Here is an 82,644-nt window from a genome sequence, read left to right as displayed (position 1 = left end):
GAGGTGCAGCAGGCGCAGGGTGCGGCCGGCCCAGGTGTTCCAGGGTTCGTGGATGGGGCCGGCGGGGTCGGGGGCGATGGCGGGTTCGTGGGGTTCTTTGACGATCAGGCCGGCTTCGGCGGCTTCTTCGAGCATCCATTGCAGGGCGATTTCGGCGAGCTGGCGCTGTTCGTAGCCGCCGCCGACATCGGCGTGGGCGCCGGGGAACCAGAGCTGTTTGAGGGTTTGCCCGGATTCCACGCGGGTGTCATCCCACAACAGGGCCTCGAACTTGGGGCGGCGTTCGTCGATGGCCAGGGCATGGCGGGCGTGGGTGACTTCGGGGCTGAGGCGGGTGTCGAAGAAGCGGCGGTTGCGGTAGAGATACCCGAGTGACCCGACGGTGTCCCAGGCGCCGATGAAGTGCACCGGGCAGGGGCGGGTGTGCTGCTTGCGAAAGCTCGCGGCGTCGTCCTGGTTGTCGCGCCCGGTGTACAGGCGCGAGGCCTCGGCGATGAGATCTTCCCGCCCGGGCTGCAGCAGCCCGCATTTGCGCAGCATGCCGGACAGTGCGCGCACCGCATACGCACCGCGCGAGAAGCCGAACAGGTACACCCGATCCCCTTCCCGCACCTGCTGCATCAGAAAGCGGTAGCCGTTCTCGATGTTGGCGGTGAGGCCGTGGCCGAACAGCTTGCCCAGGGTGGTGCCGATGATGTTCTCGCGCCGCATGCCGAACGGGGAGAAGGTGCCCACGCCGGGCTCGTAGGCCGAGACCTGACGGGCGGTGGTGGGGATGCGCCGGATCAGGTGCACCACGTTGGTGTTGACCTCGCCCTTCTGGTTGGCGGTGCCGTCGCAGCAGAAGACGATGTTCCGTTCCATGGAATGCCTCACGTGTTTTGTTTCATTGAAGGGGATTGTAGGTCAGGGTCGGTGGCGCCGGGGGCGTGGGGCGGGGCATTCGGGATCGTTCGCCTGCGAGCAGGCTCCTGCGGGGGGAGGGGGTTCTGTGGGAGCGGGCTTGCCCGCGAATGCGGCGGGTGTTGCCGTGTACGCATAAGCGGCGTACATTGGAAGCTCGATCAAAGCGGAGCATGCCATGGATCCGGTCAATCACCCATCTGGCGAAGGTGATGAGCGCAACGACGCCCGGATGCATTTTCGGACCCGGCCCCGGATCAAGCAGGCCATTCACCGGGCGGCATCGCTATCCGGGATGGATGACTCGTCGTTCGTGATCAACGCGGCCTATCAGGCGGCGCTGGAGACCATTGCCACGCATGAGCGCACGGTGCTGAGTGCCGAGGACCACGCGGCGTTTTTCGCGGCCCTGGAGACTCCCCCGGAACCGACGGAAGCGCTGCGTGAGGCCGCCCGGCGCAGTCGCGCGCGGACGGTCTCCGGGTAATGGCGGGGGCCGGTGAGCGGCCCTTCGTCATTGAGCCGTTCGATCCGGAGCGGCACAACCGGAAGGGATTCCGCTGCGGCGTTAGCGCGAACAAGCTGGCGAAAGCGGGTAACGTCCGGCTGTATGTGATGGCGGCGCCCGATGGTGCGGTGGCCGGCTTTTACACGCTCAACGCCCACGCGGTGTGTTACGAGGGGCTGCCCGCACGGTATGCCCGGACCCGTCCTGCGCATGGATCCATCCCCGCCGCGTTCATTTCGATGATGGGCCGGGACGAGCGCTATCGTGGAAGCGGTATTGGGGGAGACCTGCTCATCGATGCCCTGACGCGCATCGCCCGGGCCGCGGAGCAGATCGGACTCGCGGTTGTGATGCTGGATGTCCTGGATTGTGGCGACCCGGATCGCATGGCACGAAGGCAAGCGTTGTATGAGGGGTACGGGTTCGCCCCGCTACCTTCCAATCCTCGCAGGCTGTTCCTCCCATTGGCTACGGTAAGGCAGCTCCTGGACGAGCCCGGGTAGCGGGCTGGAATCGCATGGTGCCGTGCGGGGGCAGCCCTCTGCCCGATCCGGTGCTCAGTGTGCAGCGATTTCGTTATGGAAGTTCGGGTTGTCCTGGATGGTGGCCAGAACCTTGGCGGCCAGTCCGGTAGGGTTGCGTCGTTTGGCTTCCCAGCTCTTGACGGTGTCGACGCTCGTTCCCGGAGAGCTCGGAGGTGATCGGCCTCGTTCGCCTGCGAGCAGGCTCCTACCGGGGGTAGGGGGTTCTGTGGGAGCGGGCTTGCCCGCGAAGGTCTTGCGTGGGGCCTGGCGTCGTGCGGTTCGCGGCCGAGGCCGCTCCTGCAGGGTGGCGGTCGGTGTAGGAGGCCAGCCCTCTGGCCGATGGGGCTGTGCGGTTCGCGGCCGAGGCCGCTCCTACAACCCGATCCGGTGCCAGGTTCGGGCCGATCGGCAAGGGGGGCCGGCCTCCACTGGGGAGGGGGGTTGCGCGGTGTCGGCCTGCACGGGGCGGGGTGTTTGGCTTAAACTGCGCGGTTTCCACTACTACTGGTCGACGGCTTAACCCATGCTGGATATCCGCAGTCTGCGTCAGGATCTGGACGCCACCGAGGCCGCGCTGGCGCGGCGCGGTTTTACCCTGGACCGTGAGCGGTTCGAGCGCCTGGAGGCGCGCCGCAAGGAGCTGCAGGTGCGCACGCAGGAGCTGCAGGCGGAGCGCAACACGCGGTCGAAGGCGATCGGGCAGGCGAAGGCGCGGGGCGAGGACATCGAGCCGCTGAAGGCGGAGGTCTCGCGCATGGGCGACGAGCTGAAGGGCTGCGAGGACGAGCTGGAGGGCATTCAGGCCGAGCTGCACGATCTGCTGCTGCATGTGCCCAACCTGCCGCAGGCGGGCGTGCCCGAGGGCCTGGACGAGGCCGCGAACGAAGAGGTTCGCCGCTGGGGCGAGCCGCCCGGCTTCGATTTCGACTGCCGCGATCATATCCAGCTGGGCGAGCCGGGGGCGCGCCTGGACTTCGAGGGGGCGACCCGGGTGGCGGGTGCGCGCTTTGTGGTGATGCGCGGGGAGATGGCGCGGCTGCACCGCGCGCTGACGCAGTTCATGCTGGACCTGCATACCCGCGAACATGGTTACGAGGAGACCTACGTCCCGTACCTGGCCAACCCGGAGACACTGGTGGGCACGGGGCAGCTGCCCAAGTTTGACGATGACCTGTTCTCGGTGGACTGCGAGCAGAAGTTCCGGCTGATCCCCACGGCGGAGGTGCCGCTGACCAACCTGGTGCGCGAGCAGATCCTGGAGGCGGAGGAGCTGCCGCTGAAGATGGTGGCGCACACGCCCTGTTTCCGCTCGGAGGCGGGCAGCTATGGCCGTGACGTGCGTGGCCTGATCCGTCAGCACCAGTTCGAGAAGGTGGAGCTGGTGCAGGTGGTCCGGCCGGAGGAATCGGACGCGGCGCTGGAAGGCCTGCTGGGTGATGCCGAGAAGGTGCTGCAGGCGCTGGAGATCCCCTACCGGGTGATGCTGCTGTCGGCCGGCGACATGGGCTTTTCCGCCGCACGTACCTACGACCTGGAGGTCTGGCTGCCGGGGCAGCAGGCCTACCGCGAAATCTCGTCCTGTTCGAACTTCGAGGCATTCCAGGCGCGGCGCATGCAGGCGCGGTTCCGCCCGAAGGCGGGCGAGCGCCCGGAGCTGCTGCATACGCTGAACGGTTCCGGCGTGGCGGTGGGTCGCGCGCTGGTGGCGCTGCTGGAGAATCATCAGCAGGCCGACGGTTCCGTGCGCATCCCCGAGCGCCTGCGCCCGTGGCTGGGCGGCACCGAGGTGATCGAACCGCCGACGGCCCCGGCCGCCTGAGGTGACCATGCACTTCGAACCCGACTTCATCCTCGAGCACCGCGATGTCTTCGAGCGCATCGTGGCACGGGCGCACAAGGTCGCCGTGGTGATCTTCGTGATCACCTTTCTGGCGTATGGCGTGGCGGCCTGGATGGCCTTCAACGAGCAGCCCTGGGTCGCGCTGATCCTGGCGACGCTGGCGTATCTGTTCTTTCGCCAGTTCCGGCTGGTGTCGCTGGGGCTGGCGCGCACCGGGCTGCGCGGCGAGGCGGGGACGGCGGAGCCGCTGAAGGCGCTGGATCTGGCGCTGGAGGAAGACGGCGCCCACGCGGTGCTCTCGGAGGTGGAGAATCACCTGAGGGCGATCGACGGGGACGTTGGCCAGCCGGGTGACTCGGGCGAGCCGGGCGAGGAGTCCGCGGAGCCGTCCCGCCGCGGTGCCACCGGGGAAACCGGGGAAGGACCTCGGGGCGGGGATCGGGACGGTTCCTGAGGACGCCGGTTCCGGCGCGGCGGGCGGGTCAGAGTTCGATCGACGTGCCCAGCTTGCCGCCCAGCACCCGGGCGAGGGTGGTTTCCAGGGTCTCGCCGGTGCGGTCGTTCTGCCACTGGCCGGAGGCCTCGTCGTAGCCGAAATGCGCCGGGCCTTCCGGTGAGGACAGCCAGATCTGCTCGGCCGCTTCCTGGCGGTTGAGGATCATCTGCGCGCCGTCCTCGAACTCCAGCGTCAGCACGCCGTCGATCAGGTCGATATCCAGGTCCCCGAGGTCGGGGTGGTCGCTCAGGCGGGCGTAGAAGTCGTCCAGGGTCTGTTCGGCGAACACGGCAAAGGAAGGCTGGCTCATGGGATCTCCGGCTCGGAATGGGCTGTAACGGCTATGGCGCGGATTATAGGGACGCCGCGGAGCGGTTGCCTATCCACCCGCGCGCCACGCGGCGATGGCGACGCCGACCCAGCCGAGGATGAACAGGGTACCGCCGACGGGGGCGACCGCTCCCAGCATGCGCGGGGCGCCCAGGGCCAGGCCGTACAGGCTGCCGGCGAACAGCAGGATGCCGGTGACAAAGGCCACGGCCGCGGCGGTGGCCCAGCCGGTGGCCAGCTGGCTCCACAGCGCGGCGATCAGCAGCAGGCCGAGGGCGTGGATGAAGTGGTACTGCACGCCGGTGTGCCAGGTGTTGAGGGCGCGTTCCGACAGGCGCTGTTCCAGGGCGTGGGCGCCGAAGGCCCCCAGGACCACGGCGATCGCCGCCAGCGCGGCGCCGATGACGATCAGGGTGCGGATCATGACGGGCGCGCGCGGCTCAGCCGTTGTCGTCCATGTCGCTGTCGATGTCGCGGCCGGGGACCCAGCCGTGTTCGCGGGCGCGCTCGATCGCCTCGTTGTGGATGCGTTCGTGGCGCTCGCGCAGCTCTTCCGGCAGGGCGGAGGGGCGCAGGCCGTACTCGTCCCACTTGGCGTTGACCTGGCTCTGCAGGGCCTGGATCTGGCCGATCTCCCAGCCCTCGCAGGTCTGATCTTCCGGCAGGATGCCGAACACCCAGGCATCGCGGATGATGTTGCCGATCGGCGTCATGCCGCCGTAAAGGTCGTTGTGGAGACCGACGTAGCGCCGGTCGTTGCGGATGGATTCTCGATTGGAGGTAGGCATGCCGGTAGTGTATGCCGCTGACCCGTCCCCGTGAAGGGCCGGGGCACCGTTTGCAGTGGGTTCTCGCAATCTTTTGTTGTGGAGGTAACGTCATCGTGCTCCGTTCTTCGCCGGATCCGGAGACCGCACTGCGGCGACTGCGGTTGCGGGTGCTGCTGAAGCTGATGGCGCTGGGGGGCGTGGTCGCGCTGGCGCTGGCGTTTTCCGCGCAGTTCGTGTCGCTGCCGGGCGGTTCGGGGCCGGAGCCGCGGAGCCTGGATCTGGCGCAGATCGAGGCGGGCGAGGTGAAGCGGCTGCGCTGGAACGGACGGCACGTGCTGGTGGTGCATCGCGATGCGGCGCTGCTGGAGTCGCTGGAGGCGGTCGAGGCGGAGGCCCTGCGCGATCCGCAGGCGCGGCGCGGGCGTCAGCCGGAGGGGCTGGCGTTGCCCGAGCGCAGCTTCACGCCGGACTGGCTGGTGGTCTACGGCGAAAGCGCGGATCTGGGCTGCGAGCTGGACCTGGTGCATCCGGAACAGGCCGACGGCTGGCCGGGCGGCTTCGAGGACCGCTGTCGCGGCGGGCGTTACGACGCCGCGGGGCGGGTGTTCCGCGACCAGCCCGGGGCGCGCAACCTGGAGATCCCGCAATACCGGCTGCACGGGGACGGGGAACGGCTGATCCTCGGCGGCTCCTGATCCCGGAGGTCGGGTTCGACCTGTAGGAGGCCAGCCTCTGGCCGATCCGGCGCCGGGATTAGTCTGTAGGAGGCCAGCCCCCTGGCCGATCGGGCGCGGGAGATGGCCCGGACGGGAAATCGGCCGGAGGGCCGGCCTCCTACCGGTCGGGTGCCGTAGGAGGCCAGCCCCCTGGCCGATCCGGCGCAGGGGATTGGCCGGACGGGGAATCGGCCGGAGGGCCGGCCTCCTACCGGCTGGGTGCCGTGGGAGGCCAGCCCCCTGGCCGATCCGGCGCAGGGGATTGGCCTGTGGGAGGCCAGCCCCCTGGCCGATCGGGCGCCGGGCTTGGCCTGTGGGAGGCCAGCCCCCTGGCCGATCAGGCGCGGTAGAGGTCGAAGCGTACTGCGCGGCCCTGGATGGCGGAGACCGGCGTGGTGCCGGGCAGAGGGGCGGCACCGGCGGGGCGCTTGACCACCACGCGGCCGCGGGTGGCGGGGATCAGCGCGGCGAGCGTGGCGGCCGCGTCGCTTTCCGTATCGCTTGCGGCATCGTGTTCTTCAGTGTCTTCCGCCCGGGATGCCTGGCCCGGACGCTGGTCCGGGGCCTCCATCAGCGCCTGCAGGACCTGCATGTCTTTCTTGACCGCGGCGTTCTTGCGTCGCTGCGGGAACATCGGGTCGAACACCGCCGCATCGGCGGGCGCGGGCAGGGCGTCGGCGGCGAATGCCTGCGGGAACAGGTGCACGCGTGCGGCGCTTGCGGCCAGGGCCGGGTCGCCGGCGTGCGCGGCGCGCTGCAGGGCATCTTCCAGCAACAGGGCGACGACCGGATGCCGTTCGAAGGCGCTCACCCGCCATCCCCGCGCGGCCAGCAGCAGGGCATCGCGGCCCAGTCCGGCGGAGGCATCGACGATGTGCGCGTGCTCGCCGACGCGCCCCACGGCGCGCACCAGGGTCTCGTGGGCCGCGCGGGCGTGGCGGTAGCCCTGCCGGCCGCGCACGAAGTCCGGGGTCAGGCGCAGCGGCGTCTTTCCGCCCTGCAGAACCAGGCTCAGGCAGTCCGCTTCCACTTCCAGGGTCAGCGCCGCGTCGCCGCCATGGACGTAGCCGGCGGCTTCCAGTCGGCGCTGCAGGGTCCGGGTGCGCTCCCGGGCGCGCGGATCGTCTTCCGGGACCGGGCGCAGTTCGAGGGTCATTGACGGGGCCGCGGTCAGTAATGCGGCGGCGGGGGTTCGGGGGTGTCCTGCCCGCCCGCGCTGCCATCACCGGCGGCGGCTTCCAGCGCCCGCAGGCGGCCGTGGAGCCATTCGAGCTGCCGGGTCAGGGCCTGGTTCTCCTGCTGCAGTTCGGCCTGTACCCGGGCCTGTTCCTCCTGGCTGAATTCCAGATAGGCCAGGCGTTCTTCCAGGGTCGCGATGCGCTGTTCGGGGGTGGGGTCGCTGGCGGCCATGCGGGCTCCCGGTGCGCGTTCAGTCAACGCGGTTGCGCGTCTCGCCGGCGGCGAAGGCGCGGATGTTGGCGGCGATCTCCTCCAGCACCGCCTGTCGTGCCGAGCGCGCGGCCCAGGCGGTGTGCGGGGTCAGCACCAGGCGCGCCAGGTCGGGGGCGAGCAGGGGATGATCGGGCGGCGGCGGTTCCGGCTCGAGCACGTCGATGCCGGCGCCGGCGATGCGTTTCTCGCGCAGGGCTTCGGCCAGGGCCCGCGGCTCCACCAGGCCGCCGCGGGCGGTGTTGATCAGCAGGCCGTCGGGGCCCAGCCGGTCCAGGGCGTCTTCGTCGATCAGGTTGCGGGTGGCGTCGGTCAGCGGGCAGTGCAGCGAGATCACGTCGCTGGTCTCCAGCAGCTCCGGCAGGGGGACGCGCCCGTTATCCGCGGCAGGATCCGCGGCGGGCTCCGCGTCGCGCAGGCTGCGGGCGTAGCGCACCTGCATGCCGAAGGCCTCGGCCAGGCGCGCGGTGGCCTGCCCGAGGACGCCGCGCCCGACGATGCCCATGCGCATGCCCGACAGGGTGCGGATCGGGTGGTCGAGCAGGCAGAACTGGTCGGACTCGCTCCAGCGCCCGGCGCGGATGTCGGCGCGGTAGTCGTCCAGCCGGGTGACCAGGGTCAGCAGCAGCGCCATCACGTGCTGGGCCACCGAGTCGGTGGCGTAGTCGCGGGCGTTGGTCACGGCGATGCCGAGCTCGCGCGCCGCCGCCACGTCGATGTTGTTGAAACCGGTGGCGGCCGCGCAGATCAGCTTGAGCTGCGGGCTGCGTTCGAGCACGCCGCGGTCGAGGACCACCTTGTTGGTGATGGCGATGTCGGCCCCGTCCAGGCATTCGCTGATGGCGTCGGGTTCGGCGGGCGTGCGTTCCCGGCGCACCCAGCCCGGGGCGGCGCGGTCCAGCGGGGCGAAGTCCAGGTCGTCGCGGTCGACGGTCGCCGTGTCGAGGAAGACGGCGCGGGGGGCGGAGGGCAGGTTCGGTTCGGCCATGGCTTCAGCGTTGCGATCGGGCGGAGGGCAGGGGCCAACAAAAAGGGCCCCGCCGGAGCGGGGCCCGCGTGCTGGCGAGTCCGGGAGGGTCCGGGCTCGGCCGGCGCGTCAGTTCTCGCCCATAAAGGCGTGGAACAGGTTCAGCATGTGCAGGAACATCACGTACAGGTTGGCGTACAGCGACACCGTCATCACCACGTAGTTGGTCTCCTGGTCGTGGATCATGCGGCTGGTGTCGAACAGGATGGCCGCCGACAGCAGCAGCACCACGGCCGCGGAGATGGCCAGCGACAGCGCCGGGATCGCCAGGAAGATGTTGGCGACGATCGCCAGCAGCGCCACGATCAGGCCGACCACGATGAAGCCGCCGAGGAAGCTGAAGTCCTTCTTGGTGGCCAGCGCATAGCCGGACAGCGCCACGAAGGCCACGGCGGTGGCGGTGAACGCGTTGCCGACGATCTGCGGGCCGTTAGGCAGCCCCAGGTACATCGACAGGATCGGGCCGAGGAAGAACCCGAGCGTCCCGGTGAAGGCAAAGGTCAGCACCAGGCCCCAGACCGAGTTGCGCGTGAAGTGGATGGCGAACGGGCCGCCGATCAGCACGCCAAGCATCACGATCCAGTGGACCGGCGGGGCACCGATGGCCATGGCGACAAAGGCGGTGACCGCGCTGAAGGCCAGGGTCAGGGCCAGCAGGGTGTAGGTCTGGCGGATGACCTTGTTGGTGGAAATGGTCTCGCTGATGGAGCCCGTGCTGGACGGGTTCTGTTTCGAGCGGACGATCTGGTCTCTGGACACGGTCGTTTCCTCCTTGGGTTCAATATGCGGTCAGTGTACAGCCGAGGGCCGCGCCGTGCAGCCACCCGCGCCGGACTCCGGGCCGGGCCCGGGTCAGCTCCGGCCCTCCTGGCCGGTCTGTTCTTCGACTCGCGTTTCGCCCACGCGTTCACGGCAGACTTCGACGGCCCGGTCGGTGCTGCGGAAGATGTTGTCCTTGCCGATCAGCTCGTCCAGGCCGGTGCGTTCCATCACCTCCAGCACCTGGGCCTTCACGCCGGCGAACACCAGGGTGACGCCGCGTGCCTTCAGCCGATGCACGAGCTGGTGCACGGTCTCCTCGCCGGAGGCGTCGATCTCGTTGATCCCCTTGCCGACGATGATGATGTATTTCGCCTGCGGATGGCTGGCGGCCAGGTCCAGGACCGCGTCTTCGAAGTAGGGCACGTTGGCGAAGTACAGCGAACCGTCGAAGCGCATCAGCGCGATCTTTTCGTCGGTCTGCAGGCCGTAGCGGCGCGCCTCGCGCAGGGTGCCGTCCTCGTAGCGGGCCAGTTCGCTCACGCGCGGCTGCATCGAACGGTAGAGATACAGGATGATCGCGAGGCCCGCCCCGGTGAGGATGCCGTAATCCAGGTTGGGGGCCATGGCCAGGGTCGCCAGGAAGGTGACGATGGCGGCGATGCCGTCGTGCTTGTTGGCCACCCAGGCGTGCTTGATCGCCTTGAAGTTCACCAGCCCGGCGACGGCCATCATGATGATGGCGGCGAGGACGGCCTCCGGCAGGTGGTAGATCAGCGGGGTCAGGAACAGCAGGGCGATGCCGATGATCACCGCCGTAAAGACCGACGACAGGCCGGTTTTGGCCCCGGAATTGAGGTTGACCGCCGAGCGCGAGAACGACCCCGACACCGGATAGCCCTGGGTGAAGCCCCCGGAAATGTTCGCCAGGCCCTGCCCGATCAGTTCCTTGCTGGGGTCTAGCCGCTGGCCGGTGCGCGCGGCCATGGCCTTGGCGATGGCGATGGCCTCGGTAAAGCCGACCAGGGCGATGACGAAGGCGCTGGTGAGCAGCATGGTGATGTTGCCCAGGCTCAGCTCCGGCAGGGTGGGAGCAGGCAGGCCCTGGGGCACGCTGCCGACGACCTTGCCGCCCCCGTCCAGGTGGATGGTGTCGTTGTCGACCTCTTCGATGCGCCAGTCGGTGCCGTCGGCCCGTTCGCGTTCCGCATCGGTCAGGTGGCCCTCGCGGATGAAGCGGGCCGGGGCGTCGTCTTCGCCGGGGACGCGACGCAGGCTGATCGCGCCGAGCTGGTCGCGCAGATCGCGCAGTTCGCTGCGCTGTTCGTCGCGCTCCAGGCCGAGGGTATCGATCTCGTGACGGATGCGTACCGCCTCGGCACGTTCGACCTCGTCGACCTCGGCCTCCAGCTCGCGGATGCGCTGTTCGATGTCGGCCAGCGCGCCGGAACGGGAGTCGACCTCTTCGGCCAGGGCGACCACGTCGGCCGGTGCGACCCGGTCGGCCGCCACTTCGGCCTTCTGCTCGTAGCCGATGGCCCAGCTGATGAGGATGGTGACGACCACGGCGACAAGGACGCCGGGGATCTTCGGGACCACGCGCTTCATGGCGACCATCAGCGCGATCGCGCCCAGGCCGAAGGCCAGCGTCGGCAGGTGCACGTCGCCGATCTGCTGCACCACGCCCCACAGGCCGACCATGAAATGGCCGCTGGTGTCGACCGGGACGCCCAGGATCTTGTTGAGCTGCGACAGGGCGATGATGATGGCTGCGGCGTTGGTGAAGCCGACGATGACCGGATGCGAGATGAAACTGACGATCGAGCCCAGCCGGAACAGTCCCAGTACCAGCTGCACCACGCCGACCATGAAGGCCAGTATGATCGCCAGGGCAATGAACTCGGACGAGCCCTCGGCGGCGAACGGGATCAGGGCCGAGGCCGTGAGCAGCGAGACCACCGCTACCGGCCCGGTCGCCAGCTGGTTCGAGGAGCCCCAGAGGGCGGCAATCATCACCGGCAGCAGGGAGGCGTACAGCCCGTAGACCGGCGGCAGCCCGGCCAGCTGGGCGTAGGCCATGGACTGCGGGATGAGGACGAGGGCGACCGAGATGCCGGCAATCAGATCCGCGTTGATGGTGTCCTTGGTGGGACGCCAGCGCAGGAAGGGAAACAGATTGAGCAGCATCGAATTCATGATGGTCGGCCTCGGGTTGCGCCCCGTCGCCGGTCCCCGGGGCGGTCACTGAAGTTCGTGCCGGCGGCCGGGGCCGCGGCGTCTTCGTCCGGCGTCGCGTCAGGAGGCTCGGCGCCGGTGCCGAATCGCGGGAGGCGGATCCGGCCGGGAAGGACAGGGCCGCGATTTTACGGAAGATCGTTATTTTCTTCTATCAAACTCTTTCTATGCGACATATAGCGTATAGGCGATGGATTGCGGGGTGACCGGCCGAGTTGCCAGCCGCGGGGTGGTCGCGGAGAATGTGCGCCTCCGGAGAGGTGGCAGAGTGGTTGATTGCACCGGTCTTGAAAACCGGCAGGGGTGCAAGCCCCTCGAGGGTTCGAATCCCTCCCTCTCCGCCAGAATTCCGCAGGAGGCCAGCCCTCTGGGCGATGCGGCATATCCCGAGCCCGATCGGCCAGGGGGCTGGCCTCCCACAGGGCCGACGCCTCACCGGGCATTACCCCACACGAAAAAGCGGCCCGGGCAATGCCACGGGCCGCTTCTCCGGGAGATATGGTGGGCGGTGCTGGGTTCGAACCAGCGACCCCTGCCGTGTGAAGGCAGTGCTCTACCGCTGAGCTAACCGCCCCGGAAGACGCGTAATTTAAGGCTCCGGCGGCGTCCGGTCAAGGGGGCTGAACGCCCGCAGGTAGGAGGCCAGCCTCTGGCCGATCAGGCGCAGGGATTGGCCGGACGGGGAATCGGCCCGAGGGCCGGCATCCTGCGGGCATGTTCACGGGCGCCTGCGGGGGGATGCGCATAGAAAAGGGGCCGCGCGGGCCCCTTTACCTGAATCTGGCGGAGAGGGAGGGATTACTCGCCACGTTGTGGCTCGCCCTTCGGGCCATCGCCTGCGGCGATGTTCGGGCTTCGCTGGCGCGTCGCCCGTCGAACCCGGCTTTTCCATTCCTCGGGTTCGAATCCCTCCGGCCATGGGGGTATGCATAGAAAAGGGGCCACGCGGGCCCCTTTACCTGAATCTGGCGGAGAGGGAGGGATTCGAACCCTCGGTACGCTCGCGCGTACAACGGTTTTCGAGACCGCCCCGTTCGACCACTCCGGCACCTCTCCGTGCTCCGACCCGGTCGGTTGTTGCGACCGTCGCCAGTAGCGGTGCGCATCCTAGCAGATTCGGAGGCGGGGGCGGTAGGGTTGCCGTGGATAATCGGTGAGGGAACCCGGCTCCCGCATGCGGGCCGCCCGCATGGCGCGCTTCAGGATCGGCGGTTCAGGGCATCAGGCGGGTGATTTCCCAGTGTTCGCCGTTGTGATGGTAGGTGAAGCGGTCGTGCAGGCGACTGGCGCGGCCCTGCCAGAATTCGAAGAGCTCGGGAGCGAGGCGGTAGCCGATCCAGGCCGGGTCGCGGGGGACGTTGCCGTCGGGGTACTGCTGTTCCAGGTCCTTCACGCGCTGCTCCAGGGTGGCGCGGTCATCCACCGGCTGGCTCTGCAGGGAGGCGGCGGCGGCCAGCCGGCTGCCGCCGGGCCGCTGGCTGAAGTAGTCGTCCGCGAGCTCGGCGGGCAGGGCGCTGACGCTGCCCTCGACGCGGATCTGGCGTTCGGTCTCGGGCCAGTAGAACAGCAGCGCGGCGCGGGGGTTCTCGGCGAGGTCGCGGCCCTTGTGGCTGCGCGAGTCGGTGTACCAGCAAAGGCCTTCGCCCTCGAAATGCTTGAAGAGGACGATGCGCGCCGAGGGCTGGCCGTCGGCGTCGGCGGTGGCCAGGGTCATGGCGGTGGGATCGGGGTTGCCGGCCTCGCGCGCTTCTTCCAGCCAGCGGGCCAGCAGCTGTGCGGGCTCCGGGGTCAGGTCGCTGCGGCGCAGCTCGGCGCGGGTGTAGTCGCGGCGGGTGTTGCGGTGGTCGACCTGGTTCATGCGGGGCTCCCGGGGGCAGATGGCACGATTCCCCATGATACGCCCGCGGGCGTCATCGCGCCCAGACGGGGCGGCCGGGTCGGGCGGTTTGCGCCGGGGTGCGGGTTTGTGGGTTCATGTCGGGTGAGCCGGACAACCCGACAGGAGGACACGATGAGCCGACCCGTGATTGCGGCACTGGAACCGCGTGGCGTGGAGCTGGAGAAGGGGAAGGAGTACTACTTCTGCCGCTGCGGACGTTCGGCGAACCAGCCGTTCTGCGACGGTTCCCACGCGGGGACGGGCCTGGGCCCGCTGGCGTTTACCGCGCAGGAGGATGGCGAGGCGTTTCTGTGCCAGTGCAAGCAGTCGGGCAATCTGCCCTATTGTGACGGTACGCACGCCGGGCTGGACGCGCAGGTCGGGGAGGCGCCGGAACCGGCGTCGGAGCCGGGCGGGAACGCCGGGAACGGCGGATCCGACGCGCCGCCCGATCCGCGCGCGACCGCGACCGAGCCGCATGTCGAGTTCATCCATGCGCTGGCGCGCGACGGCCTGGACGGGCTGGGTGCCCACGGACCGACGGTGGCGATGGGCGTGCCGCGCGACGACCTGCCGGGCTGGGATGCGCTGCAGCTGCTGGCGGCCCAGCTGGCGAGCCGGCCGCTGGAGGCCGGGGCGGAGGTGGCCACCGAGCTGGTGATCGGGCCGCAGGCGCAGCGGCCGCTGCGCCTGTCCATGCCGTGGCTGGTGACCGACATGAGCTACGGGTCGCTGTCGCGCGAGGCGCGGATGGCGCTGGCGCGGGGCGCGGAACAGGCCGGCACCGGGGTGTGTTCCGGCGAAGGCGGCATGCTGCCGGAGGAGGCGGAGGCGGCCTCGCGCTATCTGTTCGAGCTGGGTCCGGCGCATTTCGGCTACGACGACACGGTGCCCGAGCGGGTGCAGGCCTTCCATTTCAAGGCCGGGCAGGCGGCCAAGACCGGCGTGGGCGGCGTGCTCCCCGGTTCCAAGGTGACCGACGAGATCGCGGCCGCGCGCGGGATTGAGGCCGGGCGCGACGCGGTCTCGCCGCCCGCGGATCCGGCGCTGCGCACGCCGGAGGATTTCCGCCGCTTCGCGGATGACGTGCGCCAGCGCTCCGGCGGCATCCCGTTCGGCTTCAAGCTGGCCGCGCACCACATCGAGGCGGACATCGATTTTGCCCTGGAGGCCGGCGCCGACTACATCATCCTCGATGGTCGCGGCGGGGGTACCGGCGCCGCGCCGGCACTGCTGCGCGACCACATGGGGGTGCCAACTATCCCGGCGGTGGCGCGTGCACGCCGGCACATGGATGCCACCGGGGCCTCGGGCCGCGTGACGCTGCTGGTGACCGGCGGGCTGCGCACCCCGGCGGACTGGGTCAAGGCCCTGGCGCTGGGCGCCGACGGCGTGGCCCTGGGCAATGCCGCGCTGCAGGCGATCGGCTGTGTGGGGGCGCGCATCTGCCACACCAACCAGTGCCCCACCGGCGTGGCCACCCAGGATCCGCAGCTGCGTGCGCGCCTGGATGTGGAGACCGGGGCGGCGCGTCTGGGCCGGTTCCTGACCGACGCCACCGAACTGGCGCGGGTGCTGGCGCGGGCCTGCGGTCATGCGCGGCTGGAGGACTTCGGCCCCAACGACCTGTCGACCTTCGATCGCGATCTGGCCCGTCTGGCCGGGGTGCAGTACGCCGGCGTGCGCGACGCACGGCACGTCTGAAGCCCCTGCCGCGCGCGGGTCCGGTTGAAGCCCGGGCCGCGCGCGCGTGTAATGGGCGATTACCCGATCGCAGTGCTCCGGAATCCCCGGAACGAGGCCGCATGTCCGCTTCCGTACCCGTTATCGCCGACGAGACCGTACCCGGTCTGTTCGACCGCCGTCCGTACTGGGCCAAACGCTTCGGCACGGCGCCGTTCCTGCCGACCACGCGCGAGGAGATGGACCAGCTCGGCTGGGATTCCTGCGACATCGTGCTGGTCACCGGGGATGCCTATGTCGACCATCCCAGCTTCGGCATGGCCATCATCGGCCGCCTGCTGGAGGCGCAGGGCTTTCGCGTCGGCATCATCGCCCAGCCCGACTGGACCTCGGCCGAGCCGTTCCGCGCGCTGGGGCGGCCGAACCTGTTCTTCGGCGTGACCGCCGGGAACATGGACTCGATGGTCAACCACTACACCGCGGAACGGAAGAAGCGCTCCAACGACGCCTATACCCCCGGTGACGTGCACGGCAGGCGCCCCGACCGCGCGGTGATCGTGTACAGCCAGCGGGTGCGCGAGGCCTTCCGCGACGTGCCGGTGGTGATCGGCGGGATCGAGGCGAGCCTGCGGCGCATCGCCCATTACGACTACTGGCAGGACAAGGTGCGCCGCTCGGTGCTGCTGGATTCGCGCGCGGACATCCTGCTGTTCGGCAACGCCGAGCGCGCGCTGGTGGAACTGGCGCATCGGGTGGCCGGGGGCGAGCATCCGCGCGAGATCAACGATCTGCGCGGCACCGCGTTCCTGCGTGACCGGGTGCCGGGCGATCACGTGGTGCTGGATTCCTCCGAGGTGGATACCCCGGGGCCGGTGGACGCGAACCCGGATCCCTATGCGGAGACCTCGGCGCAGGCCTGCGCGACCGGGCAGGAATCGGGCACGGGATCCGGGAGCGATGCCGAAGCGCAGGTGGTGCGCTTCCACCGCGAGATCCCGAAGGGCACGCCGCGCAGCCGCACGGTGATCCGCCTGCCGGCCTTCGAGCAGGTGAAGGGCGACGCGGTGCTGTACGCCCATGCCTCGCGGGTGATGCACCTGGAGACCAACCCGGGCAACGCGCGGGCGCTGGTGCAGCGCCACGGCGACAAGGAGCTGTGGCTCAACCCGCCGCCGGTGCCGCTGTCGACCCCGGAGATGGACGCGGTGTTCGATCTGCCCTATGCGCGGGCCCCGCATCCGTCCTACGGCGATGCGCGCATCCCGGCCTGGGAGATGATCCGCTTCTCGGTGAACATCATGCGCGGCTGCTTTGGCGGCTGCACCTTCTGTTCCATAACCGAGCACGAGGGGCGCATCATCCAGAGCCGCTCGGAGGACAGCATCCTGCGCGAGATTGAGGAGATGCGCGATCGCGTGGAGGGCTTTACCGGCGTGGTCTCGGATCTGGGCGGACCCACCGCGAACATGTACCGCCTGGCCTGCAAGGATCCCGAGATCGAGAAGAACTGCCGGCGCCTGTCCTGCGTGTATCCCGGGATCTGCTCCAATCTGAATACCGACCACGCCCCGCTGATCCGCCTGTATCGCAAGGCGCGCGAGCTGCCGGGGGTGAAGAAGGTGCTGATCGCCTCGGGCCTGCGCTACGACCTGGCGATCGAGTCGCCGGAGTACGTGAAGGAGCTGGTGACGCACCATGTCGGCGGGTATCTGAAGATTGCCCCGGAGCACACCGAGGAGGGCCCGCTCGGTCACATGATGAAGCCGGGGATGGGTACCTATGACCGCTTCAAGGCGATGTTCGACAAGTATTCGAAGGCGGCGGGCAAGGAGCAGTACCTGATCCCGTACTTCATCGCCGCGCATCCGGGCACCACTGACGAGGACATGCTCAACCTCGCTCTGTGGCTCAAGCGCAATGGCTTCCGCGCTGACCAGGTGCAGGCTTTCCTGCCCAGTCCCATGGCCCTGGCCACCGCGATGTGGCACACCGGGCGCAACCCGCTGCGGGGCGTGCGGCGCAGGGCGGATTCACGGCTTTCCGTGGCCCGCGGGGCGCGGGCGCGGCGGCTGCACAAGGCGTTTTTGCGCTATCACGACCCGGATAACTGGCCGCTGCTGCGTGATGCGCTGAAGCGCATGGGTCGGCGCGACCTGATCGGCAACGGCAAGCACCACCTGATCCCCACCTGGCAGCCGGCGGGTACTGGGGGCAAGGGTGGCAGCAAGGGCGGCGGGGCGCGACCGGCCGCCGGCGGGCGCGTGACCCGCGGCGGCAAGGCGCTCCGGCAGCGCGGCGGCGAGGTGCGTACCCAGCACCTGGGCGTGGAGAAGGCCGCACGGCCGGCCCCGACCGGCCGCAAGCCGGGGCGCAAGGGCGGCCCGAAGAAGGGCCCGGGCAAACGGTAGGAGGCCGGCCACCCGGCCGATTGGGCCGGGTCTGGTGCCGGATCGGCCAGGGGGCTGGCCTCCTACGGACGGTTCGGGGAGCGGTAGGAGGCCGGCCCTCCGGCCGATCGGGGGCAGGTCCGGTGCCGGATCGGCCGGAGGGCTGGCCTCCTACGGACGGTTCGGGGAGCGGTAGGAGGCCGGCCCTCCGGCCGATCGGGGGCAGGTCTGGTGCCGGATCGGCCAGGGGCTGGCCTCCTGCGGACGGTTCGGGGAGCGGTAGGAGGCCGGCCCTCCGGCCGATCGGGGGCAGGTCTGGTGCCGGATCGGCCAGGGGCTGGCCTCCTGCGGACGGTTCGGGGAGCGGTAGGAGGCCGGCCCTCCGGCCGGCCGACCGGGGGCAGGTCTGCTGCCGGGTCGGCCAGGGGGCTGGCCTCCTACCGGCGGGTCGGGGAGCGGTAGGAGGCCGGCCCTCCGGCCGATCGGGGCCGGAATCAGCCGTCGTAATCCGGGGGCAGGGGGCGGATCGGGAGGTGGCCTTCGAGGCGCAGGTTGTGGCCGGTGACGGCCGGGTCGCCGGGGTCGAGGAAGTAGAGATACGGGCCCACGGTGTCCTCGGGCGCCGGCAGGCTGGCCGGGTCTTCGCCGGGGTAGTGCGCGCGGCGGAAGCGGGTGCGCACCGGGCCGGTGTCCAAGCCGTTGACGTGGATGAAGCCGCCTTCGTGACGGTGTTCGCGGTGCAGGATCCCCAGCAGGCTGTCCTGCGCCGCCTTGGCCATGCCGAAGGCGCCCCAGTAGGCGCGGCTGGCGTCCTGGGTGGAGATCACCAGACTGCCGGTCGGGCTGGCTTCCAGCAGCGGAATGACCGCCTGCACCAGGAAGAACGGCCCGTTCAGGTTGGCGTTGACGACCTTGAACCACAGCTCCGGGTCGTACTGCTTCAGCGGGGTCAGGGTGCCGGCCCAGCCGGCATTGAGCACCACGCCGTCCAGCCGGCCGAGCGAGTCGCGGATGCTCTCGGCCATCTCGCCATAGTCCTTGACCGTGGCCCCCTCGTGGTTGAGCGGGTAGATCGCCGGCTGCGGGTGCCCGGCGGCCTCGATGGCATCGTACACGCGCTCCAGGCCCTTGATGTCCTTGTCCAGCAGGACCACCACGGCCCCGGCAGCGGCGCAGGCCTCGGCGACCTGGCGCCCGATGCCATCGGCCGCGCCGGTCACCAGGATCACGCGGTCGGCAAAGGCGCCGGGTTCGGGCCGATAGTCGATCAGCTTCGGGATGTCGAGCGGGGTGTCGGTCAAGAGAGATCCTCCATGAGCAGATGCGCCGATTCTAAACCGGAGCGCACCGCGGCTTCGAGGGTGGAAGGGAGTCCGGGGACCAGATAGTCCCCGGCGAGCAGCAGATCCCGGCGCGCGGTGCGCGGTTCGGGGCGGCGGGTGTCGATGCCGGTGCTGGCATCAAGGGTCGCGCGGCGTTCGCAGACCGCGTGCTGCGCGACCGGGGTGTCCAGTCCGGGTACGCAGCGGGCCAGTTCCGCGGCTACCGTCGCGCAGCGGGTGTCGGCATCCATGGGTGCGGCGTCGTCGGCGGCGGAGGTGACCACGGCCACCCATTCCGGATGGCCGCCGACGCGGCGCGGTACCGCCCACTGGCCGTACTGCCCCAGCAGCCCCAGCAGGGGCGGCAGTTCATCCACCGCACGCGGGTAGCGCAGGTACACGGTGCAGATGCTGCGCCCGCCCATGCCGCGGATGCGCTCGCGCAGGTCGCCCGGGTCGGCGGCCTCGGGGAGCAGCCCGGCGGCAGCGGCCGGGGTGGTGGCCAGGATCACGGCGCGTGCCTCGATGCGCCGGCCACCGCGATCCTCCAGCATGACCGGCGAAGCCCCCGATCCGGGGTCGTCGGGCAGTTCGATGTGCCGGATGCGCCGTCCGAGGTCGATGCTGGCGCCGCGTTCCCGCAGTTCGGCCAGCGCCGGCTCCGGGTAGATCGCGCCCAGTGGCTGCGCCGGCAGCAGCAGGCGAGCCGCCTCCGGGCCGTGGGTCAGGGCCTCACGCAGCACCTCGCGGAAGACCCGCGCCGAGGCGCTGCGCAGCGGGGTGTTCATGATCGCCAGGCACAGCGGCTCCCACAGGCGCTCGATCAGCGCGGGCGGCTGGTGGTGGTACTGCAGCCAGGGGCGTACCGGTCGATCCTGATGCAGCGGGCCATGCAGCAGGCCGACCGCGCCCAGGGTGGCGCGCAGCCGCACCCGCAGCGGCTCGGTTTTCAGGGCGGCGTACAGCGCGCGGCCCAGCGCCGGCAGGCGCGGCGAGGCCGGGTTCAGGCGCAGGGCCTCGGTGCCGTCGGCGGCTCGCAGTTCCAGGCCAAAGGGCAGGGCGTGGAAGGCCTGCTCCGGGTCGACGCCGACCGAGCGGATCTGTGCCAGCGCCGCTTCGCAGGCGCCCACCAGGATGTGCTGGCCGTTGTCCAGTGTGGTGCCGTCCAGGGTCAGGCTGCGGGCGCGGCCGCCGGCCACCGCCGCGCTGTCCAGCAGGTGCACCGGGTGGCCGGCGCGCGCCAGCGCGAGGGCGGCGGTGAGACCGGCCCAGCCGGCCCCGACCACCGCCACCGGACGGGCGTCGGGCGCGACGGACATGGGAATTCAGCCGCGCCGGCGTTCGCGGCGCAGGCGGCGGTAGGTGCGCCAGGCGATCCACAGCTTGCGCAGCGGGGTCAGGTGCACCCGGTGTTCCAGCACGCGGTAGCCGTCATCGGCGATCTCGTCCAGCAGGCGGCGGTAGATCGCGGCCATGATCAGGCCCGGGCGCTGGGCGTAGCGGTCCGCGGCCGGCAGTTCGGCTTCGGCCTTGTCGTAATAGCGCCGGGCGCGTTCGGCCTGCTCCGCGAACAGCGCGCGGTGGCGGTCGTCGGTGAGGTTGCGCTGGAACTCCTCCGGGCGCACGCCGTGTTTCTGCAGTTCGTCCATCGGGATGTACACCCGCCCGCGCATCGCGTCCTCGTGCACGTCGCGCAGGATGTTGGTCAGCTGCAGGGCCATGCCGAGGTCGTGGGCGTACTTGAGCGTGCCGCGCTCGGTGAAGCCGAAGATGTGCGCGGAGAGGATGCCGACCACGCTGGCCACGCGGTAGCAGTACAGCGACAGCGTGGTGAAATCGGGGTAGCTGTCGTAGTCGAGATCCATCTGCATGCCGTCGATGATCTCGTCGAAGTACTCGCGGCCCAGGTCAAAGGGGGCCAGATGCGGCTGCAGCGCGCGGGTGATGGGGTGCTGCGGGTCGCCGTCGTACAGCCGTTCGATCTCGCCGCGCCACCAGTCCAGCTTGGCGCGGGCCACGGCCTCCTCGCTGGTTTCGTCGACCACGTCGTCCACCTCGCGGCAGAAGGCGTACAGCGCGGTGATCGCGCGACGGCGGTCGTCTTCGAGGAAGCGGAAGGCGTAGTAGAACGAGGAGCCGCTTTTTGCGGCTTTTTCTTCGCAGTATTCGTCGGGTGACATGGTTTCTCGGGGCCGGGCCGGATGTGCGCGCAGAGGCTAGCATAAGGCGGGTTGGGTGACCTGCCTCAAGCCCCGGGGTGCGGCCCGGGGGTATCATGGGCTGGTCCGCCCACAGGAGTCCCCGATGGAACAGAGCCTGATCTTCGACCGCGAGATGCTGCAACGCTACGACGTCAGTGGCCCGCGCTACACGTCCTATCCCACCGCGCCGCAGTTCCACGAGGGTTTCGACGATACCACCTATGCGGTGCAGGCCGAGCGTTCGCAGGCCGATGGCGTCACGCGTCCGCTGTCGCTGTATGTGCACGTGCCGTTCTGCGACACGGTGTGTTTCTACTGCGCCTGCAACAAGGTGGTGACCGGCAATTACGAGCGCGCGCGCAGCTATCTGGATTATCTGGATCAGGAAATTGCGCTGCAGGGGAGGCTGTTCCACCCGGAGCGCCCGGTGGAACAGCTGCATTTCGGTGGTGGCACGCCCACCTATCTGAGCGATGCCGACCTGGACCGGGTGATGGATTCGCTGGGTCGCAACTTCAACCTCTCGGACGGGCCGGAGCGCGAGTTCTCCATCGAGATCGACCCGCGGGCGCTGCGCGAAGGCACGTTGCCGCTGCTGGCCGAGCGCGGTTTCAACCGCATCAGCCTGGGGGTGCAGGACTTCGATCCGGACGTGCAGCAGGCGGTCAACCGCGTCCAGCCATTCGAGGTGACCGCCGGGGCGATCGAACAGGCGCGGGCCTGCGGCTTCGGCTCCACCAATGTGGACCTGATCTACGGGCTGCCGAAGCAGACGGTGGAGACCACGCGGCGGACCCTGGAGCAAACCCTCGAGCTGCGGCCGGAACGGCTGGCGATCTACAACTACGCGCATCTTCCGGAGCGCTTCAAGGTGCAGCGCCAGATCAACGAGGACGAGCTGCCCTCGGCCGCGGAGAAGCTGGCGATCCTGGAGACGACCATCGGCATGCTGACCGATGCCGGTTATGTGTACATCGGCATGGATCATTTTGCCCTGCCGGACGACGAGCTGGCCCGCGCCCAGCGCGCCGGCACGCTGCAGCGCAATTTCCAGGGCTACTCCACGCGTGCCGACTGCGACCTGGTGGCGATGGGGCCGACCGCGATCGGGCGTATCGGCGATACCTACAGTCAGAACGTGCGCGAGCTGGATCGCTATTACGCGCGACTGGATGCCGGGCGCCTGCCGGTGTTCCGCGGCATCGTGCTGTCGGATGACGACCGTCTGCGGCGCGAGGTGATCACTGACATCATGTGTCATTCGCATCTGGATTTCGGCCGGGTGGAGGCCCGCCACGGGATTGATTTTCGCGACTATTTCTCCGCCGAGCTGGAGCGGCTGGCGGCGATGGAACAGGACGAACTGGTGCGCGTGGGCGAGCGCGAGCTCGACGTGCTCCCGCGCGGGCGCATGCTGCTGCGCAACGTGGCCATGGCCTTCGATGCCTGGCTGGACCGGCCGGAGGCCGCCCCGGTGAAATACAGCCGCGTGGTGTAGGAGGCCGGCCCTCCGGCCGATTCGGGCCTGGTGGGTTGTCGGGGCCCAATCGGCCAGGGGGCTGGCCTCCTACGGGCCGGGCCGGGTCTGGTGCCGGGTCGGCCAGGGGGGTGGCCTCCTGCAGGTCGACCCCGGCCCCGGTAGGAGGCCGGCCCTCCGGCCGATCCGGACCTGGTGGGTGGTCGGGGCTTGATCGGCCAGGGGGCTGGCCTCCTACGGGCTGGGTCGGGCCGGGTCTGGTGCTGGGTCGGCCAGGGGGCTGGCCTCCTACGGGCCGGGCCGGGTTCTGGTGCCGGGTCGGCCAGAGGGGGGTCAGCCGGCGGACTGGCCCAGTTTCTGGGCGCGGGCGACTTCGGCGACGTGGCGGCCCTGGGATTCGGCCATGCCGAGTTCGGCCTCGGTGGGCTGGCGGCTGCCGTCGCCGTCGGCCAGGGTGGTGGCGCCGTAGGGCGTCCCGCCGCTGATCTGGCCCATTTCCAGCAGGCGCTTTTCGGTGTACGGCAGGCCGACGATGGTCATGCCGAAGTGCATCAGGTTCACGATGGTGGAGACCAGGGTGGTCTCCTGGCCGCCGTGCTGGCTGGCGGTGGAGCCGAACACGCTGCCGATCTTGCCCACCAGGCGGTCGTTGAACCACAGCGAGCCGGTCTGATCCAGGAAGTTCGCCATCTGGGCGGCCATGCGGCCGTAGCGGGTGGGTGTGCCGATGATGATGGCGTCGTAGTCGGCCAGCTCCTCGGGGCGGGCGATCCCGGCCGGCTGGTCGAGCCGGGCGCCGGCATTGCGGGCGACATCCTCGGGCATCAGTTCGGGCACGCGCTTGATCGTGACCTCGGTGTCGGCCACCTCGCGGGCGCCACGCGCCTCGGCTTCGGCCATCTGCTCGATGTGGCCCCAGGTGGAGTAGTACAGCACGAGTACTCGGGTGGTCATGGCGGGTCCTTTCTTGCGGGATATTTCCCCAAGGTTAGATCCTGACCAGCCGAATGAAAATCGCCATTTTGGCGATTGATTGTTCGATTTTTACGAATCGTTTTCGCCGGAGGCCGGGGCCAGCGGCTCGCCGGTGCCGGCGAGGGCCTCGACGGTTTCGATGGTTGCGGGACGGCCGTACAGAAAGCCCTGGAAGTGCCAGCAGCCCAGGTGCATCAGGAACGCGCGCTGGTCTTCGGTCTCCACGCCTTCGGCGATCACGTCCAGGCGGAGGGTGTGGGCGAGGTTGACCACCATCTCGGCGATGGCGGCGTCATTGGGGTCGTCGAGGACGTCGCGCACGAAGGACTGGTCGATCTTGAGCTGGGACAGCGGCAGTTGCTTGAGATAGGCCAGCGACGAGTAGCCGGTGCCGAAGTCGTCCAGGGCGAAGCCGATGCCCAGTTCGCGCAGCCGCTGCATGTTGTCGATCGCGTGATCGATGTCTTCCAGCAGCATGCTCTCGGTGATCTCGAGCTTCAGCCGGTGGCCCGGCGCGCCGGTGGCCTCCAGCAGGCCGGCGAGTTCGGCGACGAACGTACCGTGGCGGAACTGGCGCGCGCTCACGTTCACCGACAGGGTCAGGTCGCGCAGGGCGGGGTCGTGTTTCCACTGCGCCAGCCGCCGGCAGGCCTCCTCCAGGACGCGCTGGCCGATGGGTACGATCAGCCCGGTCTGCTCCGCGACCGGGATGAATTCGCCCGGCGAGACCCAGCCGCGTTCCGGGTGCGCCCAGCGCAGCAGCAGTTCGGCCCCGACCGGACGGTCGTCGCTGTTGACCTGCAGCTGGCAGTGGACCTCGAACTCGTCTCTGCGCAGGGCCTCGCGCAGCTCGGTCTCGAGCTGGAAACGGGCTTCCACCGCGCGGTGCAGCTCGGGGTCGTAGAAGCGCACGGTGTTGCGCCCGGCGTTCTTGGCCCGGTACATCGCCAGGTCCGCCTGCTTGAGCACTTCCTGCACGCCGAGGTGGTCGCCGCTGAACAGGGTCGCGCCGATGCTGGGGCTCACGTGGCGATCCTGACCGCCGATCGGGAACGGCTCGCGCATCAGCTCGATCAGCTTGCGCCCTACCGCCTCGGCCTGGGTGGCGGCGCGATCCTGGTCGGCGTTGAGGTCGTTGAGCACGAGGACGAATTCGTCGCCGCCCAGGCGCGCCAGCGTGTCGGCCTCGCGGGTGATGGTGCTCAGGCGGGCGGCGACCTGCTGCAGCAGTTCGTCGCCCACCGCGTGGCCGAGGGTGTCGTTGATGTCCTTGAAGTTGTCGAGGTCGAGGAACAGTGCCGCGCCGTGCAGGCCGGTCCGGTGCGCATGCGCCAGGGACTGACGCAGACGGTCGTGCAGCAGCGTGCGGTTCGGCAGGTGGGTGAGGTTGTCGAAGAAGGCGAGGCGCCGCACTTCTTCTTCGGCCCGCTTGCGGTCACTGATGTCCATGATGGTGCCGAACAGCGCGATCACGCGACCACGTTCGTCGCGCCGGGTGCTGGCGAACACGCTGACCCAGCGGGCATTGCCTTCGCGGGTGCGCAGGCGGATCTCTTCGGCAAAGTCGCGGTCCTGCTCGCCCTGCATCAGGGTGCGGCAGACCTGGTCGGCCTCCGCTTGGTGCTCGGTGGCCACGAATTCGCACAGGCTGCGGCCGAGGCTCTCGTCCACGCTGAAGCCGGTCAGCTTCTCCCAGGCGGGGTTGAGCAGGGTCCAGCGGCCCTCGGCGTCGGTGCGGAAGATCACCTCCGAGATGTTGTTGACGACCTCCTCGTAGCGCGACTCGGTCTCGTGCAGGGCGTCGGCGGCCTGGCGATGGGCGGTGATGTTGAGGGTCAGGCCGCGCAGTACCGGCTCGCCGCGGTCGTCGGCCGCCCAGGACAGGATGTCGCGCAGCCACATCCAGTGGCCGTCGCGGTGGCGGAAGCGGTAGTCCACCGGCCGCGGCCGTTCCGCGGGGTCGCGCGTGGCCTCCCGGACGCGGGGCAGGTCCTCCGGATGGATGCGGCGGACCCGCAGCCCGGGCCGGGCCAGGCGCTCGACCGGGTAGCCCAGCAGTTCGCGGGTGTCGCCGGCGACGAATTCCCAGTATCCGGTCTCCGGGTGCGATTCCCACAGGATGGCGTCGGCGCCGCCCAGCATGGACTCCAGGCGCGCCATTGAACGGTTGAGCCGGAGGTTCTGCTGCTGGATCTCGCTCTGGGTGTTTTCCAGGTGGGCGGCGACGTTGTTGAACGTGCGGGCGAGATCGCCGAATTCGTCGTTGGAGGTGACCTTCAGGCGATATTCGAGATTGCTGCGCTGCAGGGCCTGGCCGCCCAGGTTGAGCAGCCGCAGCCGGCGGGTCACGATCAGCGCGAAGAGGGTCCCCGCGGCCATGGACAGGGCCAGCACGCCCAGGGCCAGGGCGATGTTGCGGTGCAGCAGGTCGGTGGCGAGGGCGTCGATGTCGTCGGTGGAGTACTCGACGTGGATCGTCCCGAGGTGCTGCCCGGCCAGATCCACCGGGATGCCCATTTCCAGGGTGCCGGGTTGCTGGTGCAGGCCGTCGTGTTCGGGAAGGCTGGCGGGCACCGAACCCACCTCGGCCATGCGTCGGCCGTCCGCGTCTTCGACCACCGCGTAGCGCAGGGTCGTGTCCTGCTCCAGGTCGTCCAGCAGCTCCTGCAGCATGCCGGGGTCGGCGTAGGCCAGACCGGGCCCGACGGCCGAACTCAGCAGACGGCCCTGCTGGTCGGCGAAGCGTTCCAGCACCTCGGCCTGGTTGTCGCGGATAAGCGAGGTTCCGCTGGCCATCAGCACGATGACCATCACGGCCTGGATGGCGACCGTGCCGATGGCGATCTGCGCGGCGAAATTCAGGCGCATGGCATCATGCCCGATCACGCGTGCAGAGCAGGCCGCCCGCCAAGAGGTCTCAGCTCCGGTTGACCGAGTAGCGCCCGGGGCCGGTCAGCGCCAGGGCGACCGCCGCGAACAGGAACATGCCCTGCAGTTCCAGGGCCCAGCCGCCGTGGGCGGTCAGGTCGGTCAGTTCGTGGGCATGGGCCAGGGCGATGGCGACCACCATGTTGATCGCGATCAGCACCGCGCCGATGCGCGAATACAGCCCGAGGATCACCAGCACCGGGGCCAGGACTTCGCCGATGTAGACGCCCCAGGCCACGAACGCGGGCAGGCCGGCGTCCACGACCATGGATTCGATGCCGCCGATCCCGCCGAGGATCTTGTCGATCCCGTGCAGCAGGATGAGGACCCCCAGCGCGAGGCGCAGGATCAGTTTTCCGGTGTCGTCGAGCATGCTGTCCATGGTGTCCCCCGTTGTGGTTCGAGTGGTGGCGGATTCAGTGGTCCGTAACCGCCGGGTCGTCGCTGTCGGGAAGGACAAAGCCCGGATCCGGCAGCGGCATCATGTCCGGGATGGCGTCCGTGTCGAAGGCTTCAAAGCCCCGATGGCCGATGCGCCCCAGGCGCTCGCGCCCCTCCGGCGTGTCGCTCAGCGCGGTCAGCTGTCCGGCCAGGTCAACGGTGGCCGGCAGGCGGTCCTCGCGCGCCAGGATGACCGCACCCGGGAAACGCGGCGTGCGCATCAGCATGCGCACCAGCTGACCGTCCCGCAGGGAGATCAGGCGTTCCCGGTCCGGGTCACGCGTTTCAGGACGTGTGGAACCCGCCTCGTCATCCACCACCATGATCGCAGCATCCGCAAGCCCGCGCTGCAGCGCATCCAGGGCGGTCTCGTGATGGGAATAATAGAGGTACTCCGGCGGATTGTCCGCCAGTGGCAGATCCAGCAGATAACGCACGGCCACGGTGCCCATGCTCAGGCGCGGCGGGGCGGCGATGGTGTGCCCGGCCAGGTCCTGTACCGAGTCGATCGGGGAATCGATCGGCGTCACGATCCGCGCGGAGAGGCGGTGGGTGGCCGCGACCAGCGGGCGGTAGTCGCCGTGCGTGCGGGCGCGCCGGGCCAGGTGGGACCCGGTGAGCACCAGATCGTAACGGCCCGCATCGGTTCGCCCGAGGAAGGTTTCGAAATTGCGTGCGGTCTCGATGCGCACTTCGCGGTCGAGGGTCTGCGACAGCCAGTCCCGCAACGGTGCATAGCGCTGAAACAGGCTCTTGGGACTGGCGAACGGAAGGATGCCCAGGGTCACGGGTTCGGCATCCGCCGCGGGGCCCTCCGCCGTCTGCGCGGTTGCGGGGAGTGCGGCGGCCATGCTCCCGAGCAGCAGGACCATGGTCAGGATCAGGGGCAGGTTGGTGCGGCCTGGCATCGGGCCCTCCCGGGGCAAATCAGTCCCTCAGGGTAGCGTTTCTGGCGGCGCTTTGCCGTCCGCCGGCGATCGGCGTCCCACGGCATGACGGATTGTTGACGGTGCGGGCTCGGGATGGAGCCGCGGGCGCCTCCGACGGTGTCGGAAGGTCGACGTTTGTCGAGACGACGTCCGTGCGCGCGGGGCCTGCGACGGGTGGCCCTGATATTGCTTCCTGATCCGGGGAGTCGGCATGGCCATGGCGCCGCGGGCGTTTCCCGGGCGCCGACACCCGGACAGGAGCAAGCATGACACAGTGGTTGAACGGACTGGCGAGCGCCCTGCTGGGGACGCTGGAGGCGCTGACGCCGATGACCGTGATCGGAGCGTTTTCCCTCGGCCTGCTGGTCCTCGCCGGCCTGGCGCTGGCGGGCATGGCGCTGGGCCGGATGACGCGGCTGCAGGCGGCGGCCCCGGCACTGCTGACCACGCTGGGGATCCTCGGGACCTTCCTCGGGGTGGCGATCGGGTTGCTGGACTTCGATGCGGCGCGGGTCGAGGCCTCGGTGCCGGCGCTGCTGGAAGGGCTGAAGCTGGCCTTCGTCACCAGTATCGTCGGCATTGCGCTGGCGGCCCTGTTGCGCCTGCTGCAGGTGCTGCGGCCCGAGCCCGCCGCCGCGGATGAGCCGGACGCGGCCGGGGGCGCGGGCGCCGCGGGTGGCAACGGGTTGCCGCAGGACCCGGCCCTGGTGCCGGATCTGCTGCGCGAACAGCGCGATGCGATGCAGGCGGTGGCGCAGCGGCTGGAGGCCATGGACCGCGGTCTGGAAGAGCGTCAGCAGCGTCAGCATCGCGAGACCCTGGAGGCACTGGACGGACTGGCGGAGCGCATGAGCGAGATGAGCAGCGGCCATCTGGTGGCGGCGCTGGAGCAGGTGATCCGGGACTTCAACACGCGCCTGGGCGAGCAGTTCGGCGAGAACTTCCGCCGGCTCGATGCATCGGTGGGCCGCCTGCTGGAGTGGCAGGGGCAGTACCGCGACCAGATGGAGGAACTGCGGCGGGCGTTCGACCAGGCGCGCGAGGGCATGGAGCACTCCGGTGCCAGTCTGGAGAAGCTGACCGATCAGGCCTTCCGCATCACCCGGCACGTGGAGGACCAGGATGCGACGCTGTCCAGCCTGCGCCGCGAGACGGTGGAGCTGGAGGCCCTGCTGGGATCCATCGCGGCGCTGCGGGATCGTGCGACCGAGGCCTTCCCGGCGATGGACGCGCGTCTGGAGGGCATGCTGGAGAGCCTGGAGAACGCGATCGAGGCGGGACAGGCCGCGCAGGCGCGCTGGTCCGCGACCGAAGGGCGCAGCATGGCGGCTGCCGGGGGGCGCTCGTGATCCTGCGGCGGCTGTTTGCCCGGCGGGTGCGGGCTGCGGGGGAAACGCCTTCCGAGCAGGGTTCGCAATGGCTGGCGGTGGCCGACCTGATGGCCGCGCTGATGATGATCTTCCTGTTCATCGCGGTGCTGCACATGGTGCAGGTGGAACGCTCGCATGCGGCCCACGAAGAGACCCGCAGCGAGGCGCTGGCACTGCGCGATGCGATCCACGCCGCGTTGCTGGACGAATTCGAGGAGGACCTGGAGCGCTGGAACGCGGAGCTGGACCGCGAGGATCTGACGCTCAGCTTCCGCGAGCCGGAGGTGCTGTTCGAGCAGAGTTCGGCGGCGATCCGGCCGCGCTTCGAGGCCATCCTGGAGGATTTCATGCCGCGCTACGCCGAGCGCCTGCGGCCGTTCGCCGGGGTCATCCGCGAGGTGCGCATCGAGGGCCATACGTCCAGCGAATGGGCCGGGGCGGAGGACGCGCGCGAGGCCTACTTCGCCAACATGGACCTGAGCCAGCGGCGCACGCGTTCGGTGCTGGAATACGCCTGGGGGCTGGAGCGCGTGCGCGGCGAGGACTGGTTCCGCGAGCGCGTCGCGGCGGTCGGCATGTCGTCCTCGCGCCGGGTGCTGGATGAGCGCGGACGCGAGGACCGCGAGGCCTCGCGGCGGGTGGAGTTCAGCGTGCTGACGGATTTCGAGTCGCGCCTGCTGGGCGAGGCGGGCGAGCCGGGCGCCGCGGAGGCGGAGGTCATGCCGGTCCCGCGTCCGCTGCATTCGGGCCCGCATTCGGACCCGGGGGCTCCGACTCCCGGATAGCTTCCAGCAGGGCCGTGCGCAGGCGCTCGCGTTCGGCCGCAGTGAGCGGCCGGCGGTCGCTGCCGGTGAGGGTGAAGCTGTCCTCGACCTGTTCCCCGGCGGTGGCGATGCGCGCGGTTCGGATGTCGGTGTCGTGTTCGGCCAGCACATGGCCGACGGTGGACAGCAGGCCCGGGCGGTCCAGCGCGCGGATGCGCATGCGCGTGGCACCGCCCGGCGAACCTTCCTCGAATTCCACCCGGGTGTCGACGTCGAAATGCTTCAGCCGCCGCGGCAGCTGGCGCTGCACCGGGGCTGCGCCGCCCGCGCCTTCGCGCAGCGCCCGGTTGAGGGTCGCGCAGATCTCCTGGGTGCGGTAGCCGGATTCGACGGTCTGCCCGGCGTTCTCCAGCACCAGGAAGGTGTCCAGGGTGTGACCGTCGGCGGTACTGATGATGCGGGCGTCGACGATGTCCAGCCCCAGCTGGGCGAGGGCGGCGGTGGTCCGCGCGAACAGGCGCGGGTGGTCCTCGGCATAGACGAAGACCTCGGTGCTGCCGCGCGAGGTGCGCGGGCGCACCAGCACCAGGGGCAGGTCCTCGAGGTCGTTGTTCAGCAGGGCCTGGGTGTGCCAGGCGATCTCGTCGGGCGAATGGCGCAGGAAGTATTCGTCGTCCAGGCGGCCCCACAGCACCGCAGCATCTTCCCCGCCAATGCCCTGCGGCGCCAGCAGTTCCAGGGTCTCGCGGCGGGTCTGGCGGATCTGTTCCTCCATGTCCGGCGGCCGGTCGAGCCCGCGGTCGAGGACGTTGCGCGTAGCGTGGTACAGCGTCTGCAGCAGAGAATCCTTCCAGCTGTTCCACATCTCCGGGTTGGTTCCGCGGATGTCGGCGATGGTCAGCAGATAGAGGAAATCGAGGCGCTCCGGCGAGCGCACCTCGCGGGCGAATTCCATCACCACGTCGGGGTCGGAGATGTCGCGGCGCTGGGCGGTCAGGGACATCAGCAGGTGCGAGCGCACCAGCCAGGCGACCAGCGCGGCGTCCTCGTCCGACAGCCCGTGCTGCTGGCAGAAGTGCAGCGCGTCCTGTGCGCCCAGCTCCGAGTGATCGCCGCCGCGGCCCTTGGCGATGTCGTGGAACAGCGCGGCCAGGACCAGGCGTTCGGGGCGTTCCAGGCCGGCGTGGATCTCGCTGGCCAGCGGGTGTTCGTGGGCGAACTCGGGCAGCGCCAGGCGGCGGGCGTTGCGCACCACGTGCAGGGTGTGTTCGTCGACCGTGTAGACGTGGAACAGGTCGTACTGCATGCGCCCGATGATGCGGCCGAAGGCGGGCAGGTAGTTGCCCAGCACGCCGTAGCGGTTCATCCGTCGCAGCTGGCTGGTGATGCCGCGCGGGGCGCGCAGGATCGCCATGAACAGCTCGCGGTTGAGGCGGTTGCGGCGGAAGTGGCCGTCAATCAGGTGCCGGTGGGCGCGGATCAGGCGCACCGTGGAGGCGCGGATGCCCTGGATCTCCGGGTGCTGCTGGAGGATACGGAAGACTTCCAGCAGGGCCGGCGGGTAGATCATGAAGACCTGGTCGTGGGCGACCTCCAGATAGCCGCCGCGGACCTGAAAGCGGGGATGGATGCGTTCGGGCTGCTGGAGCTGCTCCGGGTCATCCAGGATCGCCTCGTTGAAATGCTGCAGCAGCAGTTCGTTCAGGCGTTCCAGGTCGTTGATCGTGCGGAAGTAGCGCTGCATGAACTGCTCGACCGCCCGGTTGTGGTTCTGGTCGACGAAGCCGAAGGTGCTGGCGAGCTGACGCTGCAGGTCGAACAGCAGGCGGTCCTCGCGCCGGCCGGTGAGCATGTGCAGGGCAAAGCGCACCCGCCAGAGGAAGTTCTGTCCCTCCACCATTTCCCGGAACTCGCCCTCGCGCAGAAAGCCGAGCGAGACCAGCTCCTCGATCCGTTCCGCGCCGAAGTGGCGCTTGGTTACCCAGCCGATCATCTGGATGTCGCGCAGTCCGCCGGGGCCTTCCTTGACGTTGGGTTCCAGACGATAGGCGGTTTCGCCGAAGCGGCGATGGCGGGCCTGCTGTTCGGCCAGCTTGGCGGCATAGAAGCTGCGTGAATCCCATACGCGATCGGCTTCGATCGCGGCGCGAAAGTCGTTGAAAAGGGTCAGGCTGCCGCTCAAATAGCGCGATTCGATCAGGTTGGTGACCACCGTGATGTCGTCGCGGGCCTCGCGGGTGCAGTCCTCGATGCTGCGTACGCTGTGGCCGACCTCGATGCCGATGTCCCAGAGGAAGGTGACGAACTCGCCGATGCGTTCGGAGCGCGTGGCGTCATGTTCGCCCGTCACCAGGATCTGGATGTCGATGTCGGAGGCCGGATGCAGTTCGCCCCGGCCGTAGCCGCCGACCGCCACCAGACACAGGTTCGGGTCGGCGGCGAGGCCGAACTGGGCCCAGATCAGGCGCAGGAGGTCGTCGATCCGGCATGCGTGGCCGAAGATCAGATCCTCGATCGCCACCCCGTCATGGAAGCCCCGGTACTGCTGTTCCACGATCCCCCGGCGATATTCGCGGAACCGCGCGATGTCACCGGGGTGGCGGCTGAGCTCCTGGTAGTCCGCGCTGCTGTCAGTCAGGGCAGGTTCCGTGTTGGCCATGCGCGCCTCCGGGGCGGTGTCGGGACGGATGTCAGGCCGCCGCTTCCTGCGGCGGGGTCTCATCCTTGCGCAGGGTCAGGATCTCGTAGCCGTCGTCGGTCACCAGCAGGGTGTGTTCCCACTGGGCCGAGGGGCTGCGGTCCTTGGTGACCGCGGTCCAGCCGTCGGCCAGTATTTTGGTGTGGCGCTTGCCGGCGTTGACCATGGGTTCGATGGTGAAGCACATGCCGGGCTCCAGCACCATCCCGGTCCCGGGCTTGCCGTAGTGCAGCACCTGCGGATCCTCGTGGAAGCCGCGCCCGATGCCGTGGCCGCAGAACTCGCGCACCACCGAGCAGCGCTGCTTCTCGGCGTAGGTCTGGATCGCGTGGCCGATGTCGCCCAGGGTCGCGCCGGGGCGCACCTGCTGGATGCCCAGGTACATCCCGGTGCGGGCGACGTCGATCACCCGCTGCGCCTGGATGCTCGGCTTGCCGACGGTGAACATGCGGCTGGTGTCGCCGTGGAACCCGTCCTTGATCACGGTGACGTCGATGTTGACGATATCGCCGTTCTTGAGTGTGCGATCCCCGGGAATCCCGTGGCAGACCACGTGGTTGACCGAGGTGCACACCGATTTGGGGAACCCGCGGTAGTTCAGCGGTGCGGGCGTGGCCTGCTGCTCGTTGACGATGTAGTCATGGCAGATCCGGTCGAGCTCGCCGGTGGTGACGCCGGGAACGACATGGGGCTCGATCATCTCCAGCACTTTGGCGGCCAGGCGGCCCGCCACGCGCATGTACTCGATTTCTTCCGGGGTCTTGATGGTGACGGACATGGGGTCTCCGGACGCGGCATGACGGGCCGCGCGTGCTTGGTTCGAATAAGCGTTCTATGCTATAAAGCGCGCGCTTCGCTGGCAATTGAGCGGAGACTTGCAACCTTAATCCACACACGTATCGACACGGTCTGTCGGGTGCTGGTTCGCGCGAGCGGGCCGGTTTCAGGCCGGGATGCGTGGAGGCCCAACCCGTACAACAGGAGAACACTCATGTCCCTCGTGACCATGCGTCAGATGCTGGAGGCCGGCGTCCATTTCGGCCACCAGACCCGTTACTGGCATCCCAAGATGGCGCCGTACATCTTCGGCGAGCGTAACAAGATCCATATCATCAACCTGGAAAAGACCCTGCCGATGTTCAACGACGCGTTGAACTTCCTCGGCAAGGTCGCGGCCGACGGTGGCCAGATCATGTTCGTCGGCACCAAGCGCTCCGCGCGCGACGTGGTCGCCGAGGAAGCCCGCCGCGCCGGCATGCCGCACGTGACCCACCGCTGGCTGGGCGGCATGCTGACCAACTTCAGCACCGTGAAGCAGTCGATCAAGCGTCTCAAGGATCTCGAGACCATGGACACCGACGGCTCCTTCGACGTGCTGAACAAGCGCGAGGCGCTTTCCCGCCGTCGCGAGAAGGACAAGCTCGATCGCAGCCTGGGCGGCATCAAGGACATGAACCGCATGCCGGATGCCATGTTCGTGATCGACGTCGGTTACGAGCGCATCGCGGTCAATGAGGCGAAGAAGCGCGGTATCCCGGTGGTCGCCGTGGTCGACTCCAACAACCCGCCGGACGGCGTGGACTACGTGATCCCGGGCAACGATGACGCGATGCGCGCGATCCAGCTGTACGTTGCCGCGATCGCCGACACCATCGTCGAGGCCAAGGGCACGATGACTACCGCCGCCGGCGAAGAGGCGTTCGGCCAGGCCGAAACGGCCGAAGGTGCCGAGGCTTCGGCCGCCGACCAGGCTTGATGAAACCGGCCGGCCGCGATCCGCGCGGCCGGCCCCGCAAGAATTCTTCAGGAGTTGATTCCGATGGCAATCAGTGCTGCCCAGGTTAAGGAACTGCGCGAACGTACCGGCGCAGGCATGATGGAATGCAAGAAGGCCCTCACCGAGGTGGACGGTGATCTCGAGGCCGCCGTGGAAGCCATGCGCAAGTCGGGCATGGCCAAGGCCGACAAGAAGGCCGACCGCGTGGCCGCCGAAGGTCGCGTGGAGATCGTCAGCGAGGGCAACCGCGCGGTGATCGTGGAGGTCAACTGCGAGACCGACTTCGTCGGCAACGACGACAACTTCCGTGCGTTCGCCACGCGCTGCGCGCAGACCGCGCTGAACACCGAGGCCACCGACGTGGATGGCCTGATGAACGAAGAAGTCGAGGGCGAGAAGCTGGAAGAGCATCGCACCCAGCTGGTGGCCAAGGTCGGCGAGAACGTGCAGGTCCGCCGTTTCGAGCGCCTCAACGCCGAGGGTTCGCTGGGCGCCTACCAGCATGGCGCGCGCATCGGCGTGCTGGTGGCCCTGGACCAGGCCGACGACGAGCTGGCGAAGCACATCGCCATGCACATCGCGGCCCAGCAGCCGGTGTGCGTGGACGAGGACGAAGTCCCGACCGAGATGCTCGACAAGGAACGCGCGATGTTCAAGGCCCAGGCCGAGGAATCCGGCAAGCCGGAGAACATCATCGAGAAGATGATCGAAGGGCGCATCCGCAAGTACCTCGGCGAGATCACCCTGGTGGGTCAGGCGTTCGTGATGAACCCGGACCAGACCGTGGGCGACCTGCTCAAGGAGAAGGGCGCAAAGGTCACCGGCTTCGTGCGCTACGAAGTGGGCGAAGGTATCGAGAAGAAGAGCGAGAACTTCGCCGAGGAAGTGATGGCGCAGGCTCGCGGGGCCTGAGCCGGCCGGGCCGGATCCTGCGGGGTCCGGCCTGCCCGTAACAAGCAGCATTTCAGGATTAATACCACTCCGATCCCGTCAGCCAGCCCGAGAAAAGGAACCCGATGAGCCAGGACACGCAGCCCGCCTACCGACGCATCCTGCTGAAGCTGAGCGGGGAGGCCCTGCTGGGGGAACATCATTACGGTGTCGATCCGGCGGTGCTGTCGCAGGTGGCCGAAGAGGTCTGCGAACTCTCGCGGCGCGGGGTCGAGGTGGGTATCGTCATCGGGGGCGGCAATATCTTTCGTGGCGCCGGGCTGGCCGAAGGCGGCGTGGACCGCGTGACCGGCGACCACATGGGCATGCTGGCCACGGTGATCAATGCCCTGGCGCTGCAGGACGCGATCGAGCGGGCCGGGCGTTTCTGCCGGGTGATGTCGGCCATCCGCATCAACCAGGTCTGCGAGGATTACATCCGTCGGCGCGCCGTGCGGCACCTTGAAAAGGGCCGGGTAGTGGTATTTGCCGCCGGCACCGGGAACCCGTTCTTCACCACCGATTCCGCGGCCAGTCTGCGGGCGATCGAGATCAATGCCGATCTGATGATCAAGGCCACCAAGGTGGACGGGGTGTACGACGCGGATCCGTTCACACAGACGGACGCACGGCGTTTCGACAAGCTCACCTACGACGACGCACTGGAGCGCCGTCTGGGCGTGATGGACACCACCGCACTGGTGATGTGCCGCGACAACGAGCTGCCGATACGAGTCATGAACATGTTTGCGAAGGGGGACCTGCAGCGCCTGGTGATGGGCGAGGCGGTGGGAACCCTGGTCGAGGGGTCCAGGCAATGACAGATGCGACGATCAAGGATGCGCGCGAGCGCATGGACAAGACGCTGGAATCGCTGCGCACGGAACTGGGCAAGATTCGCACCGGGCGCGCGCACCCCAGCCTTCTGGATCACGTGCACGTGGAGTATTACGGCACCGAGGTGCCGATCAACCAGGTGGCCAACGTGAATGCCGAGGATGCCCGCACGCTGGCGGTGCAGCCCTACGAGAAGGACATGATCGGCAAGATCGAAAAGGCGATCATGACTTCCGATCTGGGGCTCAACCCGTCGTCCCAGGGCATGGTCATCCGCGTGCCGCTGCCGGCGCTGACCGAGGAACGGCGGCGCGAACTGGTCAAGGTGGTCAAGTCGGAGGCCGAAGGGGCGCGCGTGGCCGTGCGCAACATCCGGCGTGACGCCAACAATACCTTCAAGCAGCAGGTGAAGGACAAGGCGATCTCCGAGGACGACGAAAAGCGCGCTCAGGACGAGATCCAGAAACTGACGGATGATCACATCGCGCGCATCGACAAGATGCTCGCCGACAAGGAAAACGAGCTGATGGAGGTCTGACGGCCTCCGATCATGCCGGATCCGCACCCGAACATGAGTGCCGAAGCCGTGCTGCCCGCCCATGTGGCAGTGATCATGGACGGCAACGGCCGCTGGGCCGAGGCGCGTGGCCAGCCCCGGGCCGCCGGGCACCGTGAAGGCCTCGGCGCGACCCGGGAGGCGGTCCGCTATTTCGGCGAGCGCGGGGTCACCGCGCTGACCCTGTTTGCCTTCAGCAGCGAGAACTGGCGCCGTCCGCGGGAAGAAGTGGAGGCCCTGTTCGAGCTTTTTGTCTCCGCCATCGAGGGCGAACTCCCGGAACTGCTGGAGCGCGGCGTGAAACTGCGCTTCATCGGCGAGCGCGCGCGTTTCCCCGAGGAGCTGCAGCAACGCATGCAGGAAGCCGAGCGCCGGACCGCTGATAACCGGGGGCTGGAACTGGTGATCGCGCTGGGTTACGGCGGGCGCTGGGACATGCAGCAGGCGGCGCTGCGCTGGGCGCGCGAGCAGGGTGACGGCGCGCGCAGTGACGACGAGATCGGTCTGGAACGCTACCTCAGTACCGCGGGCCTGCCCGACGTGGATCTGCTGATCCGGACCGGCGGCGAGCGGCGGATCAGCAACTTTCTGCTATGGCAGGCGGCGTACGCCGAACTGCTTTTTGTCGATACCCTGTGGCCGGAAATGGCTCGGGATGACTTTTCCGCCGCGCTCGAGTGGTACGCCGGACGTCAGCGTCGGTTCGGCGGTGTTCCTGCCGCGCAGGGCGAGGCCGAGGCGGATGCTTAAACAGCGAGTGATTACGGCCAGTGCCCTGGGATTGCCGGCACTGGCGCTGATTGCCTGGGGCCCGGCGTGGGCGGTGCTGATCCTGGTCGCCGCGACCCTGGGCCTGGCGGCCTGGGAATGGGGCGTTCTGGCACAGCTCCGGGGGGGCGCAATGCTGGTTCCCTGGACCGCCCTGGTGATGGCCGGGATCGCACTGCCGACGCTGGCCGGCAGTGCGCACCTGGAGCTGACGGGGGTGATCCTCGGGGTGGCGCTGTGGGCGGCAGCGGCCTTTGCACTGCCGTTCTATCACGCGGATACCGCGTCGGAGTCGCTCTGGCGACCCTTGCTGCGCGTCAGTGGCCTGTTGATGGTCATGGCGGCAGGGGTCGCCATTCTCGCGCTGCATCGCATCGAGCCGCTGCTGGTGGTCTATCTGATCGTACTGATCGGGCTGGCGGATACCGGGGCGTATTTCGCGGGTCGGCGCTTCGGCCGCACCGCGCTGGCGCCCGAGATCAGTCCCGGGAAGACCCGCGAGGGCCTGATGGGGGGCATGGGCCTGGTGTTCGTGTTCGCGGTGATCGTGGCCGGGGCCGCCGATCTGGATCCGATGGATGCCCTCCCGTTCGTGCTGCTGTCCATGGTGACGGGGCTGATCTCGGTGGTGGGCGATCTGTTCGAAAGCATTCTCAAGCGCCGTGCCGGGGCCAAGGACAGCGGTTCCTTGCTGCCGGGGCACGGCGGTATTCTGGATCGCGTGGACAGCCATCTTGCGGCGGCGCCAGTGCTGGCGGGCGGGCTGTACTGGCTGCAGCTGTGGCCGGTACCCGCCGCCTGATGGTTTCCAGGGCATCACGCCCCGACCTCCGGGAGCATTCCATGAACAAGCAACAGATCACCATCCTCGGCTCCACCGGCTCCATCGGACTCAGCACCCTGGACGTGGTGGCGCGGCAGCCGGAACGCTTCTCGCTGTATGCGCTGACCGCGCACCGCAATGTCGAGCGGATGGAGGCGCAATGCCTGGAGTACCGCCCGCGGGTGGCGGTGATGGTGGAGCCGGAGGCGGCGGAGAGCCTGCGCGACCGCCTGGCCGCCGCCGGCTGCGAGACCGAGGTGCGCGGCGGTGCGGAGGCGCTGGTCGAGGTCTGTCGCGCGCCCGAGGTGGATGCGGTGATGGCGGCGATCGTCGGCGCCGCGGGCCTGCTGCCGACCCTGGCGGCGGCGGAGCACGGCAAGCGGGTGCTGCTGGCCAACAAGGAAGCGCTGGTGATGTCGGGCGCGTTGCTGATGGATGCGGTCGGACGCTCGGGCGCGCGGCTGCTGCCGATCGATTCGGAACACAACGCGATCTTCCAGTGCCTGCCCAATGGTTACACCTGCGCCGATCCGGTGAGTCCGCACGGGGCCAGCCGGATCTGGCTGACGGCCTCCGGCGGGCCGTTTCGCGAGCGCTCGCTGGAGACCTTCGGCGAGATCACCCCGGACGAGGCCTGCGCCCACCCCAACTGGGACATGGGTCGCAAGATCTCGGTCGACTCGGCGACGATGATGAACAAGGGGCTCGAGCTGATCGAGGCCTGCTGGCTGTTCGCGGTGCCGCCGACGAGCATCCAGGTGGTGCTGCATCCGCAGAGCATCGTGCACTCCATGGTGGCGTATGAAGACGGTTCGGTGCTGGCGCAGATGGGCAACCCTGACATGCGCACGCCGATCGCCCATGCGCTGGCGTGGCCGGAACGCATGTCCTCCGGTGTACAGGCGCTGGACCTGCTCAGCATGGGGGCGCTGGAATTCTCCGAGCCCTGCGAGACCCGTTATCCGGCCTTGCGCCTGGCGCAGCGCGCGCTGGAGAAGGGGGGCACGGCCACCGCCGTGCTGAACGCCGCCAACGAGATCGCGGTTGAGGCCTTCCTCGCGGGCGAGCTGGCCTTTGATGCGATCCCGGCCCTGATCGAGGCGACCCTCGAGGGGGTAGAGCCGGAACCCGCGGAGACGCTGGAAGTCGTACTGGGTGCCGACGCGCGGGCGAGAGCGCACGCGCGGGACTGGCTGGACATGCGGAGGCGTGAAGCGGTGTGACGGGATTTCTGACCAGTCTGCTGGCCTTTGTCGTGGCGATCGGGGTGCTCGTCACGGTGCACGAGTACGGCCATTTTCTGGCGGCCCGCCTGATGGGGGTGAAGGTCCTGCGTTTTTCCGTGGGCTTCGGCCGGCCGTTGTGGTCGCGGCGTTTCGGGCGTGATCGGACCGAATTCGCGATCGCCTCCATCCCTCTGGGCGGCTATGTGAAGATGCTCGACGGTCGCGAGGGCGAGGTGCCGGCGGACGAGGAACACCGCGCGTTCGATCGCCAGGGACTGGGGGCGCGGACGTTCGTGGTGTCCGCCGGCCCCGCGGCGAACTTCCTGCTGGCGATCGCGGTGTTCGCGGTGATGTTCATGATCGGCGTGGGCGGCGTGCGCCCGGTGGTGGGCGAGATCACCCCGGGATCGCCGGCCGCGGAAGCGGGCCTGGAGCGGGGCGAGGAGATCGTGCGCATCGCCGGGCGCGAGGTCGGGGACTGGGAACAGGCCAACCTGCGGCTGCTTGACCACGCGGTGCGGGGTGATACGGTGCCGCTGATCGTCCGCGATGCCGACGGTCGCGAGATCGAACGCAGCCTGGATCTGTCGACCCGCGCCGAACTGCTGGGCGAGGGACAGTTCCTCGACCGCCTGGGCGTGGCGCCGTACCGGCCGCAGCTGGAGCCCGTGATCGGCCAGGTCGAATCCGGTTCGCCGGCCGATCGCGCCGGGCTGCAGCCCGGGGACCGGGTGGTCGCGATGAACGGCGACGGCGTCGCGGACTGGAATGCCTGGGTCGAGCGTATCCGGGCCAGCGCCGGGAGCGAGCTGTCCGTCACGCTGGAACGCGACGGGGTGCGGCAACAGGTGACGCTGACCCCCGAGCCGGTAGAGGCCGAACAGGGTACCATCGGGCGGATCGGGGCCGGCGTGGATCCGGATCAGCCGGCGATGCGCGAGCTGAGCGTGATCGTGCGCCAGGGGCCGGTGGAGGCCGTCGGTTCCGGTGCGGTGCGGACCTGGGAGGTCACGACCCTGACCCTCGGGATCCTCTGGCGCATGGTGACCGGCGAGGCCTCGGTCAAAAATATCAGCGGACCGGTTACCATAGCCGAGTTTGCCGGCACGTCCGCGGTCATCGGGATCTCCGCCTTCCTCGGTTTTCTCGGGATCGTCAGCGTGTCGCTGGGGATTATCAATCTGCTGCCTGTCCCGATGCTCGATGGCGGGCACCTGCTGTACTACGCGGTGGAGGCCGTGAAGGGCAGCCCGGTGTCGGAAAAGACCCAGATCGTGGGCCAGCAGATCGGGTTGCTGATGATCGCGGCATTGATGATCCTCGCCTTCTACAACGACTTGACACGGTTGTTCGGCTGACCGGAAACGGTACCGGACGCCCTCCACTTGGCGGACAGCATGGCGCGACAAAGCTTGAAAGGATGGGCCCTGCTCGGCCTGGTGACCCTCGCGGGGCCGGCCTGGGGGCAGGCCTATCAGATCGAGGACATCGAGATTGAAGGGCTGGAACGCATTACCGCAGGGACGGCCCTGAGCTATCTCCCGGTGGAGGTGGGTGACACCTTCGATGACAGCCAGACGCCGGAGGTGATCCGCGAGCTCTTCCGCACCGGCTTTTTCGACGACGTGGAGCTGGCGCGGCGCGGTGACGTCCTGGTGGTGATCGTCTCCGAACGGCCGGCGATCAACGAGATCCGCTTCTCCGGGAACAACGACATCCCCGACGAGGCGCTGGAGGAGGCACTGGAATCGGTGGGCCTGCGCAGCGGGCGGGTGTTCAACCGGACGCTGCTGGAGCGCATCGAGAACGAGATCCGCGAACAGTATTTCGCCCGCGGACGCTACAACGTGCGCATCGACGTCGACATCGTCGACCTGGCGCGCAACCGGGTGGATGTCGACATCGACATCACCGAAGGGCCGCAGGCGAAGATCCGGGGCGTGAACCTGGTCGGCAACCAGGCGTTCGACGACGGCGATCTCAAGGGTGATTTCGAATCGGGGATCCCGCGCTGGTGGCAGTTTTTCTCCAGCCGCGACGACTATTCCCGCGAGAAGCTCTCCGGCGACCTCGAGACCCTGCGCTCGCGCTACCTGGATTCCGGCTTTCTCGAGTTCGACGTGGATTCCACCCAGGTCACGCTGTCGCCCAATCGCGAAGACCTGTACATCACCATCAATGTCGACGAGGGCGAACCCTATACCCTGACCGGCACTTCGCTGGCCGGTGATTTCGTCATCCCGGAGGAGGAACTCGAGGGTCTGATCGAGGTGGATCTGGGCGCGCCGTTCTCGCGCAGCCAGGTCACCGAGTCGGCGGAGCGCATGGCGGAACGCCTGGAGCGCGAGGGTTATGCCTTTGCCAACGTCAATCCGGTGCCGGATGTCGACGAGGACAGCCGTGAAGTCACGGTGACGTTCTTCGTGGACCCCGGTCCCCGGGTGTACGTGCGGCGGATCAACATCTCCGGCAACGAGAACACCCAGGAGAGCGTCTACCGCCGCGAGCTGCGGCAGATGGAGTCCTCCTGGTACAACGGGGCGCTGATCGAGCGCTCGCGGATCCGCCTGCAGCGGCTGCCGTTCGTTGCCAGCGCGAACGTGGAAACGCGGCGGGTGCCGGGCTCGGACGACGAGGTCGATCTCGACATCAGCGTGACCGAACGCCAGTCCGGCGCGCTGTCCATCGGCGCCGGGTATTCGCAGAACCAGGGGTTGCTGCTGTCCGGCTCGATCTCGCAGGACAACTTCCTCGGCACCGGCAACCGGTTTTCCACGGAGATCAGCACCTCCGACGTGAACCGGGTTTTCCGCATGAACCTGACGAACCCGCATTACACGCCGGCCGGGGCCAGCCGCGGTTTCTCGGTGTTCTACCGCGAAGTGGACGCCGAAGCGGCGAACATCTCGCGTTATTCCACCGACCGCTACGGGTTCAACGTGACCTACGGGATCCCGCTGTCGGAGGTGGACCGGGTGCGCATCCGGCCGGGATTCGAGCACATTGCGGTCAATACCGTGGACCACACCGGCGGACGCACGGGCACGCCGGTGGAGATCCGCGACGAACTGGACGAGTTCGGTGACACGGCCAACCTGGTCAAGCTGGAGACCAGCTACATCCACGATACGCGGGATTCGACGACCTTTGCCAGCGAGGGCCGGCGGCACCGGATCGGGATGGAGCTGGCGATTCCCGGCAGTGATCGCGAGTTCTACAAGCTGACCTATTCCGGCGAGGAGCTGTTCCGCCTGAGCGAGCGTTTCAGCTTCTCCGTTTCCGGAGGCATCGGTTACGGCGACGGGTTCGGCAGCGACGAACTGCCGTTCTTCGAACGGTTCTTTGCCGGCGGGATCCAGTCGGTGCGCGGCTACGAGGCCAACCGTCTGGGCGACCTGCGGCCGCTGCGCAACGGGCAGCCGGCCACGCGCGACAGCAACGATGATCCCTATGGCGGGCGCCTGCGGACCACGGTGTCCGGCGAGCTGTTCTTCCCGGCCCCGTTCGCCGCGGATAATGATGCGATCCGCATGAGTACCTTCGTGGACGCCGGCAACGTGTTCAACGAGCCGGGCGATTTCGACGTGGGCGAGCTGCGCGCGGCGGCGGGACTGGCGCTGACCTGGTTCTCGCCGGTGGGGCCGCTGAGCTTCAGCGTGGCCGAGCCGCTGAACGACGAGCCGGGTGACGATACCCAGAGCTTCCAGTTCCAGCTGGGCGCGGGCTTCTGAACGAGCACAACCGCAGTGACAAGCACGGGGGCGGCAATGCCCCGGGAGGCGGCATGAAGGCCTGGATAACGGCCGGGATCGGTTTCGCACTGGTGGTGGCGGGCTGGACGGCAGTGCCCGCGATGGCCGGCGCGCAGACCGTGGGTTACGTGACCATGAACCGGATCCTGGAGGATTCACCGCAGGCCGAACAGGCGATGCGCGAGCTGGAGGAGGAGTTTTCCCCGCGCGATTCCGAGCTGGTGGCCGAACGCGAGGAACTGCAGCGGCTGCGCGATCGCCTGGAGCGCGAGGGCGACATGATGGATCCGTCCGAACGGGCCGCGCTGGAGCGCGAGTTCTCGGCGCGTTCGCGCGAGTTCCGGCGCGCCCAGGAGAGCTTTTCCGAGGACCTCAACGTGCGCCGCAACGAGGAACTGTCGCGCCTGCAGCGGCGCATCAACGACGCGATCGCCGAGCTGGCGCGCGAGCGCGACATCGACGTGATCCTGACCGAGCGCAACGTGCTCTACGCGTCGGATCGCGTGGACATCACCGACGACGTGCTGGCCGCGATGCAGCGTGAGTGATCCGGACGGCATCGAGACCGCGGCCCTGGCGCGTCGGGTCGGGGGCGAGCTGGAGGGCGACGGTGCGCGGCGTATCCGCGGACTGGCCTCCCCGGCGCGTGCGGCACCGGATCAGCTGGCGTTCGTGGTGCGCGCCGATGCATTGCCGGACGGGCTGGCGGATTCGCGCGCCGGGGCCCTGCTGATTCCCGCCGATCTGCCTGCCGCCGTCCTGCCGGCCGGGGCGGTGCGCATCCGCGTGGCGGCGGTTTATCCGGCCTATGCGCGTGTGAGCCAGATGCTGGCCGCAACGCGCCGCGCGCGTGAGCCGGGCATTGCGCCTTCGGCGGTTGTCGATCCGTCGGCACGGGTCGATCCCGCCGCGACGGTCGCTGCCGGCGCGGTCGTCGGCGCGGGTGCCCGCCTGGAATCCGGTGCCGTGGTCGAGGCGCAGGCGCATGTCGGCCGCGACGCGGTGATCGGCGCGGGCAGCTTCCTGCATCCCGGCGTGCGGGTACTCGACGGCGTGGTGCTGGGCGAGCGCTGTCTGGTGCACGCCGGCACGGTCATCGGGGCCGACGGTTTCGGCTTCGCGCCGGAAGACGGCACCTGGCTCAAGATCGAGCAGCTGGGCGGGGTCCGCGTGGGTGATGATGTGGAGATCGGGGCCAACTGCACGATCGATCGCGGGGCCGTGGAAGACACGCGGATTGGTCACGGCGTGAAGATCGACAACCTGGTTCATGTTGCCCATAACGTCGAGATTGGAGACCATACGGCGATTGCCGGCTGTGTCGGTATCGCGGGCAGTGCCCGCATCGGCCGGCATTGTGCCATCGGCGGCGGGGCGGGGATCCTCGGCCATCTGAGCATCGCCGACCACGTGACGATCCACGCGATGACCCTGGTCACCCGCAGCATCGAGCAGGCCGGGCATTACGCCTCGGGCGTTCCGCATCAGGAGGCCCGACTGTGGAACCGGACCCTGGCCCGCCTGCGGCGCCTGGGCCGACGCGCGCGCGACACATGAGCAGCAGGGCATCCGGCGGCCCGAAACAACATCACCAGGACAAGAAAACAGGATACGCCCCGTGGATGCCCTCGACGTTCAGCAGATCATGCAGTACCTCCCTCACCGTTACCCGTTCCTGCTGGTGGACCGGGTGGTGGAATGCGAACCCGGCGAGCACCTGGTCGGGCTGAAGAACGTCAGCATCAACGAGCCGTTCTTTCAGGGGCATTTTCCGGTCAAGCCGGTGATGCCGGGGGTGCTGATCCTCGAGGCCCTGGCGCAGGCGACCGGGCTGCTGGCGTTCAAGACCGAGGAGGCGCGCGGCGAGAATCAGGACAAGCAGCAGCTCTATCTGTTCGTGGGCATCGATCAGGCGCGTTTTCGCCGCCAGGTGGTGCCCGGTGACCAGCTGGACCTGCGGGTGGAGCTGACCCGAACGGTGCGCGGGATCTGGCGCTTTGACGCCGAGGCGAAGGTGGAAGACGAGATCTGCGCCACCGCCGAACTGATGTGTGCGGGCAAGGAAATCGAGGCGTGATCGACTCGCGGGCGGACATCCATCCGAGTGCCGAGCTGGACAGTTCGGTGGAAGTGGGGCCGTTCTCGGTGATCGGCCCGAACGTGCGCATCGGCGCGGGGACCCGCGTGGGGCCGCACGTGGTGATCAACGGGCCGACCGAGATCGGCCGCGACAACCGCATCTTCCAGTTCTCGTCGATCGGCGAGGAGCCGCAGGACACCAGCTATCGTGGCGAGCCGACCCGCCTGGTGATCGGCGACCGCAACGTGATCCGCGAGTCGGTGACCCTCAGCCGCGGAACCGCCAAGGGACTGGGCGAGACGGTGATCGGCCATGACAACCTGATCATGGCCTACGTGCACATCGCCCATGACTGCACCATCGGCAGCGAGATCATCTTCTCCAACGCCACCTCGCTGGCCGGCCACGTGGAGATCCACGACAAGGCCACTCTGGGCGGCTTTACCCTGGTGCACCAGTTCTGCCGCGTGGGGACCTTCGCGTTCACCAGCATGGGCTCGGCGCTCAACCGCGATCTGCCGCCGTACTGCCTGGCCAGCGGCAACTACGCGCGGCTGATCGGGATCAACAAGATCGGGCTGCGCCGCAACGGGTTCAGCGACGAGGCGATCCAGGGGCTGCATCGGGTGTTCATCCGCGGCATGCGCGGGCGCGCCGGGCGCGAATCGCATCTCGACGCGATGCTGGCGGAGACCGATATCCCCGAGGTGCGCGATCTGATCCACTTCGTCCAGGGGTCGCGGCGCGGCATCCTGCGGGGTGGTCGCCAGCACTGACCGCGGTTTTCGCGCGCAAGCGCGCTCCTGAGGGGGTACCGCACGGGGCACACGGGGTATGGGTCGGGCCCCGGCATCCCGGCATCCAGGGGCAAACGCGCTGAGCCCGCACGGTGCGTCAGTCGGCGGGCAGCAGGTGTCCGTGCTCCAGCATCTCGGCGGCCGCCGCGGCCACGCGGCGATCCGCGCCGCCGTCGCCCAGTCTTTCCCGTACCCGTGACAGGCGCTCGCGCATCGCCTCCAGGCGTTGCGGTTTCCGCAGCAGGGCGTCGGCGTCGTCGGTGAGGCGTTGCGGGTTCGCGTCGTGCTGCAGGTATTCGGGGACGACCCCTTCCTCGGCGACGATGTTGACCAGCGCGATGTGCTCCAGGTGCACCAGGCGGCGGAACACGAAATGCGACAGTGCGCCCATGCGGTAGAACACCAGCATCGGCGCCCGCAGCAGGCCGGCCTCCAGGGTGGCAGTACCGGAGGCGGTCAGCAGCAGGTCGGCGCCGGCCATCACCGCGTGGGTCCCGTCCTCGCCCCCGACGTAGTCCAGCGGCGGTGTGCCGGCGCTCTCGTCGTGCCCGGCGGGCGGCGGGGCCAGCCCGGCCAGGCGCTCGGCGGTGACCCCGGGGGCGAGACCCACCGCGAAGCGCAGATCCGGATGTCGATGGTGCAGGCGGCGGGCGGTTTCCAGCAGCAGGGGCCAGTGGCGCTTGAGCTCGCCGCCGCGGCTGCCCGGCAGCAGGCCGACGATCCGGGTATCCGGTCCGACGCCCAGGCGTTCGCGCAGGGGCGGTTCCGGCGCCTGCACGCGGTCCACCAGCGGGTTGCCGACATAGCGTACCGGGACGCCGGCGCGTTCATAGATCGCGGTCTCGAACGGGAACAGCACGGCCATGGCGTCGACATGGCGCCGGATGCGGCGGATGCGGCCGCTGCGCCAGGCCCACAGCTGCGGACTCACGTAGAACAGCACCGGGATGCCCAGGCGTTTGGCATGCGCGGCCAGGCGCAGGTTGAACTCGACGTAGTCGACCAGCACCAGCAGCGCGGGGCGGGTGGTCTCGAGGTGGTCGCACATGCGGCGGAACAGCCGTCGCAGGCGGGGGTAGTTGACCAGCACGTCGACCAGCCCGACCACCGCCAGTTCTTCCACGTCGATGCGGGTATCGACGCCGGCGGCGCGCATGCGTTCACCGCCCATCCCGGAGAAACGCAGGTCGTCGGCGTGGCCGGCAAGTTCCCGCACCAGTCCCGCCCCCAGGGCGTCGCCGGAGGTCTCCCCGGCGCAGACGACGACCTCGCGGGTCATGTCAGGGAAACACGGATCCGCTCGACGATGCGATCGACCTGGGCGTCTTCCAGTTCGGGGAAGATCGGCAGGGACAGGCAGCGCGCGGCCACCGATTCGGTCACCGGCAGGGATTCGGGCTCGCCGTCGGGCTCTGCGAACGCCTTCTGCTGGTGCAGCGGCACCGGGTAGTAGATCGCGTTGGCGATGCCGTCCTCGGTGAGTGCGCTCATCAGCGCCTCGCGGTGATCGGTCAGCAGGGTGTACTGGTGGTATACGTGGACGCCGATCCCGTCCTCGTGCGGGGTCTCCAGCGGCAGGTCCTTCAGCCCCTCGCTGTAGCGCGCAGCCACGCGCCGGCGCTCGGCGTTGTAGTGGTCGATGTGCGGCAGCTTGCAGCGCAGGATCGCCGCCTGTATCTCGTCCAGGCGCGAGTTGTAGCCGATCTCGTCGTGGTAATAGCGGACGCTGGAGCCGTGGTTGCGCAGGCGGCGCAGGGCCTCGGCCGAGGACGGACAGGAGGTGGTCACCAGCCCGCCGTCGCCGAAGGCGCCGAGGTTCTTGCTGGGGAAGAAGCTGAACGCCCCGAACGCGGTGGTGGAGCCGGTCTGCGCGCCGTCGATGCTGGCGCCGAAGGACTGTGCGCAGTCCTCGATGACCAGCAGCTTGTGGCGCTCGGCGATCTCGCGGATGCGCGGCAGATCGGCCGGCTGGCCGAACAGATGCACCGGCAGCACGGCCCGGGTGCGCGGGCTGATGGCCGCCTCGATCTGCTCCGGGTCCAGATTGAAGGTCCGCGGGTCGATGTCGATGAACACCGGCTCGGCGCCCAGATAGCGGATGGCCTCGGCGGTCGCGATGAAGGTGAACGGCGTGGTGATGATCTCGTCACCGGGCCCGACGCCCGCGGCATGCAGCGCCAGTTGCAGGGCGTCGGTGCCGGAGGCGCAGGTGATGGCGTGTTCCACGCCGAGGTAGTCGGCCAGCTCCTCTTCCAGCGCCTGGACGTTGGGTCCGAGGATGAAACGGGCGCCGGTGAGGACTTCCTGCAGGGCGGCATCGATCTCGGTGCGCAGCGTCTGGTACTGACGCTGCAGGTCGACCATGGGGATCACGGGCGGGCTCCTGTTGCGGATTCGATTGCGGAGTGCGGGCCGTCGGCGCGGCCCATCACGTTGAGATTGGCCTGCACCAGTTCGGTGATGCGGCTGGCGGTCTCCAGCGCGCGCTGGCCGTCGCGGCCGCTGACCAGGACCGGGGCGTCGCCGCGCGCGGCGGCCACGAACGCGCGGATCTCGGCGAGCAGGGCATCGGCCTCGTCGAACACGCGCTCGTCGCGGTGGATCTCGGGCGCCCCGGTCTCGGGATCGACGTCACCCAGGTGGTTGAACGACAGGATGCGGTTCTGGAAGTCCACCGAGGCGTAGGCATGCGACTGGAAGATGCGCATGCGCCGCTCGGATTTGGTGCTGATACGGCTGGAGGTGACGTTGGCCACGCAGCCGTCCTCGAACTCCAGGCGCGCATTGGCGATGTCGATGTCGCCGGTCAGGACCCGGGCGCCGGAAGCGCGGATCTCGGCCAGCGGCGAGTCGACCAGGGCCAGGATGATGTCGATGTCGTGGATCATCAGGTCCAGCACCACCGAGACGTCGGTGGCGCGCGGCTTGTACGGCGCCAGTCGGTGCGACTCGATGAAGCGCGGGTGCAGCGGATTCTCGGTCAGCTGACGCAGGGCCGCGTTGAAGCGTTCCAGATGCCCGACCTGCAGTACCACGCCGCGTTCTTCGGCCAGCCGGTTGAGGGCCTCGGCCTCGTCCAGTGTCGCGGTCACGGGCTTCTCGACCAGCACGTGGCAGCCGGCCTCGATGAAATCGCGGGCGATCGCGTAGTGCAGGGTGGTGGGCGCGGCGATGGAGACCGCATCCACCCGGCCGATCAGGGCGCGGTGGTCGGTCTCGGCCGCGCAGCCATGTTCGGCGGCGACACGGCGGGCGGTTTCGGGGTCGGCATCGGCCACCGCCACCAGTTCGGTGTCGGGCAGTGCCGCGTATTTGGCCGCATGCCAGCGGCCGAGATGGCCAACACCGACGGCGGCGCAGCGCAGGGGATTCTGGGACATGGTCGGGATGCTCGGTCCGGAGGGGGCTGTGCTAGGATTTCGGCGCCATTGTAACGGATCCCCCGGATGGCGTGCGGGGGCTCGCCCGGGAAAACGGCGTGCGGACATCGGGAGCGGCTTCATGAGCGGCAAGACAGGCGGGGCAGACGGGGTCGCGGGCGTCGACGAGGTGGGTCGCGGGGCGCTGGCCGGGCCGGTGGTGGCCGCGGCGGTGATCCTGCCGGAAGGCTTCGATGCCCCCGGTCTGACCGATTCCAAGAAACTCACCGCGCGCCGGCGCGAGGCCCTGGACGAGCGGATCCGCGACGGTGCCCTGGCCTGGGCCCCGGGGCGCGCCGATGCGGCCGAGATCGATCATCTGAACATCCATCGCGCGACCCTGCTGGCGATGCAGCGGGCGGTGCAGGCCCTGGATCCGGCGCCGGTGCATCTGCTGGTGGACGGCCGTTTCACCCCGGAGGGCCCGTGGACCGCCGAGGCCCGCGTGGGCGGTGATGGCAGCGTGGCCGCGATCAGCGCCGCTTCGGTGATTGCCAAGGTGGCGCGCGATCGCGAGCTGCGCGCGCTGCACGAGCAGTGGCCGGAATACGGCTTCGACCGCCATGCCGGCTACCCGACCGCCGCCCATCGCGCGGCCCTGGAACGCCACGGGCCGTGTCCCGCGCATCGGCGCAGCTTCGGCCCGGTGGCGCGCGCGCTGGCGGCTGCTGCGCAACCGGCTGCGGAAGAACGGGGGCACGCGTGACCGACTCCCCCGCCACGATCGCCGACGCCGGGCTGCAGGATCCGCTGCTTGATCCGGGGTTCGTGCACCTGCGGGTGCACTCGGAGTATTCCCTGATCGATGGCCTGGTGCGTCTGAAGCCGCTGGTGCAGAGCGTGGCCGCGGCCGGCATGCCGGCGGTGGCGGTCACCGATCACTGCAACCTGTTCGGGCTGGTGAAGTTCTACAAGGCGGCGATCGGCGCCGGCGTGCAGCCGATCGTGGGCGCGGACGTGCTGGTGCGCGACGCGCGCGCCGATGGCACCCCGGCGCGCATGACCCTGCTGGCGCAGAACGATGCCGGCTATCGCAACCTGACCCGGCTGATCTCGCGCGCCTGGCAGGAAGGCCAGGAGAAAGGCGTGCCGCGGATCGACTGCGCGTGGCTCGACGGCGGCGCGGCGGAGGGGCTGATCGCGTTGTCCGGGACCATCGACGGGCTGTTCGTCAGCGGCAGCGGGGTCGCGCAGACCCTCGCCGAACCCGTACTGCGCCCGTGGCTGGAGCGTTTCCCCGGGCGCTTCTACCTGGAGCTCACGCGCACCGGGCGGCCGGGCGAGGAGGCCTGGATCGAGGCCGCGATCGGCGCGGCCGAGAGCCACGGGCTTCCGGTGGTCGCGACCAACGACGTGCGTTTTCTCGGCAGCGAGGATTTCGAGGCCCACGAGGCGCGGGTGTGCATCCACGACGGCCACACCCTGGACGACGCGCGCCGGCCGCGGCGCTACTCCGAGCAACAGTTCCTGCGCACGCCACAGGAAATGGCCGCGCTGTTCGACGATATCCCCGAGGCCCTGGCCAACAGCGTGGCCATCGCCCGGCGCTGCAGCGTGCGCCTGACCCTTGGGGAGTCGGTGCTGCCGGATTTTCCGGTGCCCGAGGGGCGCACGGTGGAGCAGCATCTGCGCGAGATCTCCGATCAGGGGCTGCGCGCACGCCTGGAGCGCTTCCAGTTCGCCGAAACCGCGGACTACGAGGCACGGCTGACGCGCGAGCTGGACGTGATCTGCCAGATGGGTTTCCCCGGCTACTTCCTGATCGTGGCCGACTTCATCCAGTGGGCCAAGGACAACGGGATCCCGGTGGGGCCCGGGCGCGGTTCCGGTGCCGGCTCGCTGGTGGCCTACGTGCTGGGCATTACCGACCTGGACCCATTGCGTTACGAGCTTCTGTTCGAGCGTTTTCTCAATCCCGAACGCGTCTCCATGCCCGACTTCGACGTCGACTTCTGCATGGAGAAGCGCGACGACGTGATCGAATACGTCGCCGAGCGCTACGGCCGTGACAAGGTCTCGCAGATCATCACCCACGGCACCATGGCGGCCAAGGCGGTGGTACGCGACGTCGGGCGCGTGCTGGGGCATGGCTACGGGTTCGTCGACCGCATCGCCAAGCTGATCCCGTTCGAGCTGGGCATGACCCTGGAGAAGGCCCTGACCGAGAGCGAGGACCTCAAGGCGCAGTACGACGAGGACGAGGAAGTCCGCGCGATCATTGATCTGGCGATGAAACTGGAAGGCCTGACCCGCAACGCCGGCAAGCATGCCGGCGGGGTGGTGATTGCGCCGTCGGCGCTGACCGACTTCTCTCCGCTGTACTGCGAAGACGACGGCGGCTCGCTGGTGACCCACTTCGACAAGGACGATGTCGAGGCGGTGGGCCTGGTCAAGTTCGACTTTCTCGGGCTGCGCACGCTGACCATCATCGACTGGGCGGTGCAGAACCTGAAGCGCATGGATCCGGAGATCGAGATCGATCTGGAGGGCGTCCCGCTGGATGATCCGGAGTCGTTCCGCCTGTTGAAGAACTACCAGACCACGGCAGTGTTCCAGCTGGAATCCGGCGGCATGAAGGATCTCATCCGGCGCCTGCAGCCGGATTCCTTCGAGGACATCATCGCGCTGGTGGCATTGTACCGGCCGGGTCCGTTGCAGTCGGGCATGGTGGACGACTTCATCGACCGCAAGCACGGGCGCTCCGAGGTGGAATACCCGCACCCGGATCTGGAGCCGGTGCTCAAGCCGACCTACGGCGTGATCCTGTACCAGGAGCAGGTGATGCAGATCGCCCAGGTGCTGGCCGGCTACACCCTGGGCGGTGCGGACCTGCTGCGCCGCGCGATGGGCAAGAAGAAGCCCGAGGAGATGGCCAAGCAGCGCGAGATCTTCGTCAATGGCGCGGTGGAACGCGGGGTGGAGGAGCACACCGCGACCTATATCTTCGACCTGGTGGAGAAGTTCGCCGGCTACGGCTTCAACAAGTCGCACTCCGCGGCCTATGCCCTGGTGGCCTATCAGACCGCCTGGCTCAAGGCGCATTATCCGGCGCCGTTCATGGCGGCGGTGCTGTCCGCGGACATGGACAACACCGACAAGGTGGTCGGCCTGATCGAGGAATGCCGCAGCATGGAGCTGGCGGTGCTGCCGCCGGACGTGAACCAGTCGGACTACCGCTTCACCGTGCAGGACGCGCACACGGTGGTGTACGGGCTGGGGGCGATCAAGGGCGTCGGCGAGTCGGCGATCGAGACCCTGCTGAAGGCGCGCAACGAGGGCGGACCGTTCCACGGGCTGGTGGACCTGTGCCAGCGGGTGGATCTGGGCAAGCTCAACAAGCGGGTGCTGGAGACCCTGGTGCGGGCCGGTGCGCTGGATTCCCTCGGCGCCAACCGTGCGACCCTGCTGGCCGACATCCCCACCGCGGTAGCCGCGGCGGAACAGACCGAACGCAATGTCAGCCTCGGCGTGGTGGATCTGTTCGGCGACCCGGCGGCCGCGGTGGTGCCGGAGAGCGAGACGCAGCCGGAGATGGAGGACGATGACCGGCTGCGCGGGGAGAAAGAGACCCTCGGGCTGTATCTGACCGGGCACCCGGTGGAGCGTTATCGCGAGGAGCTGCGCGAACTGACCCGGACCAGTCTGGCTGAACTGGAGGCGAAACTGGAACAGCGCCCCGACGAGGGCGAGAACCGCGGGCGCGGACGCCAGGAGACCGTGCGCATCGCCGGGCTGGTGGTGGGCGTGCGGGTGCGCAACACCAACAGCGGGCGTATGGGCGTGGCAACCCTGGACGACCGCAGCGGGCGCGCCGAGCTGGTGCTCTTCAACGACGATTTCAACCAGTATCGTGAGCGCCTGGAGCCGGACACCCTGCTGGTGGCCGAGGGTACGGTGACCCTGGACGACTACGCCGGCGGGGTGCGCATGCGCGCGCGCCGGGTCCTGACCCTGGACGAGGCGCGCGTGCAATGGGCCCAGGCGCTGTGTCTGGACCTGCGCGAGGTCCGGCCGGAGCAGATCGCCGGGCTGCACGGCCTGCTGCAGGAGCACCGGCCGGCCGGGCGCGGCAACGGCAATGGCGGGACTCCGGAGGCGGACGAAGAGGGTGCCCCGCCCGGCTGCCCGCTGCGCCTGCGCTATCGCCGCGACGGCATGGAGGCGGAACTGAAGGTGCCGCCGGACTGGCGCATCCTGCCGAACGAGGCCCTGCTGCGCGGCATCCAGCAGACCCTGGGCCCTTCCTGCGAGGCGCGGCTGCTCTACCAGCGGGGGTAACGCGGTCGACCGAGGCCCGCTGCCGGCCAGCGTAGATCGCGCCGATTCGTTACACTCGCCACCCCGAACGTGACTGACTGGAATCCTTGCATGAACCCGGAATTTCTCGACTTCGAACAGCCGATCGCCGAACTGGAGGCCCGCATCCGCGACCTGCAGTACGTGAGCGACGACACCGAGGTCAATATCCAGGAAGAGGTCCAGCGGCTGCAGGACAAGTGCCAGTCGCTGACCGAAAGCATCTTCGCCAAGCTCACGCCCTGGCAGATCGCCCAGCTGTCACGTCATCCCCGCCGTCCGTATCTGCTCGACTACATCCCGGCGCTGTTCGAGGAATTCGAGGAACTGCACGGCGACCGCGCCTATGCCGATGATCCCGCGATCGTCGGCGGCATGGCCCGCTTCGACGGGCGGCCGGTGATGATCATCGGCCACCAGAAGGGCCGCCAGACCCGGGACAAGGTCCAGCGCAATTTCGGCATGCCGCGTCCGGAGGGCTATCGCAAGGCCCTGCGCCTGATGGAGATGGCCGAGCGCTTCCGCATGCCGGTGTTCACCTTCATCGACACCCCGGGCGCCTACCCCGGCGTGGGGGCCGAGGAGCGGGGCCAGAGCGAGGCGATCGCGCGCAACCTGCGGGTGATGGCGCGGCTGGACACCCCGATCATCGCCACGGTGATCGGCGAGGGCGGCTCCGGCGGTGCGCTGGCGATCGGCGTGGGCGACGCGACGCTCATGCTGCAGTACTCGACCTATTCGGTGATCTCGCCGGAAGGCTGCGCCTCCATCCTGTGGAAGAGTTCGGAAAAGGCCTCCGAGGCCGCCGAGGCGCTGGGGATCACCTCCGGGCGGCTGAAGGACCTGGGGCTGATCGACCGGGTGATTGACGAACCGCTGGGCGGCGCCCACCGCGATCCGGAGACCATGACCGAGCATCTGCGTACGGCGCTGGCCGAGACCCTGGGCGGGCTGGAGCGGCTGGACCCGGGCAAGCGCCTGGAGCGGCGTTACCGCCGGCTGATGGACTACGGTGCCTTCCAGGAAGCCGGCGCCTGATCCCGTCGACGTCGCGCTGCGGCGGTTCCTCGAGGAGTGTCCCGCGGGCGGCCCCCTGCGCGTCGCGTTCAGCGGCGGTCGCGATTCCAGCCTCCTGCTGCATGCCCTGACTGCGACCTGTCGAGCTGTCGGGCATCCCGATCCCGAAGTCTGGCACGTGGACCACGGGCTGCACGCGCAGTCCGCGGCACAGGCGGAACACTGTCGCGCGGTGGCGCATTCGCTGGGTCTGCATTTCGAGCACCGCGCGGTCGGTCCCCTCGAGATCCGCGCGGACGGGGTTGAGGCCGCGGCGCGGCACGTCCGCTATGCGCTGCTGCGCGACGGTCTGGGACCGACCGGGGTGGTGGTCACCGCGCATCATGCCGGGGACCAGGCCGAGACCTTCCTGCTCGCGGCCCTGCGCGGCAGCGGTCCGCTCGGCCTGCGTGGCATGCCCCCGTGGCGCCGCGAAGGCGAGGGCTGGCTGGCGCGCCCGCTGCTGGACGTGGCGGATGCAGCCGTGGCGACGCGGGCGCGGCGCGAGGGGCTGACCTGGATGGAGGACCCCACCAACGCCGATCCGGGGTTCGACCGCAACTTCCTGCGCCGCGAGATCCTGCCCCGGCTCAATGAACGGTTTGCGGCCTCGGCCGGGCTGGCGCGGGCCGCGCGCTGGCAGGCCGGGGTGGCCGACGGGGAGGACGCCGATCTCGCGCGCCACCTGGCGGGCGCCGGGGCCGGTGAGTGCCTGCCGCTGTCCGTCCTGCGGCCGCTGGAACCGGGACGCCGGAGCGCCCTTCTGCGGCACTGGATCCGGGAACACGGCCTGCGCCCGCCGGGCCACAGGCGGCTGGCGGAATTCCTGCGTCAGGCGCAGGCGGCCGGCGAGGATCGCCAGCCGCGGCTGGACTGGGACGAGGGCTGCCTGCGGCGCTACCGCGATGCGCTGTATCTGGATCCGCCGGAGACGGAGCCCGCGTCGCCCATCCCGTGGCCGGCCGGCCAGCAGCGGCTGCGTCTGCCCGATGGCCGGGTGCTGACCCGCGAGCATCCGGCGTTCGCCGATCCGCTGCTGGCCGGGGCGGTGGAGGTGGTGTTCCGCCAGGGTGGTGAACGGGTGCCGGCGGGCGGCCGGCACCGGCGGCTGAAGTCGCTGATGCAGGAGCGCGGGATTCCGCCATGGCGGCGTGCGCGCATCCCGCTGCTGCGCCCGCCGGGGGGCGAGGTGCGTGCCGTGCTGTGGCCGCGCGGACCGGATGACGGCGGCCCCCCGTGAGCTGCGTCGCAGGTTCGGGCCGAGGCGCCGCAGCCCCGCCATGACGGGCCCGCAGGCGCCCCGCGGGGCGCGTTCGCGATTGAGCGAAAACGGGGGGTCTGGTACCCTTTGCGGGCATTTTGACCCCCGTCGGTCCCGGCCAGGTTTCCCGCATGACGCGATTCGTGTTTATCACCGGAGGCGTGGTTTCGTCTCTGGGCAAAGGTATTGCATCCGCCTCTCTGGGGGCGATCCTCGAGGCGCGTGGCCTGAAGGTCACGCTGATGAAGCTGGACCCCTACATCAACGTCGATCCGGGGACCATGAGTCCGTTCCAGCATGGCGAGGTGTTCGTCACCCATGACGGGGCCGAGACCGACCTGGATCTCGGGCACTACGAGCGCTTCGTGCGCATCCGCACCTCGCGGCACAACAATTTCACCACCGGCCAGATCTACGAGAACGTAATCCGCAAGGAGCGCCGCGGCGACTATCTGGGCGGCACGGTGCAGGTCATTCCGCACATCACCGACGAGATCAAGCGCTCGATCCGCGAAGGGGCGGATGACGCCGACATCGCACTGATCGAGATCGGCGGCACGGTGGGCGACATCGAGTCCCTGCCGTTCCTCGAGGCGATCCGCCAGATGGGCGTGGAGCTGGGGCGCGACAACGCGCTGTTCATGCACCTGACCCTGGTCCCCTATATCGACGCCGCCGGCGAGATCAAGACCAAGCCCACCCAGCATTCGGTCAAGGAACTGCGTTCCATCGGCATCCAGCCGGACATCCTGCTGTGCCGCTCGAGTCAGGCGATCCCCGAAGGGGAACGGCGCAAGATGGCGCTGTTCACCAACGTCGAGGAAAAGGCGGTCATCTCTGCGGTGGACGTCGACAACATTTACAAGATCCCGCTGTGGCTGCATTCGCAGAAGCTCGACGAGATCGTGCTGCGCAAGCTGCACATCGAGGATCTGCCGGTCGCCGACCTGTCCGACTGGAAGCACGTGGTCAACGCCATGGAGTTCCCCGAGTCGGAGGTTACGGTCGGCATGGTCGGCAAGTACGTCGAGCTGACCGAGTCGTACAAGTCGGTCAACGAGGCCCTGACCCATGCGGGCATCGAGGTCGGCACCCGGGTGCGCATCCGCTACCTGGATTCGGAAAAGCTGGAGGGCGACACCCCCGAGGCACGCGCGGAGCTTGAAGGGCTGGATGCGATCCTGGTGCCGGGCGGCTTTGGCGAACGCGGCGTCGAGGGCAAGATCGAGGCGGTACGCCATGCGCGCGAGGAGGGCATCCCGTATCTGGGCATCTGCCTCGGCATGCAGGTGGCGGTGATCGAATACGCCCGCAACGTGGCCGGCCTCAACGGGGCACATTCCACCGAGTTCGCGCCCGATACTCCGCATCCGGTGATCGCGCTGATCACCGAATGGCAGGACCGCGAGGGGCGGATCGAACATCGCGATGCCGAAAGCGATCTGGGCGGCACCATGCGCCTGGGTGCGCAGACCGCCTGCCTGACCGAGGGCTCGCGCATCGCCGCGGCCTACGGCACCAGTCGCATCGAGGAGCGCCACCGCCACCGTTACGAATTCAACAACGCCTACCGCGCGCGTCTGGAGCAGGCCGGGCTGGTGATCTCCGGGCTGTCCGAGTCCGGGGAACTGGTGGAGGCGGTGGAGCTTCCGGAACATCCGTGGTTCGTCGGCTGTCAGTTCCACCCCGAGTTCACCTCCACGCCGCGCGACGGACACCCGCTGTTCGCCGGCTTCGTCCGTGCGGCGCGGGACTACCAGAACGAGCGCGCGCCGGATGTGGGCGCGGCGCTGACCGATTGACGGGAGGCAGGTTGATGGAACTGTGCGGTTTCTCCGTGGGCCTGGACCGGCCGTTCTTCCTGATCGCCGGTCCCTGCGTGATCGAATCGGAGGCCATGGCCGAGGAAACCGCGGGGCAGCTCGCCGAGCTCACGCGCGAGCTGGGGATTCCGTTCATCTACAAGTCGTCCTTCGACAAGGCCAACCGGTCCTCCACCCGCAGCTATCGCGGCCCGGGCATGGAGGAGGGGCTGCGTATCCTCGAATCGGTGCGCGAGCGCATGGGCGTGCCGGTGCTGACCGACGTGCACGAGGACACCCCGCTGGCGGAGGTTGCCGCGGTGGTGGACGTGCTGCAGACCCCGGCGTTTTTGTGCCGCCAGACCAATTTCATCCAGAACGTGGCCCGTCAGGGGCTCCCGGTGAACATCAAGAAGGGCCAGTTCATGGCCCCCTGGGACATGGGCAACGTGGTGGACAAGGCGCGCGAGGCCGGCAACGAGTCGGTGATGGTCTGCGAGCGCGGGGTGTCCTTCGGCTACAACACCCTGATCTCCGACATGCGCGGCCTGGCCGACATGCGCCGCACCGGCGCCCCGGTGGTGTTCGACGCCACCCACTCGGTGCAGCAGCCGGGCGGGCAGGGTGCCAGCTCCGGCGGGCAGCGCGAATACGTGCCGGTGCTGGCCCGTGCGGCCGTGGCCAGCGGTATCTCCGGGCTGTTCATGGAGACCCACCCCGATCCCGCGAACGCGCTGTCGGATGGCCCCAATGCCTGGCCGCTGCCGCGCATGCGCGAGCTGCTGGAAACCCTGAAGGCGCTGGACGAGGCGACCAAGTCGCGTCCGCTGGCGGAAGCCGAATACGGCCTGGGCTGACCCCGGGATGACCCCCGGGGGCGGCCGGCCCCGAATCGAACGAGTCAAGGAGAGAGTACGAGCATGTCCCAGATTGCCGAGATCCACGCGCGCGAGATCATTGATTCCCGCGGCAACCCGACGGTGGAAGCCGACGTCGTCCTGGCCTCCGGTGCGACCGGGCGGGCGTCGGTGCCGTCGGGGGCTTCCACCGGGGCGCGCGAGGCCCTGGAACTGCGCGACGCCGCGGCCCGCTACGGCGGCAAGGGCGTGGAGAAGGCGGTGGGCCATGTGAACGGCGAGATCCGCGACGCCCTGCGCGGCATGGAGGCTGACCAGACCGCGGTCGACCAGCGCATGCTGGAGCTGGACGGCACCGAGAACAAGTCGCGCCTGGGCGCCAACGCTCTGCTGGCGGTGTCCATGGCCGTGGCCCATGCCCGCGCAGCCGATGCCGAGCGCCCGCTGTTCGAGACGGTCGGCGGGCCGGATGCGCATCTGCTGCCGGTGCCGATGATGAACATCGTCAACGGCGGTGAGCATGCCGACAACAGCGTCGACATGCAGGAGTTCATGATCCTGCCGGTGGGCGCCCCCAGCGTGCGCGAAGCGGTGCGCTACGGCGCCGAGGTCTTTCACGCGCTGAAGAAGGTGCTCAACCAGCGCGGTCTGGGCACCGGCGTGGGCGACGAGGGCGGGTTCGCGCCCAACCTGGAGTCCAACTCGGCGGCGGTGGAGACCATCCTCGAAGCGATCCATCAGGCCGGGTTCAAGGCCGGGCGCGACATCTGGCTGGGCCTCGACTGCGCCGCCTCCGAGTTCTACCGCGATGGCCGCTACCACCTGGATTCCGAGGGCAAGTCGTTCAATGCCGAGGAATTCTGTGACTACCTCGCGCACTGGGTCGATCAGTACCCCATCCTCAGCATCGAGGACGGGCTGGCCGAAGACGACTGGGAGGGGTGGAAGATCCTGACCGAACGTCTGGGTGAGCGCGTGCAGCTGGTGGGCGACGATCTGTTCGTGACCAACACGCAGATCCTGCGCGAGGGCATCGACCGCGGCGTGGCCAACTCCATCCTGATCAAGCTGAATCAGATCGGCACCGTGACCGAGACCCTGCAGGCCATCGAGATGGCGCGCGACGCGGGTTACACCTCGGTGATCTCGCACCGTTCGGGCGAGACCGAGGACGTGACCATCGCCGATCTGGCGGTGGCCACCGGCGCGGGGCAGATCAAGACCGGCTCGCTGTCGCGCTCCGATCGCGTGGCCAAGTACAACCAGCTCATGCGGATCGAGGAGCATCTCGGCGGGCAGGCCCGCTACCCGGGCATGGACGCCTTCCGGGTCCGGCCCTGACTCCGGGGAACCGGGGTGTCCCGGCCGGAGGCCTGAGCGATGCGCTGGCTGCTGCCGGGCGGTCTGTTGCTGCTCGTGCTGGCGCTGCAGTGGCCGTTGTGGTTCGGCGAGGGCGGCTGGCCGGATGTCCGCGAACTGCGCAGCGAGACCGCCATGCAGGAAGCGGAAAACCAGCGCCTGCGCGAACGCAACCGGGCGCTGGAGGCCGAGGTCCGCGATCTGCGCGAGGGCTCCGCGGCGGTGGAAGAACGCGCCCGGCGTGACCTGGGCATGATTCGCGAGGACGAGACCTTTTTCTTCATCGTGGACGAAGAAGACGAAGTGCCGGGCGAAGTCCCGGGGTTGATGCCCGAAGACGCCTCTGCTGGCGCTGCCCCGGAGCCTGCCGAGGAGGACACGACGATCGTGGAGGATCCGTTCGATGAGTGATGCCGACTCCCCCGAAGGTTCGGGCGTCTTCTGGGCGCTGATCCCGGCGGCGGGGATCGGCCGTCGCATGGGGACGGATCGTCCCAAGCAGTTCCTTTCCCTGGGGCCGCGCAGCGTGCTGGCCCATACCCTGTCGATCTTTCTGGAGCATCCGCGGATTCGCGGCGTGATCCTGGTGCTGGGCCCGGACGTGGACCCGGACGCGCTTGACCTGCCGCTGGCCGGCGGGCGTCTGTTCCGCGTGGCCGGCGGCGACGAGCGGGCCGACTCCGTGCAGAACGGCCTGGACTTCCTCGAGGAACGCGCCGGCCCCGAGGACTGGGTGCTGGTGCACGACGCCGCGCGTCCCTGCCTGCCGCCGGACGATCTCGACCGCATGCTGGACGAGCTGCGCGACGATCCCGTGGGCGGGGTACTGGCGGCCCCGTCCACCGATACCATCAAGTGGGCGGACGCCGATGGTCGGGTGGAATCCACCCTCGATCGCGAGCGGGTGTGGCGGGCCCTGACCCCGCAGATGTTCCGCCTGGGCACGCTGCGCGACGCCAACGCCCGTGCGCGTGCCGCCGGACACCCGGTGACCGACGAGGCCAGCGCGATCGAATGGGCGGGACTGCGGCCGCGGCTGGTGGAGGGCTCGCTGATGAACATCAAGATCACCCGTGCCGAAGACCTCGAACTGGCCCGTCTATACTTGCTGGAACAGGGACGACTCGACGGGGGGTACCGGGGATGACAGCGATGCGTGTGGGCCAGGGTTTCGATGTACACGCCTATGAGGCGGGGGATCATGTGGTGGTCGGCGGGGTGCGGATCCCGTTCGACTACGGCGTGCGCGCGCATTCCGACGGCGACGTGCTGCTGCACGCGCTGTGCGATGCCCTGCTGGGGGCCGCCGGTCTGGGCGACATCGGCCGCCACTTTCCCGACAGCGATCCGGCGTTCTCCGGTGCCGACAGCCGCGACCTGCTGGAAGAGACCCTGCGCCGGGTGCGCGCGGCGGGCTGGGTGCCGGTGAACATCGACGCCACCATCATCGCCCAGCGTCCGCGCATGGGCCCGCACGTGGACACCATGCGCGCCAACATCGCCGCGGATACCGGGTTGCCGGCGGACGCGGTCAACGTGAAGGCCACCACCACCGAGCGGCTGGGCTATACCGGCCGCGAGGAGGGCATCGCCGCGCAGGCGGTGGTGCTGCTGCAGCCGCCGGGGGACGGCGAGGCCGCATGAGCGACGGCGTGGTGCGCGGGGTGCACCACGTGAGCGTGGTGGTGGCCGATCCGGAACGCGCGCGCGGGTTCTATGGCGATCTGCTCGGACTCGCGCCGTTGCCACGGCCCGATCTCGGGTTTCCCGGCTACTGGTTCGATCTGGGCGACGGGCGTGCCCTGCACCTGCTGGGTGTACCCAATCCGGACCCGGTGGAACGCGGGGTGGCCGGTGGCCGCGACCGTCACCTGGCCCTGGCGGTGGACGGGCTGGAGACCCTTCTGGGCCGCCTGGAGGCCGCCGGGTTTGCGGCGCAGCGCAGCCGTTCGGGACGATCGGCCGCGTTCGTGCGTGATCCGGACGGCAACACCATCGAACTGGTCGAACACGACGCATGACCCTGCCGTACTCCCGGTCGGCCGGCGGCGGTCGCATATCCGTATCCTTGCCCTGCGGGCATCGCCCGTGCCCGTGAACTGGGACGACGCCGAAACCCCGCGCCCCGCGGCCCGCAACCTGCGGGTCCTGATGCCGCTGCTCGCATTCCTGCGGCCGTACCGGCGGCGCATCGTGTTCGGGCTGGTGGCGCTGGTGGTGGGCTCGGGGGCGATCCTGGCCTTCGGCGGGGTGCTGCGCCTGCTGGTGGACGCCGGCCTGGGTCCCGAGGACCCCGCCGGGCTCAATCGCGCGCTGGTGCTGCTGCTGGTGGTGGTGACGGTGATGGCCATCGGGGTGGGGGCGCGAATCTATCTGGTGACCTGGCTGGGCGAGCGGGTGGTGGCGGACCTGCGCCGCGCGGTGTTCGCCAACGTGATCCGGCTGGATCCGGCGTTTTTCGAGCAGACCCGTACCGGCGAGGTGATCTCGCGCCTGACGGCCGACGCGACGCTGATCCAGACCGTGGTCGGCACCACCCTGACCATTGCCGCGCGCAACCTGCTGCTGATCGTCGGCGGGCTGGTCCTGATGTTCCTGTCCAGCCCGCCGCTGGCGGCCCTGCTGGTGGCCGGCCTGCCGGCGGTGGCCGTGCCGGTGTGGCTGCTCGGCCGTCGGGTGCGGCGGCTGTCGCGCCGGACCCAGGACCGGGTCGCGGACGTGGGCGCGCGCACCGACGAGACCCTGTACGCGATCGAGACGGTACAGGCCCACGGTCAGGAAGACGCCGAACGCGGCCGGCATGCCTCGGCGGTGGAAGCCGCCTTCGGCATGGCCACGCGTCGGGCCGCCACCGGCGCACTGCTGGCCGCCGCGGTGATGCTCTTGATGTTCGGCCTGATTGCCGGTGTCCTGTGGATCGGTGGCCACCGCGTGCTGGACGGGGTGATGACCCCGGGCGAGCTGGCCGCGTTCCTGTTCTATGCGGCCCTGGTGGCGGGGTCGATCGCCGCGCTCAGCGAGGTGACCAACGAACTGCTGCGGGCGGCCGGGGCCGCGGAGCGCCTGCTGGAGCTCGCGCAGGTCCGTTCCGGCCCGCCCTGGCCACGGCACCCCGAAGCCCTGGCGGAGCCGGTGCGCGGCGAGATCGCGCTGGAGGACGTGGTTTTCGCCTATCCGACGCGCCCGCAGCCGCCGGCACTGGACGGTGTCTCTCTGCGGGTGCGCCCGGGCGAGTCGGTGGCGCTGGTGGGACCGTCGGGTTCCGGCAAGTCGACCCTGTTCCGGCTGCTGCTGCGCTTTCATGACCCGGACGCCGGACGCGTCCTGTTCGACGGGCACGACCTGCGTGACCTGCGGCCGGATGAACTGCGCCGGCACATCGCGGTGGTGCCGCAGGAGCCGGTGCTGTTCTCCGGCACCGTGCGCGAAAACGTGGCCTACGGCGTGCCGGATGCATCCGACGCGGCGCTGCAGGCGGCTGCGGAGGCGGCGCATGCACGGGGATTCATCGAGGCGCTGCCGGAGGGCTGGGACACCGCGCTGGGCGAACGCGGCGTGCGTCTGTCCGGCGGCCAGCGGGCGCGCCTGGCGCTGGCCCGCGCCCTGCTGCGTGAGCCGGCCGTGCTGCTGCTGGACGAGGCCACCAGCGCGCTGGACGCCGAAAGCGAACGCGAGGTGCAGGCGGCGCTGGCCGGGGTGCGAGGTCGCTGCACGGTACTGACCATCGCCCACCGGCTGGCCACCGTGCAGTCGGCGGACCGGATCGTGGTGCTCGACGGCGGACTCGTGGTCGGCGAGGGCACGCACGCCGAACTGATGGCGCAGGGCGGGCTGTATGCGCGGCTGGCGGCTTTGCAGTTTGCGGATGCGGACGCGCTCGCCTGAAATTGGGGTGAGCGGGATCAAGCGGGAGGAGAACATGGCCAACGGATACATCCTCGCCCTGGATCAGGGCACCACCAGCTGCCGGGCGATCCTGTTCGACCAGGAGGGCGGGATCGCCGGAGTGGCGCAGAAGGAGTTCGCCCAGTCCTACCCGCACTCCGGCTGGGTGGAGCACGACGCGATGGAGATCTGGGGCACCCAGATCGGCGTGGCGCGCGAGGCGCTGGAGCGCAATGGCATCAAGCCCGCGCAACTGGCGGCCATCGGCATCACCAACCAGCGCGAGACCACGCTGGTGTGGGATCGTCACAGCGGCCGCCCGATCCATCCGGCCATCGTGTGGCAGGACCGGCGCACCGCGGATCTCTGCGACCGCCTGCGCGACGAGGGTCTGGAAGGCCATATCCGCGCGACCACCGGGCTGCTGCCGGACGCCTATTTCTCCGGTACCAAGATCCGCTGGATCCTCGATCACGTGGACGGCGCGCGCGAGAAGGCCCGCAACGGCGACCTTCTGTTCGGCACCATGGACAGCTGGCTGGTGTGGAACCTGACGCGCGGCGAGCGCCATGTCACCGACGTGACCAACGCCTCGCGCACCATGCTGTTCGACATCCATTGCCTGCAGTGGGACGACACCCTGCTGGAAGCGCTGGACATCCCGCGCGCCATGCTGCCCGAGGTGGTGTCCTCCAGCGAGGTCCTGGGCCACACGGGCGCGGAGATGTTCGGCGGCGCGCGGGTGCCGGTGGCCGGAATGGCCGGGGACCAGCACGCGGCCCTGTTCGGCCAGGCCTGTTTCGAGCCGGGCATGGCCAAGAACACCTACGGCACCGGCTGTTTCCTGCTGATGAACACCGGCACCCGCCCGGTGACCTCGGAACACGGCCTGCTGACCACCATCGCCTGGGGCCTGGATGGCCAGGTGGAATATGCACTGGAGGGCTCCATCTTCATCGCCGGTGCCGCCGTGCAGTGGCTGCGCGACGAGATGCACCTGATCGATACGGCCGCGGAGTCGGAGTACTTCGCGAGCCGGGTGGAGGACGCCGGCGGGGTCTACGTGGTGCCGGCCTTCGCCGGGCTGGGGGCGCCGTACTGGGATCCGCATGCGCGCGGGGCGATCTTCGGTCTGACCCGGGGCACGCGCAAGGAGCACGTGACGCGCGCGACGCTGGATGCCCTGGCCTACCAGACGCGCGACGTGATCGAGGCCATGCAGGCCGATTCCGGCCTGGCGCTCAAGACCCTGCGCGTGGACGGCGGCGCGGTGGCCAACAATCTGATGGTCCAGTTCCAGGCCGACCAGCTCGGGGTACGCGTGGAACGCCCGGCCATCACCGAGAGCACCGCACTGGGTGCCGCCGGCCTGGCCGGTCTGGCCACCGGCCTGTGGAGCCGTGACGACCTGCGCGCATTCAGCCGCATCGAACGCGTGTTCGAGCCGCAGCTGGACGCCGCCACCCGCGACCGCCAGTACCACGGCTGGAAGGAAGCCGTGCGCCGCTGCATGAACTGGGAACGTGACGCGCGGTAGGCCCGCGTCGCCATTTACGCGAGAGGTGGCCTATGAAGATCAAGGACCTGATTGACGAAGCCGAGGCACTCCCGGTTGAAGGGCGTGCGCTGGTGGTCGATTCGCTTCTTCGCAGTCTCAATCCCCCCTGAATTCACAGAATAACTGCAACGCCTGAACCCGGTGTTTTTCGAACGAAGGCGAACTGCCCGAGATGGTCTTCGTTCAGGAAGAGGAACGCCGCGACGTCTATCGGCAGGATGTTCTCTCGGGGCTGCTTGGAATGGTGCGGAAATGAACAAGTTATCCAAAGACGATGAGTTGGCTCTAGCGGCGCTGCGCCGGGCGGTACCCAACGCCCTGGAGCGCAAACGTCGGCTGGGTCACTACGCGGTCGTCTGGCGCGATGGCCAGACGGTCCGGCTGTCCCCGGAGCAGATTGGCAGCGCGGAGGAGTATGTATCGGAGGCCTCCGCCCCGCCATCCGCTGTACGAGAGCCGGGGCCGGATGATTGATCTGCCCCCGCGCTCACGCAATGAGGCACTGGCATCCATCAGGCATGAAATGCACGCGATACAAAGGGGCGATATGGGAAAGTCAGGTCACAATGGTAACGGCTCCGGGACCCCGCCCATCGATGATATCCGCCGGGCGGTGGAGCAGATGATGAACACGGGCCAGGCTCCCAGCCGGGAAGCAGTGGAGCAGATCCTCACCGAGGAAATGGCGGCGTTCGAGGCCGAAGCCGTTGATGACTTCCATGGCCTCAACAGCGATCAGATGCATCGATTGCTCTACCACCCCTTCGACTCGCCGGAGCTGGTCACCTTCGGCGACGGGCTCCGGGAACGGCCCGATTCTCCCGCCTTCCGGCTACTGGAGGTGATTGCCGAGGCGTGCCGGGGCAACGGGATCAAGCTCACACCCAAGGGCAATCTGCCCCGCGCCATCGTGAGCGAGGCCCGGGAGGCCCTGGACGAGAGCGGTTTCGCCTATCGACGCTCCTTCTATCCCGGCAAGATCCGTAACGAGGAGGATCTGGACGAGCTGCATACCCTGCGGATCGTCGCCGACATCGGCCGTTTCACCCGCAAGTACCGGGGGCGCCTGAAGCTGGTGCGTGCGGTGGAGAAGCAGTTCGACACCGGTGACTGGGCCGGGCTGTTTACGCGACTGCTGCGGGTTTACTGCCAGGAATTCAACTGGGCCTACCGCGACGGCTATCCCGAACTCGCGATCGTGCAGATGAGCTTCCTCTTCACGCTTTACCTGCTCCATGTGCACGGCCACGAACCCCGACCGGTGAGCTGGTACGAAGAGCAATTCCTCAACGCCTTCCCCATGGCCGAAGACGAGGTGAACGAGCAACCCCCATACTGGGATCAGGATCCCGCGACGTATGCGGAGCGCCAGGCAAAAAAGGCCTGGTCGCTGCGTTCCATCGAACGTTTCGCTTGCTTCTTCGGGCTGGTGACACTCGAGACTGACCCCGAAACGCGCGATCCCCTGGCACCGCTGGGAGACTACCGGGTCCGGGCGCTGCCCTTACTCGATCAGGTGATCGGCTGGAAGCTGTAGATGGGCTGAGATTCAAGCGGATGTGGTCGCAGAGCGGGTCATGCGGCGGTTGCGGGGCGTTCGCCCCGGACCCTGCCGGTTCGCGTGCGAGTACGCTCCCGTCATCGCGAGTCGCGCAGCGACGTGGCGACCTGCATCCGCAGCCACCTGTTCCTGCGTGCAGCCAGTTTCGGACGATTGCCGCGTTGCCTGCGGCTCCTCGCAATGACGGGGGCGAGGGCTTCGTCTTCGCCGGACTGGCCACCGGCCTGTGGAGCCGCGATGACCTGCGCGCATTCAGCCGCATCGAACGCGTATTCGAACCGCAGCTGGACGCCGCCACCCGCGACCGTCAGTACCACGGCTGGAAGGAAGCCGTGCGCCGCTGCATGAACTGGGAACGCGACGCGCGGGGGTAGGCCCGCGTTGCGGAGTATTCCGGTGTAGTACCGTCCGGTGCCGGAGCCTCGCGGGCGGTTGATGTACGCGTGACCCCGACGGAGCCGGGAAGGCGGTCGGGCGCCGCGCCCCGGTGTCAGTCGATGCTGGCGGGGCGGGCGGCGAGGCGGCCGGACTGGTAGTCGGAGATGGCCTGCTGGATCTCGGCGTCGCTGTTCATCACGAACGGGCCGTAGTGGGCGATGGGTTCTTCCAGCGGACGGCCCTTGAACAGCAGGACGCGGCTGTCCTGGCGGGCGATCAGGTGGATCATGGTGTGGCCGTGCCAGACGCCCAGTTCGCCGGCGTTCAGGCCGGTGAGCGCGCCCTCGAAGACGTAGCCCAGCACGCGCTCGTCCAGCTGCACGGCCAGTGACAGGCGATAGCCGGCCGGCAGGCTCAGATCCGCCATGCCCGCGCCTTCGCCGATCTGGCCGAGCGGGCCCTCGGTGTCGCCGGCGCTGGTCTGCCAGGAGCCGGCCACGGCCTTGAAGTCCAGCGGGGCGTCTTCCTCCGGCAGGTGGCGCATGGCGTCGGTGCCGACGTCGCGATAGCGCGGGGGTTCCATCTTGCGCGCGGCCGGCAGGTTCACCCACAGCTGGAAGCCGTGCAGCCCTTCCGGCTCGGGATGCAGGGTCTCGGAATGGATCACGCCGCGGCCGGCGCTCATCCATTGCGCGCCGCCGGCCTGCACCTGTCCTTCGTTGCCCATGGAATCGCGATGGCTGACGCCGCCGCGCACCAGATAGGTGAGGGTCTCGAAGCCGCGATGCGGATGGTCGGGAAAGCCGCCCACGTCTTCGTCGCCGGGGGCGGTCTTCAGCTCGTCCAGCATCAGGAACGGGTCGAGGCCGCCGCCGAAGTCATGGATGCGGCGGATCTTCACGCCCGCGCCGTCCTGCGTCGGGTGCGAGTGGCGGATGCTGTCCGGTGGCGTGGGGTTCATGGCGTTCTCCTTCGCGTCGAGTCTGCACCATACCGACCGCAAAACGAAAAGAAAATTGCATGGTCCGATCCGGCGCGATATTGCCGGTCAGGGGAGCTGCCACGCGTCGGCGAAGGCCTCCAGGCTCTCGATGAAGTCGGGCTCGTGTTCGCGCCGATGCATGGCCAGATGCAGTACGACGGCGGACTCGTCCGGCGGGTGCCCGGTGGTCAGGGTCCAGGCCACGCCGTTGGGGCAGTCCGGCAGGCTGAAGCGCACGCCGCCGTGGATAAGCTCGCGGTTCACGCGGAACTCGCCCCACAGGCAATAGATGACGCCCTGGTCGGTCCCCCGGTCCTCGACCAGGTTGTCGATCAGTTCGCAGGCTGTTGGCAGGGCGGGCACCGTCAGGCGTCGCTGCAGGCTGTCAGGATCGGTCGTGCCTTCGAGGATGCGATGAAACTCCATGGGCTACTCCACTCGGGGCAGGAATACCGGGTGGCCGTCCACCTCGCCCACGCTCAGGGCCTGGTTGTACAGGCGTTCCAGCGCGGCGGGCACCAGCATGCTGCGGGTGGGGCCCCAGCAGGCGCCGCCGTCGGGGAACATCAGCAGGAGGTGGTCGCAGAAGCGGGCGGCCAGATTGACGTCATGCAGGGCCATCACTGCGGCGCGGCGTTCACCGCCGGCGATTTCGCGCACGCGCTGCAGCACGCTGACCTGATGGTGCAGGTCGAGCTGGCTGGTGGGTTCGTCCAGCAGCAGGACCTGCGGGTCCTGGGTCAGTACGGTGGCGAGGGCCAGTCGCTGGCGCTCGCCGCCGGACAGGGTGTCCACCTGCCGGCCCTCCATGCCGTCGAGGTCCACGGTGGCCAGCGCGGCACGCGCGGCGTCCACGTCCTCGCGGGTCTCGATGTCCCAGGGGCGCAGGTACGGGTGGCGGCCGATCAGCGCGGTTTCGAGGACGGTGGCAGGGAAGCCGTCATGGTGGTTCTGGAACACCAGACCCAGGCGCCGCGCCAGATCCGGCCGCGACAGGCTGCCCAGGGGCTGCCCGGTCAGTTCGATCCCGCCGGCGCGCGGGGGGCGCAGGCGGGCAAGGGTGTGCAGCAGCGTGCTCTTGCCGGCGCCATTGGGCCCGAGGATGCCCCAGCACTGGCCGGGATTCACGGTCAGGTGCACCGGCGAGGAGTCGGCCCGTTCGGGGATGTCGATCACCAGATCGCGGGTGGCCAGCAGGGTGTCGGCGGTGGGGGCCTCGTGCACGCTGAGGGCATCGGCATGTGCGTCGGCGCGGCTCATCTCAGCGGCTCCGGTACAGCAGGAACAGGAACACCGGCACGCCCAGCATTGCGGTGATCACGCCCACTGGCAACTGCTCCGGGGCGATGATGGTGCGCGCGAGGGTATCGGCCAGGGTCAGCAGGATGCCACCGGCCAGCGCCGAGGCGGGCAGGATGACGCGCTGGTCGTTGCCGAATACCAGACGCAGCATGTGCGGCACGATCAGGCCGACGAAGCCCACTGCGCCCACCTGGGTGACCGCGGTCGCGGTGATCAGCGACGCGGCGATGTAGATCGACCATTCCACCGGCCGCACCGACACGCCCAGCGAGGCGGCCTGCATCGGGCCGCGCGCGAGGACGTTCAGGGTGCGGCCCAGCGGCATGGCCGCCAGCACCACGAACACCAGCACGCCCCAGGCCGGGCCCGGATGGCGGGCATGCGAGACGTCGCCCATCAGCCAGTAGAGCATGCCCGGCAGCTCCGCGGTGGGGCTGACGGCCAGCAGGAAGCTGATCAGCGCGCCCCAGCCGGCGGCCACCACCACCCCGGTCAGGAGCAGGCGGGTGGCGGTCCAGGATCCGGTGCCATGCGCCAGGCCGAACACGATGAGCGTGGAGAGCATGGCCCCGGCAAAGGCCGCGGCCGATACCGAGAACATCGACAGCCCGGCGAGCATGGCCAGCAGAGCGCCCACCGAGGCGCCGCCGGAGAGGCCCAGCACGTAGGGGTCGGCCAGCGGGTTGCGCAGCAGCACCTGCATCAGCGCGCCGGCCACGCCCAGCAGCCCGCCCGCGGCGAACGCGGCCAGCGCGCGTGGCAGGCGCAGTTCGGTGATCAGCGTGGCGTGCAGCGCCGAGGCCTCGCCGGTGAGCACCCGCGGGAGCTCGCCGAGCGGGATGGCCACGCTGCCCCAGGCCAGGGCCACCACCAGCGACAGCAGCGAAGCGGGCAGCAGCACGCCCGCCGCCAGCAGGAAGGATCGGGTCACGGGGGCTTACGGCGATTCGGGACGCCGGTCGCGGGCGATCTGCAGCTCCTCGCACATGAGGGCGGTGCCCTCGGCGATGCGCGGGGTGTGGCGCTGCAGCAGCGACGGCGGCAGGAAGAACAGGTTGTCGCGGCGCACCGCGAGCATGTTGCCCCACTCGCGCCAGGCCTCGACCCAGGCGGGGTTGTCCTCGCCCATGCCGCCACCGATGATGACCTCGGGGTCGGCGTGGATCACCGCTTCGCGGTCCATGCGGGGTACCAGGCGGTCGAGGTGGCCGAACACGTTCTCGCCGCCGCAGACCTCGATGGCCTCCGCGATCAGGTGTTCGTTGTTCACCGTCATCAGTGGCTGGTCCCAGACCTGATAGAACAGCGGGACCGGGTCGCGATCCGCGTATTCGGCGCGCAGGGCCTCGATCTCCTGCAGGAAGCGCTGGGCCTCGGCGCGGCCCTGTTCCGCGGTGCCGGCCAGTTCGGCCATGCGCTCCATGCTGGAAGCCACGCCGTCGAACCCGCGCGGTTCGGAGGTGTAGACGGTCAGGCCCAGTTCGCGCAGGCGTTCGATGTGCGAGCGCGAGTTGCCGCTGTCCCAGGCCACCACGAGGTCGGGTTCCTTGGCGAGGATGCGTTCCAGGTCGAGACTGGTGTAGCCCCCGACCCGGGGGATGTCCGCGGCCGGTTCGGGGTAGTCGCTGTGGTCGGTCGCGCCGATCACGCGGTCGCCGGCGCCGATCGCGAACAGCACCTCGGTGATGTGCGGGGCCAGGCTCACGATCCGCTCGGCCGGGGCGTCCAGCCGGACTTCCCGATCCGTGTCGTCGATCACGGGAATGGGGTCGTTGTCGGCGGCGTGGCCGGACGGGCTCAGCAGCAGGGCACTCGCCGCGAGCAGGGCCGGCAACAGGTTCGAACGATATGTCATGCGCACAGGTTCCTGAATGCCCGGGGGTTCCCGGAAAGGCGAAATACTATAACAGGACCACCCGGTATTCCGCTGCAGGCCCCGCAAATCGCGAAGCCCTCACCCCTGTCATTGCGCGGCGCCGCAGCTCTCCCCCTCGTCATCGCGAGTCGCTGCAGCTCTCCCCCTCGTCATCGCGAGTCACTGCAGCTCTTACCCCCGTCATCGCGAGTCGCGCAGCGACGTGGCGATCTCCGTACGAAACCCCCCGTTCCTGTGTGCGGACAGCTTCGGCCGATTGCCGCGTCGCCTCCGGCTCCTCGCAATGACGGGGGTGAGAACTGTGGCTCCTCGCAATGACGGGATAAGAGCAGCGGCGACTCGCGATGACGGGGAGGGCTGCCGCTCCTCGCAATGACGGGGTGGGATCTTCGGCCTCGCAATAGCGTGGGTCAACTGGAGAGAGCGGGTGCGAACGCGTATCATCCTGCCTTCCCGTCCGGCCATGCGCCGGATCCTCGCGACACCCTTGCACCCATCTCGCCCGCTGCCGGGAGACGTCTTCGCATGTCCCGCAACACCCCGTCATCCGCCGAACCTTCCAGCCCTTTCCCGGCCGCCCCGGAGTCGGGTTTTCCGCCGGAAGAAGCCGCCGCGGTCTACCGCGCGATCAACGAGCGCCGCGACATGCGGCATTTCCGTGCCGGCACCGTGGTGGACCCGGAGGTGCTGGGGCGCCTGCTGGAGGCGGCGCATCGTGCCCCCAGCGTCGGCTACATGCAGCCCTGGCGCTTCGTAAGGGTGGCCGATCCGGCGCTGCGCGAACGCATCCACGGCCATGTGGCCGCCGAACACGAGCGCACCGCCGAAGCCTGCGGCGAGCGCGGTGCCGAGGTCCAGCGGCTGAAGCTGGAGGGCATCCGCGACGCCGGGGAGATCCTGGTGGTCGCCCTGACCGACGGGCGCGAACGCTATGTGCTGGGCCGGCGCACCCTGCCGGAGATGGACCTGTGCTCGGCCGCCTGCGCGATCCAGAACCTGTGGCTGGCGGCGCGCGCCGAGGGCCTGGGCATGGGCTGGGTGTCGCTGTTCGAGCCGGAATGGCTGGCGCGCACCCTGGAGATGCCGGAGGGGGCCCACCCGATCGCGATCCTGTGCCTGGGCGAGGTAGAGGCGTTCTACGACGAGCCGATGCTGGAGACCGAGGGCTGGGACACCCGGCGTCCGCTGGAAGAACTGGTGTTCGAGGACCGCTGGGGGCAATCGGCTTCGACGCCCGTGTCCCATTCGCAGGACGACCCCCCGCAGGACGCATCCCGGGACGTTTCCCGAAACAGGAGTGTCTCATGACCGCCTTTCTCGTCCTGCTGGGCGCGCTGACCCTGGACCGGCTGTTCGGCGACCCCCGGCGCTTCCATCCGCTGGCCGGCTTCGGCCGCCTCGCGCAGGGGCTGGAACGGCGCTTCCACGCGGACAGCCGGCTGCGCGGGGCCCTGTTGCTGATTGTGCTGGTGCTGCCCTGGGTGGTGCTGGCGGCCTGGGCGGCCAGCCTCGCCTGGGGCTGGATCGTGAGCCTGCTGGTGCTGGTGCTGGCACTTGGCTGGCGCTCGCTGGACGAGCACGCCGAGCGGGTGGCGGTGTCGCTGGAGCAGGGCGACCTGGACGGCGCGCGCGCCGGGACGGGGATGCTGGTTTCGCGCGCGACCGACGAGATGGATGCCGACGGTGTGAGCCGCGCGACCGTTGAATCGGTACTGGAGAACGGCAACGACGCCCTGTTCGCCACGGTGTTCTGGTTCCTGGTGGCCGGCGCGCCGGGGGTGGTTGCGTATCGGCTGGTGAACACCCTGGACGCGATGTGGGGCTATCGCACGCCGCGCCACCGCCATTTCGGCTGGGCCGCCGCGCGGCTGGACGACGTGCTCAACTACATCCCGGCGCGCCTGACCGCGCTGGCCTATGCCGCCGCCGGGCGCATGGGCAGCGCGCTGCGCTGCTGGCGCGAACAGGCCGCCGCGTGGAAGAGCCCCAACGCCGGGCCGGTGATGGCCGCCGGCGCGGGCGCGCTGGGCGTGCGGCTGGGCGGCTATGCGTATTATCACGGCCGGCGCGAATGGCGGCCGTCGCTGGGGCCCGAGCCGGTCCCGGACGTGGCCCCGGATATCGCTCCGGAGACAGCATCGGAAGATGGCGCCGCGTCCGGGGCCGCGCGCATCCGCCGGGCGATGGCGCTGGTGGACCGCGCGCTGGCACTGTGGATGGCGGTGGTCGTGATCGGGGTGTCGTTCGTTGTCCTCGCCTGACGTCCGGTCCGGATCCCGGGACGGCGGGACGCCGGAGTCGCGCCATGGCGGGGGCGTTCGCGCGGCGGCCCGGCGCTGGGGGCATCCGGTCGAGGACTGGCTGGACCTGTCCACCGGCATCAACCCGCGGGGCTGGCCAGTGCCGCCGCTGCCGCCGCAGGCCTGGACGCGGCTGCCGGAGTCCGATGACGGGCTGGAGGTGGCGGCCGCCGCGTATTACGGCAGCAATGCCCTGCTGCCGCTGCCCGGGTCCCAGGCGGCGATCCAGGCCCTGCCGGTGCTGTGGGGCGAGGGCACCGGCCGCGAGCAGGCCCGGGTCGGCGTGCTGCACCCGGGTTACAACGAACACGCGCGCGCCTGGAGCGCCTGCGGCCACGCCGTGCAGGCCGTGGAGCCCGAGGCCGGCGCCATCGAGGCCGTGCTGGATGCGCTCGACGTGCTGGTGCTGATCCATCCCAACAACCCCACCGGTACGCGCTTCGAGCCTGCGCAGCTGCGGGAGTGGCACGCGCGGCTGGCGCGGCGCGGCGGCTGGCTGGTGGTGGACGAGGCGTTCGTCGACAGCGAGCCGCAGCTGAGTCTGGTGCCGGAGGGCCCGCGCGACGGGCTGGTGGTGCTGCGCTCGCTGGGCAAGTTCTTCGGTCTGGCCGGGGCCCGGGTCGGGTTCGTGTTCGCGCCGGAGGCGCTGCGCCGGGCGCTGAGCGCGCGCCTGGGGCCGTGGAGCGTGCCCGGGCCGTCGCGGCAGGTCGCGGCCGGGGCGCTGGCGGATCATGGCTGGCAGTCGGCGCGGCGCATGCAGCTGGCGGGCGAGGGCGAGCGCCTGGCGGCCCTGCTGCGCGCGCACGGACTCGCCCCGGATGGCGGTACCGCGCTGTTCCAGTGGGTGCGCAGCGACCGCGCCGAGGAGATCCAGGACCGGCTGGCGCGCGCGGCGATCCTGGTGCGGCGCTTCGACGAGCCGGCCAGCCTGCGCTTCGGGCTGCCCGGCGACGAGGCCGGCTGGCGGCGCCTGGAGGCCGCGCTTACGGAGCTGAGTGATGACTGATACCGGCGGCACGCTGATGGTCCAGGGCACCACCTCGGATGCCGGCAAGAGCGTGCTGGTGGCCGGGCTGGGGCGCGTGCTGCGCCGGCGCGGTATCGCGGTGGCGCCGTTCAAGCCGCAGAACATGGCGCTCAACAGCGCGGTGACTGCGCAGGGCGGCGAGATCGGGCGCGCCCAGGCCCTGCAGGCCGCCGCCTGCGGGCTGCAGCCGCATACCGACTTCAACCCGGTGCTGCTCAAGCCCTCCAGCGATCGCGGCGCGCAGGTGATCGTCAACGGCCGCGCGGTGGAGGAGCTGGACGCGCGCGCCTACCATGACTACAAGCCGGTGGCGCGCGAGGCGGTGCTGGCGGCCCACGGGCGTCTGACGGCCCAATATGACTCGGTGCTGGTGGAAGGGGCCGGCTCGCCCGCGGAGATCAACCTGCGTGCGGGTGACATCGCCAACATGGGGTTCGCCGAGGCGGTGGACTGCCCGGTGATCCTGGTCGCCGACATCGACCGCGGCGGGGTGTTCGCGCATCTGGTGGGCACGCTGGCGCTGCTGGCGGAAAGCGAGCGGGCGCGGGTGGCCGGCTTCGTGATCAACCGCTTTCGTGGCGACCCGGCGCTGCTGCAGTCCGGGCTGGACTGGCTGGAGGCCGAGACCGGCAAGCCGGTGCTGGGCGTGCTGCCGTATCTGTCCGGGCTGCAGCTGGATGCCGAGGACGCGCTGCTGCGCGAGGCGGCACCCGCGAGTGACGCGTGGGCGAGCGGCGAGGGCGAGGCCCTGCGGGTGGTGGTGCCGGCGCTGCCGCGAATCTCCAACCACACGGATTTCGACCCGCTGCGCCTGCACCCCGGGGTGTCGCTGCGCTTCGCCGGGCCGGGGGAGCGGCTGCAGCCGGCGGATCTGGTGCTCCTGCCGGGGTCCAAGGCGGTGCGCGAGGACCTGGCCTGGCTGCGCGAACAGGGCTTCGAGCGCGAACTGATGCGCCACCTGCGCTACGGTGGCCGGGTGCTGGGGATCTGCGGCGGCTACCAGATGCTGGGGCGCGCGGTGCACGATCCGGAAGGCGTCGAGGGCACCCCGGGCTCCTCGCCAGGGCTGGGCCTGCTGGACGTGGAGACCACGCTGCGCCCGGCCAAGCAGCTGCGGCAGGTGACCGGCGAGGGCGTGATGGAGCGGGCGGCGCCGGTGCGCGGCTACGAGATCCACGCCGGGCACACCGCCGGGCCGGACTGCGAACGCCCGGTGCTGCAACTGGCCGCGGGGCCGGACGGTGCACGCTCGACGGACGACGCAGTGGCCGGCACCTACGTGCACGGGGTGTTCGACGAGCCGGCCGCCGCCGGGGCACTGCTGGCCTGGGCGGGGCTGGAGGCGGACGGTGGCGCCGTGGATCTGGACGCGCTGCGCGTGGCGAGCCTGGAGCGTCTGGCCGACGCACTGGAGGAACACATGGACATTGACCGACTGCTGGACCTGCTGCACCTGCCACAAGGGGGCACCAGGTCATGAGAACCCTGATCCTGGGCGGCGTGCGTTCGGGCAAGAGCCGCATGGCGGAGCAGCTGGCGCTGGGTTCCGGCCAGCCGGTGACCTACGTGGCCACCGCGCGCGCCGACGACGACGAGATGCTGCGGCGGGTGGAACAGCACCGCCGTCGCCGGCCGGCCGGCTGGGACCTGATCGAGGCCGGCGACGACCTGGCCGTGCGGCTGCAGGAGGCCGCGGCGCCGGATCGCTGCCTGCTGATCGATTGCCTGACCCTGTGGCTGACCCAGCTGCTGTGCACCGAAGACGAGGCGCACATCGAGCGCGAGCGCGAGGCACTGATCGCCACGCTGCCGACCCTGCCGGGTACCATTATCGCGGTGAGCAACGAGACCGGGCTGGGGATCGTGCCGCTGGATGCGCTGTCGCGGCGCTTCGCCGACGAGGCCGGCGCGCTGCACCAGCGCCTGGCCGCCGACCTCGACCGCGTGGTGCTGACCGTGGCCGGGCTGCCGCACGTGCTCAAGGGCCCGGTGGTGAACGCCTGATGACCGCATCGACCCGCGAGGAACGCGCGTGACCGAAGACTGTGACTGGCTGAACGTCCCCGCCGCGCCCCTGGATGCTGGCGCGACCGCGCGCGCTCGGGCGAGGCAGGAACGCCTGACCAAGCCGCCGGGCTCGCTGGGTCGCCTGGAGCCCCTGGCCGAGTGCCTGGCGGGGCTGCAGGGCCGCGAGTGCCCGCACCCGCCGCAGCCGTGGATCACCGTGTTCGCCGGCGACCATGGCGTGGTCGCCGAGGGCATCTCGCGCTTTCCGCAGGCTGTGACCGGGCAGATGGTCGCCAACTTCGCCGCCGGCGGGGCGGCCATCGCCGTGCTCGCGCGCAGCCTGGACGCGGGGCTGGAGATCATCGACCTGGGCACGCTGCCCGGCGGTCCCGAGCCCGAGGGTGTGATCCGCGCGGACCTGGGCCCGGGCACCGCCAACTTCGCGCGCGAGCCGGCGATGACCCCGGCGCAGCTGGAGCGCGCGCTGAACACCGGACGCCAGGCGGCCGAACGGGCGCGCCAGGGCGGGGCGGGGCTGTTCATCGGCGGCGAGATGGGCATCGGCAACACCACCGCCGCGGCGGCCGTGGCCTGCGGTGTGCTGGGGGCCTCGCCGGACGCGCTTGCAGGACCGGGCACCGGGCTGGACCCGGCCGGGGTGCGGCACAAGGCCGAGGTGATCGAACGCGCGCTGGCCCTGCACGCCGAGGCCGGGGATTCGGCGCTGGAGTGGCTGCGGCGGGTCGGCGGCTTCGAGATCGCCGGGCTGACCGGTGCGTTCCTGGCCAGCGCGCAGATCGGTCAGCCGGTGCTGGTGGACGGCTTCATCGCCAGCACCGCGGCACTGGTGGCGACCCGGCTGTGCCCGGGGGCCCGGGACTGGTTCTTCTACGCCCACCGCTCCGCCGAGCCCGGGCACGACCGCGTGCTGGAGGCGCTGGGCGCGCAGCCGCTGCTGGATCTGGGCATGCGCCTGGGTGAGGGCAGTGGCGCGGCGACCGCGGTGCCGCTGCTGCGCATGGCCTGCGAGCTGCACGCCGGCATGGCGACCTTCGATGAGGCCGGGGTGGCGGACGACGACTCCGGAGCGGGCGCGTGAGTACGGGCGCGTCCGTCAGCGCCGGGGCGCGGGTCGGGCTGCTGCGTCACGGCGAGACCACCGGCGAGGGCTTCTGCGGCGCCGGCAGCGACGTGCCGCTGACCGCGCGCGGCCAGGCGGCGATGGAGGGGGAGCTGGCACGCCGGCGCCCGCCGGGTCTGGCCTCCGGCGAACCGGCCTGGGACCGCATCGTGACCTCGCCGCTGCAGCGCTGTCAGGGGCCGGCCTCGGCCTGGGCCGAGCGCTGGGATGTGCCGCTGGTGGTGGAACCGCGCCTGAAGGAACTGCACTTCGGCACCTGGGAGGGCCGCAGCGCCGCCGCGCTGATGGAGACCGATGCCGACGCGCTGGGCCGCTTCTGGCAGGACCCGGAAGGCTGCCCGCCGCCCGGGGGCGAGGCGCTGGGCGCGTTCCGCGGGCGCGTGCTGGCCGGCTGGCGCGAGAGCGTGGCCACGCCCGGCACCGCGCGCACGCTGGTGGTCACCCACGGCGGCGTCATCCGCGTATTGCGTGCGCACTTCGAGGGCATCCCGCTGGCCGAACTGCTGAACATTGAGGCCCCGCTGGCGGTGCTGCACCGGGTCGATCCCGCGCGGGTGCAGGCATGAGCCGGCCGGCCACGCTCGCCCCGCTGTGGCTGGCGCTGGTGTTCCTCACCCGGGTGCCGCTGCCGGCGCGCCTGCTGCCGGAGGCCCCGCGCCCGGAAGACGCCGGGCGCTCGCTGCTGTTCTACCCGCTGGTGGGGCTGGTGCTGGGCCTGTTGCTGGCCGGCGGCGGCATGCTGCTGAGCCTGCTGCCGGGCGCCGAACCGCTGTTGCTCGCCGCGCTGGTACTGGCCGGCTGGGTGGCGATCACCGGCGCGCTGCATCTGGACGGGCTGGCCGACACGGTGGACGCCCGCGTGGGCAGTCACGGCGACCCCGAGCGCGCCCGCACCATCATGAAGGACCCGACCTCCGGCCCGATCGCGGTGGCCACAGTGATGCTGGTGCTGCTGGTCAAGTTCGCCGCGCTGGTGCCGCTGGTGGCCGCCGCGCAGTGGCTGGCGCTGGTGATCGCCGCGGTCCTCGGCCGCGCCGCGCTGGTGCTGCTGTTCCGCCTCGCCGATTACCTCAATCCCGCCGGCCTGGGCGCGGACATGGCGGCGCACCTGCCCGAACGGGCCGCCGCCGGAGTACTGGTGGCCACCGCCATCGCCGTGGTCATCCTCGGCGTGGCCGGCGGCCTGCCCGGCGCCATCATCGCCCTGATCCTCGCCGGCGCCACGGTGGCCGCCCTCGCCGCGTTCTTCCGCCGCTGGCTCGGCGGCTTCACCGGCGACCCCGCCGGCGCCACCCTGGAGATCGTCGAGACCGTGGCCCTGGTGGTGATGGCCCTGAGCCTCACCGCGTAGGCGCGGCCCCGGCTGCGGGCGGACGGCGTTAAGCACGGGTTCTGCCTCACGCGGTGTGGGGCGCTGCCCGCCGAAACGCCACGCTCAAGTGTGCGACACGCCCGGCGATAACTTAACCTGCGGAAAGATTTCCAGAAGGAGCGCGACAGCATGGCGGCGGGAAAGAGAACCGGGAAGACGAAGAAGGTCGGGAAGAACAGAAAGAGCCGGAAAGGCCAGTCGGAATCGGAAAAACTGTTGAAGAAAGCCTCCGCTGCCTTCGATGAAGGGGACTACGATGAGGTCGAAGCCTTCTGCGGGGAACTGCTCAAGCGGGACCCGAACAGCGCCGATGCGTTGCGGATGCTGATCCGGAGCACGTTTGAACAGACACGCTACAACACCGCCACGCTGTATGCCTCCAAGCTTGTACAGATGTGTCCCGAGGACCCCGCGAGTTACAACCGGCTCGCCAGCGTGCTTCTCATAAGGGGGCGTTATGAAGCGGCGGGAGCCGCATTGCGCGAGGCCCTGAGGCTCGATCCAGACCAGCTGGCGCTGTACAACTATGCCCGCGTGTTGCAGGCAGATGGCCGCTGGGACGAGGCGGCAGAGATCCTCGAGTCACTGGTCGGCGTGGCTCCCTACAGGCCGAACATCTGGTTTTCCTATGCCCATTCCCGGCATTTTCCCGCCGATTCTTCCCCGCGCCGGGACCTCGAAAAGGTGATTCGCAAGGGAAAGTTCAGCCTCCACGATCAGGGGCATCTACACTTCTCTCTGGCAAAGCTTCACAAGGATGCGGGGGACGTGGACCAGGCGTTCGCGGCCTTTGAAAAGGGCAATGACCTGCGCGCCAGGTCGATCCAGAAGCAGGTCGACGCCGTTCGGGAGGGCAAGCTCCTCCATACGGTTGGGGCCCGGGAAATGGTCTTCACGGAAGAATGGAAACGCGGCCTCGATGGCCCGGAAGTATCCCCGCGGCCGTTGAGCGTGATCCTGGGCGCGCCCCGTTCCGGCAAATCGCTGCTGGAGGGGGCGCTGTCCGCGCATTCGCGGACCCGCCACTATGGCGAACTCGGAGGGGTGCAGGAACTCCTCGCGGAGTTGCCCAGAGAGGTACGCAACAGATACCCCCTGTTCATTCGGGAACTCGGCAGCGAGGCCCTGGGAAGGCTCCGCGCCCGCATGGATTCGATCTGGGGCGAGCCCGTGGACGACCGGGTGGGTGCTTATCTACTGACCAACCCAAGCAACGTCTGGCACGTCGGCACCCTGATGGCATTGAACCCCGATACGCGGCTTGTGTTTTGTGAGCGCGACCCGGTGGACCATGCGATGGCCATCTATATGCGATGGTTCGCGCGAGCCATGCCGTATGCCTGGGACATGGATACGATCGCGGAATACATTCTGGCTTACCGTCGGCTTGTAGATCACTGGGAGGCGCTTTTTCCGGACCGTGTGGAACGCGTGCGCTACGAAGACTACCTGCAAGCGCCGGACACCCATGCGTCCAGAATTCTGCGCTCCCACGGACTTGACTGGGAGTCGGAATGCGCGGATTCCGCCGGCGAATCGGTGGATCCGGCGCGCGTCGGCATGTCGGGAAGCTCGGAACGCCGCAGCCGCGTGAACCCGGAGTTCGCACGCATTGGAGATGAATTCGCGGCCTACCGGCCTGCCTTCGAGCACGCGGTTGAGCAGGCGCGGGAGCGAGTGTCCGGGTACGAACCTCCGAGAACCCGAAACGTTCGTGTGACCGTTGGTGGGGCGAGCCAGAACGGTGAACAGTGACGGACGCGAGGCCCGAACATCCGGTGGTGTCGAGCGGGCGAATCCAAAAGAAAACAGGCTCCACGCACTAAAGACCCCGGGACGATGGTCGTTAAGGAAATCGAAGGCGGCATGAGGCCGCCCAGGGATTGCCTCAGCCGGCCCGGCCGGCACTCAAGTTCCGGAGGAAGCAAACATGTCTCAGGTCATCAACACCAACGTGCTGTCGCTGAACGCGCAGCGCAATCTCAACGAATCGCAGGGGGCGCTGTCGCAGTCGCTGGAGCGTCTGTCCTCCGGCCTGCGCATCAACAGCGCCAAGGACGACGCGGCCGGTCTCGCGATTTCGGAGCGGTTCACGACGCAGATCAACGGCCTCAATCAGGCGGTGCGCAACTCGAACGACGGCATTTCGTTCGCGCAGACCGCCGAGGGCGCACTGGACACCGTCGGGGATGCGCTGCAGCGTGCGCGCGAGCTGTCGGTGCAGGCGGCGAACGACACCAACTCGGCCTCCGACCGTCAGGCGCTGAACGACGAGGTGCAGCAGTTGATGGAAGAGGTCAGTCGTGTGGCGAACTCGGCCGAGTTCAACGGTGGTCGAATCCTGGATGGCACGGTGGAGGACCTGTTCTTCCAGGTGGGGGCCAATCAGGGCCAGACCATTGCCGTGGACGGGGTGGATGCCCGGACCTCCCGGCTGGGGGCGACCGAGGTGGTTGGCTCCGGTGGCTTGACGCAGGAACAGATCGCCCAGATCGATCAGGTGGATGGGTTCAGCGGACCATTCGGCGATATCACCATTAGCAGTGAAGATTTCGACGACATTGAGGTTCAGCTATCGGGCGATTCCACTGATGGGATCGAGCCGGCCGCAACCCTCGAGGATGCGGTCCGCATGATCAATGAACAGATTGCTAATGACGCGGCGGAGGGTGATACCAATGCGGCCAATGTGGCGGATGCTGATCTGGAAGCCGCTCTGAGAGTCAAGAACGACGGGACCACCACGATCGCGATCACGTCCCGTCTGGGTACCGAAGATCTGGGCGTGACGAATGGCGGCGTGAATGTGGAAGGAAGTGAAGTGGATATTTTCGTTAACGATGATGGGTCAGACGTCACCCTGAACGACGTCGACGTGGCGACCCGCGAGACGGCGACCCAGGCAATCGGCGCCTTTGATGGAGCCCTGACCAAGGTCAACTCGCTGCGTGCGGAGCTGGGTGCGGTGCAGACGCGTTTCGAGAGCACGATCTCGAACCTGGAGATCGGTTCGGAGAACCTGTCGGATGCGCGTTCGCGGATCCGGGA

General features: G+C 69.2%; 75 protein-coding genes, 3 tRNA genes, 1 other RNA gene and 3 pseudogenes. 51 read left to right on the top strand and 31 right to left on the bottom strand.

The features are described from left to right. Positions 1-864, bottom strand: an 864-nt coding sequence (locus F573_RS0112265; protein ID WP_019022823.1) for a DUF2235 domain-containing protein, incomplete at its 3' end; no start/stop codon positions are given. 217 nt (positions 865-1,081) lie between these two features. On the opposite strand from F573_RS0112265, the gene F573_RS0112260 reads away from it, so the two are divergent. Both F573_RS0112260 and F573_RS0112255 read left to right on the top strand, forming a co-directional pair. Then, entirely contained in the window at positions 1,082-1,390 is a 309-nt protein-coding gene (locus F573_RS0112260) for a DUF1778 domain-containing protein (protein ID WP_019022822.1), read from the top strand. Then, positions 1,390-1,914, top strand: coding sequence for a hypothetical protein (locus tag F573_RS0112255; protein WP_019022821.1), 525 nt, complete (start codon positions 1,390-1,392; stop codon positions 1,912-1,914). Before F573_RS0112260 ends, F573_RS0112255 begins: the two co-directional genes overlap by 1 nt. A gap of 54 nt (positions 1,915-1,968) precedes the next feature. Here the strand turns inward: F573_RS0112255 and nadS are convergent. Then, positions 1,969-2,094 (bottom strand): annotated as a pseudogene (gene nadS / locus F573_RS15570) (NadS family protein); the annotation flags it as partial. Between the two features lie 364 nt (positions 2,095-2,458). Between nadS and serS the strand changes: the two are divergent. Continuing rightward, positions 2,459-3,754, top strand: a complete 1,296-nt coding sequence (gene serS, locus F573_RS0112250) for a serine--tRNA ligase (protein ID WP_019022820.1) — start codon at positions 2,459-2,461, stop codon at positions 3,752-3,754. 7 nt (positions 3,755-3,761) lie between these two features. Next, positions 3,762-4,229 carry a collagen-like protein gene (locus tag F573_RS0112245; RefSeq protein WP_019022819.1) on the top strand — a complete coding sequence of 156 codons (468 nt, stop codon included), beginning with the start codon at positions 3,762-3,764 and terminating at the stop codon, positions 4,227-4,229. 28 nt (positions 4,230-4,257) lie between these two features. Here F573_RS0112245 and cyaY read toward each other — a convergent pair whose 3' ends face one another. From cyaY to F573_RS0112230, 3 genes are all read right to left on the bottom strand, one after another. Beyond that, positions 4,258-4,581, bottom strand: coding sequence for an iron donor protein CyaY (gene cyaY, locus F573_RS0112240; RefSeq protein WP_019022818.1), 324 nt, complete (start codon positions 4,579-4,581; stop codon positions 4,258-4,260). 69 nt (positions 4,582-4,650) lie between these two features. Beyond that, positions 4,651-5,025 (bottom strand): DUF423 domain-containing protein, encoded by a 375-nt coding sequence (locus F573_RS0112235; RefSeq protein WP_019022817.1) that lies wholly within the window; start codon positions 5,023-5,025, stop codon positions 4,651-4,653. Positions 5,026-5,041: 16 nt separating this feature from the next. Further along, entirely contained in the window at positions 5,042-5,389 is a 348-nt protein-coding gene (locus tag F573_RS0112230) for a hypothetical protein (protein ID WP_019022816.1), read from the bottom strand. Between the two features lie 95 nt (positions 5,390-5,484). Between F573_RS0112230 and F573_RS0112225 the strand changes: the two genes are divergently transcribed. Beyond that, on the top strand, positions 5,485-6,066 hold the full coding sequence (locus F573_RS0112225; protein ID WP_026300909.1) for a ubiquinol-cytochrome c reductase iron-sulfur subunit: 582 nt from the start codon (positions 5,485-5,487) through the stop codon (positions 6,064-6,066). Between the two features lie 358 nt (positions 6,067-6,424). On the opposite strand, the gene F573_RS0112220 is transcribed toward F573_RS0112225, so the two are convergent. The 5 genes from F573_RS0112220 to F573_RS0112200 all read right to left on the bottom strand — a co-directional run bounded on the left by F573_RS0112220 (position 6,425) and on the right by F573_RS0112200 (position 11,518). Beyond that, complete coding sequence (locus F573_RS0112220) at positions 6,425-7,243, bottom strand: class I SAM-dependent methyltransferase (RefSeq protein ID WP_019022814.1); 819 nt, start codon at positions 7,241-7,243, stop codon at positions 6,425-6,427. A 14-nt stretch (positions 7,244-7,257) separates the two neighbouring features. After that, the gene (locus F573_RS0112215; protein ID WP_018870752.1) at positions 7,258-7,497 is read right to left on the bottom strand and encodes a SlyX family protein; all 240 of its coding nucleotides are present in this window, start codon (positions 7,495-7,497) and stop codon (positions 7,258-7,260) included. A 19-nt stretch (positions 7,498-7,516) separates the two neighbouring features. Beyond that, complete coding sequence (locus F573_RS0112210) at positions 7,517-8,524, bottom strand: NAD(P)-dependent oxidoreductase (protein WP_019022813.1); 1,008 nt, start codon at positions 8,522-8,524, stop codon at positions 7,517-7,519. A gap of 108 nt (positions 8,525-8,632) precedes the next feature. Next, positions 8,633-9,322, bottom strand: coding sequence for a Bax inhibitor-1/YccA family protein (locus tag F573_RS0112205; RefSeq protein ID WP_018870750.1), 690 nt, complete (start codon positions 9,320-9,322; stop codon positions 8,633-8,635). Between the two features lie 93 nt (positions 9,323-9,415). Further along, the gene (locus F573_RS0112200) at positions 9,416-11,518 is read right to left on the bottom strand and encodes a SulP family inorganic anion transporter (protein WP_019022812.1); all 2,103 of its coding nucleotides are present in this window, start codon (positions 11,516-11,518) and stop codon (positions 9,416-9,418) included. Between the two features lie 293 nt (positions 11,519-11,811). On the opposite strand from F573_RS0112200, the gene F573_RS0112195 reads away from it, so the two are divergent. Next, positions 11,812-11,901, top strand: a tRNA-Ser gene (locus tag F573_RS0112195). Positions 11,902-12,056: 155 nt separating this feature from the next. On the opposite strand, the gene F573_RS0112190 is transcribed toward F573_RS0112195, so the two are convergent. The 4 genes from F573_RS0112190 to pdxH all read right to left on the bottom strand — a co-directional run bounded on the left by F573_RS0112190 (position 12,057) and on the right by pdxH (position 13,415). Continuing rightward, positions 12,057-12,131 (bottom strand) — tRNA-Val (locus F573_RS0112190). 207 nt (positions 12,132-12,338) lie between these two features. Beyond that, positions 12,339-12,485, bottom strand: a non-coding RNA gene (locus F573_RS14905) — RtT sRNA. A gap of 38 nt (positions 12,486-12,523) precedes the next feature. After that, positions 12,524-12,613 (bottom strand) — tRNA-Ser (locus tag F573_RS0112185). Positions 12,614-12,770: 157 nt separating this feature from the next. Continuing rightward, the gene (gene pdxH / locus F573_RS0112180; RefSeq protein ID WP_019022811.1) at positions 12,771-13,415 is read right to left on the bottom strand and encodes a pyridoxamine 5'-phosphate oxidase; all 645 of its coding nucleotides are present in this window, start codon (positions 13,413-13,415) and stop codon (positions 12,771-12,773) included. 153 nt (positions 13,416-13,568) lie between these two features. Here pdxH and F573_RS0112175 point away from each other — a divergent pair, with 153 nt between their 5' ends. Continuing rightward, positions 13,569-15,140, top strand: a complete 1,572-nt coding sequence (locus tag F573_RS0112175) for a glutamate synthase-related protein (RefSeq protein ID WP_019022810.1) — start codon at positions 13,569-13,571, stop codon at positions 15,138-15,140. 101 nt (positions 15,141-15,241) lie between these two features. Continuing rightward, positions 15,242-17,527, top strand: a complete 2,286-nt coding sequence (locus F573_RS0112170; protein WP_019022809.1) for a YgiQ family radical SAM protein — start codon at positions 15,242-15,244, stop codon at positions 17,525-17,527. Between the two features lie 473 nt (positions 17,528-18,000). On the opposite strand, the gene F573_RS0112165 is transcribed toward F573_RS0112170, so the two are convergent. Genes F573_RS0112165 through hpnD form a run of 3 tightly spaced genes read right to left on the bottom strand, consistent with a single transcriptional unit; the run spans position 18,001 to position 21,008 of the window. Then, on the bottom strand, positions 18,001-18,807 hold the full coding sequence (locus tag F573_RS0112165) for an SDR family NAD(P)-dependent oxidoreductase (RefSeq protein WP_019022808.1): 807 nt from the start codon (positions 18,805-18,807) through the stop codon (positions 18,001-18,003). Further along, positions 18,804-20,147: a hydroxysqualene dehydroxylase HpnE gene (gene hpnE / locus F573_RS0112160; RefSeq protein WP_019022807.1), complete on the bottom strand. Its 1,344-nt coding sequence runs from the start codon at positions 20,145-20,147 to the stop codon at positions 18,804-18,806. Before hpnE ends, F573_RS0112165 begins: the two co-directional genes overlap by 4 nt. A gap of 6 nt (positions 20,148-20,153) precedes the next feature. After that, a complete protein-coding gene (gene hpnD, locus F573_RS0112155; protein WP_018870743.1) occupies positions 20,154-21,008 on the bottom strand; it encodes a presqualene diphosphate synthase HpnD in 855 nt (284 codons plus the stop codon). 124 nt (positions 21,009-21,132) lie between these two features. Here hpnD and hemN point away from each other — a divergent pair, with 124 nt between their 5' ends. After that, on the top strand, positions 21,133-22,527 hold the full coding sequence (gene hemN, locus F573_RS0112150) for an oxygen-independent coproporphyrinogen III oxidase (protein WP_019022806.1): 1,395 nt from the start codon (positions 21,133-21,135) through the stop codon (positions 22,525-22,527). Between the two features lie 312 nt (positions 22,528-22,839). Here the strand turns inward: hemN and wrbA are convergent, their stop codons facing one another. From wrbA to F573_RS0112130, 4 genes are all read right to left on the bottom strand, one after another. Beyond that, positions 22,840-23,460, bottom strand: coding sequence for an NAD(P)H:quinone oxidoreductase (wrbA, locus tag F573_RS0112145; protein ID WP_019022805.1), 621 nt, complete (start codon positions 23,458-23,460; stop codon positions 22,840-22,842). A gap of 90 nt (positions 23,461-23,550) precedes the next feature. Further along, entirely contained in the window at positions 23,551-26,349 is a 2,799-nt protein-coding gene (locus F573_RS0112140) for an EAL domain-containing protein (RefSeq protein ID WP_019022804.1), read from the bottom strand. Positions 26,350-26,398: 49 nt separating this feature from the next. Beyond that, entirely contained in the window at positions 26,399-26,791 is a 393-nt protein-coding gene (locus F573_RS0112135) for a DoxX family protein (RefSeq protein WP_018870739.1), read from the bottom strand. 34 nt (positions 26,792-26,825) lie between these two features. Next, the gene (locus F573_RS0112130; protein WP_019022803.1) at positions 26,826-27,758 is read right to left on the bottom strand and encodes a phosphate/phosphite/phosphonate ABC transporter substrate-binding protein; all 933 of its coding nucleotides are present in this window, start codon (positions 27,756-27,758) and stop codon (positions 26,826-26,828) included. A gap of 287 nt (positions 27,759-28,045) precedes the next feature. Between F573_RS0112130 and F573_RS0112125 the strand changes: the two genes are divergently transcribed. Beyond that, the gene (locus tag F573_RS0112125) at positions 28,046-29,128 is read left to right on the top strand and encodes a hypothetical protein (RefSeq protein ID WP_019022802.1); all 1,083 of its coding nucleotides are present in this window, start codon (positions 28,046-28,048) and stop codon (positions 29,126-29,128) included. Continuing rightward, complete coding sequence (locus F573_RS0112120) at positions 29,125-29,934, top strand: OmpA family protein (RefSeq protein ID WP_019022801.1); 810 nt, start codon at positions 29,125-29,127, stop codon at positions 29,932-29,934. Before F573_RS0112125 ends, F573_RS0112120 begins: the two co-directional genes overlap by 4 nt. Here F573_RS0112120 and glnD read toward each other — a convergent pair. Together glnD and map are read right to left on the bottom strand one after the other, a co-directional pair. Next, positions 29,867-32,572, bottom strand: a complete 2,706-nt coding sequence (gene glnD / locus F573_RS0112115) for a [protein-PII] uridylyltransferase (RefSeq protein ID WP_019022800.1) — start codon at positions 32,570-32,572, stop codon at positions 29,867-29,869. The genes F573_RS0112120 and glnD overlap by 68 nt on opposite strands. Positions 32,573-32,603: 31 nt before the next feature. Continuing rightward, a complete protein-coding gene (map, locus tag F573_RS0112110) occupies positions 32,604-33,389 on the bottom strand; it encodes a type I methionyl aminopeptidase (protein WP_019022799.1) in 786 nt (261 codons plus the stop codon). A gap of 213 nt (positions 33,390-33,602) precedes the next feature. Between map and rpsB the strand changes: the two genes are divergently transcribed. From rpsB to lpxA, 13 genes are all read left to right on the top strand, one after another. Next, the gene (rpsB, locus tag F573_RS0112105) at positions 33,603-34,367 is read left to right on the top strand and encodes a 30S ribosomal protein S2 (protein WP_019022798.1); all 765 of its coding nucleotides are present in this window, start codon (positions 33,603-33,605) and stop codon (positions 34,365-34,367) included. 63 nt (positions 34,368-34,430) lie between these two features. Then, entirely contained in the window at positions 34,431-35,300 is an 870-nt protein-coding gene (gene tsf, locus F573_RS0112100) for a translation elongation factor Ts (protein WP_019022797.1), read from the top strand. Positions 35,301-35,404: 104 nt separating this feature from the next. Next, positions 35,405-36,139, top strand: a complete 735-nt coding sequence (pyrH, locus tag F573_RS0112095) for a UMP kinase (protein ID WP_018870731.1) — start codon at positions 35,405-35,407, stop codon at positions 36,137-36,139. After that, positions 36,136-36,693 (top strand): ribosome recycling factor, encoded by a 558-nt coding sequence (frr, locus tag F573_RS0112090; protein ID WP_018870730.1) that lies wholly within the window; start codon positions 36,136-36,138, stop codon positions 36,691-36,693. The genes pyrH and frr overlap by 4 nt, the downstream gene beginning before the upstream one ends. Before the next feature lie 12 nt (positions 36,694-36,705). After that, positions 36,706-37,461 (top strand): polyprenyl diphosphate synthase, encoded by a 756-nt coding sequence (uppS, locus tag F573_RS0112085; RefSeq protein WP_019022796.1) that lies wholly within the window; start codon positions 36,706-36,708, stop codon positions 37,459-37,461. Further along, a complete protein-coding gene (locus tag F573_RS0112080) occupies positions 37,454-38,281 on the top strand; it encodes a phosphatidate cytidylyltransferase (protein WP_026300907.1) in 828 nt (275 codons plus the stop codon). The genes uppS and F573_RS0112080 overlap by 8 nt, the downstream gene beginning before the upstream one ends. Before the next feature lie 41 nt (positions 38,282-38,322). Beyond that, positions 38,323-39,525, top strand: a complete 1,203-nt coding sequence (ispC, locus tag F573_RS0112075) for a 1-deoxy-D-xylulose-5-phosphate reductoisomerase (RefSeq protein WP_019022794.1) — start codon at positions 38,323-38,325, stop codon at positions 39,523-39,525. Next, positions 39,522-40,886, top strand: coding sequence for an RIP metalloprotease RseP (gene rseP / locus F573_RS0112070; RefSeq protein WP_019022793.1), 1,365 nt, complete (start codon positions 39,522-39,524; stop codon positions 40,884-40,886). The genes ispC and rseP overlap by 4 nt, the downstream gene beginning before the upstream one ends. A gap of 39 nt (positions 40,887-40,925) precedes the next feature. Beyond that, positions 40,926-43,259, top strand: a complete 2,334-nt coding sequence (bamA, locus tag F573_RS0112065) for an outer membrane protein assembly factor BamA (RefSeq protein WP_019022792.1) — start codon at positions 40,926-40,928, stop codon at positions 43,257-43,259. Between the two features lie 53 nt (positions 43,260-43,312). Further along, a complete protein-coding gene (locus F573_RS0112060) occupies positions 43,313-43,828 on the top strand; it encodes an OmpH family outer membrane protein (RefSeq protein WP_019022791.1) in 516 nt (171 codons plus the stop codon). Continuing rightward, positions 43,821-44,837, top strand: coding sequence for a UDP-3-O-(3-hydroxymyristoyl)glucosamine N-acyltransferase (gene lpxD, locus F573_RS0112055; protein WP_019022790.1), 1,017 nt, complete (start codon positions 43,821-43,823; stop codon positions 44,835-44,837). Before F573_RS0112060 ends, lpxD begins: the two co-directional genes overlap by 8 nt. A 61-nt stretch (positions 44,838-44,898) precedes the next feature. After that, complete coding sequence (gene fabZ, locus F573_RS0112050; protein WP_019022789.1) at positions 44,899-45,357, top strand: 3-hydroxyacyl-ACP dehydratase FabZ; 459 nt, start codon at positions 44,899-44,901, stop codon at positions 45,355-45,357. After that, on the top strand, positions 45,354-46,136 hold the full coding sequence (gene lpxA / locus F573_RS0112045) for an acyl-ACP--UDP-N-acetylglucosamine O-acyltransferase (protein ID WP_019022788.1): 783 nt from the start codon (positions 45,354-45,356) through the stop codon (positions 46,134-46,136). Before fabZ ends, lpxA begins: the two co-directional genes overlap by 4 nt. Positions 46,137-46,254: 118 nt before the next feature. Here lpxA and lpxB read toward each other — a convergent pair whose 3' ends face one another. From lpxB to F573_RS0112030, 3 genes are read right to left on the bottom strand one after another with little or no spacing between them, the layout of a single operon-like run. Beyond that, positions 46,255-47,436 (bottom strand): lipid-A-disaccharide synthase, encoded by a 1,182-nt coding sequence (lpxB, locus tag F573_RS0112040; protein ID WP_019022787.1) that lies wholly within the window; start codon positions 47,434-47,436, stop codon positions 46,255-46,257. After that, on the bottom strand, positions 47,433-48,530 hold the full coding sequence (locus F573_RS0112035; RefSeq protein WP_019022786.1) for a DegT/DnrJ/EryC1/StrS aminotransferase family protein: 1,098 nt from the start codon (positions 48,528-48,530) through the stop codon (positions 47,433-47,435). The genes lpxB and F573_RS0112035 overlap by 4 nt, the downstream gene beginning before the upstream one ends. After that, positions 48,527-49,537, bottom strand: a complete 1,011-nt coding sequence (locus tag F573_RS0112030) for a Gfo/Idh/MocA family protein (protein ID WP_018870718.1) — start codon at positions 49,535-49,537, stop codon at positions 48,527-48,529. The genes F573_RS0112035 and F573_RS0112030 overlap by 4 nt, the downstream gene beginning before the upstream one ends. Positions 49,538-49,658: 121 nt before the next feature. Between F573_RS0112030 and F573_RS0112025 the strand changes: the two genes are divergently transcribed. From F573_RS0112025 to F573_RS0111945, 17 genes and pseudogenes are all read left to right on the top strand, one after another. After that, complete coding sequence (locus F573_RS0112025; protein WP_019022785.1) at positions 49,659-50,282, top strand: ribonuclease HII; 624 nt, start codon at positions 49,659-49,661, stop codon at positions 50,280-50,282. Then, on the top strand, positions 50,279-53,854 hold the full coding sequence (gene dnaE, locus F573_RS0112020; protein WP_019022784.1) for a DNA polymerase III subunit alpha: 3,576 nt from the start codon (positions 50,279-50,281) through the stop codon (positions 53,852-53,854). Before F573_RS0112025 ends, dnaE begins: the two co-directional genes overlap by 4 nt. Before the next feature lie 90 nt (positions 53,855-53,944). Continuing rightward, positions 53,945-54,910: an acetyl-CoA carboxylase carboxyltransferase subunit alpha gene (locus F573_RS0112015; RefSeq protein WP_019022783.1), complete on the top strand. Its 966-nt coding sequence runs from the start codon at positions 53,945-53,947 to the stop codon at positions 54,908-54,910. After that, positions 54,885-56,168, top strand: coding sequence for a tRNA lysidine(34) synthetase TilS (gene tilS, locus F573_RS0112010; RefSeq protein ID WP_019022782.1), 1,284 nt, complete (start codon positions 54,885-54,887; stop codon positions 56,166-56,168). The genes F573_RS0112015 and tilS overlap by 26 nt, the downstream gene beginning before the upstream one ends. 152 nt (positions 56,169-56,320) lie before the next feature. Beyond that, positions 56,321-57,991: a CTP synthase gene (locus tag F573_RS0112005; protein ID WP_019022781.1), complete on the top strand. Its 1,671-nt coding sequence runs from the start codon at positions 56,321-56,323 to the stop codon at positions 57,989-57,991. Positions 57,992-58,005: 14 nt separating this feature from the next. After that, complete coding sequence (gene kdsA / locus F573_RS0112000; RefSeq protein ID WP_018870712.1) at positions 58,006-58,848, top strand: 3-deoxy-8-phosphooctulonate synthase; 843 nt, start codon at positions 58,006-58,008, stop codon at positions 58,846-58,848. 63 nt (positions 58,849-58,911) lie between these two features. Continuing rightward, positions 58,912-60,189, top strand: coding sequence for a phosphopyruvate hydratase (gene eno / locus F573_RS0111995; RefSeq protein WP_018870711.1), 1,278 nt, complete (start codon positions 58,912-58,914; stop codon positions 60,187-60,189). 39 nt (positions 60,190-60,228) lie between these two features. Then, complete coding sequence (gene ftsB / locus F573_RS0111990) at positions 60,229-60,618, top strand: cell division protein FtsB (protein ID WP_018870710.1); 390 nt, start codon at positions 60,229-60,231, stop codon at positions 60,616-60,618. After that, positions 60,611-61,354: a 2-C-methyl-D-erythritol 4-phosphate cytidylyltransferase gene (ispD, locus tag F573_RS0111985; protein ID WP_019022780.1), complete on the top strand. Its 744-nt coding sequence runs from the start codon at positions 60,611-60,613 to the stop codon at positions 61,352-61,354. Before ftsB ends, ispD begins: the two co-directional genes overlap by 8 nt. Continuing rightward, on the top strand, positions 61,351-61,851 hold the full coding sequence (gene ispF / locus F573_RS0111980; RefSeq protein WP_026300905.1) for a 2-C-methyl-D-erythritol 2,4-cyclodiphosphate synthase: 501 nt from the start codon (positions 61,351-61,353) through the stop codon (positions 61,849-61,851). Before ispD ends, ispF begins: the two co-directional genes overlap by 4 nt. Next, complete coding sequence (locus F573_RS0111975) at positions 61,848-62,228, top strand: VOC family protein (protein ID WP_019022778.1); 381 nt, start codon at positions 61,848-61,850, stop codon at positions 62,226-62,228. Before ispF ends, F573_RS0111975 begins: the two co-directional genes overlap by 4 nt. Positions 62,229-62,301: 73 nt before the next feature. Further along, positions 62,302-64,092 (top strand): ABC transporter transmembrane domain-containing protein, encoded by a 1,791-nt coding sequence (locus F573_RS0111970; RefSeq protein ID WP_026300904.1) that lies wholly within the window; start codon positions 62,302-62,304, stop codon positions 64,090-64,092. Between the two features lie 34 nt (positions 64,093-64,126). Then, a complete protein-coding gene (glpK, locus tag F573_RS0111965) occupies positions 64,127-65,629 on the top strand; it encodes a glycerol kinase GlpK (RefSeq protein ID WP_026300903.1) in 1,503 nt (500 codons plus the stop codon). Positions 65,630-65,661: 32 nt separating this feature from the next. Beyond that, positions 65,662-65,757: pseudogene (locus tag F573_RS15260) on the top strand (addiction module protein); the annotation flags it as partial. Between the two features lie 145 nt (positions 65,758-65,902). Then, positions 65,903-66,124 carry a hypothetical protein gene (locus F573_RS0111955; RefSeq protein WP_019022774.1) on the top strand — a complete coding sequence of 74 codons (222 nt, stop codon included), beginning with the start codon at positions 65,903-65,905 and terminating at the stop codon, positions 66,122-66,124. 148 nt (positions 66,125-66,272) lie between these two features. Then, positions 66,273-67,187 (top strand): hypothetical protein, encoded by a 915-nt coding sequence (locus F573_RS0111950; RefSeq protein WP_231384417.1) that lies wholly within the window; start codon positions 66,273-66,275, stop codon positions 67,185-67,187. 230 nt (positions 67,188-67,417) lie between these two features. Next, a pseudogene (locus tag F573_RS0111945) lies at positions 67,418-67,585 on the top strand (glycerol kinase); the annotation flags it as partial. A 116-nt stretch (positions 67,586-67,701) separates the two neighbouring features. On the opposite strand, the gene F573_RS0111940 reads toward F573_RS0111945, so the two are convergent. From F573_RS0111940 to F573_RS0111920, 5 genes are all read right to left on the bottom strand, one after another. After that, positions 67,702-68,550 carry a pirin family protein gene (locus F573_RS0111940; RefSeq protein WP_019022771.1) on the bottom strand — a complete coding sequence of 283 codons (849 nt, stop codon included), beginning with the start codon at positions 68,548-68,550 and terminating at the stop codon, positions 67,702-67,704. Positions 68,551-68,637: 87 nt separating this feature from the next. Further along, positions 68,638-68,997: a hypothetical protein gene (locus tag F573_RS0111935; RefSeq protein ID WP_019022770.1), complete on the bottom strand. Its 360-nt coding sequence runs from the start codon at positions 68,995-68,997 to the stop codon at positions 68,638-68,640. Between the two features lie 3 nt (positions 68,998-69,000). Then, a complete protein-coding gene (locus tag F573_RS0111930; protein ID WP_019022769.1) occupies positions 69,001-69,831 on the bottom strand; it encodes an ABC transporter ATP-binding protein in 831 nt (276 codons plus the stop codon). 1 nt (position 69,832) lies between these two features. Next, complete coding sequence (locus tag F573_RS0111925; RefSeq protein ID WP_019022768.1) at positions 69,833-70,804, bottom strand: iron ABC transporter permease; 972 nt, start codon at positions 70,802-70,804, stop codon at positions 69,833-69,835. Positions 70,805-70,810: 6 nt separating this feature from the next. After that, positions 70,811-71,728 (bottom strand): cobalamin-binding protein, encoded by a 918-nt coding sequence (locus F573_RS0111920; RefSeq protein WP_019022767.1) that lies wholly within the window; start codon positions 71,726-71,728, stop codon positions 70,811-70,813. 546 nt (positions 71,729-72,274) lie between these two features. Here F573_RS0111920 and bluB point away from each other — a divergent pair. From bluB to F573_RS0111870, 10 genes are all read left to right on the top strand, one after another. After that, the gene (gene bluB, locus F573_RS0111915) at positions 72,275-73,057 is read left to right on the top strand and encodes a 5,6-dimethylbenzimidazole synthase (RefSeq protein ID WP_019022766.1); all 783 of its coding nucleotides are present in this window, start codon (positions 72,275-72,277) and stop codon (positions 73,055-73,057) included. Further along, positions 73,054-74,010 (top strand): adenosylcobinamide-phosphate synthase CbiB, encoded by a 957-nt coding sequence (gene cbiB / locus F573_RS0111910; protein WP_019022765.1) that lies wholly within the window; start codon positions 73,054-73,056, stop codon positions 74,008-74,010. The genes bluB and cbiB overlap by 4 nt, the downstream gene beginning before the upstream one ends. Beyond that, positions 73,997-75,055: a threonine-phosphate decarboxylase CobD gene (gene cobD, locus F573_RS0111905; protein WP_019022764.1), complete on the top strand. Its 1,059-nt coding sequence runs from the start codon at positions 73,997-73,999 to the stop codon at positions 75,053-75,055. The genes cbiB and cobD overlap by 14 nt, the downstream gene beginning before the upstream one ends. Beyond that, a complete protein-coding gene (locus tag F573_RS0111900) occupies positions 75,048-76,556 on the top strand; it encodes a cobyric acid synthase (RefSeq protein WP_019022763.1) in 1,509 nt (502 codons plus the stop codon). The genes cobD and F573_RS0111900 overlap by 8 nt, the downstream gene beginning before the upstream one ends. Continuing rightward, positions 76,553-77,080 carry a bifunctional adenosylcobinamide kinase/adenosylcobinamide-phosphate guanylyltransferase gene (gene cobU / locus F573_RS0111895; RefSeq protein WP_018870691.1) on the top strand — a complete coding sequence of 176 codons (528 nt, stop codon included), beginning with the start codon at positions 76,553-76,555 and terminating at the stop codon, positions 77,078-77,080. The genes F573_RS0111900 and cobU overlap by 4 nt, the downstream gene beginning before the upstream one ends. Before the next feature lie 28 nt (positions 77,081-77,108). Then, positions 77,109-78,182, top strand: coding sequence for a nicotinate-nucleotide--dimethylbenzimidazole phosphoribosyltransferase (gene cobT / locus F573_RS0111890; protein WP_019022762.1), 1,074 nt, complete (start codon positions 77,109-77,111; stop codon positions 78,180-78,182). Continuing rightward, entirely contained in the window at positions 78,179-78,790 is a 612-nt protein-coding gene (locus F573_RS0111885; protein ID WP_019022761.1) for a histidine phosphatase family protein, read from the top strand. Before cobT ends, F573_RS0111885 begins: the two co-directional genes overlap by 4 nt. Continuing rightward, positions 78,787-79,575 carry an adenosylcobinamide-GDP ribazoletransferase gene (cobS, locus tag F573_RS0111880; protein WP_019022760.1) on the top strand — a complete coding sequence of 263 codons (789 nt, stop codon included), beginning with the start codon at positions 78,787-78,789 and terminating at the stop codon, positions 79,573-79,575. Before F573_RS0111885 ends, cobS begins: the two co-directional genes overlap by 4 nt. Positions 79,576-79,812: 237 nt before the next feature. Continuing rightward, positions 79,813-81,351, top strand: coding sequence for a sulfotransferase (locus F573_RS0111875; RefSeq protein WP_026300902.1), 1,539 nt, complete (start codon positions 79,813-79,815; stop codon positions 81,349-81,351). Positions 81,352-81,526: 175 nt separating this feature from the next. Then, positions 81,527-82,644 (top strand): flagellin (locus F573_RS0111870; RefSeq protein ID WP_019022758.1); only part of this gene is annotated, 1,118 nt, incomplete at its 3' end.

Origin of the sequence: Thioalkalivibrio sp. ALE23 (assembly GCF_000378545.1) — a bacterium.
GTDB lineage: Bacteria > Pseudomonadota > Gammaproteobacteria > Ectothiorhodospirales > Ectothiorhodospiraceae > Thioalkalivibrio.
The sequence above is the reverse complement of the archived record's forward strand: the minus strand, read 5'-3'. Positions and strand labels throughout refer to the sequence as shown.

Coding starts and splice junctions, on each gene's coding strand:
- serS (WP_019022820.1), top strand. CDS start 2,459: ATGCTGGATATCCGCAGTCTGCGTCAGGATCTGGACGCCACCGAGGCC.
- tsf (WP_019022797.1), top strand. CDS start 34,431: ATGGCAATCAGTGCTGCCCAGGTTAAGGAACTGCGCGAACGTACCGGC.
- eno (WP_018870711.1), top strand. CDS start 58,912: ATGTCCCAGATTGCCGAGATCCACGCGCGCGAGATCATTGATTCCCGC.
- F573_RS0111975 (WP_019022778.1), top strand. CDS start 61,848: ATGAGCGACGGCGTGGTGCGCGGGGTGCACCACGTGAGCGTGGTGGTG.
- F573_RS0112260 (WP_019022822.1), top strand. CDS start 1,082: ATGGATCCGGTCAATCACCCATCTGGCGAAGGTGATGAGCGCAACGAC.
- hpnE (WP_019022807.1), bottom strand. CDS start 20,147: ATGTCCGTCGCGCCCGACGCCCGTCCGGTGGCGGTGGTCGGGGCCGGC.
- F573_RS0111950 (WP_231384417.1), top strand. CDS start 66,273: ATGATGAACACGGGCCAGGCTCCCAGCCGGGAAGCAGTGGAGCAGATC.
- F573_RS0111940 (WP_019022771.1), bottom strand. CDS start 68,550: ATGAACCCCACGCCACCGGACAGCATCCGCCACTCGCACCCGACGCAG.
- ispD (WP_019022780.1), top strand. CDS start 60,611: ATGAGTGATGCCGACTCCCCCGAAGGTTCGGGCGTCTTCTGGGCGCTG.
- uppS (WP_019022796.1), top strand. CDS start 36,706: ATGCCGGATCCGCACCCGAACATGAGTGCCGAAGCCGTGCTGCCCGCC.
- F573_RS0112230 (WP_019022816.1), bottom strand. CDS start 5,389: ATGCCTACCTCCAATCGAGAATCCATCCGCAACGACCGGCGCTACGTC.
- cbiB (WP_019022765.1), top strand. CDS start 73,054: ATGACCGCCTTTCTCGTCCTGCTGGGCGCGCTGACCCTGGACCGGCTG.
- lpxB (WP_019022787.1), bottom strand. CDS start 47,436: ATGACCCGCGAGGTCGTCGTCTGCGCCGGGGAGACCTCCGGCGACGCC.
- ispC (WP_019022794.1), top strand. CDS start 38,323: ATGAACAAGCAACAGATCACCATCCTCGGCTCCACCGGCTCCATCGGA.
- F573_RS0111935 (WP_019022770.1), bottom strand. CDS start 68,997: ATGGAGTTTCATCGCATCCTCGAAGGCACGACCGATCCTGACAGCCTG.
- F573_RS0112235 (WP_019022817.1), bottom strand. CDS start 5,025: ATGATCCGCACCCTGATCGTCATCGGCGCCGCGCTGGCGGCGATCGCC.
- pyrH (WP_018870731.1), top strand. CDS start 35,405: ATGAGCCAGGACACGCAGCCCGCCTACCGACGCATCCTGCTGAAGCTG.
- F573_RS0112125 (WP_019022802.1), top strand. CDS start 28,046: ATGACACAGTGGTTGAACGGACTGGCGAGCGCCCTGCTGGGGACGCTG.
- ftsB (WP_018870710.1), top strand. CDS start 60,229: ATGCGCTGGCTGCTGCCGGGCGGTCTGTTGCTGCTCGTGCTGGCGCTG.
- hemN (WP_019022806.1), top strand. CDS start 21,133: ATGGAACAGAGCCTGATCTTCGACCGCGAGATGCTGCAACGCTACGAC.
- cyaY (WP_019022818.1), bottom strand. CDS start 4,581: ATGAGCCAGCCTTCCTTTGCCGTGTTCGCCGAACAGACCCTGGACGAC.
- F573_RS0112135 (WP_018870739.1), bottom strand. CDS start 26,791: ATGGACAGCATGCTCGACGACACCGGAAAACTGATCCTGCGCCTCGCG.
- F573_RS0112080 (WP_026300907.1), top strand. CDS start 37,454: ATGCTTAAACAGCGAGTGATTACGGCCAGTGCCCTGGGATTGCCGGCA.
- glpK (WP_026300903.1), top strand. CDS start 64,127: ATGGCCAACGGATACATCCTCGCCCTGGATCAGGGCACCACCAGCTGC.
- F573_RS0112005 (WP_019022781.1), top strand. CDS start 56,321: ATGACGCGATTCGTGTTTATCACCGGAGGCGTGGTTTCGTCTCTGGGC.
- F573_RS0112170 (WP_019022809.1), top strand. CDS start 15,242: ATGTCCGCTTCCGTACCCGTTATCGCCGACGAGACCGTACCCGGTCTG.
- F573_RS0112140 (WP_019022804.1), bottom strand. CDS start 26,349: ATGCGCCTGAATTTCGCCGCGCAGATCGCCATCGGCACGGTCGCCATC.
- F573_RS0112060 (WP_019022791.1), top strand. CDS start 43,313: ATGAAGGCCTGGATAACGGCCGGGATCGGTTTCGCACTGGTGGTGGCG.
- hpnD (WP_018870743.1), bottom strand. CDS start 21,008: ATGTCACCCGACGAATACTGCGAAGAAAAAGCCGCAAAAAGCGGCTCC.
- F573_RS0112210 (WP_019022813.1), bottom strand. CDS start 8,524: ATGGCCGAACCGAACCTGCCCTCCGCCCCCCGCGCCGTCTTCCTCGAC.
- kdsA (WP_018870712.1), top strand. CDS start 58,006: ATGGAACTGTGCGGTTTCTCCGTGGGCCTGGACCGGCCGTTCTTCCTG.
- F573_RS0111930 (WP_019022769.1), bottom strand. CDS start 69,831: ATGAGCCGCGCCGACGCACATGCCGATGCCCTCAGCGTGCACGAGGCC.
- F573_RS0112015 (WP_019022783.1), top strand. CDS start 53,945: ATGAACCCGGAATTTCTCGACTTCGAACAGCCGATCGCCGAACTGGAG.
- F573_RS0111955 (WP_019022774.1), top strand. CDS start 65,903: ATGAACAAGTTATCCAAAGACGATGAGTTGGCTCTAGCGGCGCTGCGC.
- F573_RS0112220 (WP_019022814.1), bottom strand. CDS start 7,243: ATGACCCTCGAACTGCGCCCGGTCCCGGAAGACGATCCGCGCGCCCGG.
- F573_RS0112030 (WP_018870718.1), bottom strand. CDS start 49,537: ATGTCCCAGAATCCCCTGCGCTGCGCCGCCGTCGGTGTTGGCCATCTC.
- glnD (WP_019022800.1), bottom strand. CDS start 32,572: ATGGCCAACACGGAACCTGCCCTGACTGACAGCAGCGCGGACTACCAG.
- cobS (WP_019022760.1), top strand. CDS start 78,787: ATGAGCCGGCCGGCCACGCTCGCCCCGCTGTGGCTGGCGCTGGTGTTC.
- F573_RS0111900 (WP_019022763.1), top strand. CDS start 75,048: ATGACTGATACCGGCGGCACGCTGATGGTCCAGGGCACCACCTCGGAT.
- wrbA (WP_019022805.1), bottom strand. CDS start 23,460: ATGACCACCCGAGTACTCGTGCTGTACTACTCCACCTGGGGCCACATC.
- F573_RS0111920 (WP_019022767.1), bottom strand. CDS start 71,728: ATGACATATCGTTCGAACCTGTTGCCGGCCCTGCTCGCGGCGAGTGCC.
- ispF (WP_026300905.1), top strand. CDS start 61,351: ATGACAGCGATGCGTGTGGGCCAGGGTTTCGATGTACACGCCTATGAG.
- F573_RS0112130 (WP_019022803.1), bottom strand. CDS start 27,758: ATGCCAGGCCGCACCAACCTGCCCCTGATCCTGACCATGGTCCTGCTG.
- F573_RS0112175 (WP_019022810.1), top strand. CDS start 13,569: ATGAGCCGACCCGTGATTGCGGCACTGGAACCGCGTGGCGTGGAGCTG.
- F573_RS0112215 (WP_018870752.1), bottom strand. CDS start 7,497: ATGGCCGCCAGCGACCCCACCCCCGAACAGCGCATCGCGACCCTGGAA.
- bamA (WP_019022792.1), top strand. CDS start 40,926: ATGGCGCGACAAAGCTTGAAAGGATGGGCCCTGCTCGGCCTGGTGACC.
- rpsB (WP_019022798.1), top strand. CDS start 33,603: ATGTCCCTCGTGACCATGCGTCAGATGCTGGAGGCCGGCGTCCATTTC.
- F573_RS0112200 (WP_019022812.1), bottom strand. CDS start 11,518: ATGAATTCGATGCTGCTCAATCTGTTTCCCTTCCTGCGCTGGCGTCCC.
- F573_RS0112255 (WP_019022821.1), top strand. CDS start 1,390: ATGGCGGGGGCCGGTGAGCGGCCCTTCGTCATTGAGCCGTTCGATCCG.
- pdxH (WP_019022811.1), bottom strand. CDS start 13,415: ATGAACCAGGTCGACCACCGCAACACCCGCCGCGACTACACCCGCGCC.
- cobU (WP_018870691.1), top strand. CDS start 76,553: ATGAGAACCCTGATCCTGGGCGGCGTGCGTTCGGGCAAGAGCCGCATG.
- bluB (WP_019022766.1), top strand. CDS start 72,275: ATGTCCCGCAACACCCCGTCATCCGCCGAACCTTCCAGCCCTTTCCCG.
- F573_RS0112245 (WP_019022819.1), top strand. CDS start 3,762: ATGCACTTCGAACCCGACTTCATCCTCGAGCACCGCGATGTCTTCGAG.
- map (WP_019022799.1), bottom strand. CDS start 33,389: ATGTCCGTCACCATCAAGACCCCGGAAGAAATCGAGTACATGCGCGTG.
- F573_RS0112025 (WP_019022785.1), top strand. CDS start 49,659: ATGAGCGGCAAGACAGGCGGGGCAGACGGGGTCGCGGGCGTCGACGAG.
- frr (WP_018870730.1), top strand. CDS start 36,136: ATGACAGATGCGACGATCAAGGATGCGCGCGAGCGCATGGACAAGACG.